The sequence below is a fragment of the Aquirufa sp. A-Brett2-W8 genome, assembly GCF_054558755.1.
Genome location: NZ_JBPXKS010000005.1, coordinates 175,515 through 283,497, shown reverse-complemented (window position 1 = coordinate 283,497; position 107,983 = coordinate 175,515). Strand labels below are relative to the sequence as shown.

85 protein-coding genes and 1 riboswitch (1 of these 86 running past the window's edge) are annotated in these 107,983 nt (G+C 41.5%); of the genes, 30 read left to right on the top strand and 55 right to left on the bottom strand.

Translation table 11 applies throughout. The annotated features are described in order from the left end of the window. Positions 1 to 215: 215 nt before the first annotated feature. The 8 genes from ACST13_RS06350 to ACST13_RS06315 form a co-directional block, all read right to left on the bottom strand. Positions 216 to 1,448 carry a DUF2130 domain-containing protein gene (locus tag ACST13_RS06350; RefSeq protein WP_459522379.1) on the bottom strand — a complete coding sequence of 411 codons (1,233 nt, stop codon included), beginning with the start codon at positions 1,446 to 1,448 and terminating at the stop codon, positions 216 to 218. 26 nt (positions 1,449 to 1,474) lie between these two features. Next, complete coding sequence (locus ACST13_RS06345; RefSeq protein ID WP_459522378.1) at positions 1,475 to 3,076, bottom strand: AAA family ATPase; 1,602 nt, start codon at positions 3,074 to 3,076, stop codon at positions 1,475 to 1,477. 2 nt (positions 3,077 to 3,078) lie between these two features. After that, positions 3,079 to 4,077: a hypothetical protein gene (locus ACST13_RS06340; RefSeq protein WP_459522377.1), complete on the bottom strand. Its 999-nt coding sequence runs from the start codon at positions 4,075 to 4,077 to the stop codon at positions 3,079 to 3,081. Between the two features lie 282 nt (positions 4,078 to 4,359). Then, complete coding sequence (locus tag ACST13_RS06335) at positions 4,360 to 5,238, bottom strand: hypothetical protein (protein WP_459522376.1); 879 nt, start codon at positions 5,236 to 5,238, stop codon at positions 4,360 to 4,362. A 238-nt stretch (positions 5,239 to 5,476) separates the two neighbouring features. Continuing rightward, positions 5,477 to 5,896, bottom strand: a complete 420-nt coding sequence (locus ACST13_RS06330) for a hypothetical protein (protein WP_459522375.1) — start codon at positions 5,894 to 5,896, stop codon at positions 5,477 to 5,479. Between the two features lie 127 nt (positions 5,897 to 6,023). After that, positions 6,024 to 6,656 (bottom strand): hypothetical protein, encoded by a 633-nt coding sequence (locus tag ACST13_RS06325; protein WP_459522374.1) that lies wholly within the window; start codon positions 6,654 to 6,656, stop codon positions 6,024 to 6,026. Positions 6,657 to 6,851: 195 nt separating this feature from the next. Next, positions 6,852 to 8,792 carry a DUF2779 domain-containing protein gene (locus ACST13_RS06320; RefSeq protein ID WP_459522373.1) on the bottom strand — a complete coding sequence of 647 codons (1,941 nt, stop codon included), beginning with the start codon at positions 8,790 to 8,792 and terminating at the stop codon, positions 6,852 to 6,854. Between the two features lie 236 nt (positions 8,793 to 9,028). Beyond that, positions 9,029 to 9,868 (bottom strand): hypothetical protein, encoded by an 840-nt coding sequence (locus ACST13_RS06315; RefSeq protein ID WP_459522372.1) that lies wholly within the window; start codon positions 9,866 to 9,868, stop codon positions 9,029 to 9,031. A 315-nt stretch (positions 9,869 to 10,183) separates the two neighbouring features. Between ACST13_RS06315 and ACST13_RS06310 the strand changes: the two genes are divergently transcribed. Then, entirely contained in the window at positions 10,184 to 10,807 is a 624-nt protein-coding gene (locus ACST13_RS06310; protein ID WP_459522371.1) for a hypothetical protein, read from the top strand. A 48-nt stretch (positions 10,808 to 10,855) separates the two neighbouring features. On the opposite strand, the gene accD is transcribed toward ACST13_RS06310, so the two are convergent. From accD to ACST13_RS06275, 7 genes are all read right to left on the bottom strand, one after another. Continuing rightward, positions 10,856 to 11,698: an acetyl-CoA carboxylase, carboxyltransferase subunit beta gene (gene accD / locus ACST13_RS06305; protein WP_459522370.1), complete on the bottom strand. Its 843-nt coding sequence runs from the start codon at positions 11,696 to 11,698 to the stop codon at positions 10,856 to 10,858. Positions 11,699 to 11,753: 55 nt separating this feature from the next. Then, positions 11,754 to 14,357: a T9SS type A sorting domain-containing protein gene (locus tag ACST13_RS06300; RefSeq protein WP_459522369.1), complete on the bottom strand. Its 2,604-nt coding sequence runs from the start codon at positions 14,355 to 14,357 to the stop codon at positions 11,754 to 11,756. After that, complete coding sequence (locus tag ACST13_RS06295; protein WP_459522368.1) at positions 14,354 to 15,001, bottom strand: HAD family hydrolase; 648 nt, start codon at positions 14,999 to 15,001, stop codon at positions 14,354 to 14,356. The genes ACST13_RS06300 and ACST13_RS06295 overlap by 4 nt, the downstream gene beginning before the upstream one ends. A gap of 1 nt (position 15,002) precedes the next feature. Further along, positions 15,003 to 15,773 carry an MBL fold metallo-hydrolase gene (locus ACST13_RS06290; protein ID WP_459522367.1) on the bottom strand — a complete coding sequence of 257 codons (771 nt, stop codon included), beginning with the start codon at positions 15,771 to 15,773 and terminating at the stop codon, positions 15,003 to 15,005. 4 nt (positions 15,774 to 15,777) lie between these two features. Next, positions 15,778 to 16,146: a response regulator gene (locus tag ACST13_RS06285; RefSeq protein ID WP_459522366.1), complete on the bottom strand. Its 369-nt coding sequence runs from the start codon at positions 16,144 to 16,146 to the stop codon at positions 15,778 to 15,780. Between the two features lie 121 nt (positions 16,147 to 16,267). Continuing rightward, complete coding sequence (locus ACST13_RS06280; RefSeq protein ID WP_459522365.1) at positions 16,268 to 16,777, bottom strand: DUF2911 domain-containing protein; 510 nt, start codon at positions 16,775 to 16,777, stop codon at positions 16,268 to 16,270. 21 nt (positions 16,778 to 16,798) lie between these two features. Beyond that, positions 16,799 to 19,027: a DUF5916 domain-containing protein gene (locus ACST13_RS06275; RefSeq protein ID WP_459522364.1), complete on the bottom strand. Its 2,229-nt coding sequence runs from the start codon at positions 19,025 to 19,027 to the stop codon at positions 16,799 to 16,801. Between the two features lie 118 nt (positions 19,028 to 19,145). Between ACST13_RS06275 and ACST13_RS06270 the strand changes: the two genes are divergently transcribed. After that, positions 19,146 to 19,862 (top strand): YebC/PmpR family DNA-binding transcriptional regulator, encoded by a 717-nt coding sequence (locus tag ACST13_RS06270; RefSeq protein WP_459522363.1) that lies wholly within the window; start codon positions 19,146 to 19,148, stop codon positions 19,860 to 19,862. 5 nt (positions 19,863 to 19,867) lie between these two features. Here the strand turns inward: ACST13_RS06270 and ACST13_RS06265 are convergent, their stop codons facing one another. Genes ACST13_RS06265 through ACST13_RS06235 form a run of 7 tightly spaced genes read right to left on the bottom strand, consistent with a single transcriptional unit; the run spans position 19,868 to position 27,044 of the window. Beyond that, on the bottom strand, positions 19,868 to 20,614 hold the full coding sequence (locus tag ACST13_RS06265) for an NUDIX hydrolase (RefSeq protein ID WP_459522362.1): 747 nt from the start codon (positions 20,612 to 20,614) through the stop codon (positions 19,868 to 19,870). After that, on the bottom strand, positions 20,604 to 21,260 hold the full coding sequence (locus tag ACST13_RS06260; protein ID WP_459522361.1) for a GDSL-type esterase/lipase family protein: 657 nt from the start codon (positions 21,258 to 21,260) through the stop codon (positions 20,604 to 20,606). The genes ACST13_RS06265 and ACST13_RS06260 overlap by 11 nt, the downstream gene beginning before the upstream one ends. Beyond that, positions 21,253 to 22,248, bottom strand: coding sequence for a Gfo/Idh/MocA family protein (locus ACST13_RS06255; protein WP_459522360.1), 996 nt, complete (start codon positions 22,246 to 22,248; stop codon positions 21,253 to 21,255). Before ACST13_RS06255 ends, ACST13_RS06260 begins: the two co-directional genes overlap by 8 nt. Positions 22,249 to 22,263: 15 nt before the next feature. Next, positions 22,264 to 23,340: an aminotransferase class V-fold PLP-dependent enzyme gene (locus ACST13_RS06250; RefSeq protein ID WP_459522359.1), complete on the bottom strand. Its 1,077-nt coding sequence runs from the start codon at positions 23,338 to 23,340 to the stop codon at positions 22,264 to 22,266. A 1-nt stretch (position 23,341) separates the two neighbouring features. Then, positions 23,342 to 25,252: a phosphoglycerate dehydrogenase gene (gene serA, locus ACST13_RS06245; protein WP_459522358.1), complete on the bottom strand. Its 1,911-nt coding sequence runs from the start codon at positions 25,250 to 25,252 to the stop codon at positions 23,342 to 23,344. 11 nt (positions 25,253 to 25,263) lie between these two features. Further along, the gene (locus ACST13_RS06240) at positions 25,264 to 26,217 is read right to left on the bottom strand and encodes a YheT family hydrolase (RefSeq protein WP_459522357.1); all 954 of its coding nucleotides are present in this window, start codon (positions 26,215 to 26,217) and stop codon (positions 25,264 to 25,266) included. Between the two features lie 2 nt (positions 26,218 to 26,219). Further along, the gene (locus ACST13_RS06235; protein WP_459522356.1) at positions 26,220 to 27,044 is read right to left on the bottom strand and encodes an SDR family oxidoreductase; all 825 of its coding nucleotides are present in this window, start codon (positions 27,042 to 27,044) and stop codon (positions 26,220 to 26,222) included. 109 nt (positions 27,045 to 27,153) lie between these two features. On the opposite strand from ACST13_RS06235, the gene hemA reads away from it, so the two are divergent. The 4 genes from hemA to ACST13_RS06215 all read left to right on the top strand — a co-directional run bounded on the left by hemA (position 27,154) and on the right by ACST13_RS06215 (position 31,064). Further along, the gene (gene hemA / locus ACST13_RS06230) at positions 27,154 to 28,428 is read left to right on the top strand and encodes a glutamyl-tRNA reductase (protein ID WP_459522355.1); all 1,275 of its coding nucleotides are present in this window, start codon (positions 27,154 to 27,156) and stop codon (positions 28,426 to 28,428) included. A gap of 10 nt (positions 28,429 to 28,438) precedes the next feature. Then, positions 28,439 to 28,891, top strand: a complete 453-nt coding sequence (locus ACST13_RS06225) for a regulatory protein RecX (RefSeq protein ID WP_459522354.1) — start codon at positions 28,439 to 28,441, stop codon at positions 28,889 to 28,891. 150 nt (positions 28,892 to 29,041) lie between these two features. Then, positions 29,042 to 30,220: a pyridoxal phosphate-dependent aminotransferase gene (locus ACST13_RS06220; RefSeq protein ID WP_459522353.1), complete on the top strand. Its 1,179-nt coding sequence runs from the start codon at positions 29,042 to 29,044 to the stop codon at positions 30,218 to 30,220. Continuing rightward, positions 30,207 to 31,064, top strand: coding sequence for a prephenate dehydrogenase (locus ACST13_RS06215; RefSeq protein ID WP_459522352.1), 858 nt, complete (start codon positions 30,207 to 30,209; stop codon positions 31,062 to 31,064). The genes ACST13_RS06220 and ACST13_RS06215 overlap by 14 nt, the downstream gene beginning before the upstream one ends. Before the next feature lie 36 nt (positions 31,065 to 31,100). On the opposite strand, the gene ACST13_RS06210 is transcribed toward ACST13_RS06215, so the two are convergent. The 11 genes from ACST13_RS06210 to yidD all read right to left on the bottom strand — a co-directional run bounded on the left by ACST13_RS06210 (position 31,101) and on the right by yidD (position 51,909). Beyond that, positions 31,101 to 33,047 carry a M1 family metallopeptidase gene (locus ACST13_RS06210; protein WP_459522351.1) on the bottom strand — a complete coding sequence of 649 codons (1,947 nt, stop codon included), beginning with the start codon at positions 33,045 to 33,047 and terminating at the stop codon, positions 31,101 to 31,103. An 8-nt stretch (positions 33,048 to 33,055) separates the two neighbouring features. Continuing rightward, positions 33,056 to 34,843, bottom strand: a complete 1,788-nt coding sequence (locus ACST13_RS06205; RefSeq protein ID WP_459522350.1) for an acyl-CoA dehydrogenase — start codon at positions 34,841 to 34,843, stop codon at positions 33,056 to 33,058. A gap of 64 nt (positions 34,844 to 34,907) precedes the next feature. Next, positions 34,908 to 35,969: a DUF4249 domain-containing protein gene (locus ACST13_RS06200; protein WP_459522349.1), complete on the bottom strand. Its 1,062-nt coding sequence runs from the start codon at positions 35,967 to 35,969 to the stop codon at positions 34,908 to 34,910. After that, positions 35,969 to 38,482 (bottom strand): TonB-dependent receptor, encoded by a 2,514-nt coding sequence (locus tag ACST13_RS06195; protein WP_459522348.1) that lies wholly within the window; start codon positions 38,480 to 38,482, stop codon positions 35,969 to 35,971. Before ACST13_RS06195 ends, ACST13_RS06200 begins: the two co-directional genes overlap by 1 nt. Further along, positions 38,479 to 39,324 carry an FG-GAP repeat domain-containing protein gene (locus ACST13_RS06190; RefSeq protein ID WP_459522347.1) on the bottom strand — a complete coding sequence of 282 codons (846 nt, stop codon included), beginning with the start codon at positions 39,322 to 39,324 and terminating at the stop codon, positions 38,479 to 38,481. The genes ACST13_RS06195 and ACST13_RS06190 overlap by 4 nt, the downstream gene beginning before the upstream one ends. 24 nt (positions 39,325 to 39,348) lie before the next feature. After that, positions 39,349 to 39,954: a hypothetical protein gene (locus ACST13_RS06185; protein ID WP_459522346.1), complete on the bottom strand. Its 606-nt coding sequence runs from the start codon at positions 39,952 to 39,954 to the stop codon at positions 39,349 to 39,351. A 1-nt stretch (position 39,955) separates the two neighbouring features. Next, positions 39,956 to 43,249: a VCBS repeat-containing protein gene (locus ACST13_RS06180; protein ID WP_459522345.1), complete on the bottom strand. Its 3,294-nt coding sequence runs from the start codon at positions 43,247 to 43,249 to the stop codon at positions 39,956 to 39,958. Positions 43,250 to 43,253: 4 nt separating this feature from the next. Next, the gene (locus ACST13_RS06175; protein ID WP_459522344.1) at positions 43,254 to 46,553 is read right to left on the bottom strand and encodes a VCBS repeat-containing protein; all 3,300 of its coding nucleotides are present in this window, start codon (positions 46,551 to 46,553) and stop codon (positions 43,254 to 43,256) included. A 116-nt stretch (positions 46,554 to 46,669) separates the two neighbouring features. Then, positions 46,670 to 48,139, bottom strand: coding sequence for a RagB/SusD family nutrient uptake outer membrane protein (locus ACST13_RS06170; RefSeq protein ID WP_459522343.1), 1,470 nt, complete (start codon positions 48,137 to 48,139; stop codon positions 46,670 to 46,672). A gap of 55 nt (positions 48,140 to 48,194) precedes the next feature. Next, positions 48,195 to 51,191, bottom strand: a complete 2,997-nt coding sequence (locus ACST13_RS06165) for a SusC/RagA family TonB-linked outer membrane protein (protein WP_459522342.1) — start codon at positions 51,189 to 51,191, stop codon at positions 48,195 to 48,197. A gap of 493 nt (positions 51,192 to 51,684) precedes the next feature. Continuing rightward, positions 51,685 to 51,909, bottom strand: a complete 225-nt coding sequence (gene yidD, locus ACST13_RS06160; protein WP_459522341.1) for a membrane protein insertion efficiency factor YidD — start codon at positions 51,907 to 51,909, stop codon at positions 51,685 to 51,687. A gap of 120 nt (positions 51,910 to 52,029) precedes the next feature. On the opposite strand from yidD, the gene ACST13_RS06155 reads away from it, so the two are divergent. Continuing rightward, positions 52,030 to 53,208: a serine hydrolase domain-containing protein gene (locus ACST13_RS06155; protein ID WP_459522340.1), complete on the top strand. Its 1,179-nt coding sequence runs from the start codon at positions 52,030 to 52,032 to the stop codon at positions 53,206 to 53,208. An 11-nt stretch (positions 53,209 to 53,219) separates the two neighbouring features. Continuing rightward, the gene (locus tag ACST13_RS06150; RefSeq protein WP_459522339.1) at positions 53,220 to 53,735 is read left to right on the top strand and encodes a nuclear transport factor 2 family protein; all 516 of its coding nucleotides are present in this window, start codon (positions 53,220 to 53,222) and stop codon (positions 53,733 to 53,735) included. Positions 53,736 to 54,043: 308 nt separating this feature from the next. Here the strand turns inward: ACST13_RS06150 and ACST13_RS06145 are convergent, their stop codons facing one another. Beyond that, entirely contained in the window at positions 54,044 to 54,871 is an 828-nt protein-coding gene (locus ACST13_RS06145; RefSeq protein WP_459522338.1) for an inositol oxygenase family protein, read from the bottom strand. Between the two features lie 48 nt (positions 54,872 to 54,919). Then, positions 54,920 to 55,384, bottom strand: a complete 465-nt coding sequence (locus ACST13_RS06140) for a DUF3592 domain-containing protein (RefSeq protein ID WP_459522337.1) — start codon at positions 55,382 to 55,384, stop codon at positions 54,920 to 54,922. 292 nt (positions 55,385 to 55,676) lie between these two features. On the opposite strand from ACST13_RS06140, the gene ACST13_RS06135 reads away from it, so the two are divergent. Then, positions 55,677 to 56,873: a nucleoside permease gene (locus ACST13_RS06135; RefSeq protein ID WP_459522336.1), complete on the top strand. Its 1,197-nt coding sequence runs from the start codon at positions 55,677 to 55,679 to the stop codon at positions 56,871 to 56,873. Here the strand turns inward: ACST13_RS06135 and ACST13_RS06130 are convergent. Together ACST13_RS06130 and ACST13_RS06125 are read right to left on the bottom strand one after the other, a co-directional pair. Next, positions 56,860 to 57,645, bottom strand: a complete 786-nt coding sequence (locus ACST13_RS06130) for an SDR family NAD(P)-dependent oxidoreductase (protein ID WP_459522335.1) — start codon at positions 57,643 to 57,645, stop codon at positions 56,860 to 56,862. The two genes, ACST13_RS06135 and ACST13_RS06130, sit on opposite strands and share 14 nt — an antisense overlap. Continuing rightward, positions 57,632 to 58,729 carry a homoserine O-acetyltransferase family protein gene (locus ACST13_RS06125; protein ID WP_459522334.1) on the bottom strand — a complete coding sequence of 366 codons (1,098 nt, stop codon included), beginning with the start codon at positions 58,727 to 58,729 and terminating at the stop codon, positions 57,632 to 57,634. The genes ACST13_RS06130 and ACST13_RS06125 overlap by 14 nt, the downstream gene beginning before the upstream one ends. Before the next feature lie 9 nt (positions 58,730 to 58,738). Beyond that, a riboswitch (SAM riboswitch) is annotated at positions 58,739 to 58,856 on the bottom strand. Positions 58,857 to 58,955: 99 nt separating this feature from the next. Here ACST13_RS06125 and ACST13_RS06120 point away from each other — a divergent pair. The 6 genes from ACST13_RS06120 to ACST13_RS06095 all read left to right on the top strand — a co-directional run bounded on the left by ACST13_RS06120 (position 58,956) and on the right by ACST13_RS06095 (position 62,303). Continuing rightward, a complete protein-coding gene (locus ACST13_RS06120; protein ID WP_459522333.1) occupies positions 58,956 to 59,315 on the top strand; it encodes a hypothetical protein in 360 nt (119 codons plus the stop codon). A gap of 51 nt (positions 59,316 to 59,366) precedes the next feature. Beyond that, positions 59,367 to 60,419 (top strand): F0F1 ATP synthase subunit A, encoded by a 1,053-nt coding sequence (gene atpB / locus ACST13_RS06115; protein ID WP_459522332.1) that lies wholly within the window; start codon positions 59,367 to 59,369, stop codon positions 60,417 to 60,419. Positions 60,420 to 60,456: 37 nt separating this feature from the next. Continuing rightward, a complete protein-coding gene (gene atpE, locus ACST13_RS06110; protein ID WP_395617216.1) occupies positions 60,457 to 60,702 on the top strand; it encodes an ATP synthase F0 subunit C in 246 nt (81 codons plus the stop codon). 125 nt (positions 60,703 to 60,827) lie between these two features. Continuing rightward, positions 60,828 to 61,322, top strand: coding sequence for a F0F1 ATP synthase subunit B (gene atpF, locus ACST13_RS06105; RefSeq protein WP_459522331.1), 495 nt, complete (start codon positions 60,828 to 60,830; stop codon positions 61,320 to 61,322). Positions 61,323 to 61,333: 11 nt separating this feature from the next. Continuing rightward, complete coding sequence (atpH, locus tag ACST13_RS06100; RefSeq protein ID WP_459522330.1) at positions 61,334 to 61,870, top strand: ATP synthase F1 subunit delta; 537 nt, start codon at positions 61,334 to 61,336, stop codon at positions 61,868 to 61,870. A gap of 61 nt (positions 61,871 to 61,931) precedes the next feature. Continuing rightward, on the top strand, positions 61,932 to 62,303 hold the full coding sequence (locus tag ACST13_RS06095) for a DUF423 domain-containing protein (protein ID WP_459522329.1): 372 nt from the start codon (positions 61,932 to 61,934) through the stop codon (positions 62,301 to 62,303). Here the strand turns inward: ACST13_RS06095 and ACST13_RS06090 are convergent, their stop codons facing one another. The 5 genes from ACST13_RS06090 to ACST13_RS06070 are packed head-to-tail and all read right to left on the bottom strand — an operon-like array spanning position 62,304 to position 67,944. Further along, complete coding sequence (locus ACST13_RS06090; protein WP_459522328.1) at positions 62,304 to 63,326, bottom strand: hypothetical protein; 1,023 nt, start codon at positions 63,324 to 63,326, stop codon at positions 62,304 to 62,306. Further along, positions 63,326 to 64,558 (bottom strand): MFS transporter, encoded by a 1,233-nt coding sequence (locus ACST13_RS06085; protein ID WP_459522327.1) that lies wholly within the window; start codon positions 64,556 to 64,558, stop codon positions 63,326 to 63,328. Before ACST13_RS06085 ends, ACST13_RS06090 begins: the two co-directional genes overlap by 1 nt. 1 nt (position 64,559) lies before the next feature. Further along, a complete protein-coding gene (gene rodA, locus ACST13_RS06080; RefSeq protein WP_459522326.1) occupies positions 64,560 to 65,849 on the bottom strand; it encodes a rod shape-determining protein RodA in 1,290 nt (429 codons plus the stop codon). Then, the gene (locus ACST13_RS06075; protein WP_459522325.1) at positions 65,846 to 67,705 is read right to left on the bottom strand and encodes a penicillin-binding transpeptidase domain-containing protein; all 1,860 of its coding nucleotides are present in this window, start codon (positions 67,703 to 67,705) and stop codon (positions 65,846 to 65,848) included. Before ACST13_RS06075 ends, rodA begins: the two co-directional genes overlap by 4 nt. A gap of 53 nt (positions 67,706 to 67,758) precedes the next feature. Beyond that, positions 67,759 to 67,944, bottom strand: a complete 186-nt coding sequence (locus ACST13_RS06070; RefSeq protein WP_459522324.1) for an AtpZ/AtpI family protein — start codon at positions 67,942 to 67,944, stop codon at positions 67,759 to 67,761. A gap of 68 nt (positions 67,945 to 68,012) precedes the next feature. On the opposite strand from ACST13_RS06070, the gene porW reads away from it, so the two are divergent. The 3 genes from porW to ACST13_RS06055 are packed head-to-tail and all read left to right on the top strand — an operon-like array spanning position 68,013 to position 73,848. Then, complete coding sequence (gene porW, locus ACST13_RS06065; RefSeq protein ID WP_459522323.1) at positions 68,013 to 70,064, top strand: type IX secretion system periplasmic lipoprotein PorW/SprE; 2,052 nt, start codon at positions 68,013 to 68,015, stop codon at positions 70,062 to 70,064. After that, the gene (locus ACST13_RS06060; RefSeq protein ID WP_459522322.1) at positions 70,061 to 72,379 is read left to right on the top strand and encodes a penicillin-binding protein 1A; all 2,319 of its coding nucleotides are present in this window, start codon (positions 70,061 to 70,063) and stop codon (positions 72,377 to 72,379) included. The genes porW and ACST13_RS06060 overlap by 4 nt, the downstream gene beginning before the upstream one ends. After that, the gene (locus tag ACST13_RS06055) at positions 72,379 to 73,848 is read left to right on the top strand and encodes an FG-GAP repeat domain-containing protein (RefSeq protein WP_459522321.1); all 1,470 of its coding nucleotides are present in this window, start codon (positions 72,379 to 72,381) and stop codon (positions 73,846 to 73,848) included. Before ACST13_RS06060 ends, ACST13_RS06055 begins: the two co-directional genes overlap by 1 nt. On the opposite strand, the gene ACST13_RS06050 is transcribed toward ACST13_RS06055, so the two are convergent. The 3 genes from ACST13_RS06050 to ACST13_RS06040 all read right to left on the bottom strand — a co-directional run bounded on the left by ACST13_RS06050 (position 73,845) and on the right by ACST13_RS06040 (position 82,441). After that, the gene (locus ACST13_RS06050; protein ID WP_459522320.1) at positions 73,845 to 77,330 is read right to left on the bottom strand and encodes a VCBS repeat-containing protein; all 3,486 of its coding nucleotides are present in this window, start codon (positions 77,328 to 77,330) and stop codon (positions 73,845 to 73,847) included. The genes ACST13_RS06055 and ACST13_RS06050 overlap by 4 nt on opposite strands. Before the next feature lie 77 nt (positions 77,331 to 77,407). Next, positions 77,408 to 79,156, bottom strand: coding sequence for a RagB/SusD family nutrient uptake outer membrane protein (locus ACST13_RS06045; protein ID WP_459522319.1), 1,749 nt, complete (start codon positions 79,154 to 79,156; stop codon positions 77,408 to 77,410). A gap of 51 nt (positions 79,157 to 79,207) precedes the next feature. After that, the gene (locus ACST13_RS06040) at positions 79,208 to 82,441 is read right to left on the bottom strand and encodes a SusC/RagA family TonB-linked outer membrane protein (RefSeq protein ID WP_459522318.1); all 3,234 of its coding nucleotides are present in this window, start codon (positions 82,439 to 82,441) and stop codon (positions 79,208 to 79,210) included. 494 nt (positions 82,442 to 82,935) lie between these two features. Between ACST13_RS06040 and uvrC the strand changes: the two genes are divergently transcribed. Further along, positions 82,936 to 84,738: an excinuclease ABC subunit UvrC gene (uvrC, locus tag ACST13_RS06035; protein ID WP_459522317.1), complete on the top strand. Its 1,803-nt coding sequence runs from the start codon at positions 82,936 to 82,938 to the stop codon at positions 84,736 to 84,738. Here the strand turns inward: uvrC and nuoK are convergent. Genes nuoK through ACST13_RS06015 form a run of 4 tightly spaced genes read right to left on the bottom strand, consistent with a single transcriptional unit; the run spans position 84,735 to position 88,686 of the window. Next, the gene (nuoK, locus tag ACST13_RS06030) at positions 84,735 to 85,040 is read right to left on the bottom strand and encodes an NADH-quinone oxidoreductase subunit NuoK (RefSeq protein ID WP_459522316.1); all 306 of its coding nucleotides are present in this window, start codon (positions 85,038 to 85,040) and stop codon (positions 84,735 to 84,737) included. The genes uvrC and nuoK overlap by 4 nt on opposite strands. Continuing rightward, positions 85,033 to 85,566 (bottom strand): NADH-quinone oxidoreductase subunit J family protein, encoded by a 534-nt coding sequence (locus ACST13_RS06025; RefSeq protein WP_459522315.1) that lies wholly within the window; start codon positions 85,564 to 85,566, stop codon positions 85,033 to 85,035. The genes nuoK and ACST13_RS06025 overlap by 8 nt, the downstream gene beginning before the upstream one ends. After that, entirely contained in the window at positions 85,563 to 86,252 is a 690-nt protein-coding gene (locus ACST13_RS06020) for a 4Fe-4S binding protein (protein ID WP_459522314.1), read from the bottom strand. Before ACST13_RS06020 ends, ACST13_RS06025 begins: the two co-directional genes overlap by 4 nt. Before the next feature lies 1 nt (position 86,253). After that, positions 86,254 to 88,686 carry an alpha-ketoacid dehydrogenase subunit alpha/beta gene (locus ACST13_RS06015; RefSeq protein WP_459522313.1) on the bottom strand — a complete coding sequence of 811 codons (2,433 nt, stop codon included), beginning with the start codon at positions 88,684 to 88,686 and terminating at the stop codon, positions 86,254 to 86,256. Positions 88,687 to 88,796: 110 nt separating this feature from the next. Between ACST13_RS06015 and ACST13_RS06010 the strand changes: the two genes are divergently transcribed. Next, positions 88,797 to 89,174: a DUF1573 domain-containing protein gene (locus tag ACST13_RS06010; RefSeq protein WP_459522312.1), complete on the top strand. Its 378-nt coding sequence runs from the start codon at positions 88,797 to 88,799 to the stop codon at positions 89,172 to 89,174. 51 nt (positions 89,175 to 89,225) lie between these two features. On the opposite strand, the gene ACST13_RS06005 is transcribed toward ACST13_RS06010, so the two are convergent. Both ACST13_RS06005 and ACST13_RS06000 read right to left on the bottom strand, forming a co-directional pair. After that, positions 89,226 to 91,067, bottom strand: coding sequence for a hypothetical protein (locus tag ACST13_RS06005; RefSeq protein ID WP_459522311.1), 1,842 nt, complete (start codon positions 91,065 to 91,067; stop codon positions 89,226 to 89,228). A 2-nt stretch (positions 91,068 to 91,069) separates the two neighbouring features. Beyond that, positions 91,070 to 92,860 (bottom strand): family 16 glycoside hydrolase, encoded by a 1,791-nt coding sequence (locus ACST13_RS06000; RefSeq protein ID WP_459522310.1) that lies wholly within the window; start codon positions 92,858 to 92,860, stop codon positions 91,070 to 91,072. A 145-nt stretch (positions 92,861 to 93,005) separates the two neighbouring features. Between ACST13_RS06000 and ACST13_RS05995 the strand changes: the two genes are divergently transcribed. The 7 genes from ACST13_RS05995 to ACST13_RS05965 all read left to right on the top strand — a co-directional run bounded on the left by ACST13_RS05995 (position 93,006) and on the right by ACST13_RS05965 (position 99,106). Beyond that, positions 93,006 to 94,067 (top strand): sensor histidine kinase, encoded by a 1,062-nt coding sequence (locus tag ACST13_RS05995; RefSeq protein WP_459522309.1) that lies wholly within the window; start codon positions 93,006 to 93,008, stop codon positions 94,065 to 94,067. Position 94,068: 1 nt separating this feature from the next. Continuing rightward, positions 94,069 to 94,821 (top strand): LytR/AlgR family response regulator transcription factor, encoded by a 753-nt coding sequence (locus tag ACST13_RS05990; protein WP_459522308.1) that lies wholly within the window; start codon positions 94,069 to 94,071, stop codon positions 94,819 to 94,821. A 34-nt stretch (positions 94,822 to 94,855) separates the two neighbouring features. After that, positions 94,856 to 96,349 (top strand): lipopolysaccharide biosynthesis protein, encoded by a 1,494-nt coding sequence (locus ACST13_RS05985; RefSeq protein ID WP_459522307.1) that lies wholly within the window; start codon positions 94,856 to 94,858, stop codon positions 96,347 to 96,349. Then, entirely contained in the window at positions 96,346 to 96,675 is a 330-nt protein-coding gene (locus tag ACST13_RS05980; RefSeq protein ID WP_459522306.1) for a hypothetical protein, read from the top strand. Before ACST13_RS05985 ends, ACST13_RS05980 begins: the two co-directional genes overlap by 4 nt. After that, positions 96,672 to 96,962 carry a cell division protein ZapA gene (locus tag ACST13_RS05975; protein WP_459522305.1) on the top strand — a complete coding sequence of 97 codons (291 nt, stop codon included), beginning with the start codon at positions 96,672 to 96,674 and terminating at the stop codon, positions 96,960 to 96,962. Before ACST13_RS05980 ends, ACST13_RS05975 begins: the two co-directional genes overlap by 4 nt. A 56-nt stretch (positions 96,963 to 97,018) precedes the next feature. After that, a complete protein-coding gene (gene rny, locus ACST13_RS05970) occupies positions 97,019 to 98,602 on the top strand; it encodes a ribonuclease Y (RefSeq protein WP_459522304.1) in 1,584 nt (527 codons plus the stop codon). 75 nt (positions 98,603 to 98,677) lie between these two features. Continuing rightward, positions 98,678 to 99,106: a GNAT family N-acetyltransferase gene (locus ACST13_RS05965; protein ID WP_459522303.1), complete on the top strand. Its 429-nt coding sequence runs from the start codon at positions 98,678 to 98,680 to the stop codon at positions 99,104 to 99,106. Between the two features lie 50 nt (positions 99,107 to 99,156). On the opposite strand, the gene bioB is transcribed toward ACST13_RS05965, so the two are convergent. From bioB to ACST13_RS05950, 3 genes are read right to left on the bottom strand one after another with little or no spacing between them, the layout of a single operon-like run. Further along, positions 99,157 to 100,176, bottom strand: a complete 1,020-nt coding sequence (gene bioB / locus ACST13_RS05960; RefSeq protein WP_459522302.1) for a biotin synthase BioB — start codon at positions 100,174 to 100,176, stop codon at positions 99,157 to 99,159. Between the two features lie 13 nt (positions 100,177 to 100,189). Further along, positions 100,190 to 101,959 carry a signal peptide peptidase SppA gene (sppA, locus tag ACST13_RS05955; protein ID WP_459522301.1) on the bottom strand — a complete coding sequence of 590 codons (1,770 nt, stop codon included), beginning with the start codon at positions 101,957 to 101,959 and terminating at the stop codon, positions 100,190 to 100,192. Between the two features lie 20 nt (positions 101,960 to 101,979). Continuing rightward, positions 101,980 to 102,597: an inorganic pyrophosphatase gene (locus ACST13_RS05950; protein ID WP_459461591.1), complete on the bottom strand. Its 618-nt coding sequence runs from the start codon at positions 102,595 to 102,597 to the stop codon at positions 101,980 to 101,982. A 100-nt stretch (positions 102,598 to 102,697) separates the two neighbouring features. On the opposite strand from ACST13_RS05950, the gene def reads away from it, so the two are divergent. Both def and pheT read left to right on the top strand, forming a co-directional pair. Further along, the gene (gene def / locus ACST13_RS05945; protein ID WP_459522300.1) at positions 102,698 to 103,270 is read left to right on the top strand and encodes a peptide deformylase; all 573 of its coding nucleotides are present in this window, start codon (positions 102,698 to 102,700) and stop codon (positions 103,268 to 103,270) included. Positions 103,271 to 103,278: 8 nt separating this feature from the next. Next, positions 103,279 to 105,711 (top strand): phenylalanine--tRNA ligase subunit beta, encoded by a 2,433-nt coding sequence (gene pheT / locus ACST13_RS05940; protein ID WP_459522299.1) that lies wholly within the window; start codon positions 103,279 to 103,281, stop codon positions 105,709 to 105,711. Here the strand turns inward: pheT and ffh are convergent, their stop codons facing one another. Next, positions 105,712 to 107,046, bottom strand: coding sequence for a signal recognition particle protein (gene ffh, locus ACST13_RS05935; protein ID WP_459522298.1), 1,335 nt, complete (start codon positions 107,044 to 107,046; stop codon positions 105,712 to 105,714). Between the two features lie 213 nt (positions 107,047 to 107,259). On the opposite strand from ffh, the gene ACST13_RS05930 reads away from it, so the two are divergent. Next, positions 107,260 to 107,983, top strand: the 5' portion of a protein-coding gene (locus ACST13_RS05930) for an isocitrate dehydrogenase (NADP(+)) (protein WP_459522297.1). 506 nt of this gene lie beyond the right edge of the window; the window shows 724 of its 1,230 coding nt (coding positions 1–724); it begins with the start codon at positions 107,260 to 107,262; its stop codon lies beyond the right edge, outside the window.

Here is a 107,983-nt window from a genome sequence, read left to right as displayed (position 1 = left end):
AGTATGCCAATTCATAATTGGGGAATTATTATTAACCAGTTTTTGGCTATATTTGAAAAAAGGGTCCGAATTTAAATGAAAATCCGAACCCTTTATTTTTTACTTACACAGTTAATGGGATAGTGCCGTGTTAGTAGAAAATAGTATTGTTTTCGTCCTTCACTATTTTTTACTTTTAACATTGATGAGAAGGTGCCAAATATAAAATTCACCAATTACTCCTCCACTACTTCCACCGAACTCCCATCATTTCCCAAATCATCAAACATTTTCTTCATGGTGGGATTATTGCGCGTAAGCTTTTTAATCGTCAAGTCGTCTGTTTTATTATTGGCCAGGCGCAAGTGATTTTCGCATAGAAGTAAGTCTTCCTTCACTTTGGTAAGTGCTTTGATGCTCTTGTCAATTTCTGCTATTGCTGATTCAAACTTAGTGCTCGCATTTTTGAAGTTTTTAGCAAAGGCTTCTTTAAATGAAGTAACACTCGATTCAAAATTGGTAATGTCAGTATTCTGCTCCTTCACAGCCGCTAGTTCTGTTTTATACTGCATCGCTCCCATACTTGCATTACGCAATAACGAGATGATGGGAATAAAAAATTGGGGGCGAACAACGAACATCTTCTCATACTTATGAGACACATCGACAATTCCTGCATTAAAAATCTCATCTTCTGGTTCCAGCAAACTAACAAGAACCGCGTATTCGCAATTCTTCTCCGTACGATCCTTATCTAACTTTTTGTAGAATTCCTCATTCTTCTTTTTAGAATTCCCCTCATCGGTCTCATTCTTCATCTCAAACATAATCGAAACTAGCTCAATACCCGTCTCGTCCTTCTCACGAAAAATATAGTCCCCTTTAGTTCCCGAACTCGCATCATTGTCCTTCCCAAAACTTGCATTTCTAAATGCCGTTGGGCGCAACTTTTCAAACTCAATTTCACAATGCTTTTCTAAGGTCTCCCCTACCATCTTGGTTGAAAGTCTTGCTTTCATATCTGCTAAGCGTTGAATGTCGGCCTCCTTAATACGAATGAGCTCTTGCATGGCACTCATTTGAGTCGTATGCTGTTCTTTAATGGATTTAGTTGCCAACTCCTGTTCCGTTTCCTTTAATCTCAACTGAGTAGCTAATTCATTACGTTCCTCTACGACAGCGCTAACAGCTTCCGATACTCTCAATTGTTGCTCAAGAACAGCTCTTTCTCTCTCCGCATTCATGGCTGCAATCTCCTGCTCCTTTTGAGCTAAAGATGCTTGAAGCTCATTTCTCAAGTTAGCCTTCGCTAACTCCACCGCTGCATTCTTCGCCTGCTCCGCTTGATCTAAACGGTTTTGAAGCTCCTCTTCAAACTGGTGATCACGTACTTGCTTCACGATGTCAGCAAATCCTGCTTGATCTACTTTGAAAACTTTGTGGCAATGAGGACATTTGATATCTTCCATGGTTACATAAATTTAAAATGTGTAGTTTAACTAGCAATTTTTTGAAAGCCGATAGACGAACCGACTGATTTTGTATAACGTGTTTTCTTTCCTAATTCCACTTGTTCGTCAATCAAGTCGAATAAAGTGTTTTCAGCAAATTCATTTCCGGAAAACTGTAAGAAAAAGCCTTTCTCACAGACAGAGTGAATGTCAGAACCAGATAACTCAAATTGAGCTAAGCGGCTAATCAACATTGGGTTTTGTTGCCAAAAACCTTCGCGTGAAGCCCATATTAACTTTCTTGCTTCAAAATCAGGCAAGCTGAAGTTAATCAAGTATTGAAAACGACGAATACAAGCTGGCTCGCAACGCTCTGGGCTTAACTCATTTAAGGTCCCTACAATGATGCCTTTAAAGGTATCGAGACTACGTAAGATTTGGGATATGCCGGCGTTTGTGTGAAAGGCGCTAGAAGTCGTAACGGGTGTTTTGGCCCCAATTAAATTATCCATCTCATTGATACACAAGACAACCTTGTTGTTATACTTTTTCATCAATTTAGGATACTCTACCTCGAACACGCGTCTGATGTTTTCCTCTGTTTTCCCTACGTACATATTATTAAGCGAGGCTACATTCATATAATAGTAGCCTAATTCTCTACAGGCTTGCGCTACAAATTCCGTCTTTCCAGCACCTGACTCCCCTGCTAAGATGACACCCAAGCGACGCGTTTCCCATACCTCAGAAGGACAAGATCTTAACACTGATTTTAAGCGATCTAAAGAGGCTTGAGTACTTGCAGAATAGTGCAAACTAACTGAATTAATATCGCTAGGAGCGATTAACTCAAAGCCATCAAACGACTCTGAAATACCCTGCTCGAAATCAGGCATAATCAAGCTGATCGATTTCTTCGTTGTAGTGACAGAAATCTCATCATCCCACATATCCTTCTCCATATTCCAATCATTCGACTTTAATAAGGGATGAGTTGCACTGTTCACCGATTGCATAAAGAACAAAAACTCTTTAGCGGAAACATACTTTTTAAATCGAGGCATTTCGATGCACTTGCTTGTTCCATCGATTACATAATTTGCTAAGGAATACAACAAGAAAAAGGCATCACTTTCCTTCTCTAATTCACCTAACTTGTGAACCAATGGCGCATCAGAAAACCACTCCTTAGCCTTCGCAATCATTAAGGCCGGAAAACCACGCGCGGAAATCCCCAACTCTTTAGAAAGAAAGGAGAAAGAAAAGAATACTTCTAAAAAGTCAATGATTGACTTAGCATCATCTGACTGAGGAACGTCTTGAAAAACTACTTTAATAGAACTATTAAATTTCTCCTCCGGTGCTAAAAATTGGATCACTTGACGGTGATGGGCTTCTACTAAAAACTCAAATTTATCTACGTCATTCTTTGGCAAAACTTCTTTAAACTTCTGTAAAAAAGCTGAAACCCCTAATTCTGAAATTACCTTCGAATCATCCTGCCCATCTAGCACTAAATCAAACTCATCCTCCTCTTTAGACGGACGAGACTTACGACGTTTAGGGGATGAATCCTTCTCTAAGTTCGCGACTTTCTTACGGAATAATTCCACATACTCCTCAAAAACTAACAAGGGTAATTGCATATTTAGGATTGTAATTTAGATTGTAATTGTGATGAAACGTATTTGTCAAAGTAGAATCTCATCGATTCCTTAAAATCCGAACTGCCTACAATGTCCAAGTGATTAATGAGACCAATAATCCATCCGGCCATCGGATCCACACGCAATAATTCTAACTCTATTCGGTAGGGTTTATCTAGGTCATCCCCCTCTAATTTCTCTATTTTAGGCACTAGCTTACTAAAGTGCAAGGAGAACAAAACAAACGCTTTTAAATCCATTCTAAGGTCTAGATATAATAATTCCTTTCCTTCAATTAAATAGCCAAATGGATCCCGCTTTATCTCAAACTTATCTAATTTCAGCTCCTTAGGGGCTTTATCTTTTTGTTTCTCTATCCCATCCATCCGTTCTAACTTAAAAACCTTCAAGACATTTCCTCCCTCGAGATCGTAAGCATAAATCTCTAAATTCTCCATATTGAAGGAGATGGGTACCACAAGCCGATCAGCAATCACTCCAGAAATAATACTCGAATAATTCTTAATCAACATCTGCATCTTAATCTTCGCCATGTTAATATGCTGCTCACACCAATCAATCAATTCTAGAGTCCGCTTAGGCATCAAATCCTCCTTCTTACGACGCTCTTGGTAGATACGTAGCAATTTAGCCTGTGTCATTAAGCGCACATCGGGATCAATAATGTCTCCAGCAGAAAAATACAAAGCTTGTGCTTCCTGCGAGTTCAATTCCGTTGCTTGAAATGCCGCCTTCTTTTTAATGGAATACTGGTCCCCGCGAATCAATTCGATTTGCCACTTTTCTTCGATGATATTCAAATAGCGATAAATCGTTCTCTTTTTGTCCTTTACCGCCTCGAATCCACCACCAAAAAGACGCTCTAAACTAATCATGGGAACTGGCTTCTCTGCCTCTAATAGAAACACCAAAAGCTTTAAGACATTCTCCTGAGTGGTAGAGCTTTTTATGACTTTCGAACTGACTTTAGACTCTTTCATTGATTAAACGGTTTAGTTCTTTTCGGGTTATTTCATCCCCGTTGCGGTAGACCACAAAGTTAGAATTAATTCTGAATTTCAAATACGCTAGTGTCAAAAGTAAGTCATTTATTTAAATATTAATCGTGACAATTTTTAGACCTAATTTTTTCATTATGAGTCAATTATAGATAATAAGTGGCATTTTTGAATGACAAAATCAAAATTAACTAGTGCTGTTTGACGTCAAAAAATGCAAAAAATTTTAAAGTCAAATACCTCCGCTACTTTGGTTCTAATAAATTATAATTCTCCGGTTATTTCCATGGTATTTAAATTAAACTGGGTAATCAATTTATTCACTCTAGGGTGTGGTTCATCGTTATAATAACGGTAACCCGCTCTCTTTATTAACTCCTCCCCTAAATCCAGGGCCATAAATGCTTCTTCCTCCACTAAATACTCCGAGGTAGTATGGTATAAATAATATCCTACCGGCACATTACAGCAAGTAAAATGGGGGCGTAATTTCACAATATCCGTATACGAATGTTGCTCTAACGTAAATTCTGTTTCTCTTTTTTCAGAGAACTCTAATAATAATGTTGTCCAAATCTTGCCTAATCCCTTTTCATCTTCCGGGTTATACATCAGCTGGTTTCCTAAGGTAATAGAGGACGTATTCGCCGGGCTATCAAACTCAAGGGCATAGCCTACGTTTTGCAAAAAGGAAACATCCACTTTCTCTGCTCCTCTGGCTCCTATCTCCTCCTGTACAGGGAAAAACCCCTTAAGTACAGTTTGTCTTAAAAATAGGATCAAGCAAATTCCAATTCCAACCTTGCAATCGGCCCCTAAGCCTACCGGATTATCATTAGCATCAAATCCCTTCAAAGCTGGCTTCAATTCTCCCGCATAATTAGGTAAAAGTAATTTCTTCGGGATAATCTCATTCCCGTGAATACGGTGAACCGTATCCGTATGAGCTACGACCAAAGGGTATTTTTGGTAAGCTCCCACTTCCCCTTTTTCGGCATACACATTCCCTATTTCATCTCGCCAGGCACGGATTCCGTGTTTTGTAAAAAACGCGAGCAAAAATTCAATCATCGCACCCTCATCTTTCGAATAAGTCTCAATAGCTAATACTTCCAGTAATAATTTATATTCGGATTGGGTCATAGGTGGATAGGTTTTAGTTTAATAAAATGTTAGGGTTCAAGGATAATTAAGATTAGCTTGAAAGAACGCTGAACTTTGACAGGTTGCAATGCTGACTCTTGGAATCTTGAATTTTGAATACAGGTTCTAGATCGACTATCGATAGCGTGCGATATGGCTATAAATGGGTGCTGATCTCTAACTATTCTCTCCCCCTAACAATATTGTATGGGGCGCTCCTTATGAGCGCCCGTATTTCTTACTCTACCTCTAGAACCGTGTCATGGTTAAAGCGGTCTAACTCCTCTTCTATCGCATCTATGCGATCCTGGAGGCTCATTATTATAGCGTCTCTTACCTCCACGGTCATTTCCGCCGTCTTAATCGTTTCAGTACTATCGTAGCGGCTAGTTACTGCTCCTTCAGAGCAATCTAAGTTTTGTAACTTATTCGCTTCTGTCTTCAATTCTGCCAGTAGGAATATTTTCTGTAACATTCCTCCCTTTACGTTCGCTTCATGTAGCTTGGTCTTTAGTTCCACTAACTCCATCGCCAGGTCCTCGTAGTTTTTCAAGGACTCAAACACACTGTAAGGCCGTCTGTTTTTCTCCGAAATGGAGTTGTAACGGCTCGCTTTTGCAAACTCGGCTTCCATCCTTCCGATGATCCGGTTCTTCATTTTAAGGCAATTCTTTATATTCGCCATATTATTTATAAGGTTTTTGTTGATAAAATTCCCCTCGAACATTGTAGCACAAAGTTCCGGAGAATAAAAAATGAAATGAATTAGATGTAAGGTTACAGCCTTACACTGGCAGCGCTGAAAGAATCTCAGCGTAACTTAAAGATTTATACGATTTAGCAGTAGGATAAAGATTTGCATAAGTCTCCGTAAGACTCATAAAATACTTAACTGTTTCACCCATTCCGCCTTTTCTAATCGTATTTAACTTTTGACAAGCAGCATTCTCACAAATATAGTCTTGTGAAGAAGTCCCACTCAAAACTGATCCAATTGATCTAAACAAATGGGCATTTTGTTGACAATATTGGCATTCCATTGTTCTCTCCCCTTGATGAAAGGAAAGAGCTAAAGCCCCTAAACTAGGGGACACACTACAGTAACTAAATGCACCAAACTCCGTGGAATATTTATTACATAATTCCGGATGCGCAACTAGGTACTCCCGATTTTCAAAGAACTTGTAAACATGAGGTCTAAAAAGAGCTTCATCACGTTTGATTCGCTCCTCTACTTTAAACCAGGCTTCGTATTGACCGTGCGTCAGAAAAATGACACCATCGATAATTTCTAATTTATTATCATCGATTAAATCCTTACGAACCATAGCCACACGACCTTTCTCATCATTCAGCTGGTAGACCCCTTCTGATGGTAGATAAAGTGCTTCGGCGACTATTTTGTTCTGTTTACTCATTCTTTTCTTTTGGTCAGATTTAACGATGCAAAATTCCGAATAATTCTACACATTAACAATACAAGGTCTTAACCATCAGGCATTTAAGTCTATTTACAGAGACAAAAAATAAGGCCAAAAAAGACATTATTAGTCTCTTTTTGGCCTCTATTATAACTAAACCTATATAAGTCAGTGACAAAAAATCACTTAAACTTAGGGGCATATTTCTTTAAAATGCTCATATATCATGACCATAGCGAGCGTATCAAGCTCACAATATTTCAATAATCCGCCTGTAATTTCACCGCGTTCTTTATCTGTCATATCCTGGTATTGTAACTTAGCATAAGCCGTTAATGCCATACCTCCATCCGCAATTCCATCCATCTCGGAAACGTTATCCTCTAATTCCATTTCCGTCCAACCTTCGAACAAGGGAGGTAACATTTTGTAGGGATTAACGACCCGCCCATTATCCTTCTTTAACCAAATATGCTCTGGTGAAAAATTAGAACTTGACACACCTACCTGCCCAATACTTTGGCCATACTTAGCTTGCAAAAAGGAACTAGAATTTAATATGGCAGGCAGAACTGCCTTGATCGAATTCGATCCTTTCGTGTAAGGATTATAATAGTATTTAAAAACGACGTCTTTCAAATCAACCATCTTTCTATCACCAGACCACTTATCAACACTATCTGCTTTGGAAACCGTTATCGACTTCATAAAATCAATTAAAACTTCTTTATCAGGTTCCGTGGATACTTTTAATTGATCAATAATGGCATTCAAAATAGTATTCTCATGCGTGGCAAAACGGAAAATCGTCCCATTATCATGCTCTAAAGCAGCCTTTAAGGCTCTGACAAAATGAAAGTTAGGAAACTCCCCCGGCGTATTTGAAATATACTCATCCGCATGTTCCACTCGACCATTGTTATGAATGATGTGATGCGAAAACTGGAAAGCCACCTGTTCGTAAGGCCTGCGACCAGCCGTAAAGGGCAACGCAACCGTCGATGTCTCAAAATCTATCATGTGCAAAGGAAACACCCAGCTATTCATTTCAGCCTTCAATCCTTCTTTATTGACCTCAATGGTCATGTCGTTTTTAACGGCTTTGTCTACTTGCATCCATTGTCTATCTCTATTTTTTCCATCAAAATCCTCCGTAACTAATTTCTCCATTAAAATCCGACCTTCCGGAAAGGTCTTCGTAGCTTGAAAATTCCAGATTTCCATTGAACTTGGCTTAGAAAATTCCACATCCGTCCACTGGTATTTCTTAATAAAACATTGCTCGAATCCGGAAATTAATCCTTTGGCCTTTTCCTCCTCTGTTGCTTTAAATTCACATTTTTTACACACGCTAAATGAAGTATTGGAATTTAAATATTGGCTGTTCGCATAAGCATCTCTAAACTTCACCATCGACGCTTTAAAATTTAATTCCTGAGAATAAGGATGTATACCATCAATGATTTCATCTACAATATCGTCCACATCGATTTCGGTCAGAACGGAATTACCGATTTCTGCCAAAGTATTCACCCGCTTAACTATCCCTTGTCTAGGATCGCCCCCCATGGGAACGCGAAATAACTGGTTCATACCATCAATACTAGCCGTCTTCGTCTTATCTGCCATCATAAAGGAGGCCTTATATTTAAATTCAGGAAAGGCTAATTCAGCCACTTTCTTCTGGAAAGCAAGGTCATATAGATACGGTTTATAGCCAGCATCCAATCCTCTTTTTTTCCCTTTAAAAATATTTTTTTTAGTCTGGTCTATGGATTTAGCTTTGACTTCAATCAGATGAATCTTATTTTTTTGTTTGACCAAAACATCAGTCCGCACATAGTATCCATCCACTAAAAATGCCGCTTCATAAATAATGACATTTTCTTGCTGCAAAGCATCCCTAGTTAAATCCGACGCTTTCTGGTATTCATGAGGCTCTGCATCGATAAAAATCCCACCAGGATAATGCATGCGCGCTAATTCCTCCACTTGAAAACCTCCGTTTGCTAATGCCTGCATAAAGGTATCGGTTGATTTCTTGTTCGGAAAAACAGCCGGCTTTCCTGTATAATAAAGCTTATTAGGGCACTCTAAACCTAGCTTAAATCGGGATTTTGACAAAACTTTCATAAAACAGATGGAATGGTTTAAACAAATATGTAGTAAGTTCAGAACTAAAAAAAATCTTGTGAAAGTTTCAGTGACAATTTTGTCAGTGAAGGCTACTTAAAAATAGGGGACTGCGCTGACCTAACCTGATACAATGCACCTTAAACCAGAAGAAGCCTCGGATATGCGAGACTTCTTCGATGATGAACCAGATCATACGGAGTTTATGGAATTTTATAGTCCGGGGTTATAAGGTTCTAAAATGATATTCTTATCAGATGAGCACTTGGAAAGCCAGCTCTAGAAATGCAAACCTTTTTAAATGGGCTACCTCCGCATCGAGTTGGATCAGGCATTAATAATCTAAAGTTAGCTGGATGCAATCCCGGTGGAACTATAGTAAGGGGAGGAAATCCATTTGCTGGGTTTACAATAAACTCAGAGATTGTATATGGGGCCACAAATGACAAATCCCAATCGTTACAAAGTAATGGTCCTAATGTATTAATACGTTCCTGTAAATTATATGGATTTAATAGATTGTTCCAAAAATTCAACGTTATTCCAGCTGCATTTAAGCTTGACCTTATATCAGTAGTAAAATCTATTGCAAATGAAAACAAGTCAAGCAATAAAACGCCTTTTGAAGCAAGATCTAATAAACACTCAATTTTATTTTGAGGACATGGTCTATAAGGACGTGCGCCAAATGCTATTCTTGGAGCAGATACCCAAGGGGTTTGTCCAACGTGGCGAATGTCATATATATAAGTATTATTTGTATCCCCTGCAATTGGAGTACAATTATTATATATGGGTGTATTTAAACGAGGAGGCGCTTCCCCTACTAGTATATATTTTATACACGGTGTTTTTACAAGTTTAGGGGTACCGTCAGCATTAAAAAAAGGATGAGGGTAGGGCATTCTAATTGCACCTTCTCTTTCTCGAGTACTATAACCTCTAAAAATATCCAAATAATCCTCTAACATCCCTTCTCGCAATAAATAATCATTGTAATCAGGAATTGGCATTGTAGGAAGAAGTGGCCCGAAGGTTCCACCCCAAAGATCACCAAATTGTTTTTTGCTCATCATGACGGCTAAATTTTACTATTTCGTTGATTAAACGGAATTGCACTATAATAATACAAAATAGAACTATTCCTTTTAAATAAAATAAGCAAAAAAAGCCGGAATAAAAAAATACGCGCCGTTCCTGGCGTGCATTTTGTCACAATATTTAATTTTCAGACTCCCTAAAGAATCTTAAAAGACGTTGCTTGGACTCAATTAGACTTTTTAAACAAACTCTTCATCATGACAATAAAATCCTATTTTAATTCCCATTTTGTTTTTTTTTCTAAATCTTGTAATTTCCTTTGCTACTAAAATAATTCAAGGCAAACTACAGTGAAAAAAATACAGGATCAGCCAGAAAAAGAAAGATTGGATGAGTTTAAAAAGGACTTAAACTCAAATGAAATCAATTGGGCTGATTTTGTCATGGCAGACGATTCTGACTCTACTGAAATAAATTTGGGGGATTTTGATTTAAATAACGATGATTTAATTTCCCAGGCTTCCGCGAAAATAAAGAACGAAAAAGCCTTGCCAGGTTTGGTTTATATTAATACGGCATTAAGCGAACTAGGATACGAAACGAATAATCACAACCCTTTCTTTTTCACCTCTTTAGTAAACGTATCCGACAAAGAATTATCTGGCTTCTTGTACGTAAATAGGGATGGGCTCCATAGTAACTACCTAGAAAAAAGTGAATCGAAAATAATATTCTCTTGGGATTCAGTAAAAGATATCGAGTTAGTGGAAGAAGATGAATCTTCGATGAGAATAAATATTGTTTCCGATGAGGGTAAACTAACAATTCAGGAGCCCTATTCTAAAAACATGTTAGTCTTACTTTCCATCTATAAAAACATGTGGAAAGAAGTGGATAAAAATGAAATAGAGATTAAGGTAATCGCTTTTGAAACGCAGGAAGAATACCTCAATTGGTTGCAGGAAAAGAACTAATCGTAAAGTATTTATAACAAAAAAGCCAACTCTCCGCTGGCTTTTTCTTTATTTCAACATCCCTAATAAGGAACTCAATTTGTCTTTCAAATCTTTGCGATCGACGATGAAATCTAAGAAGCCGTGCTCTTCTACGAATTCAGAGCTTTGAAATCCTTTAGGCAAATCCTTACCTATTGTTTCTTTGATCACACGTGGGCCAGCGAAGCCGATTAATGCTCCTGGCTCAGCGATATTGAAGTCACCTAGCATCGCAAAGGAGGCCGTGACGCCACCTGTGGTCGGGTTGGTCATTAAGGAGACATAAGGAATTTTTGCTTCTGCGAGGAGGGCGATTAAGGAAGAGGTTTTGGCCATCTGCATCAATGAAAAACCAGCTTCCATCATCCGAGCACCACCGGAGCGAGAGATCATCAAGAAGGGTTTGCCTGTTTCTAAGGAATGACGCATGCCGCGCGCAATCTTCTCTCCTACCACTGAACCCATCGATCCTCCGATAAAGTTAAAGTCCATCGCCGCAATCGTGATGGGCAAACCATTGATCTCGCCGTAAGCTGTTCTAACCGCATCTTTTAAGCCTGAGCTGTATTCCGTGGCTTTGATACGATCCGTATATTTTTTCGTATCCGTAAACTCTAATGGATCGCCTGAACCCATCATCGGATCTAATTCCGTATAAAGAGAATTGTCAAATAATAATTCAAAATAGTCTTGCGAACCGATCTTCTCGTGGTAATTACAACCCGAACAAGTGTAGGCAAACAAACGGTGTTCCCGTGTATGAATCGCTTTTTTACAAGACGGACATTGGTACCACAAACCATCTGGCGCATCTAATTTAGAAGCAGTAGGTGTGACAATTCCTTTTTCTTTTCTTGAAAACCAAGACATAGGGCTAATTTTAATGAGTAAGTCTGCAAAGATAAGTAAAAAGCTTTGCTAGGCCTTAGCGAACCACAATAATTCGCTTATTATATATATTTCTATTCGTGATTACTTGTACAAAATACGTTCCTGCAGGTAGAGATGAAATATCCAATTGCTTGTCTAAATACCCCCCTTTCACCTGAATACTTTCTTGCTGAACCCATTGACCTCCAGCACCTAGAATACCCGCGCGAACTTCCTCGTCCTGTGACCCTAAAGCTAATTGAACACGAACCATGCGAGATGACGGATTAGGTGAAATCCTCAATTCTGGCAACAGCGTAAACGGTTCTAGCGCTAAAATTAAGGGAGGAGGTGGCGGAGCCACAGATCCTTGAATATTTAAATTATCAATCGCCCAGCCCCAGCCGTGTGCACCCACATCTGCGTTTAATCGGAATCGGAAGACTAACTGATCGCCGGCTTTAAATTTCCCAGAAGAAAGTATGTCAATTTCTCGTTTTTTGACCAACGTAGACGTACCCACACTTGTCGAATTACCCTTTGAATCCAAATTAGCATTGTATACACTTAACCAAATGGTGGAAAAATTCGAATCCCAGCCATCGATTAAATTATACCAATTTTTACCTAAGTCATTCGAAGCCTGAACGGTAACGTAATCATAAAAACTGCGATTAACTGAACCATCTGTATTTAAGAAAGACGCTCCGGTTTCTCCTGGCTCCACCAGCACAACCTCATCAAAATAGATTTTAGACGAGTCCGCTCGAAGTGTAATCGGTTTCAATAGAACAGCGTCATTATTCGTAAATTTATCAGATCCGCCAGCCCCATTATAGGATTCCTCGGTACCATCCGCGTAAGGATGCTCACTATGCAATCCAGTATTTGAAAAGCCGGATGGCTTCGCAAAAGTGAAGCCTTTTAAATAAAAATCACTCGTAGGAGGTGTATCAAAAGTCTGTTGGTAATTAGCCACGGCCGCCTGTAACCCTATCACAGCAAATTCGTATGTTCCTGTAGTGGGAAGGATGACGGTATTCGTAGTTTTAGCTTTATCCTTTACGATAATCCGGTATTTAATCACATCACCCGCCTTCAATAATCCAGACGCGAATTCAAAACTATTTGTAAAACTAAAGCTCAAGCCAGGCACTTTCTTAAATCCTTTTCGCAGGGCAGCCCCGCTATTAATGGAATACTCCATATAGATGGTATCAATGCCGATATTATCCGACGCTAAGAGCGTAGGTAAAGCAACCGAGGTTTGAGAGGTGAAAATATACTTCAACGGATTCGCATACAAAACAATCGGCTTCGTTGTATCTGGCGCGATATTGAACTCAAAATAGCTCCCTAGTGTAGTGCCGGAAACAATAGGTGCCTCCGCCGGTGTCACAAATTTCTTACCCGATTTTTCCTTTGCATACCAGTAATACTTGATATTTCGGGATGACGCACTCTTAGGCAAGGTATACGAATAGGTATTTCCTGCTTTTGTAAAAGCGGAAATAGGACTAAAAATTGTCGAATTGATGGCTAAATAGAGTTTTAATGACGATTCGTCCCAAAGCGTATCCGAATATACCTTCACCGAAAAGACCTTATCCGATGCCTGATCCTCGGTGTCGTCATATTCTTCGCCTATCAGGTTCGAAGAATACCAGCCGAAATCATTGAAAGCAGACGTCACAATCGGACCAATGCTTCGCGTTACCTCACCACGGGCAATTTGGGGTGTCATCAAGGCATTTGCATCACCTACCGGGTATTTCACCTGATCCACATGGTAAATACTCGACCCTGCCGAATATGCGGAGGGTGTATATAATTTCCCAGGACTTCCATTATTCTGCAAAATAGATGGAGAAGATAAGTTGATTTTTCCGGAGGTCACCTGTGTAAAAAGTGCGGCTGATGGATTCTTAAAATTATTCGTATCCGTCAAGGCAACATTCGCCTCATTGACCATATACTGATCAAATATCCCAGGATAGCCATAACCAGCTTTCCCATCCTCCACGCCCACCTGACCGATAAATCCTAAACCATGCCCAATTTCATGTAAAACAACCGAATAAAGGTCGATTTGATTAATAGTAGGCATTCCATCTATCCCAATATACCAGGCCGTAAAGTCCGAATTAAACGTCGCTACAATATCTGCATTGGTTCCATTCAAGTTTTTATGGGACATTTTCTCCGCCAATGCAACAGGATAAAACGTATTCAATCGATTTGCTCCCACAAAATTGCGCACATTTACTGTCGCTCCCGCACTACCTAACACGTTCGTCGCTAACGAAGCCCATTTAACATAGACATTAATAGGTACATCGGAAGAAAAAACAGTAGACCAGACGGCAGCTGCCTTCTCGAAAACAACCTTCACATCTGCTGGAGGTGCTGTTTCATAGGTTAAAACAATATTTGCGGATGCATTCGTTTGCGTCGACGCATCTAATTTAATCGCCGCTGCTTGCGCTAAAATGGCCCGCATATTCTCCGTATATCCTTGCGGTAAATCGCGCTTCAAACCCCTATATTCAGGAATGAATTCCTCGATTATTTTGCCTGGTACCATTTCCATGGTATAGCGGCTTTTTTGGGCAAAAGATGCCGTGCAGGTTAATAAGAATACGATAAACAGGTTTCTCATAGAGCGACTATTTTAGAAAACAAATCTACAAAATTAGGTGTAATAACCTGAGTGTGTGCTAATTCTTCCGCCGTATGCGAAGTCGTCATACCTACCACTCGAGCGCCGGCGGCAAGACCAGACGCGATTCCTTGAAGGGAATCTTCGATCACCCAGCAATCCTTAGGCGCGACGCCCACCAAAGCCGCTGCTTTCACATAAATCTCTGGATCTGGCTTACCTTTCGTCACTTCAGCTCCACCGATAATGGCATCAAACTGATCTCGAATTCCTAAACCATCCACAATAAAATCAATATTTCCGGGGCCCGCCGAGGTAGCTAAGGCTGTCTTAATTCCTCTCGAACGCAATTCTTGTAAAAATTCTAACAGCCCTTTCGCCGGCTTACGGTGCTCTTTATAAAAAGCGCGGTAAAGCAATTCTTTCTCTTCTTCTAACACTTCCACTTCCGCCCGTGACATGTCTCTTTTATAAAACCACTCAAAGGTATCCTTCGAATTCATGCCATTCAGCTCTTTATAAAATACCTCCTTAGTCAACGGAATTCCATTTCGCTCGCAAAACAGCAACCAAGCCTCCACGTGATACGGTAGATTATCTACGATCACGCCATCCATATCGAATAAAACAGCTTGTAGGGACATATTAGAAGTTTAAGACAAGCCCATCATGAGCTAATGAAACGTTAGGCGGCAATTCTTCATTAACTGCTGCATGCAGCCCCATTTGGTGGCTAATATGTGTGATATAAGCTTGCTTAGGTTGTAAGTCAGCGATCACTTCGAGTGCTTCCGCTAAAGTAAAATGAGATACATGCGTCGACTTGCGCAAGGCATTAATAACTAACACATCTAAGCCACGTAATTTATCCTGCTCTTCTGGGGCGATTGCATTCGCATCCGTCACATAGGCAAAATTTCCAAAACGAAAGCCCAGCACATCTAAATAATAATGTTTTACGAAGATCGGTTGAATAGCTATTCCTTGTACCGTAAAAGGCGTACCATCGATCTCATATACATCAATTTCGGGAGCACCTGGATATTTATTTTCCCCAAAAGCGTAAGCAAACTCCCGTTTTAACTGCTCAATGACTTGAGCGCGGGCATACAAAGGAATAGTAGATTTTTGGTGGTAATTAAATCCCCTCACATCATCCATACCGGCAGTATGGTCCTTATGTTCGTGGGTATACAGAACGGCATCCAAACGTTTAATTCCAGCCCGAAGGACCTGTTGACGAAAATCTGGACCCGTGTCTATGATAAAGCTTTTACCTCCTATTTCGACATGAATCGAAACGCGGAGTCGCTTATCTCGCTCATCTGTGGACTTGCACACCGTGCAGTCACAAGCGATCATCGGAATCCCCTGCGAAGTTCCCGTTCCTAAAAACGTTACTTTAGAAGGGGACATGCGCTTATTCTGTTAAGGCTTTCACCTGAGAAACCAAGGAATCGAAGTTCAATGGCTTAGCTAAGAAATCATTGAATCCAGCGGCTTTAAACTCATCCATGGAATAGTTACGTGCGTTTCCTGTGATCGCAATCATCGGGATAGCCGCTTTCTTCTTGTCTGCTAAAGCACGAATAGCACGGGCGCAATCCATACCGTCCATTACGGGCATATTGATATCTAATAAGATAATATCATAATCAGCCTTCGCTAATTCGTCTAAAACCTGTTGACCATTTTTCACAGCGTGGATCTGAAAATTTTGAAATTCTAAAATCTTCTTGGCTAGATTTTGGATCACTGAGCTATCTTCTGCTATCAATACTTTTTTCATATATTCTTTATTTATCGTCAATTGCGAGTAAAAATAGCCAAAGGAATGTGGATTTCAAACGAATTTTGGCAATAAAAAAAGCGACCCATAACTGAGCCGCTTTTTTATCAGGAACTTGATTTTATTTCAAGTAAAATGAAACAGACGTTTTCTCCCAATCTAAGGTCACTTGACCTGACGCAGATACGCCGATCGTGAATTGTTCCGTAGGGGCATGCTCGCTAACGCGTGCGCTCACACGCAAAACATCATTCGCCGCCTTGTAGGTATAAGCACCCCACATTTTAGCCTCTTTGTTAAAGATGATTGTCCACTCAGACGCACCAGGAATAGATAATAACGAATAAACTCCTTTCGCTAAAGTTTTTCCTTGAACAGTGATGTCATTTGAAATTTCGAAAGTAGTCGCTTCGTTCGCGCCTGTTCTCCAAACTTCCCCAAAAGGAACCAAAGCTTTCGCTTCTTTCGTTCCGAAAACCAAACGTCCTTTAGCTGACGGTTGTGCGTATTTGATCATCACTTCAGTAGATCCTACTTTTTGAATAACAATTGCAGGTGGAGATGGAATAGCTTTCTGTGCTAAAACAGAGAAAGAAACTAGGCAGGTTAATAGCAATAAGTACTTTTTCATAGAGTGTTTGTTTTATTTTGATTACAAATTAAGCCAATAATTTAATTTCAACACCACTGCACGGTTACGAATTTGCATGATTTCCGGAAAATAATTATCCGTGTACACTAAAAACAAATCAGAGGCAGGTTTATAACGCCATTGCAGACGCGCATTTAGATTAATATTTTTTGTTTGTTGATTGATTTGAAAGAAAGTGGTAAAAAATAATTTGTTCGTGAAGGTGATATCGATTTTGGGGCGAATAATCCAAAAATTAGAGCCTACCTTCTTCGCCACCATCACATCCGTTCCTGGAATCGCTACATCTACTATGTCATTATAATCCAAGGCAACCGACACACTACCATAAGGCTGAAAGCGATAGCCGATATCAGCCGTAATACCAGTACGCATTCCTTTGCCATAATAGCCGCCTAAACGAGAGGTTAATGAATACGTAAATGCCTTAATGGGTGAAGACATGTACCGTGCATTAACCGCATACCAATCATGCTCTGTTCCCTTTTTCAAGGACGTATTCCCCATCCGCGTCGCATCGAAATCATACAATAATTTTACATAATCATAGGAAAGGTAGGCTCCAAAAGTAGAACGATCTTTCATTGTACCTTCAAAAGACGTGAAGGTGGTATTGTCCGTGAACGTACCTTGGTTATTCCAATAGCTCATCGACATCACGGAGAGTGTCGTATAAAATAGATTCGTCGACTTATTCTTAGGGTAGAAATTCTTTCCTGCGTCGGTTTGAACCTGGAAATAATTCAGTCGAGGGACATAACCGGTCTCTGGATTATAATTTTCCCCTACCCAGGATTCCTTCACCGAGAAAGTCCAGTTATTGTCTTTATAGGCCAAAGAAGCCGCTTGCGCAAAACTCCGGTCTTTCTGCATTGGACTAATCGAATTAGCATAAAATAAAGACCCAGTCCAGAAATTATCCGCCGAGGCTAAGTTGTATTCAAATCCTAGATCACGATTATAGTTCTGAAATCCATTTGAACGCTGCAAATCGGTATCGATGAAGGATTGTTTATTGACCATATAGGCACCAAAGTTCGATCGGGCAAATAACTTGCGTTGCAAAGCAACCATGGAATAATTTTGGGTAGGTACCCCCTTTGCATCAATCCGCTCTGACTGTACGTTCAAAGCTCCGATTCGCCAATCCTGATTTAATTTACCGCTTAAACGAGCCCCATAAGTAATGGGCGTTTGCTCGTAAATCCCCGTCTTCGGATTTAAGGCTAAACCGATTCTTCGGGAGAAGAAAGGCCGAATGCTTTCCGTTCCAAAGCCATCAAATAAATCCGAATTCTCGATGAAAAATTGGCGTTTCTCTGGATAAAATAGTTCAAATCGATCCAAATTCGTCTGCTGCCGATCCACATCTACTTGAGAGAAATCCGGATTCAACGTCATATCTAAATTCAAACCTGAATTAATGGCCACTTTAATATCACCCCCTATTTGATTCCGCATGGAAGTAGGATCCTTCGATTCATAATTTGCCGATGCCCCTGATAATACATAAGGGATAAATGAAATATTCTTCTTAGGTGTAGGTGGTGGGGTGTCCCAAACCAATACTCCGGCATAAGCTAAGGCAGCAGTAGGAAATTGCCTTGGGACGGGAGCCCAGGCGGATTTTTCTTTGGCCTTCAGATCATAGCGAGAAAAATTAATCCCCCAGCGATTCACGTTACCCTTATAGCGGATCGATTTAAAGGGAATCGCAGCTTCGAAAATCCAAGAATCCCGTTTATAGGTCGTCGCCGATTCCCATTTATTATCCCAGTTTAGATTCACTTTTGATCCTTCGGACATTTGACCATCCCACTGTGCTCCAGCCGCATTTGCCCCAAAAGCAAAGCCCGTCGTCTTATCTTCAAACGTATCTATAAAAACTAAAAAATTATCATTCACCCCGAAGCCAAAATCCCGCTTCATCGACTCCACCACAAAAGCCCCGGGTTCTTTCAAAAAACATTCCGCTGAAATATAGATGTATTTATCATCGTAAGCCATCTTCACATCCGTCCTGAGCTGAGCACAAAGTGTATCGAAGGGATTACACATCATGAAATCGCTCACCGCGGCCGCTTGAAACCAGGCATTTTCATCTAATACACCGTCGATTTTTATAGCTCCGGTGCTTTGCTTGATGTGCATTTTATAGTTTTCATTCTTCTTTTGGGCAAAAATGGCCGTAGATAGAAGAACTAAAAAAAACAAAAGGGATATTCTCATTTCTGCAATTTAAACAAATTTCTGACCTAAGAATGCGGTACTGTGGGGGGAATTTTTTTAGCAGAGATAGCGGAATTCAATCAGCTTGTTTTATTTTTGCAATGTAAAATACAGAACTATGGGAAGAGCCTTCGAATTCAGAAAAGCGAGAAAATTCAAACGTTGGGGTCAAATGGCCAAAACCTTTACTAAAATCGGTAAAGATATTGTGATTTCCGTGAAAGCTGGCGGTGGTGATCCTGCCTCGAATTCCCGTTTACGTGCGATTATTCAAAACGCGAAGGCAGTAAATATGCCGAAGGAAAACGTAGAACGTGCCATCAAACGCGCTACTTCGAAAGACCAAGAAGATTATAAAGAAATCGTTTACGAAGGATACGCACAACACGGTATTGCCATACTTGTAGAAACAACGACCGACAATATCAACCGTACCGTAGCAAACATTCGCTCCTCCTTCACTAAATGTGGTGGAAGTTTAGGAACCACAGGAATGTTAGACTTTATTTTTGCGCGTAAATCCGTATTTAAAATAACCGCAAAACCTGAAATTGATCTAGAAGAATTAGAATTCGATTTGATTGACTTAGGCGGGGATGAAGTTTTCTTAGACGAGGAAACGAATCAAATAAACATCTACGGAGAGTTCACAGCTTTTGGAGGTATCCAAAAATTCTTAGAAGAAAAAGGATATGAATTAATGGGAGCCGATTTCGAGCGTATCCCAGACGAGACAAAAGAACTAACAGAGGAGCAAGTGGCTGATGTGGAAAAACTCATCGAACGTCTAGAAGAAGACGAAGATGTGCAAAATGTCTACCACAATATGGGATAATAAAATTACGAAGCGGAGCTCAAAAAAGCCTCCGCTTTTTTTCTGTCCAAACGGTATAAATAAGGGGCCTTGTGCGCTCCACCCGAATATTTCTTTTCGATTCGCTCTAAAATATCCAAGCTCAACATCTTACGCTGAAAATTCGTTCTAACTAATTCCTTCCCTAAAATCGTCTCATAGACTTTTTGCAATTCCGACATCGTAAATATCTCCGGCAATAAATTAAAGGCCGCTAACTTTGTATCAATCGAGCTCCTTAAATGCACTAAACCTGTTTTAATGATTTCGTTGTGATCTAAAAATAAAGCTGGGATCTGATCTACGTCCATCCAAGCGGATTCGTCAGATACCTCATTTAGAGTAACCTTCACTTTCAAATAATCTACCAAGGCATAATAACCTATCGAAATATACCGAAGCGATAACCATTTTAGATCATCATTAGAGCGCCCCATCGCTAAATTTATCTCTTGATGCTTTTCAATCGCACCTATATTTCGCTTTAAATCTCCAAACGTATGAAACTGCTGTAAATAAATATTTTCCAGCCCGGTTCTTTGCCACAAAACGCGTTTAGCTGCATCTTCCACATCCTCTTGTTTCCCAATAAAACCACCTGCCAAAGACCAGACCTCGTTATTTCTAAATTTCAACAAAAGGACCTTTAAGTGATTCTCTTGAAACCCAAAAATGACACAGTCCACCGAAATATTCGGCAGCCAATCACCTTTTAAAATGTCACTATTTGGCATGTTGATGAATGAAGTTTTGTATTTGTTTCGCAAATATCACGTAGCCCTTTTCATTCAGGTGCAAACGATCCGATACGAAAATATCTTGCATCAACGTCCCATCTGGGTTATAAAAGGGCGAATGCATATCGATGACAAAATGCCCTTTTTTCTTCGCTGCAATCGCCGTAATTCGCTGATTCAAATCTTGTTGTTTGGCTTTCAAGGCCTCACGAGCTAAACTAGGTCGAGCGGACACGAAAACTAATTTTGCCTTGGGTACTTGCTTCGCTAATCGCGCAGAAAATTCTTCGAACTGAGCCGCAATTTCTTCCGGACTCGCTCCCATGGTTAAATCATTATCTCCCTCATACATAAACACCCAGGAAGATTGGTATGTAGCGACCATGCGATCAAAATAATACAAGGCCTCTTTTAATGTACTTCCGCCAAAGCCCCGGTTAAAGGCATTCATTCCCTTGGTATCCGCATCAAACGTCTTCCATAAACGAAAGCTGGAGGAGCCGATGAATAATTTCATTCCTTTCGCAGGCATGGCAATGGAATCCTGTTTTTCGTAAACAAGGATTTCTTTTTCGAAGCGGTTCTGAGGTTTCTGTGCGAATGCGCTGAAAGACAAGAAAAGGAAAAGTAGGATCTTATTCATTGGGATATTTTAAATTGATTTGGGAACGTATTTCATCTAATAAAGCCATTAACTCTGTGCTGAATGCATGGGACATCAAGGCATTTTCTGTGCGACCTGCGCGCAAATCTTCTTGCACTGCCTCCGCCTCGTAACTATATCCCCAGCCTAGACGCTCTGTTTCGTAGAACGTTTCAGCGTCCGTTTCGTGAATCGTCACGGTGATTCCTTTCGTCTCGTGGAAACGGGAATGCATATGGATTTTTCCTTTAGTACCATGTATTTCACAAGTCGTATCCGTCTTCGTAGCAAAGGTGGAGAACAAGGTGGCTGTCGCGCCTGAACTATATTTCAAGGCAATCGAGGTATTCATATCCACACCCGTAGGCGCCATCACACCCGTAGCCTTCAATTCTAGGGGATTTCCGAGAACGAATTTGGAGATGAATAATGGATAAATTCCGATGTCTAATAAGGATCCGCCGGTCAAAGCTGGATTAAACCAGCGTGCCTCCGGAATATACTCCGCCTGAAACCCAAAGTCTGCTGTCAGATGAACGATATCACCTATCACGCCGGAAGCTAAAATTTCTTGCAGCTTCACAATAGACGGATGAAAACGCGTCCACAAAGCCTCCATCAGGAAGATCTGCTTTTCGCGCGCGGTTTTAATCATCTCCGCTACTTGCTTGGAATTAATGGCAAATGCCTTTTCACATAAGACTGGAATGCCTGCGTTCAAGCACAATAAGGTGTGTTCGTGGTGCAATCCGTGCGGGGACGCGATGTAAACGACATCGATTTCGCCACTGGATAACATCTCCTCATAAGATCCAAAGCATTTGATATTTGGCCTGTAATGGGATGCAAACTCCTGGGCACGGGAAATATCTCTAGAGGAAACTGCGGCTAGATAACCGTCTTTTACAAAGGCTAAATCGTCTGCAAATTTGCGGGCAATTCCGCCGCAGGCTAATATACCCCAACGGATGGGTCCTGTATTTTTCATAGTTCTAGGTTATTATTATAAAGCGCCTAATTCAGTTATTAAAGACTGAACTTGCTCTAAATTTACTGCTGGAAAATTCGCGATACGGATTTGGGTTTCTTTCAATTTACCATATCCGGCTCCTAAAATCATATCACTCTTTTCCTTTATTGTCGAGATCACTTTTGAGCTACCTTCTTTGCAATTTAATACGATGACAGTCGCTGAACGGTGATTTTCATTCTCCACGAATATTTCGAATTTGTCTGATTTCTTTGCGAAATCATACAAAGCTTTGGCTTTTTTATCCGTGTCTTTGCGCATATTCTCTACGCCGATTCGATTAAAGTCTTCCGCCACTTTGCCTAACACATAAATCGCCATCACATTAGGCGTTTCTGGTGTTTCGAAATTTTTATAGTTTTCCCAAAGGCTTGGTAACGAGTGGTAGGTCCCCACAATACCGTCGTGTTTCTTCATTCGCTCTGCTTTCTCCAGCATCGCCTCGTTGGCAAACCAAACACCCAATCCTGCGGGCATTCCGAAGGATTTTTGCACGCTAAAAAACGCGGAGTCCACTAAACCGAAATCCAAATTCGGATAAGGCGCAGATGAAACCATATCCACCGCCACAAACTTATCCTTATTCGCCTTCTTGATCTTGTGAATCTCAGCTGCCTTCATTTGAACGCCCGAACTCGTCTCATTTGCGGTGCAGCAGATTAGTTCCGCATATTCTGGCACGTCTACATCAGAAGCATCGAAACCCTCGCCAAAAGGCTTGTACATCGAATTCGCAAATTTGTGCAAGTCTTTAGAGAAATCGAAGAATTTCTTCGAAAAGGACCCGTTCACTAAGTGAAAGCTTTCGTGCTCTACGGTATTCATTAAAATACGCTCCCAGACCTCTGTTGCAGAACCTGTAAACAGAACGGCATGGCTTTTAGGCAAGGCAAATAATTCGCGCAATTGCTCGTCTGCGTGCTGGTAAATTTTACGGAAAGCCGCGGAACGATGGGAAATCGAACCGAGGTTTAAGCGAAAAGCCTCCATATAATGGGACTGAACCGTAGGAAATAAGGCCGCAGGGCCGGGTGTAAAAAAGGTGCTCATATTAATATAACATTCTAAACTTAATCGTGTTATCGATCAACCTCAATTCATTCACGATTTCCTCCGAGTATTCCTTCGCCACATCCGTGATCACATAACCCGTATTTTCTGTCGTCTTTAAGTATTGACCGATAATATTCACGTGGTATTTCGCGAAGATTTGGTTGATTTGGGCCAAAATCCCCGGAACATTATGGTGAATATGCAATAAACGGTGTGCATCTTCTAATGGCGGCAATTGTAATTCAGGGAAGTTAACTGACCCATAGGTGCTACCATTATTAATAAATTGCAATAATTTAGATGGCACAAATTCACCAATATTCTTCTGCGCCTCCTCCGTACTTCCACCGATATGCGGTGTTAAAATCACATTAGGCAATCCGCGTAATTCATTGATAAACTCTTCGTCATTCGTCTTAGGCTCATAAGGGAACACGTCGATCGCCGCACCCCATACTTTACCTGATTTAATCGCTTCCACTAAGGCCGGAATTTCGACCACATGTCCACGTGACAAATTCAAGAATACCACATTATCCTTCATCCAAGCGAACTGCTGTGTTCCGATGATATTCGTATTTGATTTTCGACCATCCACATGCAAACTCACAAAGTCCGCCTGAGATAATAATTCTTTCAGGCTGCTGCATTTTTTGGCATTACCTAAAGCTAATTTATCGACAGAATCATAGAAATAAACCTCCATACCCAGCGCCTCCGCAATCACGGAAATCTGTGTACCGATACTTCCATAACCCACTAAACCAATTTTCTTTCCTCTAATTTCATACGAATTAGTCGCTGATTTATCCCAAACACCCGCGTGCATTTTCGTCGATTTATCGAAGATATTACGCGTCAACATCACCATCAAACCAATCGACAATTCCACTACCGAACGCGTGTTCGAGTAAGGCGCATTAAACACCGCGATCCCGCGCTTCTCACATTCAATTAGATCTATTTGATTCGTACCAATACAGAAAGCCCCTACACACATCAGGCGTGACGCATTTGGGTGGTCTAATACTTTCTTCGTCAAAAGCGTCTTAGACCGAAGGCCTACGATCGAAACGTCCTTGATCTTCTCAATCAATTCGTCCTCATCTAAGGCGCCCTTTAATAATTCAACCTGGAAACCTTCTTTCTTAAACGCATTCACGGCACCTGGGTGCACATTTTCTAATAAAAGAACTTTGATGCGAGATTTAGGATAGGATTGTGCGCGGCTCAAACCGTTGATATATAAGAACTCATCTAAGGAGGGGACAATAAAATCAGCTTTGTCCGTCACCGCCTTGCGAGACACATTCTCTGTAAAAGCAAAGAACTTATTCGCTAAACCGGATTCACGTAATTCATAATCCGTCATGCCATCCCCTATCACGTAAACCTCCCCCTCTAATTGCAGGGATTGCAATAAACGTACTTTGCCTTTGTCCTGAGACAATAAATTATCCGTATCATAACCCGTAATAGTACCTTCCGCATCGTAGGTAAAGGTATTCGCATATACGTTTTCCGCTGGGATACCCATCTCGTTTACCACAGGCACGATGAAGTCTTTAAATCCGGATGATACGATTAAGATTTGATCCGCATATTCTTCTAAAAAATCCTGATTGCGCTTGAAAGACTCCGAGATTTTTCCCTTCAAAAAGACGATTAATTGATCTACGTGCGAACGATTTGCGGGCAATAAAGCCACGCGATCGCGCAACGAATCTGCGAAAGAATAGGCCCCTGCCATTCCTTGGTTAGTAATATCTATAATCTTTCCCACGATCTCCGCTTGCTTCGGATTTCCCTGAAGTGCGATTCTCGCTAATTCATCTAGCCCTTCCACTTTCGTGAACGTGCTATCGAAATCAATCACAATTTTTAAAGGTTCTGCTTGAGCTGTAGGCATAGTATTATTTTCTAAACGCTTTTATTAAACCAAACCGCGGCCCGATTCTCCGACCAAGTATAACCTTGGTAATTCTTCGGATAAAATCCACAATGCCCTCCTTTTTCCTGTGCGTCTAATTGGACAAAATCCAAGGTCTTCACATAGTCTTCGGGAATACATTCCGCCGATAAAAAAGGGTCATTTTTTGAATTCACGATTAAAGTGGGTACGTTAATCTGATCCAAAAAATACAGGGAACTACTCTTTTCATAATAGTCTTCCCCATCTTTAAACCCGTGTAAAGGCCCTGTGATCACATCGTCAAAATCCACTAAACTCTTCACCGAATCAATCATCTCCGCGGTAATATCCTGAGGATAGCGCGCGGACTTTTCCTTGACTTTGGTCATGAGAGTTTGTAGAAATCGATGAGTGTAGAGTCTGTTTTCCCGCTTAGCTAACTTCTTGCTACTCGATGAAAGGTGTAAAGGTACGGAAAATGCAATAGCTTTTCGAATCATTGGGGGTGGATTTTTACCCTGTTCCCCTAACCATTTTAAGGTCAAGTTTCCTCCTAAACTAAAGCCTGCCAGGTAAATTTCTTTCGCACCCCGTTCGATCGCTAGGTGAATGATGAAGTCCAAATCATCCGTAGCCCCGCTGTGGTAAAAACGTAAATTTCGATTCGGCTCCCCTGAACAACTACGGTAATTCCAAGCCAGCGCATTCATCCCCTTCATCTTGTTAATCAAACCGGTGACATATTGTCGATCACTCGCCCCCTCTAAACCATGGGATAAAATCAATAAGGGGTGCTCGGCTAAGTCACCCCCATACCAGTCAATATCTAAAAAATCCTGATCGGGTGTGCTTACTCGTTCCCTTCGAGGTTTTTCAGCAAGCACCACTTTCCTGAAAACAGCGGGATAAATACTTTGTGTATGTCCATCTGGAAGCCAAAGGGGTGGTGTGTAATTTTCCAATTTTAAATAAAAAAGTCAGGGAGCAATTGATTTTCTGGCGTATTCGGATTCACGCGGTATTCAGCGAAATCGGTTACACCCTCAGCCCTTAATACGTCTTCGTCAATGTAGAAGTTACCACTGACCGTCTTTGCATCTTTCTGCAAGATAGCCGAAGCTGCATCTGCCATGATACTCCCTTTGCGACCTAATTGCATCATCGCCGCATTTCCTATCGCAAATTCAATCGCGGCAGTGGATATGATTGTTTTAGGCCAAAGCGAATTAAAAGCCACCTTCCCCTTAAACTCCGCCGCCATTCCGAGCGTGCAAAGAGACATCCCAAATTTCGCAATCGAATAGGCTACGTGATTCTCAAACCAGCGCGCCTCTACATTCAAGGGAGGAGAAAGCGTTAAAACGTGTGGGTTTTCTGATTTCAATAAATAGGGCAAACATGCCTGAGCGCATACATAGGTCCCACGCGTATTCACCTGATTCATCAAGTCGTATTTCTTCATCTCCGTACTCAAAGTACCCGTGAGCTGAATCGCTGACGCATTATTAATTAAAATATCGATACCCCCGAAGGTTTCTACGGCTTTTTTAACCGCTGCTAAAACCTGATTTTCGTCACGAATGTCGACCATACAGGCCAAAGCCTTACCTCCAGCCGCCTCAATTTCAGCCGCTGCCGTGTGAATCGTACCCGGTAATTTAGGGTGTGGCTCGGAAGTTTTTGCCGCAATAACAATGTTTGCGCCCTCTGAAGCTAATTTTTTAGCAATATCTAATCCGATTCCACGGGATCCTCCCGTGATAAAAACAGTCTTATTTTTGAAGTGCATTTTATTTGTATTTATTCTTCATCTAAATTACGATTTTCTTTCAAAGACAGATACATTTTAAACTTTTGCATTGTACTTTTGTGAATTAATAATCTCGCTTAAGACAGAAATGATTTTACCTTTTAAATCCGTCAGCCTTTCACACCGTACAGCGCCACTCGCCATTCGCGAGATGCTTGCATTGAACGAAGAAGAGAGCAAAGGATTTTATGTGAAGTGTAAAGATCTTTTTGGCCTAAATGAATTATTAATCGTTTCTACCTGCAACCGCACGGAGTTCTATTATACGTCTGATCGCGACATCTCGACAGATTTAATCAAAGCCTTCTTAATCGAAAAAGGACTAACGAACACGGCTGAATACTTGGGCTATTTTAAGCAAATGGACGAAACAGAGGATTCTCTGCGCCATTTATTCGAAGTTGCCACTGGTTTACAATCCAAGGTAGTGGGGGATTTACAGATCCCTAATCAGATCAAGAAAGCCTACCAGCAAGCGGCAGATTCAAATATGGCCGGTCCGTATTTACACCGTTTGATGCATACCATCTTCTATTCCAATAAGCGCGTAGCGCAAGAAACCTCGTTCCGCGATGGAGCGGCGTCCGTTTCTTATGCAACCGTTGCCTTAGCTGAAGAACTTTCTCAAGCCCTTCCTAACCCAAAAGTCTTAATCCTTGGATTAGGCGAAATCGGTCTGGATGTGTGCAAGAATATGGAAGAAAAGGATTTTGCGGAGTTCACCATTATGAACCGCACGATCGAGAAAGCAGAAAAGATTGCCGCTGGAAAAGAACTGTTTAGAGTCGCTCCGCTTTCTGACCTATGGAAAGAAATCGCCGCGGCTGATATCATTATCTCCTCTGTTCGCACGGATAGCCCGATCATTACCCAGGCGGAAATCAAGAAATTGCAATTATTATCCTTTAAATATTTCATCGATCTTTCTGTGCCCCGTAGCATCGAAGAAGGAATCGAGAAGATTAATGGGGTTCTTTTATACAACATCGATACCTTGAAGGAGCGTGCGAATGAGGCTTTGGCCACTCGTTTAGCGTCTATCCCAGAGGTGAAAACGATCATAGAAGAGAGCATTGTGAGCTTTAACGATTGGTCGAAAGAGATGGAGGTTTCGCCTACCATTAATAAATTGAAGAATGCGCTGGAACAAATCCGCAAGGAGGAGTTGAACCGCCACATGAAGGGTTTGACGAAGGAAGAGACCGAAAAGCTGGAGAAAATTACGGTTGGTTTAGTCCAAAAAATCATCAAACAACCCATCATACACCTAAAAGCCGCTTGTAAACGTGGCGATTCTGACAAAATGGTGGATGTCTTGAACGATCTGTTCAATCTAGAGAGTTTCGAAGAAATCGAATCTTAAATCTTTCCTTATGAATAGCGAGATTCTCCAAAAGCTGGCCCGCTATTGCGCCTACCAGGAACGATGCGTCCAAGAACTGGAGCAGAAGATGAAGACTTTTGAGGTTCCTAGCTCTGATTATCCTTTTTATTTAGCATGGCTTCGAGAAAATAACTACCTGAATGAAGCGCGTTTTGTCGAGATCTTCGTCCGCTCTAAATTCAATCAGAAGAGCTGGGGTCGTACGAAAATTAATTTCGAATTACGCAAGCGAGGTATTTCGGCATCTTTATTAGCTGGCGCCTGGGATGGAATCAACGATCAAGATTATATCGAGAAAGCGCGCGCACTTTTGCAGAAGAAAAAAGACGAGATAAAATCAGGGACCTCGCCGCAGCGCTACCAAAAATGCTATAATTATGGTTTGTCTAAAGGCTACGAATCTTCGCTGGTTCGCGAGCTTTTGAAGCCCTTATTTGCATAAAAGCAAAATTTCCCTACCTTTGGCATATGAAATTACAAGCAAACAGCTATCTAACAGGGTATTATTACGCAGGTTATTACAACGCTGCCTAATCGGTTATATAGTTTTTTGTCAAACCTATCAGCCGACTTTACGTCGGTTTTTTGTTTTATGAGATTACAAATCACAGCGGCGAGCCGCTTAAACAGCGTCGAGGAATACTATTTCTCTAAAAAATTAAAGCAGATTGCGGCTTTGAAGGAATCCGGCGTGCCCATTATTAATTTGGGTATCGGTTCTCCTGACTTAGCGCCGTCATCTGAGACCATCGCGGCTTTGACAGAAAGTGCGGCTAACCCTTCGCATCACGCGTACCAAGGTTACCAAGGTATTCCGGCATTACGCGAAGCATTCGCCTCATTTTACGCTCTTCATTACGGGGTGACCGTACATCCTGCCTCGGAGATTTTACCTTTGATCGGTTCTAAAGAAGGCATCATGCACATCGCTATGGCTTATTTAGAAAAAGGCGACGTTACTTTAATCCCGAATCCAGGTTATCCGACCTATTCAGCAGCCTGTTCATTAGCGGGTGCGACGGTGGAAAGCTATGAATTATCTGCTTCCAATGGTTGGTTGCCTGATTTAGTGGCCCTTGAAAAACGCGATTTATCTAAAGTGAAAATTATGTGGGTGAACTACCCGCACATGCCTACGGGAGCGCAAGCAACCGTAGAATTCTTCACTGAATTACGTGATTTTGCGATTCGCCATTCGATTTTATTAGTGAATGATAATCCATACAGCTTTATCTTGAACGAAAAGCCGATGAGCATGCTGTCGATTCCTGGGATGCAGGAGGTGGCTATCGAATTGAATTCCCTTTCGAAGTCCCATAATATGGCGGGATGGAGAATTGGGGCGGCATTTGGGAAAGCGGAGTTTCTTGCCCCTGTATTGAAATTCAAATCAAATATGGACTCGGGCATGTTCCTTCCCTTGCAGCAAGCAGCGGTGAAAGCGCTTTCTGCGGATAGCGCTTGGTTTGCGAATCAAAATCGCATTTATCGTTCTCGCCAGAAACTAGTTTTTGAACTATTAGATTTAATTAAGTGCGTGTATGATCCGGCACAGTCGGGGATGTTTGTTTGGGCCAAAATCCCAGCCGCATTCGCCTCCGGATACGCACTTTCAGACAAAATTTTAGACGAAAACGCGGTGTTCATTACACCGGGAGGAATCTTCGGGACACAAGGCGATGGCTATATCCGCATCTCGCTTTGCGCCCAAGAATCCGTTATCTCACAAGCGATTGATCGCATTAAAAACCATAGCAATGGCATCTCATAAAGTAGGTATTATCGGTATCGGATTAATCGGTGGTTCCATCGCACTCGGCTTACGCAAGTCGGGATGGGCTTCTGAAATCGTAGGAATCGATACGAATACCGAGCACCAGAAAAAGGCGCTATCCCTAAGACTCGTGGACCGCATCGCCACCTGGCAAGAGGCAATCGATCAAGTCGATGTATTTGTATGTGCCATTCCTGTAGATCTATTAGTGGCTTTAATTCCATCGGTTTTAGATGCGCTAAAACCAGGCCAAGTCATCATCGAAGTGGGTTCCACAAAAACCCCTGTTTTCGAGGCCTTACTAAACCACCCAAAACGCGCGCAATTCGTTTCTACCCACCCCATGGCCGGAACCGAATTCTCTGGCCCTGAGGCAGCCGTCCAAGGCTTATTCGTGGGAAAAAGAGGGGTGATTTGCGATAAGGAATTAAGTGATCCAGCTGCAGTTAGCTTAATCGAGGATTTATACCACCAGGGCTTAGAGATGAAACTGATCTACATGGGCTCGATCGAACACGACGTGCACACCGCCTATATTTCACATATCTCCCATATCTGTTCTTTCGCTTTAGCGAATACGGTATTAGAAAAAGAAAAAGACGAATCCCGCATTTTTGAATTAGCTTCAACGGGTTTTGAGTCGACAGTACGTTTGGCAAAATCATCCCCAGAAACCTGGAGCCAGATTTTCCACCAAAACCAAGAAAACGTCATCGACGTACTCGACGAGTATATCAACACCTTATTGAAATACAAAGGCCTGATGCTGTCTGGCAGTTATGAAAAGCTGAAGGAAGAATTAGGAAAGGCGAACGATATAGGCCGAATCCTGAAAGGATAAAAAAAAGACCCTCGCGATTTGCAAGGGTCTTTTTTCCTATCGGCCAGCGCGAATACTCATCGACTTCCACGTATTGTTTTTGGAATCCATATCGGGGAAAGAATGATCTGGATCAATCACCACCGATTTAATCGGTAGCTTCGTCGATGTGCGGAATGTCCAGCTGGATCCTCGTTGCCAAATCTCCACTGGGAACGTAAAGCGTTCCTTTTCACCACTCGTTAATTCTACTTCCACGACAGCTGGCATCGCCATCTTATCTAAGTTTTCAATCGTGATTACCGCCCCTTTCGTAGGATCCTGCTCTACATAATCCACCTCTTTCACGGATTGATCTAAGCGCCAAAGCTCATAGAACCAAGACTTCCAGAACCAACCTAAATCCTCCCCGGCTCCATCTTCCATCGAGCGGAAAAAGTCCATCGGAGTAGGGTGTTTGAAGGCCCATTTATTGATGTAATTCTTGAGAGCATAATCAAAACGATCAGCGCCTAAAATGTGCTCGCGCAAGATTCGTAAACCAAAACCTGGCTTATTATACGCTTCCCAGCCTAAATTACGCACTTGAATGACATCCGGAATCGACATAATCGGATCTGCCGTTTCACGGAACATCGATTTCGCGATCGCATGCATATCAAATTTACGGTTCTTGTATTCCCCCTTATTGAAGGCATCCGTCGAATAGAAATTGATAAACGTATTAAATCCTTCGTCCATCCAAGCAAATTTACGCTCATTACTACCTACAATCATAGGAAACCAGTTATGGCCAAATTCATGGTCCGTCACGCCCCATAAGGAAGCCGTTTTATCTCTATATCCACAGAAAATAATACCCGGATATTCCATCCCAGAAACGATACCCGCCACGTTCGTAGCTACTGGATACGTATACTCATATAACCAATTCGAATAATGTTCAATCGAGGCTTTCACGTATTCTGAAGAACGACCCCAAGCCTCTTTACCATCGGATTCTACTGGATAAACAGACACGGCCAACGACTTTTTACCGCTTGGTAAATTGATGCGGCAGGCATCTAGAATAAAGGCTTTGGACGAGGCAAAAGCCACATCACGCGCATTATTGCATTTAAACTTCCAAGTCAAACGCTCTTTCGCAGGACGAGAAGCTGGATCAGTCACTTCAGCTGCCGAACGAATCACCACCGTTGTTTCCGAATTTGCCGCAGCAGCCCATTTCTTCACTTGATCAGCCGTATAGACTTCGGTTGGATTCAATAATTCCCCCGAACCCACCACAATGTGAGAGGCAGGTGCATTAATCGAATACTCGAAATTTCCGTATTCTAAATAGAATTCTCCCGCTCCTAAATAAGGCAAGACATTCCATCCTTCGATGTCATCGTACACACAAACACGTGGGAACCATTGAGCTACCGTGTAGATCGCGCCATTTTTAGTTTGCTGTATACCCATTCTATCCGATGCATTCTCAGGAGAAGTAAAGGAATAAGCGATCTTGATTTTCGCGGTTCCTATTTTTTCTGCTAGAGGTGCCGCTAAACGAATCTGCATCCGGGTGTCTTCCACGATAAAATTCGCTGGCTTGCCATCAATCGTTACACTCTCAATTTTATAACCCCCATCGAAGGCTAAATTACCAAAACGTCCACCCGAAATGGGTGTTGTTTTGCCTCCACGAGACTGCGTGTTAAAGCTATTTTGGTCTAATTGAAGCCACAAAAAAGGCAATTTGTCAGGAGAATTATTCTTGTAAGTAATCTCTACATCGCCTGTGATTTTGTTCGCCACATCATCTAAGGAAACGGCAATCTTGTAATCAGCCGAATTCTGCCAGTAACCGGGACTAGGAACACCCGCCGCAGAACGTGCGGAGGAAACAGGTCCATAATTCCACAATGGATGGAATAGCTCATGAGCTGAATACTTGCTTTGGGCTAACGCGACGGATGATAATAACAACGCTAGACCTAGGAATACGTGTTTTTTAAACATAATACTTCTTATTTGTGATCAAAAATTGTCAAAATTTCTTCATCGAACAAACGCGTCGATAAACCTAAGGCTTTAGGCACCTCGTAGTGATAGAAGAACTTCATTGTGTGTATTTTATCTGTGTAGAAGGCTTTATCCTCTGAGCTTAAGCCACCTTTTGCTAGTGCCGCAGCAGCCACATGACCTTGCTTTAACCATTGCCAAGCTACGGTGATCAGGCCAAATAATTCCATATACAAAGTAGAGTCCGCTAAGAAAACTTCGATTTCGCCTTTCATCGCGAAGCCTAATTTATGCATCGTCACCTTCGTTAAATTAGCTAATTCCTTCTCAAGCATCGAAGCATATTTAGCTAGACTTTCGTGTCCTTTAGCCACCGCAATATCTGCGAAAACTAATTTTCCTAAAGTCTGTAAGGCCTCTCCATTGTTTGCCGGAATGCCACGACCTAATAAAGTCAAACCGTGAATACCTGTCGTACCCTCATAGATAGACATAATCCGCACATCGCGCGCCATCTGCTCTAAAGGGAAATCTTCTGTGTAGCCGTAACCACCCAAAACTTGCAAGCCCTGATTAACTGCGAGTGTTCCCATCTCCGCTGGATATGTTTTCGCCACGGTAGTCATCAAGTCAAGCATCATTTGGGCTTCTTTTTTAGCCTCGCCATCAAGGCTCTTCGCTAAATCATCCCACATAAAGCATTGGAATAAAAGACCCATGGATCCTTCTACAATGGCTTTTTGGAAGTATAACATACGTTGCACATCCGGGTGATTTTTAATCAAGGTAGGAGGCGTATGCGGATCTTTGTTCGTTAATAAACGACCTTGTGCACGCTCGTTTGCGTATTGCTTAGAAGCGTGGTAGGCAGCTGACGCAATGTATGCACCACCCATTCCTACGCCTAAACGCGCTTCGTTCATCATTTGGAACATATAAGACAAACCTCTGTTCGGTTCGCCCACTAAATAGCCGATGGAATTGCCTTTATCACCAAAAGAAAGGTGAAGGGCAGGCGTCGCTTTTTGGCCCATCTTATGGTAAACACCTAAAGAGATTACTTCGTTATTCACGAGTGCTCCGTTTTCAATGCGCTTCTTAGGAACAACGAAAAGGGATATCCCTTTTGTACCCGCCGGAGCTCCTTCTAAACGAGCTAAAACCAAGTGAATGATATTTTCTGAGAAGTGATTATCCCCTCCAGAAATAAATATTTTTTGTCCTTTAATGGCATAGGTTCCGTCCCCTAAATCCTTAGCAGAAGTAGACGCATCATTCAAGGAACTTCCTGCTTGTGGCTCTGTCAAACACATCGTGCCTGCCCACTTGCCGGCTAACATGTTCGGAACATACGTATCGGCTAATTCTTTCGAACCAAAAGAGGCAATCAGGTGTGCTGCCCCGTGTGATAATCCCGTAAACATCACGGCTGAATTATGTGCCGCACCGCGAATAAATTCGTGTGCCCCACCTATCATCGAAGGTACTTGCTGTCCTCCATGTTCTAAATCAAACGTACAGCCGATCATGCCCGATTCGCCCATTTCCTTCATATAAGGCTCAATTCCCGGGTGAACTTGTACGATTCCATCCACTAATTCAGCTGCTTTGCGATCTGAATCTACATAGATAGGACGTAAGTATTTCTCAGCAATGGCTTCCGCTGAGTCTAATACCATAGTAAACATGTCTGGGGTATAATCCGCGTAACGGGGATAATTACACAGAGAAGCTGTATCAAAAACCTCGTTTAAAATAAAGTCTAGGTTGCGACGGTCGTATTCTTTTGCCATGGTTATAACGTTTAGGTTACAACAAATTTGCAGAGAAAAAAACTATTATGCAAGCATACTAGTTTTATAATGGAGGCAAAGAATATCCGAGGTTATATTTGATAAATGACGCGTCTTTACAATTCCAAAGCGGGATGTCTTTTCTACGGATATTATTGAAGTCCACATAGAATCCTAATTTCTGATAAGCCGCTTCAGGAATCCCATTAAAACGATCTACCGTTAAGCGTTTCTGCGTTAAACCCCCTACCATAAAATAGCCTAAAACTTCTTGTGAAGGATTACTGATACATTTCAAATTTCCCACCACCTGAGCTGGAACCTTGTCAAAAATCCCTCCATTTAGCTTCCGCTGATCTTCTAATCTTTTCCAATAGGTATAGGTTTCTTTAGAGACAGAATATGCATCTAATTGCACCACCCAATTCGTAAAATCCTCGTAAGGAAGCTGACCTACATCAAGGGACAAATTCTTACCGCTTAACAGGAAATCATCTAAAAGATAGGGTTGCGTATTTTGAGGTGCCTGCCAGCATAAGCAATTACAAGGCGGCGTGGGTGCCGGTGGTGGTGGTGGCGTAGGGCAAGTCAATAAGAATTGACGGAAATCTTGGCGCTTCACAAAATAATAATCTTCTGTCGCCTTGGGATCTTTTATGCTGGCCTTCAATGGAAAGCGCATATCTTCTACCTTAGTCGCATCCTGAAAGGAATAGGAGAATTCAGCGAGTTCGGGAGCCGAATTTATGGTTTGGAAATTGGATTCGATTGTTTTGCCGTCCAAAAGCTTAATACGCAATTTGTATTTTTGACCCACCACTCCCTTAAATCCAACTGGGCTTAAGTAATAGCCTTTACTCTTCTCGTAAAATGCTGTTTCCTTACCACTTCCATCTACGATACGCACATTGGCATCTGTAATGGGTTGGCCAGAAAACTGGGTAATATCATAGGGGGAATAAGCACTAACATAATTCAAACGAACGTTATAGGGCCCATCTACATTTGAAATTTCGCCATAAACGACGATGGCCGAACTGACATTTTCTGTTTTAAAATCCTCAATCTCCGTCTCGCAAGAACTCAAAAGAAATAAGGCACAACAAAATAGGATTAGGTGTCTCATTAGAATTTGAAGTTATACGTGATGGATGGAATCGCGGCGCCTAAAACCGATAATTGGTAGGTTTTCGCTTGGTTGATTTCGCCGGTGGAAGAACGGAAGTATACAGAATACGCATTTTGACGACCCAATAAATTATAGATCGAGAAGTTCCAGCTTCCCTGCCAGCGCTTACCTGGTTTAGGATCAATCGTGATTCCTACGTCTAGACGGATGTAATCTGGAATACGTTCTGCATTACGTAAGGTGAAGGAAGCGGTTGAATAACCGTCAAGTAATTCTTTGATTTCCTTCGAAACCAGATAACTGTAAGTAGATCCATTATAGGTATACGTGGCTTGAGCCAAACCTGGTCTAGGGAAAATCCCTGTCTCCACGGCATAATCATACAGATCATTAAAGGAATAAATCTTATAACGTCCATTCGGGTAGGTAATCGGACGACCCGTGGTATAGGTGAAATTCGCATTAAAGGAGATGCGGTTAGTCCAGCGGTTATTCAATACAAATTTGAAGGTATGTGGCGTATCAAAATTAGCGGGGAATTGAATCCCAAAATTCGCTTCCTTCTGATTCTCATTTGCTTGAATCGTCCTAAATGTCCGTGCATAGGTATACGAAATCCAACCTGTCAATCGCTTTCCGCGGGATTTTTTCAGAAAGAATTCCGCCCCATAGGCCATCCCTTTCCCCACTAACAATTGCGTTTCAACCGTCGGATTCAAGTATAATTGTGCCCCGTCGACATAATCAACAACGTTGTTTAAGTTCTTATAGTACATCTCCACAGACGTTTCGAATACCGCATTGGACGCATTCGTGAAGTTTTTGAAGAAACCGATGGAATATTGATCCGCGACTTGAGGGGGAATTTGTTGATTCGAATTTTTCCAAATATCCGATGGCGAAACGGCCATCGTATTCGATAATAGATGGCGGAATTGTTGCATACGATTAAAGCCAATCTTTATCGAGAAGCTGGTATCAAGTTTAATGGCAAAAGATAAACGAGGCTCAAAACCCCCATAGCTAGCTACCACGTCATTCGAAGTTGCATTTAGGGTATCGGTTATCGTATTTATTTCTCTGGGGGTTCCTAACTTATACTGATAGAATTCACCAGGACCTAGTAATTGATAATAGGCGTAACGCAAACCATAATCTAGATTAAATTTCTTTCCTATAGGTACGCTATGCCCCATATAGGCTGCCATTTCTCGTGTATACTCCGTAGACATGGCGAATTTATCGATTTTAGAACTACTCGAATTAGGCACAAAGCTTCCCGCATCATTACTAAAGGCTGAAACTTCTGCTCCAAAATCCAAGCGACCTGATTTTCCGAGGTCCTTACTTAATTCTTCTTTAAGGGAGGTTTGAATGATGGATGGTTTCCAAAGGAATTCCAAGCCCTGTTTTTGGCCCTCAATACCATAGGTATAATCGCTGTAGAAGGCCGTGAAATTATGGGATAAATCCCCTTTTAATAGCGCATTATGCTTAAAACTTAAGGTCTTCGTATTCCAGGAGTACAGCGTATCCTGTGCAAATTTAAATCCATCATTACTCGCATATCCGGATAAAGAAATCCGCTGATTCTTCCCAAAACGATGCGTCAACTTAAAGTTCACATCATAAAAATCGGCCTTACTCTTCGCTAAACTCGGATTAGGGAAATACTTCATATAAAAATCTGAAATAGATCCACGCGCTCCTACGATTAACGACGTCTTTCCTTTCACAAGTGGACCATCCACTAAAATTCGAGATGAAATAGGGCCCACGCCACCCTGCATTGACCATTTATCAAAATCGCCTTCCTTCACCCGAACATCCAAAACCGATGAGGCGCGACCGCCGTACATCGATGGAATTCCGCCTTTATACAAGCTCAGGTCTTGCACCATGTCCGCATTAAATCCGGTAAAAAATCCAAATAGATGGGAGGTATTGAATAAGGGAACGCCGTCCAGTAGGACTAGGTTTTGGTCCACATTACCACCGCGCACATTAAATCCAGAGGCTCCTTCACCCACCGTAGAAACGCCGGGAAGCAATAAAATACTGCGAATGACATCGGCCTCCCCCATTAGGGTAGGGAGTTTTTTCAAGGTCTTCGAAGACATCTTCTCCACCCCCATCATCGCCCGATTCACGTTCGCATCTGCTTTTTCGGCGGTGATGACCACCTCGCCTAATAATTGTTCCGAGCGCTCTAGTTCGATGGTTGCTTGCGCATTTTTAGTCAGATCTAATCGAAAGGTCTTGTATTTATAGCCTAGACTCCGGGCGATTACCTGGTAGCTGCGAGCGGCAATTGTTACGGAAAATACCCCTAACGAATCCGTCGTTCCACCCTCGGATGAACCCGAGAAAAAGACGGAAGCTCCTTCGATGGGCGCTTTGTTTTCAACATCAATAATTTTTCCGGAGAAAACGACATAACCCTTGCGTTGGGCAAGCGTGATTGGGCCACAAAGCAGCAATAATAGAATTACCCTTAGGCCTTTTTTCATTTCGTTTTATTACGTAAAACTAGCAGTCCTTTTGCCTGCTTCCATTGAGGATCGAACCCTCCTTCTGGGAATTTAGCTACCGCATGGGATCCCAGCGCCACATCTAAATCTCCGTCACCATCTACATCTGCTATGTCCATGACAGACCAGCGGCCTAAATGCTGAATGGGTAAAGTCATCGGAACAAATGTTCCTTTTTTATTTTCAAAATACATCGCTCCTTCGCCCGGCCTTTTTGCTACGTCCGGGAATAGTGCGATCGAAATCAAGTCAGCATCGCCATCTCCGTCAAAGTCTGCGGGCATCACTTTCGTGGCACCGTTTTGGGAGAAGAAAGCTTTTTGTTTAAATTTCATGCCGCCCGTATTCTCAAAGATATAAACCCCATGGTAAGGCTTTAATACCGTGGTAAAATCTGCATTATCCCCGGCAGAATAAACAATATCAAGATCCTTATCTCCATCGATATCCGTCACATCAAAAGAAGACGATCCATAAATGGAGGGGAAACGAAGCAAGACTTTTTCCTTGAATTTCAATCCTCCCTCATTCACATACAATAAAATTCGCTCATCCCCTTGGGCAAAAAGGGCTAAAATATCGAGTTTACCATCACCTGTAAAATCACGGATAATGGATTTAGTAGCTCCAGTCTGTGGATTCAACACCTGTTTTTTATATACCCCTTTTTCGAGCTTCCAAACGGTCATCCCCCCCACCTTAAACCCAAATTCAGCACTGATTAATTCATCACCCCCTTCGCCGTCTAAGTTTGCCGAAACTAAACCAATGGGGCGATTCAATCCTTGCAATAATTTCTTACCGGTAGAGGCTTGACTCACAAAGCCATTCACATCCGGATTCGCCTAAGTCGTCGTTCCGATGAAAGTATACAAGATTTCAGACTCTAGTAATGTAATATCTGTTAGCGCATCTTGATCTTTTTTAGTTTCAAGCAATTTACCTGAAGCATCCCATTTCCAAATCACCCGGTTCGATTGATCCCCTGCCGTAATTTGTTGACGACGCGCATCAATTCGAACGGCCGTCATATTAGGCAAAGTGGTTCCTGGTAAAGTTGCGACATTCGGTTCTGCATCGAAAATAGTTTGCGCAGCTAATGGTGTGTAAGCCGGCATTTCTAAGGTCTTAGGCGCCTCCTCTAAATAATAGGCCTTGATTTTCTCCCAGTCTTCGTCCGGAATCATTTGTGAGCCAGGCCCTAAAATGGTATAATCTGAAAGTGGTTTCTCCAGCATCCCGATCTCCTTGTCCACGCCCATCATGATTCCCATGTAAGGAAGGGTGCTGTATTGCCACACATTTTTAGGTAACAAGGCGGGATCTGGAAGCAAATGGCAAGATGCGCAATAGGTTTTGGCTAACTCTTTCCCTTCCGCTGCTTTGTTCGAGCAACTGGGCAAGCCATAGGCTAGTACCGAAAAGAAGGCGATTGCCAGCAGTTTGCGCATCCTATAATTTCTTAAATACCTGCAATTTATCGTTGTTACGTGCAACCAGGTACAAAATTCCGGCCGTGGTCTTCACCTGCTTTATATCGCGAATATCTCCTTCTAACAATAATCCGGTGTCTGTTGGAATCAGCGTTTTAAACCCGCCTTTCCCATTTCCTTTCAGAATTAGGCCAAAGAAGGCGTCATAACGGGCCTGGTACATCGAAGCACCGTTAAAGTTTCCTCCTACGATCACGTCCAAGTTTCCATCTTTGTCCACGTCCTCTGTTCGCAAGACCATAATTTTAGAAACTTGAGCAAGTTCAGGAAGTGGCACCATTTTGAAGGTCTTATTTCCTTGATTTTCCAGGTACATAGATTCAAAGGTGTTCACCCGTTTTTCAACGGCTCCCTCTAATTCTTTATCTCCAAAAATCTCTTCCACCGTTTTGCCAGCGAATAAATTATAGGCCGTATATTTCTTATTGATGACACTTGGAATCTGTTTTCCCATCTCATCTTTACCGTTGATTGGGAACCAGTCATCTCCGCGGCTATAGGCAACGATGTGTTCTTTTGTATCGTTTTTATCAATGTCCTTAATCTGCATCCGTAATTGCCCACCTAGTTCTTTGCGCAATTTCGTATTCGTTCCTAGATTTCCTACGATAAAATCGATATCACCATCTTTGTCAAAATCCGCTGCCGTTATGCCCGACCAGAATCCCGTCTTCTCCTCTAAGCCATTCTCGATTAGTTTGAATTTACCTTTTGTATTCTCAAAGGTTTTGATCGGCATCCAATCACCCACCACCGTTAAGTCCTGATCTCCATCTTTATCTATATCTGCCCAAACCGCCTCCGTAAGCATCCCTGCCTCCCGTAATTCTGGCGCTAGAGCCACGGTCTTATCCGCAAAGTGACCTTTTCCATCATTCACTAATAAATAGGATCGCGGCGAAGCCCCATAGGAATAACCCACCACGCGACCACCCACGAACAAATCCATATCTCCATCGCGGTCAATGTCACAAGGACGAACCACCGATTTATTATCATACATTGGAGGAAGCGCGTTTAAAGATCGAGTGAAATTACCTTTCCCATCGTTTAGATACAGACGATCGAATTGCTCCGGCATTTTATCAAAAAATTCGTTTCCTCCAGTCACCACATAAAGATCTAAGTCCTTGTCGCCATCCGCATCAAAGAACAAGGCATCTACATCCTCATACAAGGAATCCGCCTGAAAGACAGGTTGATTAGAAACGACAAACCCTGCCCCTTTTTGAATTAATAATTGTCCTGCCTGGTATTTAGCCCCACTCAAATACACATCCTCTAAACCATCTCCATTCACATCGCCTACGGCGATTTTAGGCCCTTCGATAGACACCTTGAATGGAATTAATAATTCTCGATTGAAATCGAAATAGACATTCTCTTGGTGCTGGTATGGTACGGCAATTCCTGCCGTAACTTCCTCAAATAGAGGCTTCACAGGTACAGAGAACACATAATCTTTCACGTTAACCGTCGCATTTTTCTGCTCCATCGTCAGCGTTGTGTTGATGGTCGGATTTTTAACAATCTGCATTTTTTCATTCTCCCAAATCACCAGCATCTCCTCCACCTGTTGCAAATCACCTATTCCGAAAAGCAATATAGGCTCCACCGAACTCATGAATCCACGCGTCGGCATCATCTGCTGTAATTGCTGACCGTCCTTCGTTTTCAAGATGACCTTTGCCCCAATACCGAACGTATTTCCGCCATCGCCTTTGAACTTGACTTTGACGAAATTATGCTTCAACAATTGGCGGCTGTTGTTTTGGTATACACTCGCCTTCTCGTTCAAATTATTCGTTACTAAATCTAAGTCCCCATCGTTATCTAAATCCGCATAGGTCGAGCCGTTCGAAACGCCTTTATCCTCGAAACCCCATTTCACTGATTTGTCCTCAAAGCGCAAATCCTTTGCTCCTTTGAATATATAGTTATGTACACGACCATCCGGCATTAAATCGATTGCTTCTTGATCCAATTTCTCCGAAGTAGGCACACCGTAATGCAAGGAATCCCCGATAATGAATTTCAAGTAATCTAAGTCATTCGGGCGGCGCAAAATACCATTCGAGATAAAAATATCTTTGATTCCATCGCCATCATAATCATTCATCAAGGTCGACCAACTCCAATCTGTCGCGACAACTCCAGAAGAGGCGGCGATGTCGGAGAATTTTTCACCTCCCATATTCAACTGAAGGCAATTTCTCGAATATTGATTGAAATAACCGAACTGCAATTTGTACATATAAATGTCCAAAGGATCCTCGCCCACCGACGACTTTTCCACCTTCTCGTCATCCGGATACATATCCAACGTCATCACGTCTTGGAAGCCATCATTATTTATATCAGCCACGTCAGAACCCATCGAGAAACGACTCAAGTGCTTGAAGTGATCCCGAATTCCCTCTTTATACGTTCCGTCTTTTTGGTTGATATAATAATAGTCGTCTTCGTGGAAGTCATTACTCACGTAAATATCTGACCAGCCATCGTTATTAATATCCGCTACAGAGATGCCTAGCCCATATCCCATCGCCGCTTGGTAGATGCCGGATTCTTTAGAAATATCCACAAATTTCCCTTTATCATTTCGATACAAATAATCCCCCGCCTCGTTATCTTTTAGCGAACGCGTATTTACGCGATCGTACGACCGCGTGTTGTGCACGGCGTGATTTAATAAATAGCAATCTAAATCGCCATCTTTATCGTAATCGAAGAAAGCCGCCTGCGTAGAAAAACCTGTGAAATCCAAACCATACTCACTCGATTTTTCCGTAAAGGTGTTGTCCCCATTATTGATATACAATTCATTAGAACCTTCTAAACCTTTGTAATTTCCTACAGCACAAATGTACATATCCAAGAAGCCATCTGCATTGATATCAGCCATAGTAACCCCCGTTTTCCAATCGGAGAAACCTTCAATTCCCGCTTTCACTGAAATATCTTCGAATTCCATATTACCCTTATTGAGGTATAATTTGTTCTTGCCTTGGTTCGACACAAAAAACAAATCTACTAACCCATCATTATTAATATCGCCAGAAGAAACGCCTCCACCATTATAGAAATAGAGGTAATCTAGGATGTTGAAATCCTTGGTCTCCGTGATATTATTTGAAAAATCGATGTGCGTCTTTTCTGCATCTAATTTTTCAAAAAGCACCACATCATCACCTGAATTGCAGGCAAAGAGAGCAAGCGAAAAAAGAAAAAAGAATAAATAATTGTAACGCATTGTCTTAAAATTTAAATACTTGGGCTTTGTCATCGTTTTTGGCCAAAACTACATAGGTCGACTTCCCTCCTTTAACGAGAGCCATATTACGTACTTGACCGATTGTTTTAAATCCAGTTTGCTTTGATAATTTCACGGCGAATTTACCTTGGCCTTGGCCTTCTAATAATAGACCATAGTTCGCATCGAAACGTCCCCATTCTGGAAGAGAATCGAAGAAATTACCCGCTAATAAAATATCTAGCTTACCATCCTTATTGAAATCACCACTTTGAATTCCCCTAATAGGCGAGAATTGAGCTTGATACGGCAAGGCTTGCAAACTAAAGTTTCCTTTACCATCATTGATTAGGAACGAAGATTGCGTAGTCGTTATTAGACGCACCGTTCCTCCTTCTCGCTGTTCCTCTGTGAATAATTCTTCTACTGTCTTGTTCGCGTAATCCTTGTACTTAATAAATTTCTTCTTGATCATCGGAAGTGCGCGCTGCATCTCCCCTTTCAGAACCATCGGATAGGTATTTCCATCCTCCGTTACGCAAGAGATGATTTGCTCGACAGAACCATTCTTATCGAAATCCCCTACGTGTAAGTAGGCTGGTGACTCAGCTGAAGCTTTAATTTTTGAATTAAGGCCAAAATTCCCTAACACAAAATCCATATCTCCATCACCATCAATGTCCGCCGGCTTGATACATGACCAAAGACCTTCAGATCCAGCCACAGGCTCCTGCTTGCTTAATTTTCTACCTCTTTCGTTCTTAAACACAACCACTGGACCCCAATCTTGTGTTACCACTAAATCTTGATATCCATCCCCATTCACATCCGACCATTCCGAATCGGTTACCATCCCTAAGTCAGTTACCTGTGGCATATAACGCTTCGATTGATTCTTGAATCCACCCGTACCGTCGTTGATGAATAAATTGCTTTGGGCGCTTAAGCCATACTTCGCATTCACCATCCGCGTTCCCACGAAAAGATCGATATCACCATCTTTATCATAATCCGCCGCAGAAACACTCGATCCATTCTCATAAATCATCGGGAACCTTACATCCCTTTTCAGATTTCCTTTCCCATCATTTAGGTACAATAAATCATGTAATTCGGGTGCATTTTCTTCGAACTCATTACTTCCCGTCACTACGAATAAATCCTGGTCTCCATCCTTATCCGCATCGAAGAAGATTGCATCCGTGTTTTCTGTCGTTTGATCTAGGCTAAAATCAGCTTGCGGAGAGTCTATAAACTTTCCTCCAGCTTTCTGGATAAATAATTTTTTAATCTGACCAGCAGCACCACCTAAATAAATATCCTCTAAACCATCTCCGTTCACATCCCCCACAGCTAGGGCGGGTCCTTGAGAGGAATACTTTTGTTTCAATAATACATCCCGATCGTAGTCATTAAACTTACTTTCCACGTGTAAATAATCCAACATACCTGCAGTTACATCAGCAAAAATAGGGGTTTGTTTCACTTCAAAGAAATGGAAGATTTCAGCCGCATTCTCTTGCTTCAGCGTAATCACCTGATCTGATTTAACCGATTTAATCGTCTCTATCTTATCATTTGGCCATAAAACTTGTACCGAATCAATCGCCCCGTTTGCTCCTAAACCAAACACCATCTGGTGATCACTGGACGACTGAAAACCACGGTTAGGCATCTGCTGCAATACTTTGAAACCTCCTTTTTGATATACCGTCACGCGCGCTCCGATACCATTTAAATTGCGATCCATCCCTTTCAAGTGCACCGTCAAATAATGGTTCTTCAATTTCTCATTCGTCTTATTCTTATAAACGGATAGAGGCGAATTGACATTATTCACCACTAAATCCAAATCACCGTCATTATCTAAATCCCCATAAGCCGAACCATTCGAGAAGCCGGGTCCTTCAATACCCCAAGCCTTGCCTTGATTCGAGAACTTTAAATCTCCCTCGTTCTTAAACGCATAATTTGGGATAGGTACAGACGAGATCTTGTCTGTAAATTCTTTGTAGTCAAATTTCTTCCCATCTAACATCTGCTGCATCGTGTTGCGATCCCCTAAGAAATCGACGAAATCCTGATCCGTTAGATCTTTAGCAATTCCATTTGCCACAAAAATATCCTTCTTCCCGTCATTGTCCATATCGAAGATCAAGGCGCCCCAGCTCCAGTCTGTTGCATGAACACCGGCTAATTGACCCACCTCAGAGAAGGTCCCGTCGCCATTATTCAATTGCAAGTTATTGCGCATATATTGATGCCAAAATCCTCGCTTCTTCTTCAATTCCACTAAATTATATCCCTCAAAAACGGACGTCGTCTTCAAACGGCGATCATCCCCTGGTAACATATCTGTCACGAAGATGTCCATATAGCCATCATCATTCAAATCCGCCATATCAGCCCCCATTGAGCTCAAGGAAATATGCGGCATCTGATTCTCTAAATCTTCCTTAAACGTGCCATTCTGCTGATTAATGTACAAGTAATCGCGCTCGTAAAAGTCATTTGAAATATAAATATCTGGCCAGTTGTCATTATTCACATCGCCTAGCGTAATTCCCAAACCAAAACCAATTAAACTTCCATAAATACCCGCCGTCTCCGACACATCGGTAAAATGAAGTTCCTTTCCACCCTTGCTATCATTTCTAAATAACTTATCACCCCCTAATTTATCTCGCTCCTCGCGTAAATTCGTATACCCTAATTTATCTATTGGGGTAAAGCTGTTATTCAATAAATACATATCTAAATCCCCATCCCGATCATAATCGAAGAAGGCTGCGTGTGTCGAAAATCCACCATCCGCCAGTCCTGCCTCTTTCGCCTGTTCCTTGTAAGAAGGAACGCCAGCCTTAATTCCTTGATTGATATATAATTGATTCCCACGCTGATCACGAGAACCAGAATTACATACATAAATATCCATCAAACCATCTCCATTCACATCTGCAAATGTGACGCCTGTAGACCAAAACTTCTTCCCCACTATCCCCGCTTTAACGGTGATATCCTCAAATTTCATTGCCCCCTTGTTCAAATACAATTTATTGTCTTCGAAATTAGACGTCACAAAAAGATCCGATAATCCATCATTATTTACATCTCCAATAGCCACACCACCTCCGTTATAGAAGTTACGGTAATTGAAGATATTAAATTCTTTTTTCTCTAAACTGCGATTCACAAAATCAATACCTGTCTGCTCCGCAGGTAACTCCTCGAAAAGCGTATCCTCGTTCTTATAACAAGAAAATAAACCTAAAATAACAAGAAGATATAGACTGAAATATTTCATCCTAAAAGCATGATTTTTTACGACACAAAAATACAAAATGGAAGGGGTATATAAAACCCCTATAAAACAAAAAGGCAGAACCAATCGGTTCTGCCTTTCTATAGAAAACCTAAAGATTAATATCCTGGGTTTTGAGTTAATAATGGATTCGCATCACGACGAGGCTGTGGAATTGGGAACAATTCACGCGTCTTGTTTGTAACCTTCATGAACTTACGCTCATTAGAGAACTTGTTGAAACGAATTAAGTCATTACGTCTCCATCCTTCCCAAGCTAACTCACGACCACGCTCAGCTAAGACATCGTCAGCAGTTACAGCTGTTAAAGCAGCAACACCAGAACGAGTACGGATAGCGTTGATATCAGTTAACGCTTGCGCTGTATTTCCTAAACGGAACGCAGCTTCTGCACGCATTAAGATAACATCAGCTAAACGTAAGAATACATAGTCATTTGACTGATCAGCGTTCGGGTTGTTCTTTTGGATCTCATATTTCTGAGAACGAATACCAGCTACTTGGAAAACAGCATCTGCATCAGTCATTTGATCTTTTTCCCAATCCGCAACGAATGCTAAATCAGCACCTTTTGCATCTTTCAATTTAGCTCCAGAAGAAGCATATTGCTGTCCTTTGATCCACATCGCACCACGTAAGTCATTAGACTCAAATGAGTTGTAGAAATCAGCTAAAGTACAGAAACCATTCCAAGGAGAGTTACCTAAACCATACGTTTGTTGGTTAGCATAGTGTAACGTTCTCATGTGGAAGTTCATACCACCCGCTTTGAATGAATCAAATGGGATAGAAAAGATATTCTCGTTTGAACCTTGGTTTTGAACAACAAAGTTAGACAACGTAGAAGAAGATAATGACCAGCCATTCGAAGATTTGATCACTTGATCAGCTGTATCATATGCTTTTTGCCATTCTGTAGCTCCTTTGTAAACACCTGCGTTCAAGTATACTTTTGCTAATAATGCTTTAGCAGCATCTTGCGTCATACGAGAGTATGATTTACCTGAAGTTAAGTTAGGGATAGCTGCTGTTAATTCAGAAACGATAAATGCATAAACCTCAGCACGCGTCTTAGTCGCAGCAGAAGATTTGTTATCTGTTACGATAGGCACATTACCGAATGCATCTACAGCCATGAAGTAATAGATAGCACGTACTGCACGTAACTCATCTACCGCTTTTTGGTTAGCAGCTACTACTGGGATCAATTGGTTCACTTGAGAGATATTACCAAATATGAATCCCCACATTCCATTAATAGGACCGTGTTGAGGAGTCCAAGTGTGGCGAGAATACGCCAACCAGTCACCACCATCAAACCAGTCACCACCACGAGTAGGAACAATCATTTCATCCGAAGATGCTTCACTTGGATTAAACCAATCCCATGTGATTCCACGAAGACCACCATAAGCAGGTCCTAGTGCCGCAGCAATTTGAGCATCAGTCTTTAAGAATTGATCCGCTGGGATCGAATCGTAAACTGGCTCAGTCAAATCTGTACAAGACGATAGGGCTAACGAAGCGAAAACACCTACTGAAAGTACTTTATAGATATATTTTTTCATTTTTTTAATTATTTTATTAATTAAGTTATATAACTAATAGTGTGGCAATTATGTTTTAGAAAGACAAATTAATACCCGCAGTAAAGGCACGAGTTTTGTAGTAAGTCTCACGAACATCGATACCAGGAGCAGCGTTACCAATAGAAAGGTTTTGGCTAACTTCTGGATCAACACCTGAATAGTTAGTGAACAACAATAAGTTGTTACCAGCTACATAAATACGAGCTCTCTTGAATACACCTTTAACTGGTAAAGTATAACCTAAAGAAGCGTTATTTAAACGGATGTGATCTCCTGATTCAACGTAGTAGTCCATAGGGATTGTACGCTCATCATTGATAACCGAAGTTAAAGCAGTTTTCAACGCATTAGATTCTCCTAAACGACCATCTTGACGACCTAGTAACAAGTTGTTCGTGTTAACGATTTTAGCACCTGCATTTCCAGTGAATTGGAATTGTAAGTCAAATGCTTTGTAACGTACGTTAGTAGTTAAACCACCTACGAAAGTAGGGTTAGGATTTCCAATATAAGTACGGTCTTTAGCGTTAGGATCTACAGTACCATCACCATTAAGGTCTTGGAATATGTATTTGCCATTTTCGATTTTAGAAATCTTAGCTCCGTAGAATACACCTACTGGTTGACCTGCTTGTAATACAGAGAAGTTTACTGCTGAAGTACCACGGATGTAGCTACCTAAAGAAGTAGATAAGAATACTTGGTCAGCTGCTGCGAACTCATCGTTTTTCAATGAGATCAATTCGTTTTGGTTGAAAGAACCAGCGAATGTAGAGCTAATTGACCAATCTTGCGTATCTAACCATTGGTAAGATGCAGAGATCTCAATACCACGGTTTTGCATCGAACCAATGTTCGCTAAGATAGTTGGATAAACATATCCTTTTTCTTGTGGAGCATTAACTGTATATAATAAATCTTTAGTTTGACGAGTATACCAGTCAATCGATCCAGTTAATTTACCTTTCAAGATAGAGAAGTCAATACCAGTACCGTAGTTTTCGTTAACCTCCCACTTCAAGTTAGGATTAGGATTAGATTGTACCGCATATGATGGCAAGAAGTCATCAGCACTACCATCATAGTATGTTCCAGAAGGACCATAGAATGATTTAGATAACAACGGACGAATACCTTCCGAGTTACCAGTTCTACCCCAAGAAACACGAAGCTTCAAGTTATCGATAGTTGTATTTCCTTTCAAGAATGCCTCCTCAGATAATGACCAACCCACTGAAACGGATGGGAATAAACCCCACTTGTTGTTATCACCGAATTTAGTCGAACCATCACGACGCATGTTCACTGTAGCGAAATACTTGTTCATTAACGAGTACTGAGCACGTGCCAAGAAAGAAACCAATTTATATTCGTTTTTGTAAGAATACAAAAGATTTGGATTCGAACGAATACCTAAACCAGAGCCTAAGTTATTAGCTTCAAACGCATCCGTTAAGAAGTTGTTATTAGAAGCACCGAAACCGTCGTTAACAACATCTTGATACGTATAACCTCCTAATAATGTCAATGTAGACACATCAGATAATTTCTTAGTCCAGTTCAAAGTAGCTTCTAATTGCTTATCAGTTACCGCGTTTAAAGAACGAGATGCAGAGTTTCCACCTACAGTTGATAACAAGTTACCTGGTGTAGTTGCTGCGAAATATGCATTGTTCGCGCTCTGAGTACGTAAAGTACCTGACACGTTAAATACTAAACCATCCATGATTGTATAACCAGCTGAAGCATTGAATAAGAAGTCTTGCAAACGTTGTGTGTTCGTTTTCTTCTCTAAAGCAGCTAATGGATTGAAGTTAGCAAATGTACCTGGTAATTGGAAGTAGTTTCCATTAGCAGCATAAACTGGATCTGTTGGACGCATGTTCATTGCAAAACCAATCGCACGGTTATCAGAGAAAGTTCCGTTTGTTTGCATTGCAGACATGTTGAACTTCATGATTAATTTACCATCTAATGCTTTCGCATCTAAGTTCAAACGACCAGTTAAACGATCTTTTCCTGAACCGATTAATGTACCAGTTTGGTCTAAATAACCTACTGAAGCACGGTAAGACAAGTTCTCAGAACCGCCTGAAACACCTACGTTGTGGTTTTGAGAAACCGCAGTACGAGTGATTACATCTAACCAATCTGTGTTAGCACCATTGTCATCAAATGTTTGCTTGTATTTCGCAGCCGCAGCGCGGAATTCAGCAGCATTTAATAATTCTGGACGTTGAGAGATAGTCTCAGCACCTACATAAGCTGAATAATCAACTGTAGGAGCACCTGACTTACCACGTTTTGTGTTAATTAAGATAACACCATTCGCACCACGAGAACCGTAGATAGCTGCAGAAGATGCATCACGTAACACGTCCATAGATAAAATATCCTCTGGAGCAACGTTTTCGATAGGAGCACCAATCACACCGTCAATAACGTATAAAGGCTCAGAACCTGCGTTCAATGAACCTGTACCACGTAAACGTACAGTAGGACGAGCATTAGGATCACCTGAAGATTGAGTAATCACTAAACCAGCTACTTTACCTTGAGCAGCAGCTAATGGGTTAGTCACAATACCCGCATTGAAATCACGAGATCCTAAACTTGTTACAGTTCCTGAAATCTCTTTTCTCTTTTGAGTACCATAACCTACTACCACAACTTCTTCTAAAGATTGATTGTCAGCAGCTAAAGAAACGTTCACTACAGAACCTGTAGCAGAAACTTCTTTTTTAGCATAACCTACAAAAGTGAATACTAAAGTGCTACCACTTCCTGCATTTACTTTATAAGTACCGTTAATGTCAGTTTGAGCACCTCTAGTGGTACCTTTAACAGTGACAGAAACACCAGGAATAGCTGAACCATCTTTCGAGTCAGTTACTTTACCTGAAACCACATCTTGGGCGAAAGCACCCAAGGAAATTACTAGTGCAACAGCAACACTAAAAGCTTGCTTGAAGCCTAGGTTACTAACACTTGATCGCACAAGGCGACCCACTCTCTTGTAAGAATGAATCATAAGTGAAAAATTAAGGGTTAAAAATAATTAATGATTCTAGTAGGCTCTGTACTTATTCCTATTATATACTGATTAATGAAATTTTGCTGGCCGAAACCTTTCCAAATAGCTCATGTCATCTTATATATAGTATAACTAATATCAAAACCTCCACAAAAAAAAGAAGAATAAATTGAATAAAAAAATGATTTAAGATAATGAATCGATGACGGAGGGCTAATAAATTGCACAAAAGTCAGATTTTCTTCTAAACTAGCACAGTATAGGACTGAATCTGAAAATAATCTAATTGTTATCTAATTGTAAACAGAGGCCGTATTTTAGGGGAACAAAAAATCATAAATGGCGAAATCAGGCTTGAATCGATTGTATTTTTTCAATAGAAAATATTTGAAAAAAAATATCAGTTTTTTTTCGGTAATCTAATGCCAAAAATAATTTAGGCCAAAATTGGAATAATACAATTCGAACAATGCTATACTGTTCATTTTTATCAAGGCACTGGATCATGGCCGCTTCCTCCCCAGGGATGACAACTACTGATGCGTCGAATGGTTAGTCGTAAACCCTCGATTAAACCATGCTTTTGAAGGGCTTGCTTCGCATATTCAGAACAAGATGGCGAATAGCGGCAGGAATTAGGCAAAAAGGGCGAAATCATTCCTTGGTAGATTCGTATCAAGACCTGAAAAAAGAAAACTAAAATACGCGCTAACATAGGGGTTTGAATTAAGGCCTTTTCTGATTAAATTGCTTTTAAATTTAACAAATACATTTCGCATATTCGTCTATGAATCGCAGGTCTTTAGCTCTTGGAATTTTAGCCTCCTTATTTTGCATGGCTTCCTGCAATAATATTCCTGGACATTTTTTCGCTGGCAAAAGCACCGTTGAAAAAAGAAATGACAGTATTGCTACGCTTTTTGACCCAATAATAGCACAAAAAAAAGCGGTAAAGCTTGATACATTTTTCAAAGCACTTCAGAAGAACACTGGATTCAATGGCACGGTGTTAGTCGCTCAATATGGTAAAGTTATTTATAAGCGTGCCTTTGGGATTGCAAATAACTTCACGAAAGATCAATTAAGCACCCGAACGCCTTTTCAACTCGCCTCTGTCTCAAAACAATTTACTGCGGTTTCCATCTTGCAGTTGATGGAACAAGGAAAATTAAAATTAGATGACCGCGTGGAGCAGCATATTCCCGGGTTCCCTTATGATTCTAGTATTACAATCCGCAGTTTATTGACACATAAGTCTGGGCTTGCTAATTATGCGTATTGTTTGGACAAATACTATGACAAGAAAACTCCTTTAACAAATGCTAAAGTTGTAGAACTGTTTACTAAGATCAAACCAGGCATCGATTACCATCCTAATCGTCAATTCCATTATAATAACACGAATTATATTTTACTAGCCTATATCGTGGAGCGTATTAGCGGAAAAGGTTTCCGAGAATATGTGAAAGAGAATATCTTCATACCAGCGGGGATGACCGAGTCATTTGTTTATAATCCACTACATCCCGAACAATTAAAAAAATCAGCTACTGGTTATCAGCCAAAACGCTCTGGCCTGGCAGTAGTCGGATTCGATCATTTAGACGGCGTAACGGGAGATAAAGGAATTTATTCAACGGTGGAGGATATGTTTCTTTGGGATCAAGCGTTAAATTCAGAAACCGTTATCAAACTCAGCTCTTTAGATCAAGCTTTTACGCCTCAGCATACGAAGCCTAAAGTCCTAACGACTAATTATGGTTTAGGCTGGCGTTTGAAGCAATTAGAAAACGGCGAATGGCTAACCTACCACACCGGTTGGTGGCATGGTTTTAAAAACTATTATTTACATAATCAAAAAGACAATTCGGCTATTATCATTTTAGGAAATATGGCGAATCATTCTTTGGCCAAAATCAATATCGTACAATCCATTTTGTATCCTGAAAAAGCGAAGTATTTCTTAAAAGGAGAAAATCTCCCGGCAGAGAACGAAACTTCAGGAGGAAACTAAATTAATTAACCATGAAAAACTTATTTATTGCGTTCCTTTGCCTATTCGGCACAACCGCATTCGCTCAGTCGGAAGACGAGGGAATCAAATCTACTATCAACTCCTATACCGAGGGATTTACTAAGGGAGATTCCGCCAGCATTAACCGCGCTTTTGCTAGCAATGCCCTTTTAAGAAACCTGAATACGGGTACAGGGAAAATCACAGACACTCCTTTACGCAAATTTGTTGCCGGGATGCCAGCTGGTGGAGCTAAAGCAACAGGGAATCTTGTTAATTATTCTTATGCTGGAACTTCGGCAGTCGCTACGGTGGAATTCAAATTCGAAGACTTCAAATACATCGACTTATTAAGTTTGATGAAGATCAATGACGATTGGAAAATCGTTTGTCGCGTTTTTAGTCGGGTGGCTTTGGATGTGAATGTGGCTTCGGGTCAGGGTGCCAAAGTAGGTGCAAAATCGAGTCCTGGTGCAGCGAAAGTGCCGGCGCCGGCGAAGAAGGCTAAGAAGGATGATGGATGGTGATCATTTGTAGTATCGTAGCCTAAAATGTTATTGCATAAATATTTTTGGCTACGATACTTCAAATAATCTCTGGAAAGAGAATTGGCGGATTCTTAACCCCAATCTAAAACTTATTTCAGAAAGAGATTAAAACTAAAATACCCCGTAGAAAATATGTGCTCGCGCCATTTTCAAGGGGTATTTTAGTTTATATGCCATTTTCAAGGGGCACTTTTTTATGTAGTTAAGAAAGAGTCCATATTCATGGTAATTAAAAGACCCGAAGCCGAGTCTTTTCGCTAGGAATAACGAGACTTCGGGTCTTTTAATTACCAGAATATAGGACCGCTGCCGAGATATTTCTCCGCAATCGGCTTATAATATTCCTTCAATTCCTCGTAATTAGGAACCACCGGGGATTTAGAATACAGATCGTATTGATTGAAATCACGAATCCACTCTAAGTACTGCGCATCTTTTTCGCATAATAAAGCTTTGTAACTTCCACCCGAGTGCCATGGGTAAAAGGAATGGTAACGCACCATCGCCATTCCTGCTTCTGGAATCTGGTTATTGGGGTGATTTTTTAATACTTGGTATAGATATTCATCATGCCCCCAGGCTAAATGCAACTTATCTAAACCACAGCCTGCTTCATAAACACCTAATTCGGTATTGTATCTTGAATCTTGCATGTCCGGATTTAATTCGTTGAACTCAGGATAGACACAAGAATTAGGCAATTTACAGCCTACCACGAAGACATCCCCTACTAAACCCCACTGCTCTGCCTGGGAGGTGCCGTCTTCATCTGAACCAAATAAGTACATGGCTTTGCCTAAATCATGAATCAATCCGACTAATTGCATCCAGTCAGGACGACCATCGGCGCGTAGGCCTTCGGCAGATTGCAATAAGTGAATGACATTAGGAAGATTTATGTCTGGATCGGAAACATCGATTAAGGCATTTAAGCGTTCCATCATGTCCCAAAGGTCCATAGGACGCTCGAAGGTGAGGTATTTAGCCTTCATGCGCTGAACATAATCATATGTCTGACGCGTACGCATCTTACGATAGTGTTCTTTTACGGCAGCCATAATTTCGCCTTGATTGTAATTTCTAAAATCGGTTTTTTCTTTAACGGGGGTTTCCATAGTCCTAGATTTTGGAACTAATTTACACAATACACGTGAAAAATGAAATTAAGACTTCAGTATTGAAAGGATGATAGCGCTAGCTAACATCAAGATTCCCATCGCGAAGAAGATGGATGGATTTAAACCGGGGACGGTATTTTCAGCTAATGACGCTTCGTAGGGATTTTCTGATAGGTAGCGAACGGGTATTTCTTGTCCTATTTCGCAGTTTTTGGCCAAACCTTTATCCGCTTCACGTCTGAATTCTAACCCATTCACGTAGTAGGCGACGATGGGAAAATAAATAGGGAAACGACCGCTGTGGTCATCGCGGGAATAGCGCTTTGAGATTTCAACGATTTTACCGTAGGTCATTTTTGAATTATGTACCCACTCCTTGCGCTTTTTGAAAAGGAAAATTCCAAAACCGATTAATGCTAACGAAATCAACGTGAACGCAGTTAAGAACAAGGGCATTGATCCTTGAAATTCGCCAGTAGGCCGAGCTGATATTAATAAGATTCCTAACATAAAAAGGGTGCTGAAAATAATTCAACATCCAAAAAAAGTATAAATAATACGGTTTATCAAATTAATAGCTATTCGCTCAAGAAAGCATTGAAGTTGTGTTTTAGGGGGAAAAAATGAGATTTTTGTATTATTTGAAAAAACTAGATGCGAAAACGAACTAATGTTGAAAAAAAATGGCAGAATTAGTAAAAATCAGTATTTGAAAACAAGCAAAAGCACTCAAAAATATATTTTCAGAAAATTTTAAATATCAGACAAATTTGTATTTTTGGACTATCTAAACCTGAAAAAAATGAAAAATAGTGTCAAGTTTCAACTCATGTCTATGATGTTCCTGATGTTCTTCGGATGGGGAGCCTGGTACGGACAGATGAGTAAATATTTATTAGATAATTTGCACGCTTCTGGTGACCAAGTGGGTAATGCATACACCACTTTTGCTATCGCCTCCATATTTGCCCCCTTCTTTGTAGGCTTAATCTCAGACCGTTACTTCTCAGCTGAAAAAGTGATGGGTGTTTTAAATATTTTGGGCGGTGTTATCCTCTATTTTCTTAGTTTAGAAAGAGATCCAGAGGTGTTTTTCTGGTATATTTTGGCCTATACCCTCTGTTTCGCCCCTAATCTAGCCTTGTCGAATTCCATCGCAATGAACCAGATGTCCAATCCAGAGAAAGAATTCCCCAGCATTCGTGTGACCGGAACCATCGCGTGGATTGTGGTGACTAATATCATCGGTTTTTATGCCTTAGGAGACAAGGTGGCTATTTTTGAAATCGCCATGTACACTTCATTCCTGCTAGGAATATATTCATTTACCTTACCTAATACGCCACCGAAAGGTGATAAAAATGCGTCAGTAGGCCAAATTTTGGGTTTAGATGCCTTGAAACTATTCAAAGATCGTTCCTTCTTAATCTTCTTTATCTCCTCTATTTTAATCTGTATTCCTTTGTCCTTCTATTATGCGATGGCAAATCCATCACTGACTGATTCTCACATGAGCAATGTGGAGAATAAAATGTCCTTAGGGCAAGCGTCTGAGGTAATTTTCATGCTCTTAATTCCGGTGGCTTTTATCCGTTTAGGAGTGAAAAAGATGCTTGTGGTGGGTCTGATGGCCTGGATTATTCGATTCCTTTGTTTTGGCTATGGGGATGGGATTTCGAGCGAATGGATCTTATATATCGGAATTATTCTTCATGGGGTATGTTATGATTTCTTCTTTGTGACGGGACAGATTTATACGGACCAAAAAGCGGGCGATAAAATCAAGAATTCCGCGCAAGGCTTGATCACCTTCGCGACATATGGGATAGGCATGGGAATCGGATCGAAGCTTTCTGGCATCGTACTCGATTACTATACGGTCAATGACGTGAAGAATTGGCAAGCGGTTTGGATGGTGCCGGCGGCAATCGCTGGGGTGGTTTTACTCTTGTTCTTATTCTTCTTCCAAGATAATAAAAGCAAACCTACGTATTCTTAATCTTACGCAACATAAATGGCATAATCGAAGGAAAGAAGCGCTTCACAAATAGCCCAAATCCTTCGAGGAAACCGCCAACGAAGAACTCATTTTTCCCAGCTAGAATTGCTTGCAAAATTTTCACTGCGGTGAAGTTGGGATCTAGGCCTTTGGCCTGATTCGGATCCATTTTACCATAGGCCTCCCCTTTCTCATTCATCGCGTGAAGGGAAATGTTCGTCTTGATATAGCCAGGCAAAATCGTGGTCACGCGAATCCCATCGGCAAAAACTTCCGCCCGAACCGAATCAAAAAAACCAATTAAAGCATGCTTCGTCGCGCCATAAGCGGCTCTTCGAGGAGTAGAAATTCGTCCAGCAACTGAGGCAATCGGAACGAAAACGCCTAATTTTTGAGCGGCGAAAATAGGCAAAACCGCCTGCGTTAAAGAAACTATCGAAAAGAAATTCACCTCAAAAAGACGGCGATAAACGTCGAATTCGGTGTCTTTCACAAAAGAACGTTGGGAAACCCCTGCATTTAAGACGAGGTAATCAATCCGTCCATAGGTGTTGATGACATCATTCACCCGTTCCGTATGTTCAGCTAAAGAAAGCATATCGAAAGGAAGCACGTAAGCATTGCCACACGCTTTCGCCACTCGCTGCAATTCCTCCTCGCGACGCGCAGACAATACTAATAGCGCTCCTTCCGCCGCAAAAGCATAGGCTAAAGCCTCTCCGATTCCGGAGGACGCCCCTGTAATCCAAACTACTTTATTATGAAATTTCATGGGATAGCATTTTAGCTTCTAAGGCCTGAAAGAAATCGGCCATCGGATTAACCTCTAATCGCTGTAATTTCTGCCACAAACGAACGGCTTTGGTCATTAATCCACTTTCAATTAAGAATCCATCGTGTCCATATAGGGAATCGATGACGTGGAAAGAGGCATCTGGTATGTATTTAGCCAAAAACTCCTGCTCCACAATCGGAAACAAGGCATCGGATTTAATTCCTATCACCAAGGTTTTTGATTGAATTTGCTTTAAAGCGGCGATCGAACCGCCGCGATTACGACCCACATCTTGCGTATCCATCATTTTCGAAAGTTGAAAATAGGAATAGGCGTTAAAACGCTGAGCTAATTTTTCGCCCTGGTAGCGCTGGTAGGAAACGGCCCGTAAAGACGATCCGAAGGAATTTTCTTTTCTGGCTTGCGTAATCTGATAGGTTTCGTAATTCCGGTAGGAGATCAGGGCAGTCGCGCGTGCGGCTTTCATACCTTCTATACCCGCCTTAGGCTGGGATTCTTTCCAAGTGGGGTCGACTTCGATGGCCATTCTTTGGGACTCATTAAAAGCAATTCCCCAAGGCGAATGAATAGCGTTCGTCGCTACTAAGATGAGGTTTTCGATTAGACCCGGATTCATAATCGCCCATTCTACGGTTTGCTGACCACCTAAAGAGCCTCCGATACAAGTTTTGATCTTCGTTATTTTTAATTCCTTCCGCAAAACCTCGAAGCTAGACACGACATCGCGAATCGTCACGTCCGGAAACGTATGAAAATAGGGCTTCCCTGTTCTCGGATTCACCGATAAGGGACCAGACGAACCATAATGCGATCCTAAAATATTCACACAGACAATTAAGTTATTCTCAGGATTAAAGAGCTTTCCTGACCCTACGAGTCCTTGCCACCATTCTGCCACATCGTGACTTCCGGTGAAGGCATGGCAAATCCACACGACATTATCCTTTTTAGCGTTGAGTTTTCCCCAGGTTTGGTAAGCCAAATCTAAAACAGGCAATTCCCCCCCTAATTCAAGGGCAAATGGTGACGACGATTGAAAATGATGAAACTCAGCTTGCATGCACAAAATGGTTTATATTTCCCTAAACAGGCACCGCCTGGGGTAGGAATTAGCACCGGGGTCAACATTTGCAGACGGGTTGCCAGAAGTTCATTGAGCCTAGTCTCTCCCTTCTTCTTTATAAATCAACAAGCGGGGCTTTTTGATTTGAAGACGCAAGTAACAGCCGAATTCGCTTTTTTCCAAAATCTTTGCCGATTAATTCCTTTCTGACGATATTTGCCCCATGTTAAAAATAGGTATTTTCTATGGGGTATTAGGTGGCCTACTTTATGCACTTGCACAAACTAGCCTCCAGACCTACTTGCATCCTGAGCTAAAATTCATCTTTGTCTTTCTACTTTTCCAAACCTATTTAACCTTCAATCTCGCTCAGCTTGGCTTAAAAAAGGATGGAGAGAAATTCATTCCATTCCAACTGATTTCGCTTACGATTCGATTTATTTTTAGCGTCGTTTTCATCGGTTATTTCGCCTATATCCACACCGAAGATATGGTCTTGTTCGCCAGCAACTTTTTTGTACTCTATTTATGTAGCACAAATTTTGAAATTTTTGGTTTGCTTCGTAACTTGCGACGTTTTTAGAAAATAGCAAGATTAATATTTCAGATGCAGGTTAAGACTTCAATACAAAAAATGTACTTTTCGAATATCCTACTAGGGCTATTCCTCAGCTTTATCAGCTTATCGGCGTTCGCAAACGAACCCGCTGCAGCTCCTACTTCTGAGGTGAAGGAAACAGCTGCTCCAGCTGAGGCTAAATCAGAAAAATTCGATCCGGGTAAACTAATTCTTCACCACATTGCGGATGAACACGAATGGCACTTCTTCACAGTAGGTCATTTTCATGCTACCTTACCTTTGCCTTGTATTGTTTATACCGCATCAGCAGGTCTGCAGGTTTTTTCGTCCGCTAATTTCAAAAACGAGCACCACGAGGAGATCCCTTATAATGGGTTCGTTTTAGAGCATGGAAGAATTCACGCAGAAAATGGCGAGAAGGTATATGATGTTTCGATTACGAAAAATGTAGCGTCCTTATTTCTATCAGCTGTTTTATTATTGACCATCTTTATCGGTATAGGTAAAAAATACCAAGATAATCCACATAGAGCACCTAAAGGCTTACAATCGATGTTCGAGCCTATCATTATTTTTGTTCGTGACGAGATTGCAAAAAATAACATTGGCGAGAAACACTACCGTCGTTTTATGCCTTATTTGTTGACAATCTTCTTCTTTATTTGGTTCAATAACATGTTAGGTTTGATTCCGGGAGGAGCAAACGTGACGGGTAATATCGCCGTAACACTAGTTTTAGCCATCATAGCTTTTATTGTAACGAACGTAAATGGCCGTTCTACCTATTGGACTCATATCTTCGCGATGCCAGGTGTTCCTAAGTGGATGTTAATTATCTTAACTCCGGTAGAAATTGTCGGTGTTTTCATGAAACCGTTCTCTTTAATGGTTCGTTTGTTCGCGAATATCACCGCAGGTCACATCATTTTATTAAGTTTAGTATCCTTGATTTTCATTTTTGAAAATGCAGCATTAGGACTAGCAGTAGTTCCTTTCTCTCTTTTCATGAACGTAATCGAGCTAATTGTTGCCTTCATCCAAGCCTTCATTTTTACGATGTTAGTTTCGAATTATATCGGATCGGCGGTAGAGGAGCATCATCATTAATTTGTAAATTTTTTTTTATTATATAAACCCAAATCGTATGTCTATTTTATCGATTTTATTAGAAGTTTCTGTAGGTCTTGGTCTTGCAGGTATTGGTGCTGGTTTAGCTGCTTTAGGAGCTGGAGTTGGTATCGGCCGTATCGGTGGTTCTGCTATGGAAGCTATCGCTCGCCAACCAGAAGCATCTGGAAAAATTCAAGGTGCGATGTTAATCGTTGCTGCCTTCGTGGAGGCGGTTGCGTTATTCGCAGCAGTAATTTGTCTATTGGTAACTTTGAAATAAGATACCAATCAGAATCTCCAAAGGGTTAGCCTTTGAACCGATTCTACCCCATTTAAAACGCAATTTGGTTTACATTAGGTGCCAAATTGCGTTTTTTGAAACGATTTACATTAAATTAAAATACTATGGAGTTAATCACCCCAGACTTTGGACTTATCTTCTGGCAACTAATTGTCTTTGGAATTTTATTTTTCCTATTAGCCAAATATGCCTGGAAGCCCATCATTCAATCATTAGCCGAGCGCGAGCAATCGATCGACGAGGCAATCAAATTATCTGAAACAACGCGTGCTGAAATGGCTGAATTGAAAGCAGGTAATGAGCAATTAATCACGTCTGCTCGTGCGGAACGTGATGCTTTGATCAAACAAGCGAAAGAAGCATCCGATGCGATGATTTCTCAAGCGAAGTTAGATGCACAAACGGCAGCATATCAGGAAATCGAAAAAGCTCGTGTAGTCTTCGAACAAGAAAAATCAAGTGCCGTAGCAGCAATCCGTAAGGAAGCAGCATCACTTTCTTTAGATTTAGCTGAGAAAGTGTTAAAAAGCCAATTAAAAGACAAAGCAACTCAGGAGAAATTAGTCACTGAGTGGATGGCTGACGTTAAATTATCTTAATCGAATAGACCATGTCAGAATTAATTGTAGCTCACCGTTACGCTAAATCACTGCTAGACTTCGCCATCGAAAAGAACGCGGTAGAGGCTGTGGCTAAGGATATGATCGATTTCGCAGAAACTTGCGAAGGAAGTACTGAATTAGTTTTAGCGCTTAAGAGCCCAATCATCAAGCATTATACGAAGTTAGCTATCCTAGCAAAACTTTTTAAGGATAAATTCAATCCTGTGACTTATGGTATCTTCGTGATTATCACGAATAAAAACCGCGAGAAAATTCTTCCTGCTGTAGCAAAAGAATTTATTTCGATGTACACAGATTTTAAAGGAATCCAAAAGGCTACAGTTACGACTGCGTCTTCTTTAACAGTAGATCAGAAAGCAACGGTATCGAAAATTGTGAAAGATTACACCGGTAAAGAAGTGGAATTAATCGAACAAATAGATGAAAGCCTAATAGGTGGTTTTATCTTAAAGGTAGGTGACCAACAAATCGATGATTCGATTAAGCGGAAGCTAAACGATTTGAAAGTTTCTTTAGCATCTTAATGTAAAAGGCCTTGGAAACAGGGCCTTTTTCTTGCCCTAAATCGCGTCGCGCGCATTCTGTATGAAAAAATTTGCTTTATTTTCTGGATCGTTGATGGCAGGTATATCCGTTGCCTTGGGCGCTTTCGGTGCGCATGCCTGGAAGGATTATTTACGCGGAATTAATCGTTTGGAGACTTTTGAGACGGCTGCACGTTACCAAATGTATGGAGGAATCACCTTGTTGATTTTAGGGGTTTGGCAGATGAACTTCAGCAATAAACACTTAAAGTCAGCAGCCTATTTTCAATTCGCAGGATGCATCATCTTTCCTGGATCTTTGTATTTAATTTGCCTGACTAATTGGAGTATATTCGGAGCGATTGCCCCGATAGGCGGACTTTCTTTTCTACTGGGTTATGGATTGATGATGTGGTCCATCTTTAAGAAATAATTAGTGACGCATCACTAATTCAAGACTTAACCAAACAATCTCCCCCATCGTCTTACAGTGTAAGAAACGATCATCTTCATAATGCTTGGCTAATTCCGATTTTAATTGCTCCACATTATCTGGAGGGGCAATCTCATCTTTTGACATCACATCCATTAAGTCATACACCCGTTGACTCTCTGACTTTAATCGAGAGGCTATCATAGAACGCTCTTCTATTTGATATTGCCAAACCGATTCCGGCGTCATATATTTCATCCCCAATTCTATCAAGGCATTATTTTGCTTGAAATACTGTGGCAAATAAACCGATTTCTTACCCTCATAACATTGCTGATCAAAGTCAATGGGGCGTATTCGATAATATATCTCCTCAAAATCTGGCGTCGTAATCACCACAAAATTGGCCGAATGCATATCCCCCAATAATTGGACGAGACAACGCTCATTAAATTTGACAAATTCCTTTGCAAGACGAATGGGGGACTCTAAATTTTTCTCCAAATCTTGCTGAAGAAACGCGTCACCAGGCACACCCGCAATATGTTCCTCTACCAGTGTATTATCACAGGTGATATAATTGATCCTATTTGGCGATAAAATATGTTCTAATTCCAGCCCATAAACACGAGATGCATCCGCAATTTTAATGTAGAAATAATCAAAGTTATCATTCACCCGATTCACAATCCGAATCCGAAAGGGATGCGTATTTCCATAAGTACAATAATCCACCCGATCGATCACTAAGTGCTTAATTACCTCCTCATTTCCATCCGTTTTTAAATCGGCATAGATTTGTTTCAAAGCTTCATACACATCTTTTTGATCGCCCGGAGAGTAAAAAACTGTCTCCCAAAGGGTATCCACTTCATTCTTATCATAAAGAACAATGGAATTATCATAGCGCAACAGATCAGTATAGCTAATATTCATCTCATGCTCCCGGTTGTATTTATGTAAATACCTGCGAAGCTGTTGATTAATCCGATAAAGGGTCTTCTTTTTCGAAATAAGGGCCATTATTCAGTGTAGTCTAAGGATTTGCCGAACGTTTCCTTCAGTTGATAGACGGAATAGATGGCCAAAGCAAAGCATAAAATCCCTACATAAGCAGCAGAATGAATCAAGCCTACCGACGGAATTAAAAACTTAAAGAGTAAAGAAATAGGAATTAGTGCTCCCCGAACAAAATTAGGCACCGTCGTCGTAACGGTCATTCGAACATTCGTCCCAAACTGTTCTGACGAAAAGGTCAAAAATACGGCCCAATAACCTCCAAAGAAACCTAGCAAGGTAATCATCACATAAGCATGCGTGGTAGTAATATTAGACATCCCAAAGAGATAATACATGCAAATCCCCACCGCAATAAATAAATAGGTTAAAACAGCTTTCCCGCGACTCTTCAGCCATTGACTTAGGGCGCCAGCCGCAAAATCCCCAGTGGCAAGACCTATATAGCAAAACATAATCGCATCCCCGCCACTGATTTTTCCATCAATACCTATCAACTTCGAAATTTCCGGTGCTGAAAAGACCAAAATTCCGATGATATACCAAATAGGCAAGCCCATCAAAATGCAATACAGGTATTTTTTAAAAGTCGCTGGATTTTGAAAAAGCTGAAAGAAATTTCCTCGTTCTACTTTATCATCCATTTCCGTATACATGGATGATTCGAATGTCCCTAAACGCAAAAGTAAGAGCGCTAATCCCATTCCTCCACCTATAAAATAACAAGATCTCCACCACTCGGGATCTGCACTTAAGCCGGCAATGATTGGGGCAAAAACGGCTCCAGCCGCGCCCACACCTGCAATAATTAAGGTTCCAATACCTCGCTTGGATGGCGGCAAAGTTTCATTTACCAGCGTAATCCCAGCTCCTAATTCACCTGCAAGCCCTATTCCTGCAATAAAACGTATGATGGCGTAGGTATTCAAATCAGTTACTAATCCATTCAACGCATTGGCGGCAGAATACAATAGAATAGACCCGAATAATACTGATTTTCGACCTTTTTTGTCCCCATAAATTCCCCACAAAATTCCTCCTAGCAACATTCCGCCCATTTGGACATTCATCAAGTTCAAACCCTGATTCAATAAGTCATTGCCTTTTAAACCTAGGCTCATCAAGCTAGGATTTCTTACTACCGAGAATAAAATCAAATCATACACATCCACGAAGTAGCCGAGAGCGGCGACGGCGATGAGCATTTTAGCTTTAGTAGAAATAGTTTCGTTTTCCATACTAGCGAGAAAGCATATCTGACCGGTGAGAGTCTAGTTTTAAAAAGATAAAAAGCAAAATAGTGAAAGACCATAAAGACGATCCCCCGTAACTAAAAAAGGGTAAAGGAATTCCCATAATGGGCATCAAGCCAATCGTCATCCCTATATTAACTAAAAAGTGAAAAAACAGAATTCCTACTAATCCATAGCCATAGGCGCGTGCAAAACGGGAACGCTGTAAATCCGCTAAATACATTAATCGCCAAAGAAAACCCAGGAAAAGTAGAATCATCAACATCACACCAATAAAGCCGTGCTCTTCCCCAATGGTACAGAATACCATGTCGGTACTTTGCTCCGGAACGAAATCAAATTTTGTTTGCGTCCCTCCTAAAAAACCCTTACCCCAAAATCCCCCAGATCCAATCGCAATTTTCGATTGTGTCACCTGGTAACCTAGACCTCGAGGATCAAATCCTGGATCAATTAACACGCGAATACGGTTTCTTTGGTGTTCTTTTAAGACGTTATTCACTACCCAGTCGACTAATAAAGCCAAGGTCATAATTCCAGCAATGGCACCTGAAAGACGTAAATAGGTCTTGGGATCTCTTTGCATGTAAATGGGTAGAAATACCACTAAAAGACCTGTCAACAAAACCAAAACGAGTAAGATCACCCAAGCCTTCACAAGCAGGGCCGAAACAAAAAGTACAATCCCCCCCATAAATAAAGCAGGATAGGTTCCTGGCAAGCCCTCCCGGTACAATAGAATAATAAACGAGGCGAAAACTAAGGCAGAGCCCGTCTCATTCGAACCAATAATCAATACCATGGGGATACCTATAATCAAGGCGGCCTTCCATTGATATGAAAATTTACTTAGGTTCACTAGCGGATCATTTAGGTATTTAGCTAGTAAAAGGGCGGTGGCTGTTTTAGCAAATTCGGCAGGCTGAATGGTGGCACTCCCAAATTTAAACCAAGAATGAGACCCATTAATTGTCACCCCTAAAAATGGCACGGCAATTAATAAAAGCAATAAACCGAGGTAAATAAACAGAGCAAAGGATTCGAAAAAACGAAAATCGATTACTAAAATACATACAATCAGCACTAAACTTGTTCCTATCCAAACTAATTGTTTCCCCGCATTCGAATCATAGAAAGCAGGATCTGAGAATGAAAGAGGCGCATCCGGACTATAGACGGCCGAATAGATATTCAACCAGCCTAATCCGATGAAAAACACATAGAATCCTACCGTTATCCAATCGAGGCGACCTTGTATGTGATTCGAATCTGTCATTTTTTAGTTGAATCAATGGCAAGCTTCTTTCGAGCAATACCACCGTACGCATTTGGCAAATAATTCATATTCAGGAATTTGGTTTCCACCGCTTTGCGATCCACTTTCCGTTTTAAGTATTTTTCAACTACTAAAGAAGCAATAGGTGCTGCAGCAGAACCACCGAAACCCGCATTTTCCACAAAAACAGCAATCGCGATCTTCGGATTATCTCTTGGGGCAAAAGCGATAAAAATCGAGTGATCCTTCCCCTTTTGATTCTGGGATGTACCCGTTTTGCCCACCATCAATATGTCAGGAATTTTACCATCAGGACCCACCGTACCATTTGCGACAGCATCTTGCATTCCATCAATGACGACATTGAAATATTTAGCCTCTACCCCCACTTTTACGGGAGTTTTATAAAAAGGATCAATGCTTTTTGCTAAACCCACCCCTTTCACCACGTGAGGCGGAATATACCAGCCTCTATTGGCGATGATTGCTGCGAGATTTGCCATTTTCAAGGGACTAACGACAATTTCCCCTTCGCCAATACTTATCGAATAGATATTAGAAAATTTCCAACTTTTCTCCCCTTTATAAACGGCATTATAATAATCTACGTTTGGCAAAATCCCCTTCTTCTCGTTTCCTAAATCAACCCCTAACTTACGTCCAAACCCAAAATTAGCGACCAAGTCAGCCCAACGTTGCAATCCTGTAGCCGAACGCTCATACGTGTCTCCGGAAGTATTATCGTAAATCATCTTGCGAAAGGCATGATAAAAATAAGGGTTACACGACACGCGAATCGCTCCTCGCAAATCCACCGGTCCGTGCACGTGGCATTTAACCGGAGCACCAGCATGCGAATAGACCGTACCTGGACCGATAAAGCCAAGTTGTTGACCTACCAAGGCTTGCACTAATTTGAAAGTAGACCCCGGACGATAATAAGCAGAGGGCGGTCTATTTAGCAGTGGCTTCATCGGATCCAAGGCTAATTGTTGGTAATAATTCGAAAAATTATTACCCGTCAAAAGACTCGCATCATAAGACGGTGCCGAAACCATCGCTAAAATTTCTCCAGTCGAAGGTTCGATGGCCACGACACTACCTACCTTATGCTGCATTAAGCTATCTGCATATTCCTGAATTTCTAAGTCAATAGAGGTATATAGATTATTCCCGGATATGGGGTTAATGTTCAAGGAGCCATTTTTATAATCGCCCTTTTCCACACCATTGCTATTCACCATCCGGTATTTCACTCCTCTCTGACCTCGCAAAGTTTCCTCATAAAAGGATTCAATTCCAGAAATACCCACATAATCCCCTTGGCGGTAATAATCGTCCTTCTGATCAACAAGAGCAGTGGGACTAATCTCTGCGACGTAACCTAAGGCGTTCGAAAAGGAACGGGATTGATAGGTGCGAAAGGCATTTGTCTCAAAAAAGAAACCCGGAAAATCAACCATAGCATCTTGTACACTGGCAAAATCTTCTTTCGATAAATGCTTCAAAAATAAACTTGGTTTTACCCGCGAATAGGCCCTTGCCCGCTGAGTTGTTTTAATGAAATATTCTCTAGTCACCCGAAATACTTGACAAAAATGATTCGTATCCTTCACCACGGCTTTTCGCGGAATCATATACAAATCATAAACGGGGGTATTATAAACAATTAATTTACCAAATCGATCGTAAACTTCGCCTCGAAAAGGTATCTGAATAATTTTCCGAATCGCGTTATTATCAGCCGCTTTTTCATACGTGTCATCGACCACTTGCAGGAAAAACAACTTCCCAATGAACAAGAGCCCAATGATTCCGAAAAACAAGAAAATCAGATTTCGCCGCTGAGTAAACAATAGATTGATATTTTAATGACAAAAATACGGAATTATCTGCGCTTCTGCGAAAGCTATTTGGGAAGACTTTTGATGAGTGCCAAAAGCGCAAAAGCGATCGATCCCAGCGAAAAAATAATGGTAAACCACGGTTTTTCGGTACTAAAATAGCCATCGAGATAGCGACCCGCAAAAACACCGGCAAGTATGGTAGCGAGCATCTGAAAGGCAGCGCCTAAGAATTTTTGGTATGAATTCATATTCACCTAAATTTATCCAATTTTCGGGAAGATAAATCGTAAATTTGAAAATTGTTCTTTTGAACCTTATGCACAGGATTTTCATCTTGCTTTTTCTGGCCCTCGGCACCTGGTCTTGTTCTCAATACAGTAACAAGCCTGTGGCCGTCAGCTTTCATAATGTGAATGCAAAATACAATGCCATTTGGCAGGCATCCAGGTTAGATAAAGAATTGCAAAAAAAAGCTTTTGCCGAAAGGAAAGAGAGTTATAACTCCATTTTGCCTATCATTATTCCCCGGGACTCCAGCTTTAAACAAGGCAACGAAAAAGACATCAAAGAATTAATTCGTAAAGCGTCTTTAGTCATCGATCGACACCAAAATTCCCATTTCATCCTTGATGCTTACCTGCTGATAGGTAAAGGTCGTTTATACCAAAACGACCTGAAAAATGCCATCGAAACCTATAAATATGTCAATTCCCTCGAAATTAGACCGGAGGCTATGCTAGCTCTTTATGAAATCTATTTACATCAACTTGAGTTTACTTCAGCCGAGAAAATCGAAGAATTCCTGAGCGAGAATCCCTTGAATTCCAACGAGAAAAAACAATTTTTACTACTCAAAGCCTATTCCTTTCAGCTCCTGAATGAACCATTGAAAGCAGTAGCCATTTTGCAGGAAGCCTCCAAATTTATAAAAAAAGGGGACGAAAAGGCACGCATTTCCTTCATCATGGGACAATTATTTAGCGAAAATAATCAGCCTAATTTAGCTTTAGAGAGCTTTAAAACAGTAATTAACAACAAGCCGAGCTACGATTTACAATTGCAAGCAAGCCTTGCCATCCACCAGCTGGAAGGAAATGTCGAGGCCTTGAATCAAATGTTGAAAGATCCGAAAAATGAAGACCACAAATCTTTCATCTACGTGAAAATAGGGCAATATTATTATGCTCGGAAAAACTTTAAAAAAGCCAAAGAAAACTGGGAAAAAGGTGGCGAAAATAACCCGAATAAGGGTGAACTCTATTTTCAATTAGGGGGTCTTTTTGCCAAACAAATGAAAGACTATGATCTAGCAGCAAGCTACTATGATAGCGCTGCCACCTACCTTTCATCGAATCATCCAGATTTTGCAAAAGCACAAAAATTAAAATTATCCTGGGGCAAGTATGCAGCCCTATCTAAACAGGTTACTTTGCAAGACTCGCTACTCCATTTAGCAACTCTAAGTCCTGCCGCCTTGCACGATAAATTTTTAAAACAACAGAAGGACACGGTAAAAAAAGCTTCGCTTATCACGAAAACGGTGGCACCTATTTTCACAAGGAGAGGATTTAGTTCCGATCAACAAAATTTTTATTTCAATAATGAACAGGCGCGCATTCAGGGCAGTATTGAATTTTCTAATCGATGGGGAAATCGAACATTAGAAGATTTTTGGAATCGTAAAAACAAAAATACCAGCATTAGCCTTGCCGCTATGACAAATGTTGCCCCTGAAAAAACAATAGGCTCAAGCAAGGAAACGAATGGACAAGCGGAAGAAAACTGGATGAAATCTATCCCAATGAGTTCCGCTGCAAAATTAAAAGCAGCGAAAACAATGGAGGAATCCTTGTTTAAATTAGGAAAACTAGCCCGCTTAGAATTAGGGGAAAATGAGCTAGCTAATACCATGCTTAAAAGACTTTTGACGGATTATCCCAGTACGGCCTTTGAAGCAGAAGCGCTGTATATCCGCTATTTAAGTAGTGAAGGAGTGGAGAAATCCAGCTTCCGATCTACTTTATTCGAACGCTACCCCAGTTCCTATTTCAAGACTATGATTCTAAAATTAGAAAATGGGATTTTATCTGAGAACAAAGAATTACAAGCACAGAAAAAATACGAGGACGCATTTGTGCGTTTTGAAGCAAAGGATTTTAAGTTCACCATGGAGGCCTGTCTTTTCATACAACAAAATTATCCCGGTAGTAAATTGGAAGATAAAATTGTATTTTTATTGGCGCTTTCTAAAGCGGGGATGCAGGAGACAGAAGAATGTAAAAATCTGTTACAAGAGTTTATAATTTCCTTTCCCACTAATCCACTACTGAAAGAGGCCACCGAAATGCTAAAGCTGATCAACAAATGATAGAATTCAACAAAGAAAATAAGCTGAATAAAATTAGTTTAGCCTATAAAATTTTTGGTGGCACATTCTTGTTTGCCATTCTGTTTATCACGGCGGTTAATTATAATTTTCTTTGGCTATTTGGTGGGATGCCTAGTTTACAGGAACTAGAAAATCCGAAGAGTCAAGAGGCATCCCTTTTAATTTCAGAAGATGGCGAAGAAATAGGCAAATACTTCAGAGAGAATAGAAATCCAGTAGAGTTCGAAGAATTGCCTTCCGTGATTGTAAACACGCTTATGGCGACGGAGGATGCCCGTTTCATCAACCATTCGGGAATTGATGTGCGTTCTATGGCACGGGTATTATTCACTTTTGGAACTTCTGGAGGAGGCAGTACCATCTCGCAGCAATTAGCAAAGAACTTATTTCATACGCGTTCCTTGGAATACGGAGAAGATGATCCGATTTATGTGGGTTTATTGATGAAAGTGGGAGGGCTGAGAACGGCTATTGCAAAAGTGAAGGAATGGATTTTAGCCATCAAATTAGAGCGCCGTTATACGAAGCAAGAGATCATGGCTATGTATTTGAATGAAGTGAGTTTTGGGAATAACGCCTATGGCATTCAAGTCGCTTGCCGTACTTACTTCCAGAAAAACGTCCAAACCGTCAGCTATGCCGAAGCAGCAACGCTGATCGGATTATTACAAAACCCGTCTTTATACGATCCTCGCTTACGTCCAGAACGTACTCTCGCGCGCCGAAATACCGTGTTAGATCAATTAGCGAAATACGAATTTGTAACGGAAGAGGATGCAGAAAAAATGAAAACGAATCCTTTGAATCTACATTATAAAGTGGAGAATCAGAATACGGGTTCCGCCCCCTATTTACGGGAATCTATTCGTAAAGAAATTTTAGGCGTCCTACAAGAGATTAATAAAGATCGCCCAGAGGATCAACAGTTAAACCTGTATACGAGTGGCTTGCGCATTCACACTACGATCGACTCCCGCATGCAAAAATATGCACAAGATGCGGTACAAGAGCACATGAAGGCGGAACAAATTGCTTTCAATCAGCATTGGGCAGGACGCAATCCCTGGGTAAATGAAAAGATGCAAGAGTTAAAAGGCTTTATTTCTACTGCGATGAAGCGCACGCAACGGTACCGAGATTTGATGGAGGCCTATAATAATGATGAGATGCGTGTTTGGGAAGAATTAAAACGTCCCATTAAAATGACTGTTTTCTCCTATCACGGGGACATCGACACCACCTTAAGTCCATTGGATTCCATGCGTTATTATAAGCGCATTCTAAATATTGGTATGATGTCCATGGATCCGACGAACGGACACGTAAAATCCTGGATAGGGGGAATTAATTATAAGTACTTTAAGTATGATCATATTTCCCAAAGTAAGCGCCAACCCGGCTCTACTTTCAAGCCATTCGTCTATGGTGCGGCGATTGAAAATGAAATAGCGACGCCTTGCGATAAGTATGTGGATGAACCCGTGACTTTTGGTACGGAGGATGGATTAACGAATGATACGTGGACTCCTCAAAACTCTGACGGCAAATACAGCTACGAAAACTTGACCCTTCGCAGAGCGATGGGACGTTCGATTAATACCATATCGGCTAAATTAATGAAGTCTATGGGCGCGAGTAAAATTGCCGATTTCGCACACAAAGCTGGAATTACAAGTCCACTCTATGAAGGTCCGTCACTTTGCCTAGGTACTTCAGAGGTTTCGGTCTTAGAACAAGTTTCTGCCTATAGCACCTTTGCGAATGGAGGTGAAAAAATCGATCCTATTATCATTCTTAAGATTACGGATAAAAATGGCGTGGTATTAAGGGAATTCTCCCCTACGGCTAAAGCGGTAATGAAACCAGAAACCGCCTACCTGATGACCTTTATGTTACAGGGAGCTGTACGTGAACCCGGCGGAACGGCCGAGGGTCTAAACCGAAGCTCCATCGCAGCTGGAAATGAAATAGGAGCAAAAACGGGTACAACCTCGAATTTCTCTGATGGTTGGTTCATGGGAGTTACCCAAAAACTAGTTACTGGAGTTTGGGTAGGAGGCGATGACCGAAGTATTCACTTTAGAAATATAAGTTTAGGACAAGGTGCTAAAATGGCCATGCCTGCCTTTACTAAATTCATGGAAAAAGTCTACGCTGATCGATCACTCGCCTTAGATGGGTATCAAAAAATGCCCTTTATTAAACCCGAAAACATCGTTTTTGACTTTAGCTGTGTAGGTGGTATCGGTGGGGATTCCACGCTAATTAGTTCCACTGCAACCGCCTTACCCTAATGAGAATTTTAGCCTTCGTTTTTATTATCCTTTTTACATTTGCCTGCAGTTCTAAAAAAACGGGTGAAGAACTTGCCAAAGAAAATTGCAGTTCTTGCCACAAGTTTCCAGATCCAAGTCTTTTGGACAAAAAGACCTGGAACGACCAAGTGCTGATGGATATGTCCTACCGTTTCGGCATGCGCAACAAGTTTGAATTAGCGGCAAAAATTACGGAGGAGCAATTTCAGACAGCTGTAGACCTAAATATCTTTCCAGATACACCGGCTATGAGCGTGGAAGATTGGCAGGCAATTGTTGATTATTATGTAACAAACGCACCAAAAAATCCCCTTCCTCAAAAAGCGAAAAGTCCTATATCATCACAAACTTTTAATTTCAAAAAGGAGGACTTCCTATCTCCATCCCTTAAACAAGGACGAGTTACTTCTATCAAAGTGCACCCCTCTAAATCCGAAGCTTGGATAGGAATGAATACCAATGAAACGGTAATTATAGACAGTAAACTTCAAGTTAACTCTATCCTTCAAACCCCTAGCCCTAATGTCAACACCGCCTTTATTCAAGGGAAGACCTATCTTTTAAGTATTGGAAAAATACTTCCGAATGATGAAAAAATTGGGGAATTATTTCAGGTTAATTCAGGCGGAAAACTTGCTAAATTAGTCGACGGCTTAAAGCGCCCTGTCGATATGCAAGTGGCCGATTTTAATGGCGATGGCACAATGGATTATCTCCTATGCGAATATGGATATCAGGCCGGACAGTTGATTTGGGTGGATGGAAAATCAAAAGAGCGGCATCTGTTAAAGTCGCAGCCAGGTGCCAGAAATGTCATTATTAAAGACTATTCGAAGGATGGAAAACCAGATATTCTAGTCCTGATGGCGGAGGCGAAAGAAGGTGTTTCCTTATTTATAAACAAGGGACTAGGAATGTTTGTTGAAAAACCGCTGCTACAATTTGAGTCGGTTTGGGGAAGCAGTTTTATGGAAGTGGCTGATTTGAACCAGGATGGATTTGATGATATCGTCATTTCTAATGGGGATAATGCAGACAATTCAAATACAAAAAAAGCGTACCACGGGGTACACCTATTTATCAACGATGGAAATAATAATTTCAAGGAAGCCTATTTTTACCCCGCTTATGGAGCCACTAAAACACTCGCGCGCGATTTTGATGGAGATGGGGACCTTGATCTAGCCATGATCGCCTTCTTTTCGGAGAATGATAAAGGGAAAAACGAATCGTTTTTGTACTTCCAAAACCAAGGGAAACTACAATTTCAAGTCAGTAATCTAAGTCTTCCAGATGATGCGCGTTATATGGCCATGGATGCAGGTGATTTCGACAGAGATGGGGATATAGACCTACTTCTAGGTAATTTTCAATTTGGAAAACCAAAGCCAGGCGTTATATTAACACCTGGCCTTCAGATTAGACTTTTAAGAAATACGATTCGCTAATTAAGTTTTGCCCCCTTAGGAATGAAAGCCTGTGCGCTTGCACTTTGGCTTAAATAAGACGAACCATAGTTCCAGTCGACCTTTTGTTTATGACCCTTAAAGGTATAGCTAAATGCTTGCCCCGGCTTCACCGCTGCTTTCTCCAGCGCCGAATTAAGTTTAAATGCCTTCATTGGACCTCGGTTTTGAAAAGCTATAAAGGCTAATTCGGATCCCACTTGAATACCCACCAGCGATTTCGCATCCGCTGGCACCAGCATACCTGAGTTCTGAGCGTAAGTGAATCCTTTGCCATTGCCTAATAAAACACCCCCATTCGAAGCATCGTAACGACCCATAGCAACCTCGTTCGCAAAGTTATTGCCCACATATAGGATATCTAAAAAACCGTCCGAATTTACATCCAAAATCTGCATCCCATTTAAAGACGATAATTGTGCCATATCCGGCAAAGCCTTTGCTTTAAAATGGCCTCCCCCTAGATTCTCCATATACATCGAAGCATTTTCCGTAAAGGATAATTTAGAGGCCTTCGCCTTCTCTTTTTCCGTTAAGAAATCATTTTGCGTGATCTTTCCGTAATCTTTGTAATATACCCAGCGCTGACGCGTTGAATTTAATTGTTTGTGAACATCATCTTTCCCAAACAAAGGCGCTGAAACGGGAGTACCAGCCGCGCTTTGGAAATAAACAAAGGGGAATATATCATACACTCCGTTTGCATCCACATCGCCATGTAAAACATCTACTGGCTGCTTCGCATTTGCACGCAATAAGGTATTCTTACCCATATTACCCGCTACTAAGTCCATATCACCGTCTTGGTCAAAATCTGCCGCTGTCACGGATCCCCAAAGACCCGTCATCTCCTCTAATCCCGTCTTTTCTAATTTTACCAACTGCCCTTTCTCGTTTTGATAAATCTGAATCGGCATAAACTCACCAGCAACCACTAAATCTGACCAGCCATCGTTGTTCACATCCGTCCAAACCGCATCACAAGCTAAACCAGGTTTCAATAAATCTGGTGCCCATTTCGACGTCAAATCCGTATATTTAATCGATCCTGATTTTGAATCATTACGAAGCAAACGAGATGGAGTTCCTTGTGGATAAGAGAACGGAACATTGCGTCCACTCACATAAAGATCTAAATCACCATCCTTATCAAAATCAACGGCACGAACTGCCGCATTACTTTCCGTAAACGCTGGCAAAGCAGCTGAAACTAGGGTAAAATTCCCCTTCCCATCATTCGAATAGATGACATCCTGCAAGCTAGCTGCCCCTATTTGACCTTCTGTTCCCCCTCTCGCAATATATAAGTCCAAATCTCCATCGCGGTCCATATCAATCAACAGCGACCCTAAATCCTCCCCTAATTTTTCCTTCTTCTCCGCCATCCCTTCTAGGAATTTCGCTACGAATTTTCCCGACGGCTGTTGTAGATAGAAGATTCCTGAATAAAACTTAGCTCCTCCCACGAAGAAATCTTCCAAACCATCGCCATTCACATCCCCTACAGATGCTCCTGGCCCTAGTTGAGACATTTTGAAAGGGGTTAAACTTTGGTAATTAAAATCAATAAAGTCTAATTCCTTGTGTACATCCGTTAATTGCATTTGATCCGTTACATCTTGCAATAAGGGTGCTTGTGTCTGGTATAAAGAAACATAAGGCTGTTTTGCATCCGAAATTTTTACTTTCAAGAGCTTATCCACCCCAGGTCGAGTAATGACCTGCATCGAATCATTGGGCCAAATAATGCGCAATTCTTTAATTTTCTGCTTTGCCCCTAAGCCAATATGAGCCACGGCCTCCACACTAGATAAATAACCTCTAAAAGGCGAATTCTCATAATAAAAATAAGTGCCATCCGCATACAAACCTTCGATGCGGGTTCCAATACCTTGGGTATTTTGGCCTTTACCCTCCATCTTAACACGCAAATAATGACCCTTATCAGCATTTGATTCTACCGTATTGTTTTGGTAAACAAAAGCCTCGTCATTGATATTATTAACTACATAGTCCAAATCCCCATCATTATCTAAATCTCCATAAGACGCCCCATTAGAGAAGGACGGACGTTGAATTCCCCAAGCCGCACTCACATCGTCAAAATGCATTCCTCCCTTATTCTTAAAGGCATAATTATTTACCTTAATAACCGGCATTTGCTCTAATAGAATCGCATCAGATGCCAAACGAGCGGAATTCGCACGATACAGCATAAAATCACGATCCGTCACGTCCCGAGGAAAACCATTAGTAATCATCAAATCACGGAAACCATCATTATCAAAATCTGCCAAAGAAGGGCACCAGCTCCACTCTGTTTCTGCCATGCCAGCCATCAAACTAATCTCCTGGAAAGGCGCAGGAGAACCATCCGCCTTTTTACCTGCATTTAACTGTAAGGTATTACGCATGTATTGATACGTATAACCGTGTATATCACTGTTTTGATAGGACTGGTAGCTATTAGGCGGCGCTAATTGCTTCTTACGCTCATTGTCCTTAGGCAACATATCTAAGGCCACGATATCAGGACGTCCATCATTATTGATATCTGCCACATCATTACCCATTGCCGATAAACTGGTGTGCTTGAAATACGCTTTAGCCTGATCCGTAAACGTCCCATCATGGTTATTGATGTACAAAATATCGTCTGAGACATAATCATTCGTCACATAGATATCTGGCCAATTATCTTGGTTGATATCACAGATATTAATCCCTAGACCATAACCCTCAATTGTAATTCCTGCCTCTTTCGACACATTCGTATAGACCGGATGATTCTTTTCTTTCGACCAATCATTGCGGTACATCCGGTCGGTATTCGGATACGACCCATCGGTTACTTTAGGACGATATAGTGACGGCACTTGATCAATTACATCGGTCAAAACATATAAGTCCAAATCCCCATCCCGATCATAATCAAAGAAGGCCGCATGTTCGCTATGGCCCGAATCATTGATTCCATACTCCGCTGCCATCTCCTTAAAACTAGGCTTACCCGCCTTAATTCCTTGGTTCACGAAGAGCATATTTTGGCGATCACGTTCTGCATTTTTCATCGTCGCAGAAACATACACATCTAATAAGCCATCACCATTGATATCCACAATACTCACGCCAGAACACCAGCGATCTTTTGTGTCTAAACCAGCCGCTTTACCTAACTCTTCAAACTTCATTTCCCCTTTGTTCAAATACAGAGCAGCATTCGCCTGCGAGCCTGAAAAAAAGAGATCTAAAAGCCCATCATTATTGAAATCTCCCATACCCACACCGCTTCCGTTGTAGAGGTATTCATACTTCAAAATACTCAAGGAGTCATTCTCCACGATCTTATTTGAAAAATGAATACCGGTATCATCACTGGATAAAAGCTCGAAAGTAGTGGCGTTTTTACAAGAGACAACTAGAAACGAAAAAGCGATAAATAAGTAGGCGTTAATATACTTCATAGGGTTATTTTAAACTTAAGCGAAAATAAAAAAGGTGGGATTAATATCCCACCTTTTTAAAAGAAAATTAGAACAAATTAATATCCTGGGTTTTGCTTCAATATTGAAGTACCTTGAATGTCAATTTGAGCTTGAGGGATAGGTAAATACTTATCCGTTGCTTGGTAAGATGCTCCACCAAACTTCGTAACTAAGTATTGCTTCTCATAATTTAAGTATGCATTTAACGTACTTACATCAGTTCCCCAACGAACTAAGTCGAAGAAACGGTGACCTTCAGTCGCTAATTCTAACATACGCTCCATACGAACCGCCTTTTGAGCAGACGCCTTATCAGCAAATGCTGTGTAAGGAGAGATTACGTAGTTAGCCTCAGCAACACCACCTTTCATTACGAAACCTGCAGGGTTAGCCGCACGAGCACGCACTTGGTTGATGTAACCTAAAGCAGTAGCTAATGAACCAGCTTCGATTTCAGCCTCAGCAGCCATTAACAATACGTCAGCAAAACGAATGATGTTGAAGTTCATCGTTGCATAACCACGTGTCCAAGAAGAACCATCCGTTAATGTATTCTCTTGACGCTTGTAGTATACGTATTTCTTAGGTGAGTAAGGACCTGCATAAGTTTGATCACGAATCCAGTTCTTACCAGGGTGCTCGATCCAGTCTAAGTATTGGATACCACGACGACCGATAGTGTGGTCAATACGTGGATCTAAAGCACCAGCATCTTCTGTAAACGCAACAGATGAAGAGATTTGATAGTCTTGCTTCAATGCATTCGCAGGTAAGTTATAATCTGGAGCTCCAGCCGTCTCAGTTAAAATAGGCAAACCATTCACTGTACGATAAGCATTAGCTAACGAGAATGAAGGTTGGAAGAATCCGCAGCAGTTACCTGGACCATCAGAACCCGTATTGTATGGGTAGTTCAAGTCATCGAAACCATTCGCGTTATTCACGTTACCTGTGTTCATAGACGATTGGATTGCAAATATAGCCTCCTCGTTGTTGTCATTCTCCGCATTGAAGATTTCCGCAAACTTAGCAACTAAACCATATTTCTTACCATTCGTAGTTACACCATTCGTAATTACGTCAGTAAACTTAGCTTTCGCATCAGCAAACTTTCCTTGGAACAATAACACTTTTCCTAAATAAGCTTGAGCAGCCCATTTGTTCGCACGACCCGCAGATGAAGACGTTGCTGGCAAGTTTGTATATGCATAGGCAAAGTCACCTTCAATCTTATCCCAGAATGCTTCTGTGTTAGCTACTTTTTCGATTCCTTTACCATAATCCATTGTCTCATCGACGTAAGGAACAGAGTTAAACAACTTCTTCAATTCGAAGTAGTAGTGACCACGTAAGAAACGAGCTTCAGCAACAATACGAGTCTTGTCTGCAGCAGACAATTGTTTCGAACCATTCGCTAAGTTAATCGTCGCATTACAACGTGCGACACCTTCGTATTTTGCTCTCCAAGTATCATTCAAGTCCCCGTCAGTAGGTTGAACCTCATAACGTTGCATAGGGTTGATAGAAGTAAAGTCACCCGCATCCGTACCCTTGTTGTTCTCTCCACCGCGGATAGAACCCCAAACCCAGTTATTACCTGCTGCAAGACGAGTAAACCCCTTAGCAGCTAACTGTGCATAAGCCCCAATTAAGGTGCCTTCTACGCCAGCTTTAGAAGATAATTGCGCTTGAGCCAAAGAGGCAGTAGGCGGAACTTCTAAAAACTGATCCTTACAAGCGAAGGTCAACGTAAGAGCTGACACACTCACTAAAGCTATTCGCTTAAAAATCTGATTATTTTTCATTTTTTTATTTTATTAATTAAACTATATAACTAACAGCGTGGACTTTATGTTTTAGAAAGTCAAATTGATAGATGCATTGTATGAAGGTGTCACAGGGTAGTTACCCACATCAATACCGAAACCTGTATCTGCCGCTCCACCTACACCTGGATCTAAACCTTTGTACTTAGTAAAAGTAAAGATGTTGTTAGCTGAAACAGTAAACTTCGCACGCTTGATACCTAATTTAGAAGTATAAGATTTCGGAATATTGTATCCTAAAGAAACGTTTTGAATACGTAAGTAATCACCGTTCTCTACATACCATGAGTTAGCAGCACCTGAAGTTGACAAGTTAGAATTTGATTCCCAAATCGGAGCAGCTGCGCTGTTTCCTAATGCTGGAGTCCATGATTGCTTAGCGCGTTCCCCTTTTCCTGATCCTTCAAACGTTCCGAAGAAGTCTGTAAACCACTTAGATTGGTTCCAGATTTGGTTTCCTACTGAAGCGTATAAATACGTAGCAAATTCAAAATCCTTGTAAGTCAATCCTACGTTGATACCACCTGTATAAGTTGGTACTGGAGAACCTAAGAAGGTACGGTCATCAGTTGTGATTTTACCATCACCATTGATATCCGCATAACGGAAACGACCTACTCCTTTACCGTCTTGTGCTGGCGCAGAACTTACTTCAGCTGCAGAACCGAAATATCCCAATACTTTATATCCGTAGAAAGAAGATAGAGATTGACCTACTTCCATACGAACTGGCGTAATTCCACGGAATGCACCACCTGTTAAGTTGGTAACACCTGGAGCAAATGCAACGATTTCGTTTTTCAAGAATGAATTGTTGAATGTTAATTCATACTTCAAATCAGAAGTGATGTTACCACGGTTAATGATTTGGAAATCAATACCTTGGTTACGCATCTTCGCCACGTTCACAGAAGGAGCAGAGGCAGCTGGTCCTACTACCGCTGGAAGAGGCACATTGAATAATAGATCACGTGTATCTTTTCTCCAAACATCTAATACGATTTCCCACTTACCATTGAAAAGAGTTGCATCAAAACCAATGTTCAATGTTTCTGAAGTCTCCCACTTTGCAGCTGGGTTACCAATACGAGAACGATAGTATCCCTCATTAGCTCCTGATGATTGACCATCAATCGCATAGAATGAATTACCTCTGTTCGCTGCATATAAAGAGAACTGGTTAGCTGGGTCTACGTTATTCGAGTTACCCATAATTCCCCAACCACCACGGATTTTCAAATCAGAGATAGCAGGAAGATCCTTCATAAACTCCTCAGATGTTACTCTCCAAGCAGCAGATACTGCAGGGAAGATACCATAACGATTCTCAGGACCGAAACGAGATGATCCGTCACGACGAACAACTCCAGTTAAATAATACTTCTCATCGAAGTTATAATCTAACTTAGAGAATAGAGAGTAGAAATTCACACCTGAATACAAGCCTGAGTTAACTACTGGAGATTGTACTGACGATAAAGTTACGAAGTCTAAGTCCATTGAGAATGGATTGATACCTGAACCAGACATCTGACGACCTGCACCTGTATTCAATGCCTCCATACCTACTAATGCTTTAACACCATGTTTTCTCCATTGGTATTTGTAAGCAGCTGTATTAGTGAAAGTATAGGCAAAGTTATAACCTGATCCTTCACCGAATGAATCTGAAGCCTCTGGCTCAGAATCCCCTAAGTACCTGTAGTTATAATCTTTGTATGCGTAACCTGAATATTGACCACCGATTGAAGACTTGATAATCAAATCTTTGATTGGCTCATACTCTACATAAACATTACCAAATGCAGATGCATTATAATTGTTATCATTCGTGTTATTTCTTATCCTTGAACGAACTGGGTTACGAGGGTTATTAAAACCTGCAGCCTTTGTAGAGGCAAAGCTTCCGAACTCATCATAAACTGGAATCGCTGTAGGCATACGGTAAGCAGATAAGATAACTGACTCGTCAGCAGCTACGCCTAAACCATTATTACCTCCTGATTGACCACGAACTGAACGATAGGTCATTTGGATGTTTTCACCCACACGCAATTTCTTTCCTAAATCAAATTCAGAGTTAAAACGAGCTGAATAACGCTTGAAATCGTTTTCAAGTAAGATACCTTGTTGCTCTTGTCCAGATAAACCTAAGTAGAAACGACCTTTGTCAGTTCCTCCTTGGATTCCTAATGAATGACGCATAGTAGAACCGAAACGAGTAATTTCATCGTACCAGTTAGTACCTGCTTTGTTAGTTTTGATTACAAACGTATTCAACGGATTAGATGCAAAAGCTGCTTGAGCAGCTGCCATATCACCCGAATTCACACCATTTTGACCGTTGAAGTGCAAATACGTAGGTAAAGTCGCTTGCGCAGATGTACCATATTGAGGGTGAGTATAACCTACTGCAGTTCCGTTAGCCGCCGCATTGTTACGGTAAGCCACGTGAGTCCAATCAGCTTGCTCTTGTGGAGTTAACATTTTAGCTACACCACCTACGTTAGGATCAGTACCACCGTACAATCCATCATAAGAAATAGTAATTCCTTTGTTACGCGTACCACGCTTAGTAGTGTAAACGATTACACCGTTCGCTGCACGAGCACCATAGATAGAAGCTGCTGCCGCATCCTTAAGGACCGTAGTAGACTCGATATCATCTGGAGAAAGGAAATCTGTTGTTCCTACTGGAACTCCATCCACAACGTACAATGGCTCGTTACCACCGAATGCACCAAAACCACGTACACGGATGATACTGTTCGTACCTGGTTGTCCGTTTGTGATTAAAGTAACACCGGCCACACGACCTTGTAATTGTTGCTCTACGTTACCTGAAGGTGCAATTTGCAAATCCTTCGCTTTAACGATAGAAGCAGCAGCAGTGGACTCTTTCTTGTTAGTTACAGAGTAACCAGTTACGATTACTTCGTCTAACTGAGAATTATCTTCTGCTAACGTTACATTAACCGAAGATTGAGAACCTACTGTAACGGATTGTGACTTATAGCCTACAGCTGTAATGTTTAAAACAGCTGATCCAGACTTAACTGATACGGAGAACGTACCATTAACATCTGTAGTTGCTCCTGTGTTAGTTCCTTTTACTAAGATACTGACACCTGGAATTCCCTGAGAATCTGTCCCAGAGACTTTACCTGAAACCTTGCGGTCTTGGGCAAATGACGAAAAGCTTCCTAACATTACTATTGCTAGCAAAAGAAAGCTTCGTAGACTTTGGTAAAAATTGTTTTTCATAATGAAAGATTAAGTTAGTTTTTTAAATTAAATTTTTTGGGTTTACATTTTACTAATTCAATAGGCCTCCTTTCTGATTAGGTGAATAAATAATTAAAACTTTAAATAAGTTTAGTCGTTAAACAAATCTTTAAATAATACAATAACACATGAAAACAACATCGAAAATAGATGACCAGTCTCAACTATGCTATACTATTACATACCTCCAAATATGTCCAATACTTCCAACCTACACAAGTTTTTAGGTACTATTTTTTCATTTTTTTTATTTTAAATAGTAGTATTCTCTTAATAAGCTCACAGGGGGCATATTTAACCTTTATAATACCCCAGAGAAAGATACTTTGGTCGGCAGAAATATCGATTTAATTGTGAATTCGGTAATCGGTAAACTAGGCATAACACGTAGATAATACGCGCATAATCTAGAAAGACCCTCCTTAGATAATTACAAAAAACACAAAGAAGAGATTTTTGCTTAATTTTGGACTATGTCATCCTTCGACCCTAAAATCATCCTTCCTACCCTACCCGAAGATCCGGGGGTGTATCGCTACTTCGATGAAAGCGGTACCATCATCTATATAGGTAAGGCGAAGAATTTAAAAAATAGGGTCAGTAGCTATTTCACTAATACGAAAGGAAAGGACAATAAGACGCGGCGGCTCGTTTCGCAAATTCGGAATCTGGAGTTCACCATAGTTCACTCAGAATTCGATGCGCTGCTGCTAGAGAATACGCTGATCAAGCAGTTTCAGCCTAAGTACAATATTCTATTAAGGGATGATAAGACCTATCCATTTATTTGTTTGACAAAGGAGCGTTTCCCGCGCTTAATTACGGAACGTAGGATAAATCATACTTTAGGAACGTTTTTTGGCCCTTATGCGAATCCTAAACTAATGCATGCGCTGCTTGAGATGTTGCATCAACTGTATCCTTTGCGGACATGTGCGCTTAATTTGAAGGAATCGAATATCGAGGCAGGGAAATTTAAAGTTTGTTTGGAATACCATATCGGCAATTGCAAGGGGCCTTGTGAGGGTTTAGAGTGGGAAATGCGCTATATGGAGTACATCGATCAGGTATCACAGATTTTAAAGGGTAATTACCAGAAAGCGAAAAGCTTCTTTATTTCCCAAATGCAGGACGCCTCCACCCGCCACGCCTTTGAACAAGCGCAGGAATGGAAAGAGAAATGGCATTTATTGGAAAACTTCCAAGCGAAGTCGACGGTCGTGAATCCATCGATCCATGATGTGGATGTGTTTTCGATGGTATCGGATGAGTCTTTGGCCTATATTAATTTCATGAAGGTCATTAATGGAACGATTTTGCAATCGCAGACCTGGGAGGTAAAGAAAAAATTAGAGGAAGAGGAGGCAGAATTGTTGACGATGCTGATTTGGGAAAAAAGAGATCAGTTTCAGAGTAAGGCCAAAGAGATTATAACTAACATCCCCATGTCGATCGAATTTGAGGGGGTGAAAAATACCTTGCCGAATCAGGGCGACAAACGAAAGTTGTTAGACATGTCCTTAAAGAACGTCTTGTATTTCCGTAAAGATAAGGCGGATCGAAAGGCTGCCGAAGAAAGTGGAGGGGATCGCAAGATGCGTGTGATGATCAAATTGAAAAATGATTTGCGACTCACAGATTTGCCTAAACATATTGAATGTTTCGATAACTCGAACTTACAAGGGACTAATCCGGTCTCCGCGATGGTCTGTTTCATGAATTCACTGCCTTCGAAAAAGGATTACCGCATCTTCACGCCTAAAACGGTGGAGGGGCCAGACGACTTTGCGACTATGCACGAGGTGATTACCCGAAGATACACGCGCTTATTAGAAGAAGAGGCCGAATTACCTGATCTCATCATCGTCGATGGAGGCAAGGGGCAGTTAAGCGCTGCCTGCGATGCGCTGAAGGCCATCGGATTGTATAGAAAGATTCCGATCATTGGTATCGCGAAACGGTTAGAGGAGATTTATTTTCCTGAAGATAGTTTACCCTTATATATAGATAAGAAATCGGAGTCGCTAAAATTGATTCAGCAGCTGCGGGATGAGGCGCACCGGTTTGGGATTACGGCACATCGAAATAAGCGAAGTAAAAACTTTATCGTGTCGCAATTAGAGACGATGGACGGGATTGGAAAGTTGACGGCGGAGAAATTATTGAAGACTTTTGGGACGGTGGCGAAGCTGAAGGAGGCGTCGGATGAGGATTTGGCCAAAGTCCTAGGCAAAATGAAAGCCCTCAAATTCAAAAAGCAACTAGGAAACCTCTAGAATTCAGAAGTAAACTGGTCGACATCAATCGCGCGGTAGTTTCGGTATACTTGTAAAATAATCGCCAAGGCAATCGCCATCTCACAAACTCCGACTACTAAGACAAACAGACTGAGGTAAAGCCCCTGCATCGAAGGATCATTCTTCGAAAAGGCGACTAAATTTAAATTAGCCGCATTCAAAATCAGCTCAATGCCCATCAAGACAAAAATCGTATTCTTCTTCAAAAGCAAAATCGTCAGACCTGTCGCAAAAAGAAAGGCAGATACCCACAAGAAATAAAGTACCGGTATATCAGTCATGGTTCTTCGCAACAAAGGTGGCACCTATTAAGGCAATCAATAAAAAGACTCCGGCTAATTCGAAAGGAAAAGCATATTCAGTCAATAAGCCTAAACCCACTTCTCGCAATTTGGAATTGCCAGTGACAGGAAGATTATTCATCCAGGGTCCTTTCGTGAATAACCAAAATAGGCCTAGAAAAAAGGATAAACCGATGGACATCGGCAATAGGCGACTCGACTCCAGCGTCATCAAATGATTTTTACTGGAAGCTGTATCGGTTTGATTTGTTTGGTTTGTTTGATTTGTTTGATTCGTTAGCATAATCCCAAACAAGATCAAGATCAGCACCCCTCCTACATAAACTAAAAGATGTGCCACCGCTAATACGTCCGAATAAGCTAAGACATACAATCCGGCTAAACCGAGCATGGTTAGAAACATAGCTAATGCAGCGTGCAATAGATTTTTCGTCCACAATAGGGACAAAGCACTTCCGCATGTCAATAAGGCTAAAACCAAAAAAGCAATTACGAGCGGGCTCATTCGGCGTCTGGTTTAGGTTTTGGATTGAAACTAGGCTTAAAGGCAGGTTTGAAAGCGGGTGTAGGGTTTGCGGCCTCAGTTGATTCCGCAGGTGCTTCGGTTTTCACTGCTTCTTTTGCAGCTTCCTTCAAGGCATCCTTCTCCGCCACGAACTGCTCATATAAAGCACGCTTTTCAGCTGCCTGCTCCGGAGTCAAATTCGCAAACTCAAAATTATGTTCCTTCACATCAAAGACCGAGAAATCGTATTCCGAGGTCATCGTCAAACATTCCGTGGGGCAAACTGTGGTGCAAAGGCCGCAGAAGCAGCATTTGGACATGTCAATATCAAATTTAGCGGCATATAAACGGATGGGTGAACCATCTGAAGTGGTGCCTACTAAACCCGTCGCTTTAATCGGATCAATTTCAATGCAATCTACCGGACATACCTTCACACATTTATCACAGACGATGCAATCATCCATTTCGTTATGCAATTGGTAGCGGCCGTTGACCGGGGGTATCATTTGTTGTTGCGGGTATTGAAGTGTGACAATACCAGCTTGCTGATTAAAATAATCAGGGTCTTGGATATTTTGAATGCTGCGTTGCTCGCGCGCCGCCCAGGCATGCTTCCACGTCAAAGCCATCCCCTTTCGGATACTCTGAATTCCCTCTAAAATGTCCTGAAAATAAGCTTTCATCTTAAAAATAGATCGCTGGATAAGTTGATGGATCGGATTCGCGCATAATCTCATATACTGCATCCACCACATTTTCTGTGTTAGGCTTAGAGAAATAATCCCCATCCGAACTGTAGGCAGGACGGTGAGCAGTAGCAGCAATACAAACAGCTGGACTTTCTAACCAGGTAAATGCTCCCTGTTTGTCCAAAACTTCCTGCATCATATAGGCCGTTGCTCCTCCCGGCATATCTTCATCTGCGAAGATTACCCGGTGTGTCTTTTGAATCGACGCTAAAATACCATGATGGCGATCAAATGGCAATAAAGTTTGCGCATCAATCACTTCCACCGAAATCCCTAATCCTGCCAAAGTCTCCGCCGCCTCCATCACAATTCGACACATAGAACCATAGGTGACTACAGTAATATCGGTTCCTTCTCGCAAAATTTCTGTAACGCCTAAAGGCACTTCGATCTCATCTAAATTAGTGGGCATGGGCTCCTTTAAACGATATCCATTCAAACATTCAATCACAATTCCAGGGTCATCCCCTTTCAATAAAGTGCGGTACATACCCGCTGCTTTTGTCATATTGCGTGGCACACAGAAATGTACACCTCGTAAACCATTAATTAAAACAGCCATAGGACTACCAGAATGCCAAATTCCCTCCAAACGATGTCCCCTAGTTCGAACAATCATTGGCGCTTTTTGGCCTCCTGCGGTACGGTAATGTAAACAGGCCCAGTCATCCGATAAAATCGGGAACGGGTAAAATATATAATCCAAATATTGAATCTCTACAATCGGCTTCAAACCGCGCATCGAAGCGCCTATTCCCTGACCTACGATACTCACTTCGCGAATACCTGTATCCGTTACTTTAAGTGGTCCATAAATTTCTTGTAATCCGGCTAGGGTTTGGTTTACATCCCCTATTTTCCCTACATCCTCGCCCAAGATAAATACCCGTGGATCTTCTAAAAATTGAGCAAATGCTTTGTTCAAAATCTCTCTTCCATCGACCAAAGCCGGCTCTTTTTCATAAGTCGGCTTTACGCCCTTAATTAATAAAGGGGACTCATCGGACTCACTCATTTGGTGAGAACTAAAGCGTCTGCGGTTTACTTTCTCCAGGTCATCTAACCATTTACGGAGTAATTTTACGGCAGGACCTTGATAAAAACGGAACGCCCGCAAAGTCTTGCGACCCGCTCGAACTAAATCACTGAAAATAGGATAAGGTAAGTCATTTAATTCATCCAGAATGGGTTGCAAAAGACCCGGTTCATTAGTGGATTCCAAAAGACTTTTCGCAATACGTAAAAAGCCTTTTTTATCTACATCAACCGATGCCATATAAGCAGCAAAAGCCTCTTTTTGGTATTTCCTCGCTAATACAACGGCCTCCTCATCGATGGCCTTTAACTGATCTTCTGAAGCAAAATTTTCAGCTAAAACCCATTCGCGAAACAAGGCATTGCAATCCGCCTCCTGTTCCCAAGCTAATCGCTCAGAGGATTTATACCGTTCATGTGAACCGGAGGCAGAGTGCCCCTGAGGTTGCGTACATTCAATCACGTGGACTAAGCAAGGAACAAAGTCTTTTCGAGCTAAATCCGTCGCGCGCTGATAGGCCGCCACTAATCCCGGGTAATCCCAGGCTTTCACTTGTATTATTTCTACTCCTTTTTCTTGCTCATTACGCTGAAATCCAGCTAAAGCCTTCGATATAGATGATTTTGTCGTTTGAAATTCGATAGGTACCGAAATACCATAACCATCATCCCAAACAGAGAAAATGATCGGTATTTGCAACACGCCTGCCGCATTAATACACTCAAAAAACATGCCTTCTGATGTGGATGCGTCCCCAATCGTGGTGAAACAAATTTCTTGGCCTTGTTTCGAGAAAAGAGCCTGATGATCTTTAAGATCCGCTCTTTCACGGTACATTTTCGAGGCATAAGCGATTCCCAAAGCGCGAGGTATTTGACCAGCAGTAGAGGAAATACCTGCCACGGTATTATAACGAGAGGTTTGATCCACCCATTTACCTTTCTCATCTAACCAACGCGTCGCATGGTGGTTATTCATCTGACGACCCCCAGAATGTGGATCAAATTGAATATCCGGATGTCCGTATAGCTGAGCAAAATACTGAGGCCAAGTTAAATCACCTATAGCTGCACCTATCGTTTGATCCCGATAATAGCCCGAAACATAGTCCCCAGGGCGCATAGATCGAGCTAAAGCGATTTGGCATAACTCTTTACCATCCCCATAAATACCAAATTTCGCCCGTCCTGAAAACACCTCTTTGCGCACTAAAAGACTACAGGCACGGCTGATAACAGCTAGGCGATAGTCCTCTACTACCCGGATAGGGTCGAACGTAAGATTAGGCTTAGAAAAAGTAAATGAATTCAAATGCTGGGTCTTATTAAACACGTAAAAATACAATAAAATCCTCGCCCTCCAAACAGAATCCGGTCAAGAAACTTGGCGAAATCTTTTTTTGTTTATAGATTTGAAACGTATATAAAACCAATGAAAATAGTATGAAAAAAATAATCGCCCTATTTGCTCTAATTTTAGGCTTCGCATTTACTTCGAATGCACAAGGTGCTTTGAAGTTCAAGCAAGAAAAGCATGATTTTGGAACGATCACAGAAGGAACAATTGCTACTTATAGCTTTGAATTCACTAATACAGGAAAAACACCCGTAGTTATTTCTAACGTTAAGCCTTCATGTGGTTGCACTACGCCAGATTGGACTAGAGAGCCAGTTATGCCAGGTAAAACAGGTAAAGTTACAGCGTCATATAATTCAGTTGGCCGTCCAGGAGTCTTTAACAAGACCGTTACTGTGATGAACAATGGTGAGGCGTCTCAAATTGTTTTAGCCATTCAAGGAAGTGTAGCTACGAAAAAATAATTCGAAGCACTTCATAAAAAAAGCTCTCTGTTCGTAACAGAGAGCTTTTTTTTAGTCACGGTTCTTGAGACCTTCTGTCTCTCGCAGGCCGTTAATCCAGCCTGCAATCTTCAAGACATCTGCCTTAGGCACATGGCTCATAGGTGCCATTTCGGTCGCATAGTCTGGCCAGTTTTGTGGATTAGGTTTATATACTAATTCTAAAATCTTCTGATTCGAATAATTGCGTTTAGCGATTTCCGTGAAGGCAGGTCCGATTAATTTGCTGTCTTTCGCGTGGCAAGCGGAGCAGGTGTGCTTCTTCAATAAACCAGCAATGCCTAATTCATAACCCATCGAGTTTTTAACAACTCCTATTTGCGTTACCTTCGTGAAGATTTCGTCCTGAGGTGCCGCCGCTACTAAGGCGGGCCCCGCCGGAATCTGATTCAAAGTATAGTAAGCCGTTTCGTGTAATAAGGGATCTCCCTTTTCATTCAGAACGCCCTTCAAGATAAATTCGTGGATGAAAAATTGACGAATTCCATCGATCGAGATACGCACCTTCTTGTGATCGGCAGAAACCTCTACTCCTTTGATCTTTAAGTCTTTCAACTCAATAATGGGAGAACCGTATTGATGTTGGTATTTGTAGATATACGAACGAATCGCATAAGATGCCGCTTTCTTCACCGAATTCACATCCACTGGCTGCGTAAAGCTAAATTCGAAACCATCTGATTTTGCCTTAATCATATCAATCTCAAAAGGCATAATCCCATTCCAAAATAAGCGTTGTAAACCGAAATCATCTTTTCCTGTACTTCCCCATCCGCGAGAGGTCATTCCCACGAACATGCTACCATCCAGACCAAAACGTTCTCTTAATATACCCGACTGAAAACCTTCGCGGTAATTAATCGCGAATCCTTGATACACGCCATTGATTTTCTCTAAACCCATACGCATTACCTTGGATTGCCCCTGATCTGACACGAAATATTGACCCGGGAAAGGACTGAATTTGCCTTTCGTTGTGTCTTGTAGCACATCTGAAGTCGAAATCCCCATAATCGCATGAGGGAACCAAACCGCCGGCAATTTAATCTTCGGATTTTTCTTCGCTGCCTCAAACATAGGCGAGCCATTATCTTGAATCTCTTCTAAGCTAAGTTTCAATGGGCTATTAGGTTCTTTGGCCCATTTAAGACCGCCTGGATTCCCAGCGAAATCTCCCTTAGCAAGGTGAGTTACCCGACCTGAACCGACCCAATCCCCCTGGTTTTCACCGTAGAAAAGATCGCCCTCATCGTTAAAGCTATAACCAGCAGGAGAACGCAATCCACCTGCAAAAGGCTCCATTTTGCCGTCTGGAGAGATTTTAACGAACCAGCCACGCCATTTAGCAAACTTACCTTCACCAAAACCCACCCACGCTAAATTCAAACTCACCCACATGTCCCCATTCTTATCGAAAACTGGGCCATAGGTATATTCGTGGTAATTCCCGGATATATCGAATTGATAGACCGGCTCATACAAATCTGCTACTCCGTCGCGATCAGTATCCGAAATCTTCGTCAACTCCCCACGCTGTGAGCAATAAAAAACGCCATCCTTGTACGCTAAACCCAATACCTCGTGCAAGCCGCTAGCAAAACGACGGTAATACGTCTGATGGCTTGATTTTTGGTACGGATTTTCTACAATCCAAATCTCCCCTCTTCGCGTACTTACCGCTAAACGGCCATCCGGCATCGGGGCTAATCCACCTATCTCTAAATAAATCTCTTTAGGAATCGGTAGTGTTTTGATTTCGTAATAATCTTGCTCCTTTTTAGGAGTCGGTTTTGTTTGTGCAAAAGCACCTAGGGCTAGCGTAAACAAAATAACAAAAGCTGTATATTTTTTCATCGTTACCAAATCAAGTCATAAGTTAGTTGCGCCCCCGTAAATGGCACGCGAATTTGTTGCGATCCAGACACCGTTTTAAGTAGTTCGGCTGCGGCCCCTATCCATTCTATGAAATTGCCCGGCTGTGAAGCAAGGCCGTTTTGTAAAATCGATAAATGATGACCCGTTGCTAAAACGGCCTCCACATCATTCTTTTGCGGACTCGCTCCCACTAAAGTCAGCGTGCGACTTAAACCGTTTCCAGCGGGCTGAATACGATCTTCTAATCTCAATTTAGCTGCTGGCCATTCGTATAAAAATACGGGACGACCCGCTTCTAAGCGATATCCTTTGTATACTAAATCAGTCGAATCTGGCTGTGCTTGGTGAGCTAAGACTAAGGGGAATTTCCCGTCTTGCACCACCGTTAATCCAAGTGGTTCTGAGGTTTGAGGTTCTCCACGGTTATCCCACATTTGGGTGGCATCTAAGAATTTGCCTCGCCAAACCTGCAAGATCGCTCCTTGCTTCAAATCATAGGTATAATGCACGCCAGCAGGATCCCCTACTTGAATGATGTACATCTTTTTCTTTCCTAAATGATAAGCAAATGAACGCTGTAAAACAGGTTCTGCATTTGCCTTCACTTCGATTAATCCTACCGCATCCGGGTCTAAAAGTGAGGTTCTATCATGCATCGAAACTAAACGAGAGCCGATTCGTTTTACATGTAAACCTAAGGCTTTCGGACCCCAAGGGAAATCTTTAATATGAATAATTTCCAATTGATGCTTACCCGCCTTCAAGAAGGTGGAAGCAGGCACCATTTCATTGAACCAATGCGCTCCTTGATTCAACACAACTCCATCCACTTTCAATTCACCTGAACCTGTCCAATACGTTTGGAACTCATAATTATCATCTTCCGGAATCGTTAATTCAGCTTTATAATGAATTAAGAAATCAGTATTTGCTGGAATTACTCGGTAGGTTAAGGCTGGTATTTTCCCTGATGTAACGGGTTTCGTAGTAGGAATAATGGGCTCGGTGAATTTGCCCGTATAATAATCGTAGGATACTTCCCCTAAGGAAGCCGTTGGTTTCTCATAGGTCTCAAATCGAATATTTCTAAAAGCTACTGGACCGTGGTCCCCTTGAATTAGGATAGGACCAAAGGGTGCTTCTTTGTCAAAAATCGCACCACGAGTCATCCCCGAAACTTCGATATTTTCATGAACGAGTATGCCATTTAAAATCACTTTCTTAAAGATGGCGTTCGCTATTTTATGGCCACTCGCATCGAAGCGAGGTGCTTGAAAATCAATTTCTAAAGTCTGCCATAAACCTGGCGCTTTACTAGCGTTTTGACGCGGAGCATACCCCTCGTATCCTTCTTTTCCCTTTCCTCGTGCATCATCCCAACGCTCATAAATACCGCCACAATCACTATATTTTACAGTTTTCTTTCCCCATGAATCGTACAATTGCACCTCGTAACGACCTTGTAAGTAAATGCCGGAATTCATGCCTTTAGGAAGCATAAAATTCATCAAAATACGAATGTCGCCATGCTGCATTGTAGACTTTAAATCATCTGTCCGATGGTATTTTCCACCTCTGAGCGTATTGACTATAACACCTTTACCCGGACTTACCTGAAAAAGCGTATCGGAATATTTCGAGAATACGGACTGCTCAATCGTCCAATTTTTACTTGGTTGGTCGAAGGCAGACAAGTCTGTCAATGGAATCGATTGCTGCGCCATTCCAAAAAAGGGCATCGAACACAGCATCGAAAAGAGCAATTTCTTCATAGCAAATTGTAGGTTTAGTCAAATCTACCGAAAATCATTTGGCCTTTTCATCGGCACAATCAGGACACTGGTAGAAATTATAATGGAAATATAAGGAAGATTCTCTTAATTTGAATTCACTGTATGCAAAAAGCATCAAAAACCCATGATAAATAAAACGTTAACGATTCGAAACTTTTTGTTGCACCTATTTTTTTGGGCTTTCTTAATCGCATTACCTATACTTTTAGGGCCTAATTCGAACTCCACTAATCCGGAAGACATTCGCCGTTCCTACTTTTGGATTATCTATATGACTAGCTTCACGGTCATCAATATCCCCTTCTTTTATCTCAATACGGAGATTTTACTCCCTAAATTACTACGAGCAAAAGGGGTTATCATTTATTTAGTGACCCTTATCAGCACGATCGCATTGATGCTTTGGTTCCATGAAGCAATATTCCATTGGGCCTATGAGTCCTTTTCCCCTGATAATCGCGGCGGTGGAGGTGGAGGACCTAGACGCGGCGCGACGATGCGGATGATCTTCCAGCTTTTATTCTATGCGGCGATCGGAACGTCCTATCGATTGATTTCAGATGGCATGAAAGAAGATGAGCGGACGAAAGAACAAGAAAACGAGCGTTTGAAATCAGAACTGTCCTTTTTGCGATCGCAAATCAGCCCACATTTCATGTTTAACGTATTGAATAGCGTGGTTTCCTTATCACGTAGAAAACCGGAGATGGTGGAACCGGTAGTGGTAAAACTATCTGAATTAATGCGTTATATGATCTATGAAACGAATGATTCCATCGTTCCCATTAGTAAAGAATTGACCTATTTAGAAAGTTATATTGACTTGCAAAAGATTCGTTTTGGCGATGATATTCTTATTAATTTCAAACATGAAATAGGGCCTAAATCGAGCAGTATTGAGCCTATGCTACTGATTCCGTTCGTTGAAAATGCGTTCAAACACGGAGTAGGCTTTATTGAAAATCCGACGATTGAAATAGAGTTGAAGGACAGCTCGAAAGAATTAACCTTCCATGTTGCAAATAAAAAAGGTGCTTCGGCAAATGAACCTAAAGACGAGAGCTCAGGTATCGGTCTTGCTAATGTGAAACGCCGCCTAGAATTGCTATATCCGAATAATCATAGTTTAATTGTGAAAGAGTCCGATTCGGATTTTGAAATTACCCTCACCATTCAACACGTTTAATATGTCAGAGGAAAGTTTAGTAGAAATACCGGGCACCATTTTAAAATGCATGGCGGTGGATGATGAGAGTTTGGCTTTGGACTTAGTCGAAGATAATATTTCCAAAGTCCCCTTCCTCCAACTCGTTAAACGTTGTAGAAATGCAATGGAGGCTGTCGAGTATTTGGAAAACAATCCAGTCGATTTATTATTCCTTGATATACAAATGCCGGGCATGACGGGCTTGCAGTTTTTAGAAAGTTTAACGAAAAAGCCCATGGTTATTTTCGTGACCGCTTACCAACAATATGCACTCGATGGATTTAATTTAGATGTCATCGATTACGTTTTGAAACCTATCAATTTCGAACGATTTTTAAAGGCCAGTCATAAAGCTGTAGACTACTTTAAAAGCAAACAAGGAACAACGAAAACAGCTGAGGCCCCTAAATTAGAGTTCCTATTCATTCATGCAGATTATTCCTTAATGAAGATCATGCTGGAAGATATTTTGTACATCGAGGGCTTGAAAGACTACATTAAAATCCACCTAAGAACCCAAAAATTCCCCGTTGTTTGTCGCATGACGATGAAGTCCATTGAGGAGAAATTGCCCTCAGCAGATTTTGTAAGGGTGCACAAGTCATTTATCGTTTCATTAAGTAAAATGGAGTCGATTCGAAGCCAAAAAATTAAAATCGGCGAGAACCACATTCCGATAAGCGAAAGTTATTCTGAGCATTTTTACCAAATCATCGGCTATCAAAAGCAATAAATTGTAACTTTGAGAATTGACCGAACATTGACGCATGTCCATTCTTAAAAAATTAGCTGGCGAAACACTATCCTATGGATTCAGTACGATCCTAGGTCGTTCACTGAATTTTTTATTGGTTTTCATCCACACAGCCGCTTTTTTACCCGCTGAATTAGGCGTAAACGTCAAGCTCTATGGCTATATGGCCATCGCGAATATTATCTATACCTACGGTATGGAGACGGCTTATTTCCGTTATGCGAAAGAAGCGCCAGAACGTTATTATAACATCATTTTAACGGCCATCATCCTGACTTCGGGAATCTTTACCCTGGGATTATTTATCTATGCTGATCCTTTAATGGCGCAACTAGGCTATGAAGGGAAAGGACAATTCATGCGGTGGTTGGCTTTGATTTTGGCTATCGATGCAGTGACGGCGATTCCTTTTGCACGGCTGCGTTTAGAGCATAAAATCTCCTTATTCGTTAAGGCCAAAACTGTTTCAATATTCATCAACATAAGCTTGAACTTATTCTTTTTGGCCTTATTAAAGCCGATGCAGGAAGAACATTGGGGTCCTGCATTTTTACAAAATTTATATTTCCCGAGCATCGGTGCTGGTTATATATTCTTAGCGAACTTACTGGCTAACGCGAGTCTATTCTATTGGTTGCGGTCCTCCTTTGCTACTTATCAATGGACTTGGGACGGAGCGGAAATGAAGAAATTATGGGTCTATTCCTTCCCCATCATGTTCATGAGTTTAGCCGCGATGTTTAACTTGATGTTTGACCGCTTACTGTTGGAAGAATTTTTACCTGCTGGATTTTACGCGGGTAGAACATCAGAAGATGCTCTGGGTATTTACGGAAACTGTTATAAACTCTCCGTATTTATGAGTTTAGCGATTCAGGCCTTCAAATATGCGGCAGAACCTTTCTTCTTAGGTTCTAAATCCGCGGAAAATAGTCAATCTAATTTAGCACTCGTAAGCCATTGGTTCGTGATCGTTTGCCTCGTCTTGTGGGTGGGTGTGAGTTCGAATTTATTTTGGATTCAAGGCCTGTTTTTACGCCAGCCTATCTATTGGGAAGGCATAGGAGTTGTACCCATTTTATTGCTGGCTAACTTATTTTTAGGGGTGTATTACACGCAGTCAGTTTGGTTTAAAAAGACCAATAAAACCTATATGGGTACGGTAATTACGGTGACAGGTCTAGCCGTTACGCTGATAGGTAACATCCTATTTATCCCCGTTTATGGCTACTTGGCCTGCGCTTATTCTTTCCTAGTATCAGCCATGGTTATGACTTTATTGTGTTATGTAGGGGGCCAAAAATATGATCCCGCACCCTACCGCTGGATGGCCGCCATCGTTTACATCAGTTTGGGAGTTATTGCCATCGAATCTGGCACTGTTTTATCGCGTTTAGAAATCCCCCTACTCATCAGCCAAAACATCGGATTTATTTGTATTTTGGCCTATATTTTCATCAAAGAATTTTCCTGGAAAAACGGAAGACCTAGCTTAGCCCTGAAATGAAATCAGAACTAAAAATGCAATACTTAAACCTGAAGCTGAAAATCGGCGGAATGGTGGCGCGTATGCAAGAATACCAGGGCACACTCATTCAAAAACAAGCCGAGCTGGATGATTTACAACAGAAACTACACACTAAATCCGAAGAACTAGCTAAATCGCAAAGACGGCTAAAAGAATTGGAGAAAAACTTTAAAAAATCAGATAATTTCGCTAAAATTGTAGCTAATACAGATAACACAGCAGTTCCCACCGCTGAGTTGAAACAAAAGTTAGAAGAATATATAACAAAAATAGATCATTGCATTGACCAATTACGCAATCCATGAATCCTAAAATCCCTTGTAATCTGATCGTTGGCATACAAAGTATCGCCTTGAAGGTTAGTCCAGGAGAGGAGGCTTACGTAAGAAATGCAGCATCCTTAGTGAACAAACTTGTTCGTTATTACGAACAGCAAACAAATAGTTCAGATCCCGCTGCTGTAATGGCAATGGTTGCTTTAGATCTGGCCATGTGTGGTTTAAAATTTGACGCAGAGCACAATTCACTCCAAGCCGACGTGCTGGAAGAAAATAATGAATTGTTATCTCTTGCGGCAGAGTTCACGGTATAATTTTCCTTTTTTTCGATTTTTCAGGGAACTAATGTATAAACACACATTCGTTCTATATGTCCACTATATTCACATTTATTTTACCCCTCATCGCCGCGGCGGGAGGACTATTTGCCGGAAAAGTATTCTTCTCGAAGGTGAATAAAAATATCGAAGGGGATGCCCAGCGTAAAGCGGAAGACATCCTTAAAAATGCAGAAATCTCTGCAGAAAACATCAAAAGAGACCGCATGCTAGAAGCGAAGGAAAACTTCCTACGCCTTCGTTCTGAATTCGAAGAAGAGTCCCAAAACAAAAAAGGAATCCTTGTAGAAAACGAACAAAAATTGCGCGAGAAAGAACGCGTTTTAGCGCAGCAAGCGGAACAACAGCGCGTAGCCGAACAAGAATTACAATCAGCTAAACAAAGCGTTCAATCGAAAGAAGATAACTACCGCAAGAAGCTAGAAGACGTAGAGAAGAAGCGCGAAGAGACGGAAGCAATGCTTGCTAACCAGATTAGCCAATTGGAAAAAATTGCCGGTCTTTCGGCAGATGAAGCACGTCAGCAAATCATGGATGCCTTAAAGGCAGAAGCAGAAAGCAAGGCGAGTTCTTTAGTGAAACAAGCCATTGAGGAAGCGAAATTGACGGCAACGAAAGAGGCGAAAAAAATCGTCATCGAAACGATTCAACGCACCGCAGCTGAACATGCGATCGAAAACTGCGTCTCTGTTTTCAACATCGAATCAGACGACATCAAGGGTAAAATCATCGGCCGCGAGGGTCGTAACATCCGCGCACTGGAAGCAGCAACGGGAGTAGAATTTATCGTGGATGATACCCCGGAAGCAATTATCATCTCTGGTTTCGATCCAGTACGTCGTGAGATTGCACGTTTATCTTTGCACCGTTTAGTGCAAGATGGACGTATTCACCCAGCACGTATTGAGGAGGTTGTGAATAAGACCCGTAAGAACATCGACGATGAGATCATCGAGATCGGCGAGAAGACGGTCATCGACTTAGACATTCACGGCTTACACCCAGAATTAATTAAGATGATCGGTCGCATGCGCTTCCGTTCTTCTTATGGCCAAAACCTCTTGCAGCACTCTCGCGAAGTCGCGAAACTTTGTGCAACGATGGCAGCGGAATTAGGATTAAATGCGAAGCTAGCGAAACGTGCGGGTCTATTGCACGATATTGGTAAAGTTTGGCATGAAGAGCCTGAGCTTCCTCACGCATTGTTAGGAATGGAATTAGCTCAGAAATACAAAGAGCATCCTGAAGTTTGTAATGCGATCGGAGCTCACCATGATGAGTGCGAAATGACTTCCATGATTTCCCCTATTATCCAAGTGTGTGATGCGATCTCTGGATCTCGTCCAGGCGCACGTCGCGAGATGATGGAATCTTACATGAAGCGTTTGCGTGATTTAGAGGCTTTAGCTACTTCATTCGATGGAGTTCAAAAGTGTTATGCGATCCAAGCGGGTCGTGAGCTTCGTATCATGGTCGATTCAGAGAATGTGAGTGACGAAAAGGCATCGAACTTATCGTTTGACATTTCTCAAAAAATCGAGAAAGAGATGCAATATCCAGGTCAAATCAAAGTAACCGTGATTCGCGAAATGCGTGCGGTGAACTTTGCAAAATAAGATCTAAATCATTTATATTTATGGCGCCGCCCGCAGGGTGGCGCCATTTTTTATCCCCTACAAGTTTAGTCTTCCATGGAAATCAAGTCTCCGCAAACCGACGCTGAATGGAAAGCCTATTATGGGTTGCGTTTCCATGTGCTCAGAGAGCCCTGGAATCAACCGTTAGGCTCGGAAGTACTCACAGACGAAGACCTAGCCATTCATGCCATTGCTGTCGAAGAGGGGGAAGTTGTAGGAGTGGCCAGGATGCATGAATCTGCCGCCAAGCAGGGGCAAGTGCGATGCGTAGCCATCGCTACGGCTGCTCAAGGAAAAGGAATCGGAAAAGCCATCATGGTTTATTTAGAGGAGAAGGCAAGGCTAAAAGGCTGGACTGAAATCGTATTAGAGGCTAGAGAGAATGCCGTGCCTTTTTACAAAGCTATAGGCTACACGATTGTTACGGAATCTTACCTTTTATACGGGGAAATCCAACACTTCCGCATGCAGAAGCAATTATAAAAAAGGCGCTACCTCTCTCGAAATAGCGCCCGTTCATTTATTATTTTCTATCAATGCGTGTGCTCTAGCCCCTGTGCGCTTGGAATCTGGTTGAATTCAATACCTGCTTTGCGCGCATCTTTGAAGGCTGCCTTCGGTTTGATGCTCAAGATTTGGAATAATTCTTCATCTGATTTCGTATCCGGATTAGGTGTTGTTAATAAGACATCCCCCGAGAAAATCGAATTTGCTCCTGCCATAAAACAGAACGCCTGGCCTTCGTAGTTTAATTCTAGACGACCGGCAGATAATCGAACCGCAGACTTAGGCATCATAATTCTCGCCGTTGCGATCACCCGAACTAAATCCCAAACCGAAGCCGTCTTTTGATTCTCAAAAGGAGTTCCCTCTACTGGCACCAAATTATTTACTGGAACAGATTCCGGATGCTCGGGAAGATTCGCTAGGGTTAACAACATGCCCATGCGATCTCCGGCACTTTCCCCCATTCCGATGATACCCCCAGAACAAACGGATAAATTCGCCTTACGCACGTTTCCTAAGGTCTCTAAACGATCATCATAGGTGCGCGTCGAAATAACATCTTCATAATATTCCTCACTTGTATCGATATTGTGATTGTATGCGTATAAACCCGCCTCCTTTAACTTCTGTGCTTGCTCCTCTGATAACATACCCAGGGTGCAACAAACTTCCATTCCTAAGGAGTTTACCCCTTTCACCATATCTAGCACACGGTCAAAGTCTTTGTTATCACGCACTTCGCGCCACGCGGCTCCCATACAAAAACGAGAACTTCCGCTATCTTTCGCACGGTTAGCCGCTTGAATTACCTCTTCGTAAGGAAGCAATTTTTGCACCTTTACGTTCGTGTGGTAACGAGCGGCTTGAGAACAATAGGAACAGTCCTCCGGACAACCTCCCGTTTTGATGGATAATAAAGTAGAGATCTGCACCTCGTTCGGGTCAAAATTTTCCCGGTGTACCGTAGCGGCTTGATAAACCAAGTCTAAAAACGGTTGGTTATAAATTTTTTCTACCTCTTCGCGAGTCCAATTATTACGTACCATATAAGCTTTATTTCTATTCAAATTCCATTAAATAAGGCATCATTGCTAAGAAGCCTTCTCTTTTTTTCCAACGATTTACCTCTAAAACGGATGAGGCCCAAGGGATATTTTTGGCTAATAAACGATCAGCCATCGATGTCTCAGAGGTAGCTGAATTTAATAATTCATCCACAAATGATTTAGCTTTTGGAAAAATCGCGACTTTGTAAGATCCTGGCTTTAATTTTGCCTTAGAAGCAGCAATTTCAATCGCCTTATCTAATCCCCCTAATTCATCCACTAAACCGATTTGCTTCGCCTGTGCTCCCGTCCAAACACGTCCACCAGCCAATGACTGCAAACGTTGTAAAGTCATCTTGCGACCAGCCGCTGCTTTCGTAGTAAAAGAAAGGTAGCCTTTGTTCACTGAATTCTGTACGACCGATTTTTGGAAATCTGTCAAAGCACCTGCCGAAGTCATAAAATTCGAATTCGCATTTGTATTCACATGGTCTTGCGTAATGCCTAAAGTATTTTTCAAGAAATTATCCACATTAAACCAAGCAGCAAAAATGCCAATAGAACCCGTGATCGTCGTAGGCTGAGCTACAATAACATCTGTTCCCATCGCCATGTAATAACCGCCGGATGCGGCATAGTTTGACATCGAGGAGATAATTGGCTTCACTTTCTTCGTTAATTCGATTTCACGCCACATAATATCTGAAGCAAGGGATGAACCACCCGGAGAATCAATTCGTAGAACGATAGCTTTCACTGATTTACTCTCCCGAAGTTTTTTCAACTCCTTTACAAAATCATCCGAACCAATATTTCCCTCACTTGCTCTTGTTCCTGAAATCTCGCCTTCTGCTACTAAAACAGCGATACGATCTTTTCCTTCTACTTCTTCGATGGGATTTTTAGCCTGTAAATAATGATTTACACTCACGTATTTTACCTTCTCCTTCTCACCAGAAGCCTTCAATAATAAGGCCTCAAATTCATCCCAATAACCCTGCTTTACCATCCCTAATTTCTCTGCATTTGAAGGCTCAAAAGCCTGCAGACTATCCGCAATCATATCTAATTTACGTACAGGAATATTTTTACTACGTGCAATTTTATCAAACACATAGGTATTAATCGATTGTAAGAAGGACGAAGTCTGCGCCTTATTTTCTTCACTCATGTCTTCGCGAATAAAGGGCTCTACCGCCGATTTATACGTTCCCACCCGGAAAACCAATGGCTCAATTTCTAATTTATCCAAGGCCTTCTTATAGAACGTATATTGAACGCTAATACCATTGAAATCCAGCAATCCATTCGGATTTAAATAGGTCTTATCCGCCACAGAAGAGATATAATAGCCTTTCTCCGTATAGGAATTTGCGTAAGCATAGACGAATTTACCCGACTTTTGGAACTTCTGAATCGCCTCCCGAATCTCCGAAAGCTGGGCATAACCCGCCATCGGAAAACTCGCATCTAAGTAGATTCCTTTAATCTTCGGATCCACTTTTGCCCGCTCTAAGGCAGACAAAACTTGAATCAAACCTACATTTTCCGTGGGAGCAAAATAGACATCGGTAATTGCCGAAAAAGGATTATCCTCCGTCGTTGCATTTTCTACAATAGGCCGATTCAAATCCAGTCTTAAAACCGAATTATCTTTTAGGTCAAACACCTCATCCGAGCTTCCAATCGCTGCACCTACGCCTGCTAAAAGCAACAAGGAGACGATTGAAAATAGAAAAAGACCAAAAACGGTCGCTAAAGAATACTTAATAAATTGCCACATAAAACTATTTTAAATTGTTTCTAACCAAAGTTTTTACGGTAATCTTCTCTCGCCTGACGAATCACTTCGAAGGCCACTTCACGGCCATAAATATCATCAATATCTACTGAACTCGAAGACATTTCTCCCGGCAACATTTTATAGGTCCAGAAATAATGTCTCAAACGTTCAACGATATCTTTAGGCGCATCTGCAATATCTTTCCATTTGCCATAAATAGGATCATCCTTTAATACAGCAATAATTTTATCATCCGCCTCCCCCTTATCAATCATGCGAATTCCACCAATGGGAATCGCCTGACATAAAATATCTCCATGTGTAATTGCCCGCTCTGAAAGTACTAAAATATCTAAAGGATCGCCATCCCCTCTTTCAATATCTTTCCCGGAATACTTGCGAGCTAATTCCGCAATTCCATCAGAACAATAAGTTTGTGGCAAAAAGCCATATAATGCAGGAACAATGTTCGAGAATTTCTGCGGGCGATCGATTTTTAGATAGCCCGTTTGTTTATCAATCTCATACTTCACTGTATCCGTCGGAACAATTTCGATAAATGCCGTCACTAATTCAGGCATTTGATCACCGATTTGAACGCCATGCCAAGGATGTGCCTTAAAGAAGTTTCTATTCATATTCTTTTTATTAATCTCACTTAGGTTAAAAATCAAAGCAAATTACGAAAAACAAAGGATAAATTCTGCTAAATTTGTTGTTTGCATTGCGTTATCAAACATGATTTATCCAATTATACCCTACGGGGATCCTGTTTTAAGAAAAGTCGCATCTCCTATTGAAGTAGGAAGTATCGATTTAATCAAACTATCAGAAGATATGTTCGAAACTATGTACGCGGCCAGCGGCGTGGGTTTAGCAGCTCCTCAGATAGGTATGGACATTCGATTATTTGTGGTGGATGGACGCCCCATGAACGAAGGAGAAAAAGAGGAGGATGTGGATCAGTCATTAGTTGGTTTTAAAAAGGTATTCGTTAATCCGACGGTTCTGGAGGAAACAGGGGACGAATGGGGTTTTGAAGAGGGTTGCTTATCTATCCCGGGTATTCGAGGAGAAGTTTATCGCCCAGAATATGTTAAAATCCACTATTGGACCGAGCAGGGAGAGGAAAGAACAGACATTTTTGAAAGTTTAGCCGCCCGCATTATCCAGCACGAATATGATCATATCGAAGGCATTTTATTCACAGATCATTTGAATCCTGTAAAAAAACGCCTCATAAAAAATAAGTTAAGTGATATCACGCGAGGAAAGGTTTCCGTGGATTACAAAATGAAGCTTACTCGTTAATTAGACAGATGAAAATTTCCCTTAATTGGTTACGTGATTTTATTGATATTTCGAAGCTTCCTGCACAAGGCAGCCCAGAAGAATTAGACGTTTTATTAACAAATACGGGACTTGAAGTGGAAGGTATCGAACCACATGATAAGATTCCGGGTGGATTAAAAGGATTCGTGGTAGGCGAGGTTTTAACTTGTGAGAAATTCGAGGTAAAAGAGAAATTCTTAAGCCTAACTACGGTGGATGCTGGTTTGGATGAAATTTTAACCATCGTTTGTGGGGCTGAGAATGTAGCAGCAGGCCAAAAAGTAATCGTGGCAACCCCTGGCACTCAATTATACGACAAGGACGGGAAAGAATTATTCACGATTGAGAAGCGCAAAGTCTACGGACAGCCTTCGGAAGGTATGATATGTGCAGAGGATGAAATCGGAATCGGATCATCGCACGATGGTATTTTAGTTTTAGACACACAAGTTCCGAACGGAACTCCGGCTGCCTCCTTTTTTGACATTGCGGGGGATTTAGTCTTAGAAATCGGGCTAACGCCTAACCGCGCAGACGCAGCCTCACACTGGGGCGTAGCGCGAGATATTCGGGCTGTAACTGGGCTTCCTATTCAATTACCTTCGCCAGCCTTAGTCATTGAAAGCAACACACATCCGATCACAGTGGAAGTGAAAGACACTGGATGCGATCGCTTTTGTGGCATTACGATTGACGGCATTCAGGTAGCGCCTTCGCCTATTTGGTTGCAAGAGCGTTTAGCTGCCATCGGATTGCGCCCCATCAATAACGTGGTCGATATCACTAATTTTATTTGCCATGGAGTAGGTCAGCCGATGCATGCCTACGATTGGAATGAAATCAAAGGAGGTAAATTAATCGTGGAAAGCTTACCTGCGGGCACTCTTTTCAAAACACTAGATGGCGTTGAACGTAAATTGACTGGCGAAGAATTAATGATCTGCGACGCCTCGGGCGCCATCGGATTAGCCGGTGTCATGGGCGGAGAACATTCTAGTATTAAAGATTCTACGTCGCGCGTTTTCTTAGAAGTGGCCCACTTCAAGCCAGAGCGTATTCGGAAGGCAAGCCAAATTCACGGTCTAAAAACCGATGCCTCCTTCCGTTTTGAGCGTGGCACTGATATTCAGGCAAAGTTATTTGCTATGGAATATGCGGCGCAATTAATTCAAGAATTAGCTGGCGGAAAAATCACGTCAGAACCGATTGATTATTACCCTGCACAAGTCGAATTAGTTCGCATTCCAGTAAATGTAGTTCGGGTTCAAAAATACATCGGTATTGAATTAGCGGCGGAAAGAATTAAAGAAATTTTGATGCTATTAGATTTCAAAATCGAAGCAGATAAAGGCGACGAATTCGTTGCTATCTCCCCTGCTTACCGCGTCGATGTGACGAGAGATGCAGATATTATCGAGGAAATCTTGCGTATCCACGGTTTGGATAATATCCCATTGTCGGATCATTTGAGCGCGAATTTTATCTCGGAATTCCCCCTTTTAGACAAGGAACGAGTTCAGTTGAATATCTCACAGATTTTGACGGCCAAAGGCTTCCAAGAAATCATCACCAACTCACTGACGAAAGCCGATGCGCACGCAGCGATCGCTAAGGATCTACCATTCGAAACAGTGGAAATCCTTAACCGACTTTCAGAAGATCTAGGCGTGATGAGACAGCACATGTCTTTCGCCGGTTTAGAGGTCTTAGCACATAATATTAACCGCCGGCAAAAAGATTTGAAAGTCTTTGAATTTGGCAAAACCTACCATAAAAAAGGGGCTAAATACATCGAAAAGAAACACTTAGCCTTATTTACCACCGGATTGTGGTCAGGAGAAACTTGGTCTAGCGCTCCAGCTAAAACCGCACTTCATCACTTATATCAGGTGAGTATCGAATTAATGCGTTCTTTAGGTGTGACAGAATTCGAGACAGATACCATCGAAAATTCGAGTGTATTTGCCTTCGGATTACGCATTTCGATCAACAAAAAGGCTTGCCTAGAACTAGGGATGATTCATCCCAATTTAGCCAGCAAATGGGATGTAAAACAAGACGTTTTCTTTGCAGATTTCGACTGGGATTATTGGGTGAAGCAAGAGAAAGCAGACTTCGTTTACCAAGAGATTTCTAAGTTCCCAGAAGTACGTCGTGACCTATCTTTAGTGATTGATAAAGCCGTTAGCTACCAAGCCATTCGAAAATTAGCTGAACAATACGAGAAGAGTTTACTGAAAAATGTATCCATCTTCGATGTGTACGAAGGCAAAAACTTAGGCGAAGGCAAGAAGGCTTATTCGGTTAGTTTTACGCTACAAGATGAGGCTCAAACCCTTACAGACAAGGTAATTGAGTCCACCATGGATCGCTTAATGAAAGGATTCGAGAAGGAAATAGGAGCGATAATTAGAAAATAATTAACGCTTGAGCATGCCGCCTAAATTAGGCATCTTCATCTTTCCATCCTGCACCTTGTTCATCATCTTCATCATTTTGCGCATGTCCTCGAACTGCTTCAACAGGTTATTCACCTCTTGAATCGATGTTCCTGATCCAGCCACAATACGATTCTTGCGGGATGGGTTCAAAATATCTGGATTTTGACGCTCCTTAGCGGTCATGGAATTGATGATCGCTTCAATCGGCTTGAAGGAATCATTAGAGATATCTACATCTTTCACCGCCTTACTCATTCCCGGCACCATACCCATCAAATCTTTGATGTTACCCATCTTTTTGATTTGCTGCAATTGAGCGTAGAAGTCCTCGAAGGTGAAATTGTTTGAGCGTATCTTCTTATTTAAACGCGCCGCTTCATCTTCATCAAAAGCCTGCTGAGCACGCTCCACTAACGATAAAACGTCCCCCATTCCTAGGATACGGTTCGCCATACGATCAGGATAGAACTGATCTAAGGCCTCCATTTTCTCCCCTGTAGAAATGAATTTAATCGGCTTATCTACGATTTGACGAATAGAAAGAGCCGCACCACCGCGGGAATCCCCATCTAATTTAGTTAAAACAACCCCGTCAAAGTTTAAGCGTTCATTAAAGGTCTTCGCCGTATTCACCGCATCTTGACCCGTCATGGAATCCACAACGAACAAAATTTCTGTGGGTTTAATCGCCTCCTTCACCGCAGCGATTTCAGTCATCATGACCTCATCTACGGCTAAACGACCGGCTGTATCGACGATTACAACCTTCTTACCCATCTTACGTGCATAAGACAAGGCATTTTCAGCAATGCTCACCGCACTTTTATTTTCAGGCTCGGCATATACTTCCACTCCTACTTGCTCTCCCAATACTTTCAATTGGTCAATCGCCGCAGGACGGTAAATATCACAGGCTACCAAAAGCACGTTACGGCCTCCTTTTTTAATGTATTGCGCTAATTTTCCTGAGAATGTTGTCTTACCAGAACCCTGCAAACCCGCAATTAAGACAACGGCTGGATCCCCTTTCAGGTTAATATCCTGCTTTTGACCACCCATTAATTGGGTTAATTCATCATGAACAATTTTAGTCAATAATTGACCAGGCTCGACGGCAATGAGGATTTTTTGGCCCATCGCCTGATCCTTAATCCGATCCGTAATCTCTTTCGCTACCTTGTAGTTAACGTCCGCATCCATCAAGGCGCGGCGAATTTCCTTCACCGTAGCGGCAACGTTAATATCCGTAATTCTGCCATTCCCCTTCAGGGTACGCATGGCAGCGGTCAACTTCGAACTTAAATTATCAAACATAGTATTTCAAAAAAAAGGACTGCAATTTACGCTTTTTCAGACAAATTTTAATCAAATAAAGATATCGAACTTTCACTCCATTCATCTTAACCTGCTAACGCAAAAAAATATCCGACATTTTGACAAAAATACCCTAAAATAATGGAGGAAAAAAGATTAAGTCTTTACCTTTGCAGGATTATCACAACCGATCAAAACATTGAACTAACAAAAATGGAAAAAATTAAAGTTGCTAACCCAGTCGTCGAATTAGATGGCGATGAAATGACTCGAATTATCTGGAAATTCATCAAGGATAAATTAATCTTACCTTATTTAGATTTAGACATTAAATACTATGATTTAGGCGTAGAGTACCGCGATGAAACGAATGACCAAGTAACTATCGAGGCAGCTGAGGCAATCAAAAAATACGGTGTAGGTATCAAATGTGCTACCATCACACCAGATGAGGCTCGTGTTACGGAATTTGATTTAAAACAAATGTGGAAGTCCCCTAACGGAACAATTCGCAACATTCTAGATGGTACGGTATTCCGTGAGCCAATCGTTTGCGCAAACGTACCTCGTTTAGTACCGAACTGGACAGCTCCCATCATGATCGGTCGTCACGCTTTTGGTGATCAATATAGAGCAACTGATTTTGTAACCAAAGGAAAAGGTAAATTAACCGTTTCATTCCAACCAGAAGATGGTGGCGAGGCACAAACTTTCGAAGTGTATAACTTCAAAGGGGATGGCGTTGCAATGACCATGTATAACACGGACGAATCGATTAAAGGTTTTGCTCACTCTTGCTTCAACATGGCATTAAGTAAAGGATGGCCTTTGTATTTATCTACAAAGAACACCATCTTGAAGAAATACGATGGCCGTTTCAAGGACATCTTCGAAGAGATCTTCCAAGCAGATTATAAAGCACAATTCGACGCTGCGG

Coding starts and splice junctions, on each gene's coding strand:
- ACST13_RS06025 (WP_459522315.1), bottom strand. CDS start 85,566: ATGAGCCCGCTCGTAATTGCTTTTTTGGTTTTAGCCTTATTGACATGC.
- ACST13_RS06010 (WP_459522312.1), top strand. CDS start 88,797: ATGAAAAAAATAATCGCCCTATTTGCTCTAATTTTAGGCTTCGCATTT.
- ACST13_RS06150 (WP_459522339.1), top strand. CDS start 53,220: ATGAAAAACTTATTTATTGCGTTCCTTTGCCTATTCGGCACAACCGCA.
- ACST13_RS06130 (WP_459522335.1), bottom strand. CDS start 57,645: ATGAAATTTCATAATAAAGTAGTTTGGATTACAGGGGCGTCCTCCGGA.
- ACST13_RS06350 (WP_459522379.1), bottom strand. CDS start 1,448: ATGGAAGATATCAAATGTCCTCATTGCCACAAAGTTTTCAAAGTAGAT.
- sppA (WP_459522301.1), bottom strand. CDS start 101,959: ATGTGGCAATTTATTAAGTATTCTTTAGCGACCGTTTTTGGTCTTTTT.
- ACST13_RS06295 (WP_459522368.1), bottom strand. CDS start 15,001: ATGTCCCTACAAGCTGTTTTATTCGATATGGATGGCGTGATCGTAGAT.
- ACST13_RS06040 (WP_459522318.1), bottom strand. CDS start 82,441: ATGAAAAACAATTTTTACCAAAGTCTACGAAGCTTTCTTTTGCTAGCA.
- atpE (WP_395617216.1), top strand. CDS start 60,457: ATGTCTATTTTATCGATTTTATTAGAAGTTTCTGTAGGTCTTGGTCTT.
- ACST13_RS05950 (WP_459461591.1), bottom strand. CDS start 102,597: ATGAATAGAAACTTCTTTAAGGCACATCCTTGGCATGGCGTTCAAATC.
- ACST13_RS06260 (WP_459522361.1), bottom strand. CDS start 21,260: ATGAATAAGATCCTACTTTTCCTTTTCTTGTCTTTCAGCGCATTCGCA.
- ffh (WP_459522298.1), bottom strand. CDS start 107,046: ATGTTTGATAATTTAAGTTCGAAGTTGACCGCTGCCATGCGTACCCTG.
- ACST13_RS06275 (WP_459522364.1), bottom strand. CDS start 19,027: ATGAGAATATCCCTTTTGTTTTTTTTAGTTCTTCTATCTACGGCCATT.
- ACST13_RS06265 (WP_459522362.1), bottom strand. CDS start 20,614: ATGCCAAATAGTGACATTTTAAAAGGTGATTGGCTGCCGAATATTTCG.
- ACST13_RS06070 (WP_459522324.1), bottom strand. CDS start 67,944: ATGAATTCATACCAAAAATTCTTAGGCGCTGCCTTTCAGATGCTCGCT.
- ACST13_RS06300 (WP_459522369.1), bottom strand. CDS start 14,357: ATGAGAAACCTGTTTATCGTATTCTTATTAACCTGCACGGCATCTTTT.
- ACST13_RS06320 (WP_459522373.1), bottom strand. CDS start 8,792: ATGAAAGTTTTGTCAAAATCCCGATTTAAGCTAGGTTTAGAGTGCCCT.
- ACST13_RS06155 (WP_459522340.1), top strand. CDS start 52,030: ATGGCTTCCTGCAATAATATTCCTGGACATTTTTTCGCTGGCAAAAGC.
- ACST13_RS05990 (WP_459522308.1), top strand. CDS start 94,069: ATGTCAGAGGAAAGTTTAGTAGAAATACCGGGCACCATTTTAAAATGC.
- ACST13_RS06330 (WP_459522375.1), bottom strand. CDS start 5,896: ATGAAGAACCGGATCATCGGAAGGATGGAAGCCGAGTTTGCAAAAGCG.
- ACST13_RS06185 (WP_459522346.1), bottom strand. CDS start 39,954: ATGCGCAAACTGCTGGCAATCGCCTTCTTTTCGGTACTAGCCTATGGC.
- ACST13_RS06220 (WP_459522353.1), top strand. CDS start 29,042: ATGAGATTACAAATCACAGCGGCGAGCCGCTTAAACAGCGTCGAGGAA.
- atpF (WP_459522331.1), top strand. CDS start 60,828: ATGGAGTTAATCACCCCAGACTTTGGACTTATCTTCTGGCAACTAATT.
- ACST13_RS06250 (WP_459522359.1), bottom strand. CDS start 23,340: ATGAGCACCTTTTTTACACCCGGCCCTGCGGCCTTATTTCCTACGGTT.
- ACST13_RS06085 (WP_459522327.1), bottom strand. CDS start 64,558: ATGGAAAACGAAACTATTTCTACTAAAGCTAAAATGCTCATCGCCGTC.
- ACST13_RS06315 (WP_459522372.1), bottom strand. CDS start 9,868: ATGATGAGCAAAAAACAATTTGGTGATCTTTGGGGTGGAACCTTCGGG.
- ACST13_RS06225 (WP_459522354.1), top strand. CDS start 28,439: ATGAATAGCGAGATTCTCCAAAAGCTGGCCCGCTATTGCGCCTACCAG.
- ACST13_RS06055 (WP_459522321.1), top strand. CDS start 72,379: ATGAGAATTTTAGCCTTCGTTTTTATTATCCTTTTTACATTTGCCTGC.
- ACST13_RS06060 (WP_459522322.1), top strand. CDS start 70,061: ATGATAGAATTCAACAAAGAAAATAAGCTGAATAAAATTAGTTTAGCC.
- rodA (WP_459522326.1), bottom strand. CDS start 65,849: ATGACAGATTCGAATCACATACAAGGTCGCCTCGATTGGATAACGGTA.
- bioB (WP_459522302.1), bottom strand. CDS start 100,176: ATGGTACGTAATAATTGGACTCGCGAAGAGGTAGAAAAAATTTATAAC.
- ACST13_RS06200 (WP_459522349.1), bottom strand. CDS start 35,969: ATGAGACACCTAATCCTATTTTGTTGTGCCTTATTTCTTTTGAGTTCT.
- ACST13_RS06280 (WP_459522365.1), bottom strand. CDS start 16,777: ATGAAAAAGTACTTATTGCTATTAACCTGCCTAGTTTCTTTCTCTGTT.
- nuoK (WP_459522316.1), bottom strand. CDS start 85,040: ATGACTGATATACCGGTACTTTATTTCTTGTGGGTATCTGCCTTTCTT.
- ACST13_RS05975 (WP_459522305.1), top strand. CDS start 96,672: ATGAATCCTAAAATCCCTTGTAATCTGATCGTTGGCATACAAAGTATC.
- ACST13_RS06170 (WP_459522343.1), bottom strand. CDS start 48,139: ATGAAAAAATATATCTATAAAGTACTTTCAGTAGGTGTTTTCGCTTCG.
- hemA (WP_459522355.1), top strand. CDS start 27,154: ATGATTTTACCTTTTAAATCCGTCAGCCTTTCACACCGTACAGCGCCA.
- ACST13_RS06345 (WP_459522378.1), bottom strand. CDS start 3,076: ATGCAATTACCCTTGTTAGTTTTTGAGGAGTATGTGGAATTATTCCGT.
- ACST13_RS06255 (WP_459522360.1), bottom strand. CDS start 22,248: ATGAAAAATACAGGACCCATCCGTTGGGGTATATTAGCCTGCGGCGGA.
- ACST13_RS06290 (WP_459522367.1), bottom strand. CDS start 15,773: ATGTCCCCTTCTAAAGTAACGTTTTTAGGAACGGGAACTTCGCAGGGG.
- ACST13_RS06095 (WP_459522329.1), top strand. CDS start 61,932: ATGAAAAAATTTGCTTTATTTTCTGGATCGTTGATGGCAGGTATATCC.
- ACST13_RS06140 (WP_459522337.1), bottom strand. CDS start 55,384: ATGTTAGGAATCTTATTAATATCAGCTCGGCCTACTGGCGAATTTCAA.
- ACST13_RS06340 (WP_459522377.1), bottom strand. CDS start 4,077: ATGAAAGAGTCTAAAGTCAGTTCGAAAGTCATAAAAAGCTCTACCACT.
- atpH (WP_459522330.1), top strand. CDS start 61,334: ATGTCAGAATTAATTGTAGCTCACCGTTACGCTAAATCACTGCTAGAC.
- uvrC (WP_459522317.1), top strand. CDS start 82,936: ATGTCATCCTTCGACCCTAAAATCATCCTTCCTACCCTACCCGAAGAT.
- ACST13_RS06120 (WP_459522333.1), top strand. CDS start 58,956: ATGTTAAAAATAGGTATTTTCTATGGGGTATTAGGTGGCCTACTTTAT.
- serA (WP_459522358.1), bottom strand. CDS start 25,252: ATGCCTACAGCTCAAGCAGAACCTTTAAAAATTGTGATTGATTTCGAT.
- ACST13_RS05965 (WP_459522303.1), top strand. CDS start 98,678: ATGGAAATCAAGTCTCCGCAAACCGACGCTGAATGGAAAGCCTATTAT.
- ACST13_RS06125 (WP_459522334.1), bottom strand. CDS start 58,729: ATGCAAGCTGAGTTTCATCATTTTCAATCGTCGTCACCATTTGCCCTT.
- ACST13_RS06020 (WP_459522314.1), bottom strand. CDS start 86,252: ATGAAAGCTTATTTTCAGGACATTTTAGAGGGAATTCAGAGTATCCGA.
- accD (WP_459522370.1), bottom strand. CDS start 11,698: ATGTCTTGGTTTTCAAGAAAAGAAAAAGGAATTGTCACACCTACTGCT.
- ACST13_RS06210 (WP_459522351.1), bottom strand. CDS start 33,047: ATGTTTAAAAAACACGTATTCCTAGGTCTAGCGTTGTTATTATCATCC.
- ACST13_RS06325 (WP_459522374.1), bottom strand. CDS start 6,656: ATGAGTAAACAGAACAAAATAGTCGCCGAAGCACTTTATCTACCATCA.
- ACST13_RS06165 (WP_459522342.1), bottom strand. CDS start 51,191: ATGATTCATTCTTACAAGAGAGTGGGTCGCCTTGTGCGATCAAGTGTT.
- ACST13_RS06045 (WP_459522319.1), bottom strand. CDS start 79,156: ATGAAAAATAATCAGATTTTTAAGCGAATAGCTTTAGTGAGTGTGTCA.
- ACST13_RS06215 (WP_459522352.1), top strand. CDS start 30,207: ATGGCATCTCATAAAGTAGGTATTATCGGTATCGGATTAATCGGTGGT.
- ACST13_RS05985 (WP_459522307.1), top strand. CDS start 94,856: ATGTCCATTCTTAAAAAATTAGCTGGCGAAACACTATCCTATGGATTC.
- ACST13_RS06270 (WP_459522363.1), top strand. CDS start 19,146: ATGGGAAGAGCCTTCGAATTCAGAAAAGCGAGAAAATTCAAACGTTGG.
- ACST13_RS05995 (WP_459522309.1), top strand. CDS start 93,006: ATGATAAATAAAACGTTAACGATTCGAAACTTTTTGTTGCACCTATTT.
- ACST13_RS06285 (WP_459522366.1), bottom strand. CDS start 16,146: ATGAAAAAAGTATTGATAGCAGAAGATAGCTCAGTGATCCAAAATCTA.
- ACST13_RS06050 (WP_459522320.1), bottom strand. CDS start 77,330: ATGAAGTATATTAACGCCTACTTATTTATCGCTTTTTCGTTTCTAGTT.
- ACST13_RS06005 (WP_459522311.1), bottom strand. CDS start 91,067: ATGAAAAAATATACAGCTTTTGTTATTTTGTTTACGCTAGCCCTAGGT.
- ACST13_RS06195 (WP_459522348.1), bottom strand. CDS start 38,482: ATGAAAAAAGGCCTAAGGGTAATTCTATTATTGCTGCTTTGTGGCCCA.
- ACST13_RS06335 (WP_459522376.1), bottom strand. CDS start 5,238: ATGACCCAATCCGAATATAAATTATTACTGGAAGTATTAGCTATTGAG.
- porW (WP_459522323.1), top strand. CDS start 68,013: ATGCACAGGATTTTCATCTTGCTTTTTCTGGCCCTCGGCACCTGGTCT.
- yidD (WP_459522341.1), bottom strand. CDS start 51,909: ATGTTAGCGCGTATTTTAGTTTTCTTTTTTCAGGTCTTGATACGAATC.
- ACST13_RS06145 (WP_459522338.1), bottom strand. CDS start 54,871: ATGGAAACCCCCGTTAAAGAAAAAACCGATTTTAGAAATTACAATCAA.
- pheT (WP_459522299.1), top strand. CDS start 103,279: ATGAAAATTTCCCTTAATTGGTTACGTGATTTTATTGATATTTCGAAG.
- ACST13_RS06180 (WP_459522345.1), bottom strand. CDS start 43,249: ATGCGTTACAATTATTTATTCTTTTTTCTTTTTTCGCTTGCTCTCTTT.
- atpB (WP_459522332.1), top strand. CDS start 59,367: ATGTACTTTTCGAATATCCTACTAGGGCTATTCCTCAGCTTTATCAGC.
- ACST13_RS06090 (WP_459522328.1), bottom strand. CDS start 63,326: ATGGCCCTTATTTCGAAAAAGAAGACCCTTTATCGGATTAATCAACAG.
- def (WP_459522300.1), top strand. CDS start 102,698: ATGATTTATCCAATTATACCCTACGGGGATCCTGTTTTAAGAAAAGTC.
- rny (WP_459522304.1), top strand. CDS start 97,019: ATGTCCACTATATTCACATTTATTTTACCCCTCATCGCCGCGGCGGGA.
- ACST13_RS06205 (WP_459522350.1), bottom strand. CDS start 34,843: ATGGCAAAAGAATACGACCGTCGCAACCTAGACTTTATTTTAAACGAG.
- ACST13_RS06175 (WP_459522344.1), bottom strand. CDS start 46,553: ATGAAATATTTCAGTCTATATCTTCTTGTTATTTTAGGTTTATTTTCT.
- ACST13_RS06235 (WP_459522356.1), bottom strand. CDS start 27,044: ATGCACTTCAAAAATAAGACTGTTTTTATCACGGGAGGATCCCGTGGA.
- ACST13_RS06000 (WP_459522310.1), bottom strand. CDS start 92,860: ATGAAGAAATTGCTCTTTTCGATGCTGTGTTCGATGCCCTTTTTTGGA.
- ACST13_RS05980 (WP_459522306.1), top strand. CDS start 96,346: ATGAAATCAGAACTAAAAATGCAATACTTAAACCTGAAGCTGAAAATC.
- ACST13_RS06135 (WP_459522336.1), top strand. CDS start 55,677: ATGAAAAATAGTGTCAAGTTTCAACTCATGTCTATGATGTTCCTGATG.